The following is a 115343-nucleotide window of genomic DNA, read 5'->3' on the forward strand; positions in this document are numbered from 1 at the left end:
CTCGTCAGTTTGACTGACTACCTATGATGTATCATAGGATTTTTTATCAAATCTCGAATGAACAGGTACGTTTTGTCTTGTTTAGTTTTCAAAGAACTTGTTGGTCACTCTCTCAAAGCGACCACTTAAATATATCATATTTTTCTATCAACAGTCAATATTTTTCTCAAAAAAATAATTTGTTTTTTAAGAAGTTTTGCTGTGAAAGAGATGAAAAATAGGAGCCTCAATTTGCTCCTTTGAAAGATTAACATATATCTATGAAAAAAGCATTATAAAATTCAAAAAAAGTGGTGTTTTTTCAAAAATAATAAAGCCGGCTCGTGACCGGCTTTATTTTCACTCAAATTGCTCTTGATCTGCTTGTGAAACTTCTTCTATATTTTCATCATCATCTTCTGATTTTTCTACTAATGCTACCGTTGCTACATGCTCGTCATCATTTAGACGGATCAGACGTACACCTTGAGTGACTCGACCTGTTGTGGAGATATCTGAAACGGCCATTCGAATGATAACACCGCTCCCTGTAATAATCATCAAATCTTCTTCAACTTCAGCATTGGTCGCCTTCACTGCGACAAGCTGACCATTGTTATCGGTGATCTTACATGTTTTGAGACCTTTACCTCCACGGCTTTGAACACGATATTCTTTTTCAGGCGTCAATTTACCATAGCCTTTTTCGGTAACGATCAATACGTTAGCATTTGGTTCAAGGATTTCCATTCCAACGACAATGTCACCTTCAGAAAGTGTAATCCCTTTTACTCCAGCTGCCATACGCCCCATTTCTCGGACGTCAGTCTCATGGAAACGAATTAGCATGCCTTTTTTCGTTCCAATGATAATTTGTTTTTCTCCATTCGTTAAACGAACTGCCATCAGTTCATCTTCATCACGAAGACTCAGTGCAATGAGACCATTGTTTCGAATGTTTGCAAATTGAGACAATGACGTTCGTTTAGATACACCGTGTCTCGTTGTAAAGAAGAGATAAGAATCTTCATCGAATTCACTGACTGGAATAATAGCGTTAATCCATTCTCCTTTTTCTACTTCAAGAAGGTTGATGATCGGAATCCCTTTTGCAGTCCTTCCGAATTCAGGAATCTCATATCCTTTGGCACGATATACCTTCCCTTTATTAGAGAAAAAGAGAATTGTATCATGGGTGGACGTCGAGATCAACTGTTCAACGAAATCATCCTCGTTGGTCCCCATTCCTTGAACGCCTTTGCCGCCTCTTTTTTGACTGCGGTATGTAGAAGAAGGGAGACGCTTGATATAACCATTATGAGTTAGTGTAATGACAATGTTCTCAACAGGAATCAAGTCTTCGTCTTCAATCGTTTCAATACCTGCTGTTACGATTTCAGTTCGTCGGGTATCATTGTAGCGTTCTTTGATTTCCGTTAATTCTTCTCTAATGATCTCAAGAACTTTCTCATTATCTGCTAAAATGGCTTTCAATTCAGCAATCAAGTCGACAAGTCCTTTGTATTCATCTTCTATCTTTTCTCTTTCCAAGCCTGTGAGACGCTGGAGTCGCATATCGAGGATGGCTTGTGCTTGTTTTTCAGTCAAGCTATAGTTTTCCATTAGACCATTTCTCGCAATTTCAGCAGTTTGAGAATTTCTAATTAAAGAGATGACTTCATCTAGGTGATCAAGTGCAATTCTCAAGCCTTCTAAAATATGAGCTCTTGCTTCTGCTTTACGCAGCTCATACGCCGTTCTTCGGCGAATGATCACTTTCTGATGCTCAAGATAGTATTCAAGACATTGTTTCAGTGATAAGACCTTTGGTTGTCCATCAACAAGCGCCAATAAATTGATACCAAATGAGGTTTGAAGTGCCGTCTGTTTATAAAGGTTGTTTAATAAAACATGGACATTCGCATCTCTTCTCAACTCTATGACAATACGCATACCATTACGATCTGATTCATCACGCAAATCTGTAATGCCATCAATCTTTTTATCACGTACAAGATCAGCAATTTTTTCAATCAAACGGGCTTTGTTAACTTGGTACGGAATTTCATTGATAACAATGCGCTGTTTACCGCTAGATGTTTCCTCAATGGTCGATTTCGCTCGTACCGTAATAGAACCGCGCCCTGTTTCATACGCTTTCCGAATTCCACTTCGACCAATGATTTGTCCAGCTGTTGGGAAATCTGGGCCTGGGATGATATCCATTAGCTCCTGTGTTGTTATCTCTGGGTTTTCGCTGATAGCCAATACCCCATCAATCACTTCACCTATTTGATGCGGTGGAATATTTGTCGCCATTCCTACAGCAATTCCTGTCGCTCCATTGACCAATAGGTTTGGAAATCTTGCAGGCATAACGATTGGCTCTCTCTCACTGCCATCGTAGTTATCTTGATAATCAATGGTATCCTTTGTGATATCACGAAGGATTTCCATTGAAATCTTAGATAGCCGTGCTTCGGTATAACGCATAGCCGCAGCTCCATCTCCATCGACTGAACCAAAGTTCCCGTGTCCATCAACTAACATATAGCGATAGTTAAAATCTTGCGCCATACGAACCATTGCTTCATATACTGCACTATCACCGTGAGGGTGGTACTTACCGATAACTTCTCCGACAATACGTGCAGATTTCTTAAATGGCTTATCGCTTGTCATACCAAGGTCATTCATCGCATACAAAATTCTTCGATGTACTGGCTTCAATCCATCTCTTACATCTGGTAATGCACGCGAGACAATAACACTCATTGCATAATCTAAAAAGGATGTACGCATTTCTTGACTGATATTCACTTCGCGTACATTTGGTGTATGTTGTTCACTCACTATAAAGAACCTCCCTTTACGTATCACATGAAATAAATTCTGTGGGAGTAAAATATGTATTTATCTTCACAAGACTATTCTCCATTATATCAATAATCTTGGCTTTATACACATTTATTTACGAGAAAATCAGCGAAACGTGGAAAACCAGGAAATTAGTTTCACAGTCATAATTCTTGAAAAACAACCTTATTCCAAACAAGAAATAAGGTTGTTCTTCAAGCCTGTCTTAAATATCAAGGTTTTTCACGTATTGCGCATTTTCTTCGATAAAGTTTCGTCTCGGCTCTACTTTATCTCCCATCAGCATTTCAAATGTCTCATCAGCATCGATCGCATCTTCAAGCGTTACTTGAAGAAGTGTTCTCGCCTCAGGGTCCATTGTTGTTTCCCAAAGCTGAGTAGCATTCATCTCTCCAAGCCCTTTATAGCGCTGAAGCCCAGGTTTCGGCGTCTGAGGCAGTGTCTTTAAAAGCTCATCTAGCTGTTTGTCGTTATACACATACTCCACACGTTTTCCTTGTTGCACTTTATATAAAGGCGGCTGTGCAATATACACATAACCATTTTCGATAATTTCACGCATATAGCGATAAAAGAATGTTAAGAGCAGCGTCCGAATATGGGCACCATCAACATCAGCATCTGTCATAATCACAACTTTGTGATAGCGAGCTTTCTCTAAAGTGAAGTCTTCACCAATTCCAGTCCCTAACGCTGTAATCATAGAGCGTACTTCATTGTTAGATAAAATTTTATCTAGTCGTGCTTTTTCAACGTTTAGGATTTTTCCTCTTAAAGGTAAAATCGCTTGGAAGTGACGATCACGTCCTTGCTTAGCAGATCCACCCGCAGAATCTCCCTCTACGATATAGAGCTCAGAGATAGATGGATCTTTAGAAGAACAGTCAGCCAGTTTTCCAGGTAAGCTAGAGACTTCCAGCGCACTTTTACGTCTTGTTAGCTCACGTGCCTTTTTGGCGGCCATTCTTGCACGAGCTGCCATGAGTCCCTTTTCAACAATTTTCTTCGCAGAATCAGGATTCTCCAGTAGGAATTTTTCAAGTGCTTCTGAGAAAAGAGAGTCTGTAATCGTTCTTGCTTCTGAGTTCCCAAGCTTTGTCTTCGTTTGACCTTCGAATTGAGGGTTTGGATGTTTAATCGAGATAATCGCTGTTAAGCCTTCTCGCACATCTTCACCGCTCAAATTCGAGTCTCCATCTTTGAACACGCCATTTTTACGAGCGTAATCATTGATAACGCGAGTAAGACCCGTTTTGAAGCCGGCTTCGTGTGCCCCGCCTTCGTATGTGTTGATATTGTTTGCGAAGGAATAAATATTGCTTGTATAGGAAGTGTTATACTGTAAAGCCACTTCTACAGTAATCCCGTCTTTTTCACCTTCGATATAAACAGGTTCTTCATGAACCACTTCTTTCGAGCGATTTAAATGTTCAACATAGCTCTTGATTCCGCCTTCGTAGCAATATTCATTTTTCCGTTCCTGGCCTTCACGCAAGTCTTCAATGATGATTTTAACACCTTTTGTTAAGAAGGCTAACTCACGCACACGATTGGCAAGTGTGTCGTAATCAAATTCAATGGTTTCAGTAAAAATTTCTGGATCTGGTACAAAATGAGTTGTTGTACCTGTCTTATCCGTTTCACCAATGACCTTTAAATCTGCAACTGGAACCCCGCGTTTAAATTGCTGATAATGAATTTTTCCATCACGATAAACTGTGACATCTAATGTTGTAGATAAAGCATTTACAACAGATGCACCCACACCATGCAGACCGCCAGATACTTTGTAACCGCTGCCGTCAAACTTACCGCCAGCGTGAAGAACAGTCATAATCACTTCTACCGCAGGACGTCCCATTTTTTCATGAATCCCAACAGGAATACCGCGGCCATTATCTTTCACTGTAATGCTATTATCTTTTTCAATTTGCACTGTAATTTCTGTACAATACCCAGCTAGTGCTTCATCAATACTGTTGTCCACGATTTCCCATACAAGATGGTGAAGTCCTTTTGCATTGGTTGCCCCAATGTACATTCCTGGACGTTTTCTAACAGCTTCTAGTCCTTCGAGCACCTGTATCTGATTTTCATCATAAATATTATGTTGCTGTTCCATTGCCACGTACATTCACCTACACTTTTCTTAAACGATATTTATATGAATTGAACTTTTAGACTTCAATTTCAATTACAAATGAAGCACGTTTTTTGAGCGTGCTTGAGGAAAGAGGAGAGTAATAAATCGATTCAGTTGTGACGACAATGGATTTGGGCGTCCCTTGTGACAACGAAATGATTTGTTCCTTTTGTTTTTGAAGAAATTCTTCTACAACAGAAGATGATCTCATTTTGTAATCAACAATTGCAACAATCTCTCGTGTGGACACAACACAATCATCACCTAAATGAATATACAAGACTCACACCTCATTTATCAGTCAATTACATTTCCACTGGCTACTCTGAAAATTTCTGCTTCTTTCAGTGTGGCGTGATCAATTCCTTCAACACTTGTTGTGGTGACGAAGGTCTGTACACGTCCCTGAATCGTATGGAGCAAATGAGACTGTCTGTAATCATCAAGTTCAGATAGTACATCATCGAGTAGAAGAATCGGGTATTCGCCAATTTCCTCATGAATCAGATCAATTTCTGCAAGTTTTAGTGAAAGGGCTGTTGTTCTTTGCTGCCCTTGAGATCCATATGTCTGAACATCTCGACCATTCACAAAAAAAAGAAGGTCATCTCTGTGAGGTCCCCACAGTGTCACTCCTCTGTCTATTTCTCTGTCTCTTAGTTTCTGAAACGACTCTTCATAGCTATTCTTTATGTTCGACAAGTCTGACGCTTCTGATACCTCTATAGCTGTGTGGTATTGGAGGGTGAGTGTCTCTAACTCTCTAGAAATCCCCAAATGCAATGGCTGTGCCCATTTTTCAAGCTGTTTCGTAAAGGTAAGTCGTCTTTTGACAACTTTCGCTGCCGCATCTATCAGCTGCTCTGTTAAAACCTCCAGCATCGCTTGATCCGTCTGCTTTCTTGTTTGCAATTGTTTCAAGTAATGATTTCGCTGAGAGAGGATTTTCTGATAGAGCGATAAATCATGCAAGTAGACTGCAGAGACTTGTCCAATCTCCATGTCGAGAAATCTCCTGCGGATCTGCGGACTGCCCTTCACAAGGCTCAAATCCTCCGGTGCAAACATGATGGTGTTTAATGCTCCAACATAATGACTGAGTTTCTGTTGTTCAATGTGATTGATCTTTCCCTTTTTCCCTTTTTTGGAGATCACGAGCTGCATGGGGAGTGGACCATTTTTCTTGATGACTCTACCTTCTATTTTAGCATAGTCTTGGTCCCATCGGATAAGTTCTTTATCATTTGACGTACGATGAGATTTTGCCATCGACAATACATAGATCGCTTCCATCAAGTTCGTTTTACCTTGAGCGTTCTCACCGATCATGACATTGACTTTATTGTCGAATTGAAGTTCGGTGTGTTCATAGTTTCGGTAGGAAGTTAACGCCAGACTTTGAATGTACATGTATTGTCACCCGTTTCTAATTCACAACTTGAAATGTGCCATAGCCTTCAATCGTGACAACATCCCCTGGGTATAATTTGCGTCCTCGTCTATTATCCGGCTCTTGATTAATGATTACCTCATGTTCACTTAAAAACCATTTTGCCATTCCGCCAGATTGGATGACTTCGGCTAATTTCAAAAACTGCCCTAATGTAATCATTTCTGTTTCAATGGTTATAAGATTAGGCATTTTATCGACCTCTTTCAATATCACTAATATCTAATTGTACTAAAAAACAAGACAAGAAGGAAAGGGGGAAAGCGAACTGGGATAAAAGAAAGCATGGATAACGAGAAGAAAAGCTGCTGTGCAGTCACACAGCAGCAGGTTTGGGTCAAATTAATACGTTCTCACTGGAAGGATCAATTGCAAGATTGAATCATCATTTGGCGTGCGTAAAAGAAATGGTCTCATTGCACCAGTGAAGCTTACATGAATATCTGTTCCCTCTAATACTTTTAAGGCATCTAGCATATACTTCGGACTAAAGGAAATTTTTAGATCTTCTCCCTCAATTTTATCTGCTTGTACCGTTTCAACAACTTTACCAATTTCAGGTGAATTAGAAGAGATTTCAAGACTTTGAGTAGCATCTGCAGAAAGCTTCACGACGTTATTACGTCCTTCTCTCGCTAAAAGTGATGCACGATCAATGGCTTGTAAAAAATCTTTCGTGTTCACAATCACATCTGTTTTGCTTTCTTGCGGGATCAAACGTGCCGTATCAGGATAATTGCCATCAAGCAATCTTGAGAAAAACAAGACGTTTTGTGCTTTAAAGAGAATTTGCGTCTCAGTAATAACGATGTTCACAAGATCTTGTCCATCATCAAGAATTTTACTTAACTCTGTTAAACTTTTTCCAGGAATGACCACATTGTATGATTTTTCTTCGTTCATATCTAACTTCGCTTTTCTTAAAGCAAGACGGTGACTATCAGTTGCGGTGCATATTAATTCACCTTTTTCAACCTTCCAGTTTACACCTGTCAAGATAGGTCGTGTTTCTGAGGTGGACACTGCAAAAACGGTTTGGCGAATTAAGTTTTTTAGTAGATCTGTTGGAATCTGAAACGCATGATGCTCTTCAATTTGCGGCAGATGTGGATATTCCTCTGCATCTAAGCCATTTAAATGAAATTCTGCTGAACCAGAACGAATACTCGTCAAATGGTTTTGTTCTACTTCAATTTCGACTGTAGACATTGGTAACTTTTTAACGATTTCGCTAAAGAAGCGAGCCTGCAACACAATACTTCCTGGGCGATCAATTGTAATCACTTCTAAATCTCCATCTCTTTGAGAAATAAAGGATTCAATTGAGATGTCAGAATCACTTCCTGTAAAAGATACCCCTTCATCAGATGCGACAATCTTAATCCCTGTCAGAATTGGAATAGTGGTCCTAGAGGAGACAGCCTTTAATACATCCTGGACACTTTCAACAAGGCGATCTTTTTGAATCGTGAATTTCATAGTGGTCCTCCTAAATTTTCGTCATGACATTGATATATATTTATTTAATATAAAATCGTAGAAGTAATAGTAGGGCCTGTGAGTATGTGGATAAGTCGGTAAAAAGAAAGGAAAGACAGTCTATCCACATGTGGACAGACTGTGCATGACCCTGCTGAAGTTATTCACATTTTCCCATACTATCATATCAGTTTGTTTATTTTAATTGTTCTTTAATTTCTTTCACATGCTGCTGAAGCTGTTCATCTTCAACAATTAACTTTGAAATTTTCTCATGTGCATGAATGACAGTCGTATGATCACGTCCGCCAAATTCCTCTCCGATTTTTGGTAGAGAGGAATCTGTCATTTCTCTAGAGAGATACATGGCAATTTGTCTTGGATAAGCAACTGATTTTGTACGTTTCTTCGCTTTGAAATCTTCTAATCTAATATTAAATTGCTGCCCTACAATTCTTTGAATATCTTTAATCGTGATCATCCTTGGTTTTGATGAAGGAATGATATCTTTTAGGGCTTCTGCTGCTAAATCAGCATTGATGTCTTTATTAATTAAAGATGAATAAGCTACTACACGAATTAAAGCACCCTCTAGCTCACGAATGTTGCTGTCAATTTGATTAGCAATATAAAGCATCACTTCATTCGGTATATCTAAGCCTTCTGCCTTTGCCTTTTTTCGTAAGATGGCAATCCGCGTTTCTAAATCTGGCGGGGTAATGTCTGTGATTAAGCCCCATTCAAAACGAGAGCGCAATCTGTCTTCAAGTGTCGGAATTTCTTTTGGCGGCCGATCACTAGAAATGACGATTTGCTTACTTTCTTCGTGAAGTGTGTTAAATGTATGGAAAAACTCTTCTTGAGTTTGTTCTTTTCCTGCTAAAAATTGAATATCATCTATCAAAAGCACATCTACATTCCGATAGCGATTACGGAAATCGACAGCTTTGTTGTCTCGGATTGAGTTGATAAATTCGTTTGTGAATTTTTCAGATGAAAGGTAGACCACCTTTGCAGATGGATTATGGTCAATGACGTAATGACCAATTGCATGCATTAAGTGGGTTTTTCCTAAACCAACTCCCCCATAAATAAAGAGCGGATTATATGCTTTTGCTGGTGCTTCAGCCACTGCAAGTGAAGCTGCATGAGCAAAACGGTTTCCTGAACCAATCACAAATGTGTCAAATGTATATTTTGGATTCAGCATATTTTGTGGAATTTCAACGGGTTCTTCTTTAGACATTTTTTTGATAGGAGACTTCGGCATTGCTTCCTCTTCGTCCTGATTTTGAGGAATAATAAACTTGATGCTGAGCTCTTCACCTGTCAGTTCATAGATGGTATCTGCAATTAAGTGAAGATACCTTGACTCCAGCCAGTCTCTAGCAAATTCATTAGGTGCAGTAATTGTAAGCGTATCTCCTTGAAGAGAATGGGCTTTTGTCGATTTCATCCATGTTTCAAAGCTAGGTTTGCTCAATTTTGTCTCAATTTTTTGGAGTGCTTTGTTCCACAGATCCAAAATATTTTCCATAAGGCCTCTCCCCCCTCCTTTTCTGTTTAAAATGACCAAGGTTAAACTGTTATAGAACACGAAAAAAAGAAAATGTCATCACCATTCGTACACATACTTTGTTGAAAACAATTAATATAGTAGAAAAACGTCTTTTCGACAAATCACACAAGCTGTGGATAAAAAATTCAACAGGCTGTGCAATAACTTTCCACAGGTTATCCACAGATTGTGGATAACATAAATGAGTCGGATAAGTAATTAAGAGTTAAAACACAAATATAATATCAAAATAAACAAGATGGTGCAATGGGTGTCGCAAACTTATCCACACACTTTACATCCTGTTGAAAAATAATTATCCACATCAGTTATTTGTGTGAAAAAAATGTCGATAATGGATGTGGATAGTCTAAATATGCCGGAAAAATATCCACACCTTTGTTTTAAAAGATTTTTTGATGAAAAAAGAGAATCATCATAATGAAATCTGAAAAAAAGAAGGTTTCTTCACTTGATAACTTGTGTTATGCTTATAAGGTTGATAATAAGGATTTTATCAGTGATATTGACAATTGATGGGTTACACAAATATAATGAGTTAGACTGTCTTAAACAGCTATTCCTCAGGGAGGTGTCATAAATGAAAAGAACGTTTCAACCAAATAACCGTAAGCGTAGTAAAGTTCATGGCTTCCGCAGCCGTATGAGTTCTAAAAACGGACGTCTAGTTTTAAAGCGACGCCGCAGCAAAGGTAGAAAAAAATTATCAGCTTAGGCCACTGAATAATGTCAGTGGTCTTTTTTACATAAAATCGTAAATGGACTGTCAGTTTTTATCGGAGTGGAAGAAAACATGAAGAAGCGAAACAGGCTAAAAAAAAATGAAGAGTTCCAAAAAGTTTTCAAAGAAGGTCAATCAATGGCAAATCGTCAATTTGTCTTTTACCAACTGGGGCAACCAAATCAAGATGAGCTTCGTCTAGGGCTGTCTGTTAGCAAGAAGATTGGTAATGCAGTGATAAGAAATCGAATCAAACGACTGATCCGTCAAGTGTTTTTAGAGGAAGGTCATAAGTTAAAGCAAGAGAAAGACTATATTGTCATTGCACGAAAACCAGCGAGGGAATTGACCTATGAGGAAACAAAAAAGTCTCTCCAACATTTATTTAGAAAATCTGCCGCTTATAAACAACAACCGAAGAAGTCTTCGTAATAGAAACTGTCGTTGAATCAATTTTTAAAAACGCTTCCTTCATATAGTGAATTCAATTGAAACCAACACTTGATCAAGAAAAAATGTTACCATACTGATTAGGTGAGTTACTTTTATAATCAATTCCAACTTAAATAAAGTTTGTAGTAATGGGAGGAATTTTGTTGAAAAGGCGATTATTACTGATATTTAGCTTAATTGGTGTGTTGGTTCTATTGGCAGGATGTACACAAATCAATGAACCGATTACATCAGATAGTAAGGGGTTTTGGAATTCTTATATTGTTTACCCGCTATCACAATTAATCACGTACATGGCAGATTTGACTGGTGAAAACTACGGTATCGCGATTATTATCGTCACAATTTTAATTCGTTTACTCATTTTACCATTAATGATTAAACAGTTAAGAAGTACAAAAGCGATGCAGGCATTACAGCCAGAATTGAAGAAATTACGTGAAAAATATAGCTCGAAAGATCAAAAAACGCAGCAGCAGCTCCAACAGGAAACAATGGCTCTTTTTCAAAAGAATGGTGTAAATCCATTAGCAGGTTGTTTCCCAATTTTGATTCAAATGCCAATTTTAATAGGTTTCTACCATGCCATTATGAGAACAGCTGAAATTAAAAAGCATACGTTCTTATGGTTTGACTTAGGCAGCCCAGATCCATTATTCCTATTACCAATTATTGCGGGTGTTGCTACTTTCGTTCAGCAAAAGCTTATGATGGCTGGAAATCCTTCAGACAACCCTCAGATGGCAATCATGCTTTGGGTGATGCCGATTATGATTGTTGTATTTGCAATTAGTTTCCCAGCGGCACTTTCTTTGTACTGGGTTGTAGGTAACATTTTCATGATCATTCAAACATTAGTGATCAGAACACCTCAAGTACAAGTTGATACAAAAGAAAAAGCTGGCGGGAGTAAAAAATGAAGGAAATAACTGCTGTCGGTCGTACAATCGAAGAAGCAGTAGATTTCGGACTTAAACAAATTCAGCTACTAAAAGAAGAAGTAGATATAACGGTAGTAGATGAAGGAAATAAAGGGTTTTTAGGGTTATTTGGTAAAAGGCAAGCTGTTGTGAGACTAGTAGAAAAGCTAGATGCTCTAAAATTAGCCACACAGTATTTAGAAAATATTGTTAAGTCTATTGATCCTAAGGCGAAAATCATTTCCTATAAGGAACCGAAAAAGATTTCTTTCCACGTTGATGGAGATAAAACGTCGTTAATGATTGGGAAAAGAGGACAAACATTGTACGCTTTAGAAACATTGACACAGTTAGTGTTTAATCGTTATTCCGATCAGTATCATCATATTACAATTGATATTGGAGATTATAGGAAGAAACGCCAAGAGGCACTTGAACAATATGCCATCAAGACGGCAAATCGTGTTTTAAAAACGAAGAAAAAAGTTCATCTGGAGCCTATGCCTTCAAATGAGCGAAAAGTCATTCATGATACGATTGCTTCGTTTTCCAAAAATCTTGCTACTGCATCGGAAGATACAGGAAGCAAACGTCATGTCGTTGTGTCTTATAAAAAATAGCAAAAAGACTAAGGTTCAGCAAAGCTGGATTTTAGTCTTTTTTTATTGAAAAAAATCTCTTTTAATAGAAGATGTATACTTCATTTCCATAAAGTTAGAGTGTTTTTTGTATTAAAAATGTTATTTTTACCATTTGGTAAAGGTATTAGGGCGTTTAAATTTCTTTCGTTTAGGTGTAAGATGTGAAGACAAGTTGAGAACGTCGTTATTCACATGTGGATAAGTTAAGTGTTAAAATAGACGGGGTGTAAAACTGTGGATAATTAGAGTAGAGATACTTTCGCTTCTTATTCATTTATGGTATCTTTAAATTTTGGATTAAGCGGTTTTGATGTAGAAATGGGCAATGCCCATTTTATGAGATAAAAGACTGTCAATTTAGCAAAGAAAGAGGTGAAGGAGCGGTGGATACAATTGCAGCAATTTCTACACCTATGGGTGAAGGAGCAATTGCGATTATTCGTTTAAGTGGGCCTGATGCGGTACAAATTGCTGACCGGATGTACAAAGGACCTAAGGAGAAAAAACTTATTTCAGTGGATTCTCATACCATTCATTATGGTCATATTGTTGATCGGGGCACTGATCAAGTGATAGAAGAGGTCATGGTTTCCATTTTAAGAGCACCAAAAACATTTACGAGAGAAGACGTTGTTGAAATTAACTGCCATGGCGGAATTGTGACGGTAAATAAAGTATTACAGCTTGCTTTAAGAGAAGGAGCTAGATTAGCGGAGCCAGGTGAGTTTACAAAACGTGCTTTCTTAAATGGAAGAATCGATCTTTCTCAGGCAGAAGCGGTAATGGATTTGATTCGTGCCAAGACAGATCGTGCGATGAATGTGGCTATTAACCAAATGGAGGGGCGTCTCTCTGGGTTAATTAAACGACTTCGAGGCGAAATTTTGGAAACATTGGCACATGTTGAAGTGAATATTGACTATCCTGAGTATGAAGATGTTGAGGAAATGACACATCGAGTCTTAGTTGAAAAAGCGACATCTGTGAAAAAGGAAATTGAATCGTTGTTAACGACCTCACAGCAGGGGAAAATTTTACGTGAGGGCTTGTCCACTGTCATTATCGGAAGACCGAATGTTGGAAAGTCTTCCTTGCTTAATAGTCTTGTACAAGAAACAAAGGCTATTGTCACCGATATCCCTGGAACAACGAGGGATGTCATTGAGGAGTATGTGAATGTAAGAGGTGTACCTCTTCGTTTAGTAGACACTGCGGGTATACGCGAGACTGAGGACATTGTCGAGCGTATAGGGGTTGAACGATCAAGACAGGTCTTAAAAGAAGCAGACCTGATTTTACTTGTGCTTAATTATAGTGAAGAATTATCTGAGGAAGATATAAAGCTTTTTGAAGCTGTCTCAGGGATGGATATCATTGTGATTGTGAATAAGACAGATCTTGAGCCTAAGCTTGATCTAGAAAAGGTTAAGCAGCTTGCAAAGGGTCGACCTGTGGTCACAACATCACTATTACAAGAAAAAGGGATTGATGAGCTTGAAATGGCGATTCAGTCACTTTTCTTTACTGGTTCGATTGAAAGTGGAGATTTGACTTATGTTAGTAATACAAGACATATAGCTCTTCTTCAACAAGCAAAACAATCAATCGAGGATGCCCTTAAAGGGATTGAAATGGATGTACCGATCGATATTGTTCAAATCGATTTAACGCGCTGCTGGGAGCAGCTAGGCGAAATTATTGGAGATGCTGTTCATGAAAGCTTAATTGATCAGTTATTCTCGCAATTCTGTTTAGGAAAGTAAAAGGGAGGAACAAAAGAAATGGGTTATGAAGCTGGCCAATATGATGTAATTGTCGTCGGTGCTGGTCATGCTGGTGTTGAGGCTGCTCTTGCTTCGGCAAGACAAGGGGCTAAAACACTTGTTTTGACAATCAACCTCGATATGGTTGCCTTTATGCCATGTAATCCGTCCATAGGTGGTCCTGCTAAAGGGATTGTCGTCAGAGAAATTGATGCACTAGGCGGAGAAATGGCTCGAAATATAGATAAAACGCATATTCAAATGCGTATGCTGAATACCGGAAAAGGGCCTGCAGTACGAGCTTTAAGAGCACAGGCAGACAAATTTCAATATCAACATGAAATGAAAAAAACAATGGAAAATGAACCCAACCTGACAATGCTGCAAGGTATGGTTGATCAATTAATTGTAGAAGATGATAAGTGTAAAGGCGTCGTGACGCAAACAGGTGCATATTATCGTGCGAAATCAGTTGTCTTAACGACAGGTACTTTCTTGAAAGGGCGTATTATTTTAGGAGATCTTTCTTATTCAAGTGGCCCTAACAATCAACAGCCATCTATTAAATTATCGGATCATCTAGCGGAACTAGGATTCGATTTAGTTCGTTTTAAAACGGGGACACCACCTAGAGTCAATAGCCATTCTATTGATTATAGTAAAACAGAAATTCAACCAGGAGATGATGTACCACGGGCGTTTTCTTATGAAACGGTAGAATATATTACAGATCAATTGCCATGTTGGTTAACGTACACGAGTTTAGAGACACATCAAATTATTGATGAGAATCTTCACCGTTCTCCAATGTATTCAGGTATGATAAAAGGAACGGGTCCAAGATATTGCCCATCCATTGAAGATAAGGTGGTTCGTTTTAATGATAAGCCGAGACATCAAATTTTCTTAGAACCAGAAGGTCGTAATACGCAAGAAGTTTATGTACAAGGCTTGTCTACAAGTCTTCCAGAGGACGTACAGCAACGTATGCTTTCAACTATCCCAGGACTTGAAAAGGTTCAAATGATGCGAGCGGGCTATGCAATCGAGTATGATGCAATTGTGCCGACACAGCTTTGGCCAACGCTTGAGACGAAGAAAATTTCTGGTTTATATACAGCGGGTCAGATTAATGGAACATCTGGTTATGAGGAAGCAGCAGGTCAAGGAATTATGGCAGGAATAAATGCAGGAAGAAAAGCACTTGGTAAAGAAGAAGTCATTTTGAGTCGATCTGATGCGTATATCGGTGTTCTGATCGATGACCTTGTGACAAAAGGGACAAACGAACCTTACCGTTTGCTTACATCTCGTGCAGAGTATCGTCTGCTTTTACGCCATGACAATGCTGATCTTAGATTAACTGAACTTGGATATCAAATTGGATTAATTTCTGAAGAGAGATACCAAGCATTTAAACAGAAAAAACAAGCCATTGAAGCAGAGAAAAAGCGTTTATATTCTGTGATCATTAAGCCTACAGCAGAAACACAAGAATATATTCGTTCACTTGGAGGAAGTGAGCTGAAAGACGGCATTCGGGCAAGTGATCTGTTGAAACGTCCGGAAATGAATTATGAATCTGTTGCAAGATTAGCTCCTGCAGAGACACCACTTGCTTCTGATGTTTGTGAGCAAGTAGAGATTCAAATTAAATACGAAGGTTATATCGAAAAGTCGCTCCAACAAGTTGAAAAACTGAAAAAAATGGAGAATAAAAAGATACCGGATCGAATTGATTATGATGCCATCAAAGGGATTGCAACTGAAGCGAAACAAAAGTTAAAAGAAGTCCGACCGCTTTCTGTTGCACAGGCTTCTCGTATTTCGGGCGTTAACCCTGCTGACATTTCTATTCTTCTAGTGTATTTGGAGCAGGGACGTATTGCGAAGATAGCAGAGTAGAAAGGATGTCGGCATGAACATTGAACAATTTACAGCAGCACTAGAGGAGAAAGGGATATCTCTTACTCCGGTGCAGCTTGAACAATTTGAAAATTACTTCCATATGCTTGTAGAATGGAATGAAAAGATGAATTTAACGTCCATTACAGAAAAGGAAGAAGTGTATTTAAAACATTTTTATGATTCGATTTCGGCAGCATTTTTTATTGACTTTCAAAATGTGACAACGGTTTGTGATATTGGAGCTGGTGCTGGTTTCCCGAGCATTCCACTTAAAATTTGTTTCCCTCATCTACACGTGACCATTGTAGATTCTCTTCAGAAACGAATTACGTTTTTAAATGAGCTAGCAAAAAGGTTAAACATACAAGATAGTACCTTTTATCATGATCGTGCGGAGACCTTTGGTCAACGTAAGGATAAGCGTGAGAGTTATGAGCTTGTCACTGCTAGAGCCGTTGCGCGTTTATCTGTCTTGAGTGAACTGTGCCTGCCTCTTGTGAAAAAACAAGGATTGTTTGTCGCATTGAAAGCATCTGCAGCAGATGAAGAGATGCAAGCGGGTAAAAAGGCAGTAAATGTCCTCGGGGGAGAGATTGTTGAAAAGCATTCCTTTGTTCTTCCTTTAGAAGAAAGCGAACGGAACATCATTGTCATTGAAAAGAAAAAGCAAACACCAAAAAAATATCCTAGAAAACCAGGAACACCTAATAAATCACCAATAGAGGGTTGATCATGTAAAAGGTCGGTTTTTCTTCAATATTTATGATTTTACAGAAGGAAAGAACATGAGAAAATAGAATTATAAAAAGGTAGTTTTTAAAGGTGGTGTAGGTTCATGAAGCATTCACTCTCACGCTTCTTCGGGCTTGGTGACAAAGAACATCCTGAGCGTGAAACCGAATTAGAGGCAGAGATTTCAGAGCATGATACATTAAAGGAAGAGATACAGGAGCTCCCGGTCGACACGATTATGCCTAACCGTTTTCAGCCACGCACCATTTTTTCAGAAGAAAAGATTCAAGAGCTGGCCACGACTATTCATACCCACGGCATTATTCAACCTATTGTTGTCAGACCAACAGAAGAAGAAGGAAAATATGAACTGATCGCCGGCGAAAGACGTTGGAGAGCAGTACAAACTCTTCAATGGGAGAAAATCCCTGCTATTATTAAAGATTTTACTGATACGGAAACGGCATCTGTTGCTTTGATTGAAAATTTGCAAAGAGAAGAGCTGTCTGCTATCGAAGAAGCTCATGCTTATGCACGTCTTTTAGAGCTCCATGATTTAACGCAAGAAGCTCTTGCTCAGCGTTTAGGCAAGGGACAATCGACTGTTGCAAACAAATTAAGACTTTTAAAATTGCCTGAAGAGGTACAACAAGCCATTCTGGAGAAGAAGATATCTGAAAGGCATGCCCGATCGCTTGTGCCTTTGAAACATCCAGAATTACAAGTCGCGCTATTGCAGGAAATCATCGAAAAGCAGTTGAATGTGAAACAAACGGAAGAGCGTGTAGTGAAGATGCTTGAACAAAAAACAGATCGCAAACCGAAGCCAAAACGGAAGGCGTTTAGTCGAGATACAAGAATTGCGATGAATACCATTCGCCAGTCTCTCCATATGGTAGAAGACAGCGGGCTTAAAATAAATACCGAAGAAGAAGAATTTGAGGATTATATCCAATTAACCATTCGGATTCCTAAATAGAAGAAGCTGATGAGCACCACTCGTCAGCTTTTTTTGTATGTATTCACGATATAAATTACAATATTTACTTATTATATATTAATTGGTAAAATATGAATTTAATTAGTAGAAAGGAGGTGACATTAAAAAATGAAAAAGACGACTTTTGCTATTATATGCTATTTACTACTCTCTTTTTCTCTTTTTTCAAATGAACCGGTATTATTTGCTGTGAGTGGTTCAACGAGTGAAAAGGTTCACTCAGGTGATGAAACGATTACGAAGGAAGAACTGGCAGTCCTCAAGAAACAAGGGATGATTGCTAATGATGTGACAATTCATCAATTAACTCAAGATGATGTGTCTAAAGATGATTCAATAGACATGATCGCATCTGATGATGATTTGAAGGGTTATGGCTTGCGACAAAACCAACAGAATCAAATGGTATCTGATGAAAAGCCGCATACGGTCATTCACCTTTTGGGAAAGCCGTATCCTGGTACTGATATTATGCCTAAAAAAGGAGATATATTGGTGACAAGCACTGGTGCTCTTAATGGTTTAATTGGTCATGCAGGTATTGTCATTAATGAGAAGAACTATGTCTCAATTCCTGGCTTTAAACAGCATCCTATTATTGATTCAATCCAAAGCTGGTTTCGTCATAGTGCAAATACGAAGGTGATTCGGATTAACCAAAAGGATAAGGCAGATCTGGCAGGAGATTGGGCGCATGATTATGTGAAAACAAACCCAAAAGCTCGGTATTCCATTACGATGTCTATTCAATCATTGAATCCCACGTATTGTTCAAAGATTGTTTGGCAAGCCTACGCCAAAACAGGTGATGCTGTTGGACATGCGACATTTACAATTAAAGCGCCTTATGGATTTCTTAAAAAGAGAAGCTACAAGACGGTGACACCTAAAATCATTGTCAATGAAGGTCGAAAAATTGGTGGATTAAATTTCTAATATTCATCCCTCACTCCAGTGTAGTGAGGGGTTTTTTTATGTACGTTTTATGATGATATTCTCTACTATTAGAAAAAAGATATATTAATATACTTTTTGTATATTCACCTTGCATGAAGAAACAAAAAAAGCAAACGTTTCATACTTTTTTTGATAGAATAGAAAGTAAGAATGAATGAGAAATTTGTTAAGTTGAAAGTAGGTGACATCGTGGGAAAAATCATAGCAATTACCAATCAGAAGGGTGGCGTTGGGAAGACGACAACTTCTGTTAATTTAGGTGCTTGTTTAGCATACATAGGAAAAAGAGTGTTATTAGTTGACATTGATCCGCAGGGCAATGCCACGAGTGGTATTGGAATTGAGAAGGCTGACGTTGAGAAATGTGTATACGATATTTTAGTTGACGATGCAGATGTGCTTGATGTGATTAAGACGACAGAGGTTGAAAATCTTGATGTCATTCCTGCGACAATACAGCTTGCAGGGGCTGAAATTGAGCTGGTGCCAACCATTTCACGCGAGGTGCGATTGAAGAGGGCACTTGAATCTGTGAAGCAAAATTATGATTATATGATTATTGACTGCCCGCCATCACTCGGATTACTGACGATTAATGCGCTAACTGCATCCGATTCTGTTTTAATACCGGTTCAGTGTGAATACTATGCGCTTGAAGGATTGAGTCAATTATTAAACACGGTTCGTCTCGTGCAGAAGCATTTAAATACCGATCTTGCCATTGAAGGTGTTCTTTTGACGATGCTTGATGCAAGAACAAATCTTGGGATACAAGTCATTGAAGAAGTGAAGAAATACTTTAGAGATAAAGTCTATCAGACAGTGATTCCGAGAAATGTAAGACTCAGCGAAGCACCTAGTCATGGAAAGCCTATTATCTTGTATGATCCGCGTTCAAGAGGTGCAGATGTCTATTTAGACTTAGCAAAGGAAGTGGATGCGAATGGCTAAAGGTCTTGGAAAGGGGATTAATGCACTTTTTAACAATATAGAGTCGAATGAAGAAACGGTTGAAGAAATAAAATTAAAGGATTTGCGTCCTAACCCGTATCAGCCAAGGAAAACATTTGATGATGATGCGTTAGCTGATCTCAAGGCATCAATTAAGCAACACGGCGTTTTACAGCCAATCATCGTTAGAAAGTCGATTAAGGGATATGACATTGTTGCCGGTGAGCGCCGTTTTAGAGCAGCAGAACAAGCTGGTCTTACAACGATACCTGCTATTGTAAGAGAATTTTCAGAAACGCTGATGAGAGAAATCGCTCTTCTAGAAAACTTGCAACGTGAGGATTTATCTCCACTAGAGGAAGCAGAGGCCTATGCTTCTTTGCTAAATCATTTAGGCGTTACACAAGAAGAATTAGCAAAGCGATTAGGAAAGAGCAGACCGCATATTGCCAATCATCTCCGTCTTCTGACCTTACCAGATGAGGTACAACAACTCATTGCTGATGGAACTTTATCGATGGGGCATGGCCGGACATTGCTTAGCTTGAAAAATAAGAAGAAGTTAGCACCTTTGGTGAAGAAAATCGTGGATGAAGGATTAAATGTACGTCAGGTTGAGAAACTTGTACAGCAGTTAAACGAAAATGTTCCACGTGAAACAAAGAAAAAAGAAGCACCAAAGGATCGAGTATTGAAAGAAAAAGAGTCTTTCTTACAAAATTACTTTGGTACTTCGGTTACAATTAAGAAACAGAAGAAAAAAGGAAAAATCGAGATTGAATTTCTTTCAAACGAAGATTTAGAACGAATTCTTGAATTGCTTTCAACAAGAGAAGCATCAGAGTGACCATCTTTATACGAGATGGTCTTTTTTTATAATTTACCGGTGATACTTTGAATGGTTGGAAAGAGTAATCGATTTTTTTCTCTCGTCCAATCCATTTGATCAATGTCATATAAACTTTCAGAAAGTGTGTTTGCCATGGACATGACAAGATGGAGGCGTGTGTTTTGCAGAACGAAGTATTCCATGAAACCGCTCACATTGACGATGCCATTAATATGAATATCTCCTACTTCTGGTAGCTCCTTTTGTACGCCAGCTCCAGGCTTTAACGGCCCATCCCCAATTTGGAAAGAACCTACACTTTTGACTCTGCCTAAACAAGCATCAACAGCTACAATAAATGGATGTTTAAGTGCCTTTTCGATTTCAGAAAGCCTCTCTTTTAAATTCACTGCATGTACTGGATCAGAGAGTGTTCCGTATACGTGAAGCTTTTTTAAATTTAGGCTAGAAAGTTTTGATCCAACAAGTGGACCTAGAGAGTCGCCTGTTGAGCGATCTGTTCCAATACAAACGATAGCAACGGGTCTGTTTCCTGCTTTCTGTAGATGCGAGAATAAAATACTTTTAAGCTGCTCAATGGCGTTTGTATCCGTATGGGACACGTATTCTTTCACCCTATTTTTTAAAAAAAGACCGTTCTTGCTATTCATAGGTCTCACTTCCTTGTCATAGTAGTTAGTATCAGTATACGGAAACAAGCTTAATTCTATACCTATGAGGTGATGATTGTGTGGAAGGCTGGTTCAAGGTGGACGCTTTTAATTTTAGGAAGCTTAATAGGAGCGGGATATGCTTCCGGTCAAGAAATTTGGCAGTTTTTTGGCATTGAAAGCGGACTAGCCATTCTACTGTTTACACTCATGTTTATGTTATCTACCTATGTAGTGCTGAAAATTAGTTATGAGGTGCGTGCCGATCACTTTGTGCCTGTGTTGGAGCGGCTTGTGGGTCCATGGCTGGCTAAGGTGTATGACATTTTAATCGTTCTTTATTTGTTTACGACGACTACTGTTATGATTGCTGGCGGTGGGGTTACACTTGAGATGTATCATGTTCCATTTTGGATTGGAATTGGTGCGTTTTGTCTCTTTTCATTTATCATTTTTTTCTGGGATGTGAAAGGGCTCTTATCTGTGAATGCTTTCATTATACCAATTTTGGTTGCGGGGCTCATCTATGCATTTGTTTTTTATTATATGAATCATGAGCATATGTGGAGGATTGATTTTGGACAACAATATAATTGGCCTGCCAGTATCGTCTTTGCTTCTTTGAATATCTTATCCGTTGTAGCAGTCCTGTCTTCTGTCGGGAAGGAAATGAAAGGGCTTGGAGAAGCAAAGGTTGCGAGTATATTAAGCGGTCTAGTTTTTGGTGTCATTTCTTATGTCTATAATGAAATACTTGTTGATATCTCTGGGAGCCTTGAAGCAGATGGAATTCCATTGTTTACAGTATTAGAGGGGGCTCCTACGTCATTGTTCGTGTTTATGACAGTGGTTCTTTGTCTAGCCATTTATACAACGACAGCAGCAGGGTTGTTTGGGTTATCCAGTCGGATGCTTTCTTTAGTACCATTGCCTCGCTGGTTGATCGTGTTTGTTTTGCTTCTTTTCATGGCGCCTTTGACATCACTTGGATTTGCTGATTTGATTGCCTTTTTATATCCGATCTATAGTTTGTTAAATCTGTATTTACTCGTATGTTTAATGTTGTATCCGATATTAAGCAAAAAGATTTTCTTTCGGTGAAAATACTATATTGATAAAATATAATAAGCACAAACTCTTATCAAGAGATGTGCTTATTTCAATCGAATTGAATCAATGGTGTCTTTGATATCATCATATACAGGTATCTGCTGAAGCCGATGTAAGCGCTCCTCTAGTTCGGCGACGGCTTGTCCTTTCAAATATTGGGACAGGTGCTGTTTGACGATTGTAGTTTGGTTGATCATATCTTCAGTTTTGGACATCTGGCACTCCAATTGCATGCGCACGTTTGCTAATTCGTCATGAAGTCGCAATTTCAGCAGGCGTTTAAGATCTTTTCGCTGACCTTCTCTTCGCATAGCTTGAATGGCTGCTATCTCTTCTGGAGACTGAAATTGCGTCTTAGGCGCAGATTGATTTTCAAACACAGACATTGATCGGCGAGCACTCACATTTTGCATGAAACGCTGTGCGTCACTAGGCGGTTTATTTTGATTGATCAAGTGTCGGCGACTCCTTTCTTAATGTATTCCCATCTGCACGGCAAGGTGCTTATCTGATTTGACATAATCATCCCCCATTGTGTACATATGTCTTGAGAGGGTTGAAAGCTCTTGTTCATAGTCTCTAAGGGTGTACAGGGCATTCAGTTGTTTTTCATGAGAATAGAAGGATGGGTGGTTTTGCTCCATTCGGATTTCCTCTAAAAGTGCTTCCACATCACTATGATTTAATAAATCATAGTGACCAAAGCCGACGAGTCCTTTGAGCTCTTGTTTTACGTGATGGACAGCGTCTTTTACACTTTCATCTATTCCGTCAATTTTCTGAAATATGGATTGTACTTCGTGTTCGATAATACTTTGTAGGTCATAGGATGAATTTTTCAGTAAATGGGATTTTATGATAATTTCAAGACCTTTTTGTGCATATGCACGACCTGTGTGAATTTCTTGTAGTAGCATGGCTGTAAAATTCGTATTGTGCTCAAGCTGTTCTTCTAGAATACGGGCAGCACCATTTGGATGAAATGAATAATCATTTACTTTGAAATTTCCTGAAACAAGTGCTAGAAATGTATTTGTATCAAACGACTCATTCCATTCAATATTCATTGCAGCAAAAGCTGATTTTAAAAAGGTGTCTATTTCTTTTTGTTTGTATTTTACTATTTCTTGAACCGAGCCTTGTTGACGAGTCGGTACAGCATACTTTACTTGTCCAATACCATGATCAAGACGATTGAGTAAACCAACATAATGGTTGGGTTGAATATATTCAGTTAGGATATGCATGTATTTTCCTTGCATGGTCTTTTGCTGGATCGATGGCGAAAGGCTACACCATATATTTGGGCTGTCAAAGGTGATGGCTCTTTTGACTGACGGATGTTCTGTTGCAACATAAGCACAAACAGCACCGGCAAGGGCTTGTCCAGTGAGATAGATACCTGCATTTGGATGCTTCTGACTGACTTGCTCTATGTATTCCTTCCCTTTAAAAAAGACATGATCTTGATTGCCATCAAGGGACTTCCTTTCGATGGGATAGACATAATCTGTTTTTAACAATGAATGCGCCGCAATTTGTATATCTTGAGGTGATTTGACAGTTATTTGATCGGGCATCGGGCAGTGGAAGGCAACAACTAACTCATCGGCATGCTCTTGTTGCATTGTTAAGCCATACAATTTGTGATCTATCTTTAGAAAATCGTGGACAGTGAGTGTCTGTTGACTCATTTCTATTGTATGGTGCTGCTGGTAATTGGTTATATTCCCAGCGTGATCGGATATGATTTTATAGTCTTTATCGGTTAATCTATCCTTTCGTTTGACCATCGTACCTGCTCCCTCACATAACATTTATGCAGATATCATAAATCAAAAAATATGGAAAAACCACAGCGATCTACCAATAAAAACCTTTTGACCTACAGTGTTTGTGACAATATTGAAAAATAGAAGATTTTAAGTAACTTTTGGTCACAAATAAATGATCTAAAAGAAGGGTTTTTTCTATAAAAAAGAATAGGATGAACGATTGAAAGAGGCTCTTTGTTTTGTGCATTGCCCTTCATAGTCGTTTTTTTGTACAATAGATTCAATGAAGTGATCAAGAGAGGTGAAGGCTGTTGGCAGACAAAGCGTTTGGGTTACATGACGTAGTTGAAATGAAAAAACCCCATCCATGTGGTGTTAATCGGTGGAAGGTCATTCGTATGGGCATGGATATTCGGATTAAATGCGAGGGCTGTGGCCACAGCGTCATGATCCCAAGAAGAGATTTCGAACGAAAAATGAAGAAAATTTTAGTCAAGCATGAGGAGCCAACTGTTTAAGCAGGCCTCATGCTTTTTTGATTGATTTTGTATTTTAGGCAGGAGATATATGTGCAATTTATCCTTTTACAACTGTGTTTTGCGTATTTTGTTGATGTTTCTTCTATTAATAATGCATTTTGGTTAGCTTGTCTTTTCATGTAAACCTACTTATAATTGCTTCTAGGTTCATATTACGCAGTTTAACGAGCATGTTTGATATAGAGGAGATGAAAGAATGGCTTTAACAGCTGGTATTGTTGGCTTACCCAACGTCGGAAAGTCAACGTTATTTAATGCAATTACACAGGCTGGTGCGGAGTCTGCTAACTATCCGTTCTGTACCATTGATCCAAACGTTGGGATTGTAGAAGTTCCGGATGAGCGTTTACAAAAGCTAACAGAATTAGTGCAACCGAAAAAGACCGTTCCGACTGCTTTTGAGTTTACTGATATTGCAGGCATAGTAAAAGGCGCTTCTAAAGGTGAAGGTCTAGGGAATAAATTCCTTTCTCATATTCGTCAAGTAGATGCCATCTGTCATGTGGTAAGGGCTTTTGCTGATGATAATATTACACACGTATCAGGTAAGGTTGATCCAGTGTCGGATATTGAAACCATTAATCTAGAGTTGATTTTGGCTGATTTAGAAACGGTTGAAAAGCGTTTGACGCGTGTAAGTAAGCTTGCGAAACAAAAAGATAAGGAAGCAGTAGCTGAATTCGATATTTTAACGAAGCTAAAGGATGCATTTGAAGCTGGGAAGCCGGCCAGATCTGTAGAATTTACAGATGAGCAACAAAAGCTTGTGAAACAGCTTCATTTACTCACTTCTAAACCTGTTCTTTATGTCGCAAATGTCAGTGAGGACGAAGTAACGGATCAAGACGGTAACGAATATGTTCAACAAATTCGTGAATTTGCTTCCGGTGAAAATGCTGAAGTGATCATTATTTGTGCAAAAATCGAGTCTGAAATTGCAGAGCTTGAAGGGGAAGAAAAGCAGATGTTCCTTGAAGAGCTTGGCATCAAGGAATCAGGGTTAGATCAGTTGATCAAAGCGTCTTATTCACTCCTTGGCTTGGCTACGTATTTTACAGCGGGCGAGCAAGAGGTTCGTGCTTGGACGTTTAAAAAAGGGATGAAAGCACCGGAATGTGCGGGAATCATTCATACAGATTTTGAGAGAGGTTTCATTCGTGCTGAAACGGTTGCGTATGATGACTTGTTGGCTGTAGGAAGCATGTCGGCTGCTAAAGAGGCAGGAAAAGTACGCTTAGAAGGGAAAGATTATGAAGTAAAAGACGGAGACGTCATACATTTTCGTTTTAATGTATAGGTTCTTGTCATAGGACAAGAGATTTGTTATAATATACAATTGTGAGTAATATAAATTATTGCTCCTTGCCCGTTTAGGGCCGCTTAGACCAAAAGGAGGTGCAATCAGATGAGAAAGTACGAAGTTATGTACATCATCCGCCCAACAGTTGACGAAGAAACGAAGAAAGCAGTTATCGAGCGTTTCAACAATGTGTTAACTTCTAATGGAGCGGAGATCACTGGAACAAAGGATTGGGGTAAACGTCGTCTTGCATATGAAATCAACGATTTCCGTGAAGGCTACTACCAAATCGTAAACGTTCAATCTGACGCTGTAGCAGTTCAAGAATTTGACCGCTTAGCTAAGATCAGTGATGATATCATTCGCCATATTGTTGTTAAAGAAGAAGAATAAATCATTGAAATATATTTAAAGGTGGTCTTTCAATATGCTAAACCGTGTTGTTTTGGTCGGAAGACTAACAAAAGACCCTGAGCTTCGCTACACGCCTAATGGTGCGGCTGTAACCACGTTTACTCTAGCTGTAAATCGTACCTTTACGAATCAATCTGGAGAGCGTGAAGCCGATTTCATTAACTGTGTTACTTGGAGAAGACAAGCTGAGAACGTGGCTAATTTTCTGAAAAAAGGAAGTCTTGCCGGTGTAGACGGTCGCTTGCAAACAAGAAACTATGAAAATCAGCAAGGACAACGTGTCTTCGTGACAGAGGTTCAAGCTGAAAGTGTTCAATTTCTTGAGCCTAAAAGCGGCGGTGCTGGTTCAGGTGGATACAGCGGCGGTGGCAATAGCGGAGGCCAGTATTATGGCGGTAGCCAAAACGATCAGAGTCCATTTGGAAATGAACCAAATCAAAATCCATATGGCAATCAAAACAACCAAAATCGTAATCAGGGAAATAGCTTTAATGATGACCCATTTGCGAATGATGGTAAACCGATTGACATCTCCGATGATGATTTGCCATTCTAATTGATCTGACAAATGACTAAAGGAAAGGTGTGAAAACAAATGGCAGGTGGACGCAGAGGCGGTCGTGCGAAACGTCGTAAAGTATGTTACTTTACTTCTAACGGCATCACGCACATCGATTACAAAGATGTTGATCTTCTTAGAAAGTTTGTTTCTGAGCGTGGTAAAATTTTACCTCGTCGTGTAACAGGAACAAGCGCTAAGTATCAACGTAAATTGACTTTAGCGATCAAAAGATCACGTCAAATGGCATTACTTCCATACGTTACTGGAGAGTAAGTCCTTGACTTAAAAAGCGAAGAGCCCCCGTGCTCTTCGTTTTTTTATTTCTGACCCTTTCATTCTTTTTGACATGCTTTTTCTATTCTCAAAAAGAATCAACATAAAATCGTTGACAATTATTTAAAAGCATCATATCCTTAATTCGAGATAAATATATTTTTTTGGTTTAATATCTCGAATTCGAGATAATTAAATAGGAGTAATTAAGACAAGATAAAATAGAAGGTTTGTGACTTCATCCTCAGGAGGGCGTTTGAGTTGAAAAAAACAGAAGGAATTCATCATATTACAGCAATTGTTGGTCATCCTCAGGAGAACGTTGATTTTTATGCAGGTGTACTTGGTCTTCGCCTAGTCAAAAAGACAGTTAATTTCGATGATCCGGGTACGTATCATTTGTATTTTGGGAATGAAGGAGGATCTCCAGGCACTATTATTACGTTTTTCCCTTGGCCTGGTGCACAGAGAGGGCAAATTGGAGCAGGTCAAGTTGGGGTCACAACTTATGTCGTACCGACAGGGTCTTTCCCTTTTTGGAAGGAACGTTTAAAGCAGTTTGATATTGCTTATGAAATCAGTGAACGTTTCGGTGAGGCGTTCCTATCATTTGAGGATCCGCATGGATTGCTGATTGAGCTTGTTGAACGTGAGGAAGGAAAGCCAAATGAGTGGATTTTTGGCGGTGTGACTCCTGATGTAGCGATCAAAGGGTTTGGCGGAGCTATTTTATTAACAACACAGCCAGAGCAAACGATGCAGCTACTAGAGGAAACAATGGGGCTTGAACGAGTTGGAGCTGAAGAGGACTATGTGAGATTCCGTTCGTTTGGTGAAATTGGCAATGTGATTGATGTGAAAGTGACACCAGTTGCACGAGGACGTATGGGTATTGGGATTGTCCATCATATCGCATGGAGAGCAACAGATGATCAGGATCAATTAGATTGGCAAAGACATATTGCGCAAAGCGGGTATCAAGTGACGCCTGTGCAAGACCGAAATTACTTCAATGCCATTTATTTTAGAGAGCCTGGCGGCATATTATTTGAGATTGCGACCGATCCTCCAGGGTTTGCACACGACGAATCAGTGGAAACAATGGGTGAAGCTTTGAAACTGCCACCGCAATATGAGGCGCAGCGCAGCCAGATTGAACAAATTGTGCTGCCAATTGAGGTGAGAGAAATCAAAGGGAAAGGAGATTCGTGATGAAGCATCTTTTTCGAAAAGGAAAGAATGAACAAAGACCTGTCCTGTTATTACTGCATGGAACTGGCGGGACGGAACAAGACTTATTGCCGCTTGCAGAGGTGGTAGATCCTGACGCATCTGTTCTTAGTGTAAGAGGAAATGTGTTAGAGAACGGCATGCCTCGTTTTTTCAGGCGTTTGGCAGAGGGTATATTTGATGAACAAGATTTAATTGAGCGTACAAAGGAACTATATACATTCATCGGGGAAGCAGCAGATGAACATGGGTTTGATCGTCACAATGTGGTAGCCATCGGCTATTCCAATGGGGCGAACATTGCTGGGAGCCTGTTATTCCATTATGGGGATGCCTTAAAAGGAGCCATCCTGCATCACCCGATGGTCCCTAGACGCGGGGTTTCATTGCCTTCATTAGCGGGGAAACAAGTCTTTATAGCAGCTGGTGAAAATGACCCAATGTGCCGTCCAGAGGAATCACAGGAACTGGAGCAATTACTGCAAGAGGCGGGAGCTTCGGTTACGCTTCATTGGGAAAATCGTGGACATCAGTTAACGAAAGAAGAAGTCGATGCTGCGGCATTATGGTATCGTCGTCAATTTTAATGAAGGTGGGAATACAGGTGGGATTTTTACAGAAGCTTTTTGGGCAAAACAAACAAAAGGAGATGGAACAAATGGAAAACGTAAAATTAGCGATTATTTATTATAGTTCAACAGGCACAAACTATCAGATGGCGAAATGGGCTGAGGCAGGAGCGAAAGAAGCTGGCGCTGAAGTCAAAGTATTAAAGGTTGCTGAATTGGCACCAGAATCAGTTGTGGCATCAAATCCAGCATGGAAAGCACATTTAGACGAAACAAAAGATGTACCAGAGGTTCAATTAAGTGATTTAGAGTGGGCTGATGCGATCATCTTTAGTATGCCAACACGTTTTGGTAATCTGCCAGCACAGATGAAGCAATTTTTAGATACGACTGGTGGCTTGTGGTTCCAAGGAAAATTAGCGAACAAAGCCGTAAGTGCAATGACATCTGCACAAAATCCAAATGGCGGACAGGAGCAGACCATTCTCAGCCTTTACACGACTATGTTCCACTGGGGAGCAATTATTGCCGCTCCTGGATACACAGATGATTCCCTATACGGAGCAGGGGGTAACCCTTACGGTGTGAGTGTCACTGTGGACCAAAATGGAAAGATTCAAGAGGACGCAGAAGCGGCTGTTCAACATCAGGCGAAACGCACAGTCAATGTGGCAGAATGGATTAAAAAAGGCAAGAATGCTTAATGTACAATACATGTTTTAATTATCTGTTGCGGGATGACCGTGCCGATTCTTATACATTGCCTCTACGTATATCCATCCAATATTTTATATTGTGATACAGACATTGAGCTTCATCATCCAATCGATTCATCAACTATGGTGCGTGTCCAAATTCTATCTTGGGTCGATATAAAGTGACCCAAGCCTGTGTCACAGAAGAAATAATGTATAAAGCAGATGAAAGAGGATTCAAACAAAATCTATTCGAATGGTAAAGAGGAAATAGGTCCATTCAAGAAGAAGATTCAGCCAGAGCAAAACTTCTATATAGCAATTCAAAAGTCAAGTTCGTGATTTCCTTTAGAACATGATGTGGCACCAGACGACATGGGTATTATGTAATTTTCAACAAGTGTTCTCAAGGGTATTCTTGTCAGCAATGAATATATTGACTAAAAAAGACGTTCTGAAAGGGACGTTTTTTTCATGTTTTCGTAAAAAAGACTGCTGATCTATTCAGCAGTCTCGTCATGTTTATGAAGAAAGAGCGTCCGTTAGTGCAGGTACCACTTGTTTCTTTCTGGATACAACACCTTTTAGTAGAGCTGTGTTGTTTTCAAGTGTAACGTTAAATGCTTTTTCTACTTTTGCTGCTTCGGCACCGAGTGCAAGAGCAAGGGAGTCATTTTCTAAAATGTCTGTGATCACTAGAACGAATAGATCAAGACCTTTCGCTGCGATGACTTCATTGATTTTCGCTTCAATGTCAGCCTGTCTTGCTGTCACTTCCGCGATATCAACTGTGTTCACTTGAGCGATTTCCACTTTGCTGTTACCTAGAGAAAATTCTTTTGCATCAAGTGTGATTAATTCTTGAACTGTTTTTTGGCTCAGATCAGCGCCTGCTTTCAGCATGTCTAGGCCATATACTTCTGGGTCCACCCCTGCAATTTTCGCTAATTCATGAGCTGCATCAATGTCCTGTTGCGTGCATGTTGGGGATTTGAATAGCAATGAATCAGAAATAATAGCAGATAGAAGTAAACCAGCGATGTCCTTTTCAATGGTGATTTTGTGCTCTTTGTATATTTTGTTTAGGATTGTTGCCGTACAACCGACTGGTTCAGCACGATAATAAAGTGGTTCACTTGTTTCAAAGTTTGCAATTCGGTGATGGTCAATGACTTCAGTCACTTGTACTTGATCAATATCACTTACACTTTGTTGGAATTCGTTATGATCAACAAGAATGACTTGTTTTGTTTCGTTTGCGGCAGTTTCAATCAAACGAGGAGTTTCTTGTTTAAAGAAATCTAGAGCATATTGTGTTTCTCCATTGATTTCTCCTAGTCTGACAGCTTCTGCTTCAACGCCAATTTTATTTTTTAAGTTAGCGTAAGCAATTGCAGAGCAAATCGTGTCTGTGTCAGGATTTTTGTGTCCGAATACGAGTGTTTTTCCCATGTGAATTCTCCTTCTTACATTTATTGATGATGTTTCTATTCTAACAGCTTTTGACCTTGAATTCAGGGGTTATCGCTAAGAAATCTAAAAAATTGTAACATGCTGTATGGAAAGCTTGTATGTTCAAATCAATCAGTTGTGTTCCACGTGAAACGTTTAAGGTAGCCTGCATTTTACTTGATATTTGACGCTATGGTAAAATAAAGGTTGTGCTCTAGACATGATTGACCATACATAGAACGTATACATAGAATCACAAGTTGAGCAAAATATAGAAAAATGATGGGACAGAGGTGAAGGTGTGAAACAAACAAAAGCGTTGGTAGAAGGCGCCATCATGATCAGTATTTTTTCTGTCATTTCGCTGTTTTATTTGTATGCGCCGCTATTAGCCATTATCTTTTATCTGGCTGCTCCAATACCTATCATTCTCTATACAATCAGGTATGGCTTGAAAAAAGGGGTTGCTGCTGGTGCTATTGGCATAGTGATCAGCTTTTTAATTGGATCGGTTGCTGGGCTTATCAATGCACCAATGTTAGTTGCTGCTGGCGTAGGTATGGGTGTTTTGTACAGAAAGAAGCAGCCTGGAAATGCGATCATTACGGGTGCTTTAATCTATTTAGCAAGCTTTCTCATCTACTTTGTGATTAGTGTTCAGCTCTTTCAGGTGGATGTGCTAGGTATCGTAAAGGAAGCTATTGAGCAAACGGCCCCTATGGTTGAGAGTGTATTAAAGCAATCAGGTGCTTCTGAACAAGAGATAGCGAAACAACTCAAACAACTTAGAGAGTTGCAAAATACAGCAATTGGGGCTTTACCTGTCATGACATTGATTCTCGCTACACTTATGGCTTTAATGAATCACTGGATGGTACAGCCTCTGATGAAACGGTTTGTCAAAGATATCCCGACTCTCAAGAAATTTAAGGATATGCGGCTGCCAAAAAGCATGGTATGGTATTATTTACTCACACTGCTTTTGATGCTGATTCAAACAGAAAAAGGCAGTTTTTTATGGCTTGTTCAAACGAGTGCGTTTCAAATTTTATTTATTTTAGTGTTTATTCAGGGGTTTTCTTTTATCTTCTATTATTGCCACGAAAAAAACATTTCAAAAGTGGTACCCATTTTTGCCATTGTGATAACGATATTATTACCCCCAGTGGGTATGATAGTTCGTATTCTGGGGATTGCCGACATAGGCTTTGATTTGAGAGATAAAGTAAAAAACTAATAATTCACTCTGAATGTTGAGGAGTTGATATCAGTGCCAAGCTTCTATAGAAAACCCGTCATCAAGTATCCGATCTTCGCTTTAGTTGTACTTGCGGTGGTCACAATCCTCCTCAACCTTTATTTTAATTGGATCATAGGAGGGGTCAGTCTTTTATTACTTGCAGGTGTGCTTTACTTCTTAAAGTGGGCGGACAAACAAGTACAAAAAGAGATTGACTCATATATTTCAACATTATCCTATCGAGTTAAAAAGGTTGGAGAAGAAGCATTAATGGAAATGCCCATTGGCATAATGCTTTTTAATGATCAATATTATATTGAATGGACAAATCCATTTCTCGCTTCGTGCTTTCATGAAAGTACACTTGTCGGCAGATCCTTGTACGATACATTTGAATCGATTGTGCCTCTGATTAAACAGGAGGTAGAGACAGAAAATGTGACGCTGAACGACCGGAAATTCAAGGTGATTATTAAGCGAGCAGAGCGTCTTTTATACTTCTTCGATGTAACAGAGCAGGTACAGATTGAAAGGCAATATGAAAATGAACGAACGGTGCTATCTTATATCTTTTTAGACAATTACGACGATGTGACGCAAGGTCTTGATGATCAGGTGCGTAGTACCATTAATAGTGAAGTCACTTCCTTATTAAACAATTGGGCACAACAATACGGCATTTTCCTGAAGCGCATTTCTTCTGAACGTTTTATAGCTGTATTAAATGAGAGCATCTTAGCAGAGCTTGAAGCGTCGAAATTCTCTATATTAGATGAAGTCCGAGAAAAAACAGGGGCACATAGCGCCACGTTAACTCTTAGTATCGGAATTGGTGCGTCTGTTCCTTCCTTAAAAGAACTTGGTGCACTTGCGCAATCGAGTCTTGATCTTGCTCTCGGGCGAGGCGGGGACCAGGTAGCGATTAAACAGCCGAACGGTAAAGTGAAATTCTACGGCGGAAAAACAAATCCAATGGAGAAACGGACACGAGTACGGGCACGGGTCATTTCACATGCATTAAAAGAAATCGTGTCTGAAAGCGGTAATGTGATGATCATGGGGCATAAGTTCCCAGATATGGACTCGATTGGTGCATCTATCGGTATTTTAAAGGTCGCACAGGCCAATGGAAAAGAAGGCTATATCGTCATTGATGCTAACCAGATTGGAGATAGTGTTCAACGCTTAATTAGTGAAATTAAGAATTATGAAGAACTTTGGTCTCGCTTTATTACCCCAGAGGAAGCGATGGAGCTTGCAAAAGATGACACATTGCTTGTGGTGGTCGATACGCATAAGCCGTCACTCGTAATGGAGGAACGACTGCTCAATAAAATTGAACATGTTGTTGTCATTGATCATCATAGACGGGGCGAGGAATTTATCCGTGATCCTTTACTTGTGTATATGGAGCCATATGCTTCATCCACTGCAGAGCTTGTCACAGAGCTATTAGAGTATCAGCCGAAGAAATTACGCATCAACATGATTGAAGCAACTGCACTTCTTGCTGGAATTATTGTTGATACGAAGAGCTTCTCGTTAAGAACAGGTTCTAGGACGTTCGATGCTGCCTCTTACCTGCGTGCAAAAGGAGCAGATCCTGTTCTTGTTCAAAAATTCTTAAAAGAAACAGTCGATCGGTATATTAAACGAGCAAAGCTCATTCAACATACCGAGCTGTATCAAAATCATGTAGCGATCGCTTCATTGCCACCTGACAGCTCTGAGTACTATGATCAAATTACAATTGCTCAGACAGCCGATTCATTGTTATCAATGAATGAGGTCGAAGCATCATTTGCTGTGGCTAGACGAGATGAACGTACAGTTTGCATTAGTGCAAGATCGCTAGGTGATGTAAACGTACAAATTATCATGGAAGCGTTAGAAGGCGGCGGTCATTTGACTAACGCTGCGACCCAAATTTATGATATAACCGTTGAAGAAGCGGTAGAGAAATTGAAAGATGCCATAGATGAATATTTCGAAGGAGGGATTCAAAGATGAAAGTGATCTTTCTAAAAGATGTAAAAGGCAAAGGGAAAAAAGGCGAAGTAAAGAATGTAGCTGACGGATACGCTCACAACTTTCTGATCAAAAAAGGCTACGCCATTGAAGCGAATCCAACGAACCTAAGTGCATTAGAAGGGCAGAAAAACAAAGAGAAAAAAGCTGCCATCCAAGAGCTTGAACAAGCGAAACAATTAAAAGAAACGCTTGAAAAATTAACAGTTGAACTCACTGCAAAATCAGGTGAAGGCGGTCGTCTGTTCGGTTCCATTACAAGCAAACAAATCGCTGATAAATTGCAAAAAGATCATCAAATCAAACTTGACAAACGCAAGATTGAGCTCAACGATGCCATCCGTGCATTAGGATTCACGAATGTGCCTGTTAAGCTTCATCCGGAAGTACAAGCAACATTAAAGGTACACGTCAAAGAACAAGCATAAACAAAAAGGAACCTGTCTCTATCTAATCGGAGACGGGCTCTTTTTTTAAGATAGGTCTGAAATGGAGATATTGCGTTCGGCACGCATGCCAGTTAGGAACGTGAATCATAGATGATGATAGATGGTGTCCAATGATGTGTATGTCAAAGAGAATCCCAATTAAGAGAGGACCAACAGCATTACGCCCACCAGCACAAATACGTCTCATACCTTTTCACTTCTCAAAAAAATACACTGTTCAATGAAATATTGGCATGGTAATTTTGACTATAGTCGATGTTTTTCACTTTTTTATTGATGAAAATGTTAAAATGATGAGTAGCGTATTTTTTTATGAAAGGACGGTGCTTGGCATGACGGAACTTCTCAATGACCGGCTGCCGCCGCAAAATATAGAAGCCGAGCAGGCCGTATTAGGTGCTGTTTTTTTAGAACCATCTGCGCTAACGCTCGCTTCTGAAGTATTAATTCCAGAGGATTTCTATAGAATGTCGCATCAAAAGATTTACAATGCGATGCTTGTACTTAGTGACAGAGGAGAACCTGTTGATCTTGTCACGGTGACTTCAGAACTTGCCAATACAGATTTACTAGAAGAGGTAGGCGGGATTTCGTATTTAACCGATATTGCGAATTCCGTACCAACCGCTGCTAACATTGAATACTATGCAAAAATTGTCGAAGAAAAATCAATTTTGAGACGTCTGATTCGCACGGCAACAAACATCGCACAAGATGGATATACACGTGAGGATGAAGTAGAAGATCTATTGAGTGATGCTGAAAAAACCATAATGGAAGTGGCACAGCGTAAAAACTCAGGTACTTTTCAAAATATTAAGGACGTTCTTGTTCAAACATATGATAATATTGAACAGCTTCATAACCGCAAAGGTGATATCACAGGGATTCCTACGGGTTTCTCTGAGCTCGACCGGATGACAGCTGGGTTCCAGCGAAATGACTTGATTATTGTAGCGGCTCGTCCATCAGTAGGGAAAACAGCATTTGCACTGAACATTGCACAAAATGTTGCCACCAAAACAGACGAAAGCGTTGCGATTTTTAGTTTAGAGATGGGTGCCGAGCAACTCGTCATGCGTATGCTTTGTGCAGAAGGGAATATAAATGCACAGAACCTTAGAACCGGTAACTTGACAGAAGAGGACTGGGGCAAGCTGACAATGGCGATGGGCTCATTATCAAACAGCGGGATTTTTATTGATGATACACCTGGGATTAGGGTGAGTGAGATCCGGTCGAAATGCCGTCGCTTGAAGCAAGAGAATGGTCTTGGCATGATTTTGATTGACTATCTCCAGCTCATTCAAGGGAGCGGACGATCAAGCGATAACCGTCAGCAAGAGGTATCTGAAATCTCTAGGGCATTGAAATCACTTGCAAGGGAACTAGAAGTTCCGGTGATTGCCTTATCACAGCTTTCCCGTGGTGTTGAACAGCGTCAGGACAAACGCCCAATGATGTCCGATATTCGTGAGTCAGGAAGTATTGAGCAAGATGCTGATATCGTGGCATTTCTATATCGTGATGATTACTATGACAAAGAATCAGAGAATAAAAACATTATTGAAATCATTATTGCCAAACAGCGTAACGGTCCAGTTGGTACGGTATCACTGGCGTTCGTCAAAGAATATAACAAATTCGTGAACCTCGAAAGAAGATTTGACGATACGGGTGTTCCGCCCGGTGCTTAAAGCCCAGCTCATGATGCTGGGCTTTTTTGATGAATATACATCGAAAGAATGATTGAAAAACGATCGAAATGAGGAGGAGGGAGAGAAAAAGAGATTGTATACTAAGAGGAGAAAAGGAGTGATGAAATATGAATTTTCAACAGTTCCAAGCTGCTCAATTACGAATTGCACGCCCAACGGTCAACATGCGTGAAGTCGTGTCATTTTATGAAGAAGGCTTAGGTCTGAAAAGAATTGGCTCATTTAATCAGCATGAAGGATATGATGGCGTCATGCTTGGGCTTCCCCACCAGCATGTTCATTTAGAAATCACAAAATATAAAGACGAAGAGACCATTCCTCATCCGCATCCAGAACAGCTTCTTGTTTTCTATATTCCTGACGAGCAAGAATTTGAGAGGGTGAAACAAAGGCTTATCTCTTTCGGGGGACGACAGGTTCCTTCAACTAATCCATACTGGGATCGAGGAGGAGTGACAATTGAAGATCCGGATGGGTATCGCGTGGTGTTGATGAATACAGAAGGGATTACACCAGACTTATAAAAAACTCCCCAGAAGGAAGTTTTTTTGTGATGAACTGGGGATTATTATACGCAACTTTAAGCACATGCTGCTAGGAATATTAAGAGATAAGTTCTCGTGATGCGTATTGTGTTTTTATTACAGTGGATGCTTCTAACCGAGCAAGTGGTGCTCCTATCTAGAAATGGATCCCGCAACCGAATGATATGCGGGTTTTGAGGATGACGAATGTATGTGTATGCTCAAACTTCTTTCATCTCGATTGGCAGATGCAAGAAAGGCAATCAAAATGTCTTCTTTTTTTCTGTTTACTTGAAATGAACTTAATTTGGAGTGAAAGTGTAGGTTAAAGTGCTTTTCCTCATAGTTAAAACGAACAAAATTTTAATTTCAGATATTAATGTTCGGATTTAGCGTTGACTTTTTCATATTGCATTGATAGAATAAATGTGTTTGAAAGAGATAACGTTTTGAAAGGTTAACGGAGGTGCACGATATGTCTTCAGTAGTCGTAGTAGGTACGCAGTGGGGTGACGAAGGGAAAGGGAAAATTACCGATTTCCTTTCAGAGAATGCAGAGGTGATTGCCCGTTATCAAGGGGGAAACAATGCAGGTCACACAATTAAATTTGATGGAGTGACTTACAAGCTACATCTCATTCCGTCCGGTATTTTTTACAAAGAAAAAATATGCGTTATCGGTAATGGAATGGTGGTTGATCCTAAAGCGTTGGTCACTGAGCTTGCGTATCTTCACGAACGGAATGTGAGTACAGAAAACCTCAGAATCAGCAATAGAGCCCATGTCATTTTGCCTTATCATTTAAAATTGGACGAGGTAGAAGAAGAGCGGAAAGGGGCTAACAAGATCGGCACGACGAAAAAGGGAATTGGACCAGCTTATATGGACAAAGCAGCTCGCGTTGGAATTCGCATTGCTGATCTATTAGATCGTGAAGTGTTTGAAGAGAAGCTTTCCCGAAACTTAGAAGAGAAAAATCGTCTTCTAGAGAAAATGTATGACACAGAAGGTTTTAAAATTGAAGATATTTTAGACGAGTATTATGAGTATGGTCAGCAAGTGAAAAAGTATGTCGTTGATACATCAGTTGTACTGAACGATGCACTAGATGAAGGTCGTCGTGTTCTTTTTGAAGGAGCACAAGGCGTCATGCTTGATATCGATCAAGGGACATATCCATTTGTCACGTCATCTAACCCAGTTGCTGGAGGAGTGACGATTGGATCTGGAGTAGGTCCTACGAAAATCCAACATGTTGTCGGCGTTTCAAAAGCTTACACAACACGTGTTGGAGATGGTCCTTTCCCTACAGAACTCCATGATGAAATTGGAGATCAAATCCGTGAAGTCGGACATGAATACGGTACGACAACTGGCCGCCCGCGCCGTGTTGGCTGGTTTGACAGTGTGGTTGTCCGTCACGCTCGCCGAGTAAGCGGTATTACAGATCTTTCACTTAACTCAATCGATGTGCTGACAGGCATTGAAACATTAAAAATCTGTGTGGCTTATAAATTGAACGGTGAAATCACAGAAGAATTCCCAGCAAGTCTAAATGAATTAGCAAAATGTGAGCCTGTCTTTGAAGAAATGCCAGGCTGGTCAGAGGATATTACAGGAGTGAAGAACCTAAGTGAACTGCCTGCAAATGCTCGTCATTATTTAGAGCGCATTTCTCAATTAACAGGTATTCCACTTTCGATTTTCTCAGTCGGACCAGACCGTTCACAAACGAACGTCGTCCGCAGCGTGTACCGTCCATAATCAAATGATATAGACTGATAAGATACCAGTAAAATCTCATATTTTACTGGTATTTTTTTGTTTAAATATTCTTTCATTTCAGTGGAACTGACTTCTTGGCACTACAATGCCCTTGTCTTTGCGGCGAATGAATGGGTTGAGTTCGGTGTGCGCTATGCCTTTTCACCGTTTCTGTCCATCTGCTATATTGCGATCATTGCACCATGGCGTAAGGCTGGTATTATCAAATGAATCGCTAAAAAAAGAGGGATTACACAGGGAATGTTCCGAAAAGGCATGAGTCCGATTCAACACCGAACTCATGCCCTAAAAGCTGTCTAACAAGAACCCGTGTCTAAATTTAGGGGGTCACTTCACTTTGAAAGCTTTTTTATTTGAGATTTTTATATTGACCTTTTAGATTTTGCCGAATGTACTGAATGATTTTGCGCAGTTCGTTGGCATGCGGTCTGCCAAACGGACTCGTCTGTCTCTGTTGATAGAGTACCTGACCTTTTTCATTTAATAAGAAATAGGCTGGTTCACCGTGTATACCGTGATCTTCATATGGCGCATCCTCTCCGTGATAGTATACTTCATATGCTTTTAATGAAGTGAGCTCTTGGTCAGACATGATTGGGAAGGAGAGCCCCTCTTTTTCAGCTAATTCCTTCAGGTGTTCAAGTTGATCCGTTGAAATCGCCATTAAGTGAATATCCTTGTCCTGAAAGTAAGATTGCTGCTTTTCTAACTCTTTTAATTCTTCTACACAGACTGGGCACCATGAACCTCTAAAGAAGATAATAAGATGCCAGCTCTGATGTTCCTCTAAATGCTGATAAAAATCAATGTGTTCGCCCTTCACCGTTGGGAGTGAAAAATTGGGCATTTTATCTCCTAATCGAAATGAACTCATTCTGCTTCCTCCTTTGTCAATATCACTTGTTGTCACATATATATCCAGTTTTGTCACGTGTTAAACGCTTCTATGTGCTTTGAAAAAGGAGGCTGGAAAGAACGCACAGAAGCTATTCATTTTACAGGAGAAATCAAATCAGACACTTTTAAAAAAAATGTCGAAAAACGTATTGCCATATGTAATGACTCTATGATATTATAAATCTCGTTGTTGCAAAGGTCTCTGAAACTTGTTAGCATGCGATTCTAGCTTTTTTTTGAAAGCTATTGGTTTGGCGCAATACAGCTTTTTCAGATTCACTTTTCATAAGCCGAGAGCCATTAGCTCAGTTGGTAGAGCATCTGACTTTTAATCAGAGGGTCGAAGGTTCGAGTCCTTCATGGCTCACCATGTTGTGGCCCGTTGGTCAAGCGGTTAAGACACCGCCCTTTCACGGCGGTAACACGGGTTCGAATCCCGTACGGGTCATTGATTTACTTTAGCGTTAAGCTAATTTTTTCCTCACTTGCTTGAAAGAGCACCACGATTGCTTTTTCGGGCAAGTTACTGAGGTCCGGTAGTTCAGTTGGTTAGAATGCCTGCCTGTCACGCAGGAGGTCGCGGGTTCGAGTCCCGTCCGGACCGCCATTATACATATGAAAATGGTCTCATCATTTTGATGATGGCTCGGTAGCTCAGTTGGTAGAGCAACGGACTGAAAATCCGTGTGTCGGCGGTTCGATTCCGTCCCGAGCCACTTTCAAGCGCATCTGCAATCGCAGGTGCGTTTTTATTATTGAAAAGAAGGCATAAAAAAGGGAGAAGCCGGACCTAGGTAGGGCCCGGCTCCATAAGAAGAAGACGTTACAGTTATATAGACGATTGACGATTGGAAAAGTTTCAATAAAAAAGGAAAAAGACATCAATTTTTTTGAGCATAAGTCTACCATATCCAACGTTATCCAGCGTTTACTAGAAAAGAATGCCGTTATTATTTTTATCTTTTCCTCGTAAAACGTTATAATAGACAGTGAGCCTTTTTTCCTTGGACGAAAAAGGCCTAATGAGACATGCAAAAATGAATGACATAGATGATAAAAATGCAGGAGGAAATCATAATGGAAAAAAAGATTCTTGTCGTAGATGATGAAAAACCGATTGCTGATATATTGGAATTTAACTTAAGAAAAGAGGGTTATGAAGTTCATTGTGCATATGACGGCAATGAAGCACTCGAAATGGTGGAAGAAATCAAGCCTGATATCATTTTGCTCGACATCATGCTTCCAAACAAAGATGGAGTTGAAGTATGCCGTGAAGTGAGAAAGAAGTATGACATGCCGATTATTATGCTCACAGCGAAAGATTCTGAAATTGATAAGGTGATCGGTCTTGAGCTTGGTGCTGATGATTATGTTACGAAGCCGTTCAGCACACGTGAGCTGCTTGCTCGTGTTAAGGCGAATCTAAGAAGACAGATCATTGCTCCTCAGACCGAGGAAGAATCTGAATCAAACGATATTGAGGTTGGATCACTAGTCATCTATCCGGATGCTTATGTCGTGTCTAAGCGAGATGAAACGATTGAATTGACGCACCGTGAATTCGAATTGCTTCATTACTTAGCGAAACATATTGGACAAGTCATGACACGTGAGCACTTATTGCAAACGGTGTGGGGCTATGATTACTTCGGAGATGTTCGTACAGTGGACGTAACGGTTCGCCGCCTTCGTGAGAAAATTGAAGACAACCCTAGTCATCCAAGCTGGATCGTGACAAGACGAGGCGTCGGCTACTATTTAAGAAACCCAGAGCAGGACTAAGATTCATATGAGTAAAGTAGGTTTTTTTCGCTCGATTCATTTTAAATTGACATTAATCTACGTGCTGCTGATCATTGTTGCTATGCAGATCATTGGCGTGTACTTTGTGAAGCAGCTAGAGCAGTCCTTAATTAATTCCTATGATAATTCCTTGAATCAGCGAATATACTCGTTATCGTATTACCTAGAACAAGATTCATCGAAAAGCAAGGCTGAATTAAAAGAGGATGCTCAAAAGATCTTAAACGACTTTAACAATAAAGATGAGTCTAATGAAATTTCCGAAGTCAGTTTTATTGATGAAAGTAGAGAAGTCATTGCCTCTGTGAATAATGGAAATCAAGAGATTGCCGGCAAGAAAATCACTGATCAAATCATCAGTCGTATTTTCGCTGTCGGCAAAGATTACGAGAAGAAATTCTATGACCCAACCTCTAATAAACGTGTCCGCATTTCAGCGACAGCAGTGAAGAATGAAAATCAAGAGACCGTTGGTGTGATTTATGTTGTTTCATCTATGGAAAGTGTTTTTAACCAAATGCGAACCATTAATACAATTTTGGCAACAGGAACGCTACTTGCCCTTGGGATAACCGCTCTACTTGGTATATTCATATTCAGAACCATCACACATCCAATTTCGGATATGAGGAAACAAGCGATAGAGCTGGCAAAAGGGAATTTTTCCAGAAAGGTTCGGAAGTATGGTCATGATGAAATTGGTCAGCTTGCGACGACGTTTAATCATCTGACGAGAGAATTGGAGGAAGCCCAGCTCATGACAGAAGGTGAGCGGAAAAAGCTTTCTTCCGTTATTGCCTATATGACAGATGGTGTCATTGCGACAAATCAAAATGGGGCCATTATTCTTTTAAACAGCCCAGCATTAGAGCTTCTGAATGTTTCACGTGAAACAGCGCTTGAGATGCCAATTACGTCATTGCTCGGTCTGGAAGAAACCCATACATTTGAAGATTTGGTCGAAAATCAAGATTCTATGCTACTTGAAATTGAACGAGAAGATCAACTAGCTATTTTACGTGTGAATTTCTCTGTTATCCAGAAAGAGCATGGGAAGATTGACGGCTTGATTGCGGTGATTTATGACGTAACAGAGCAGGAGAAAATTGATGCTGAACGACGTGAATTCGTAGCGAACGTATCCCATGAGCTTCGTACACCTTTAACTACGATGCGGAGCTACCTTGAAGCACTTGCAGAGGGAGCTATTAGTGATAAAGAGCTTGCCCCAAGGTTCTTAAGTGTAACTCAAAATGAAACAGAGCGCATGATCAGGCTTGTAAATGACCTGCTGCAGTTATCGAAGTTTGATAGCAAGGATTATCAATTCAATCGTGAGTGGACGAATTTTATCAGGTTTATCTCTTTGGTGATTGACCGCTTTGAAATGACGAAGGAGCAGCATGTGGAGTTCATCCGCAATCTCCCTGATCGTGAAATTTATGTTGAAATTGATCAAGACAAAATTACACAGGTGCTCGATAATATTATTTCTAATGCCTTAAAATATTCACCAGAGGGTGGGCATATCACCTTTACAGTGGATCTGGATGAGGAAAAAGGGCTTGTGTTATTCAGCGTCAAAGATGAAGGAATCGGTATTCCGAAGAAGGATATGGATAAAATCTTTGAACGTTTTTATCGAGTGGATAAAGCGAGAACGAGAAAGCTTGGCGGAACCGGTCTAGGTCTTGCGATTGCGAAGGAAATGGTACAGGCTCATGGCGGAGATATTTGGGCTGACAGCATTGAAGGAAAAGGGACAACTGTCACCTTTACCCTTCCTTACAATGAAGAACAAGAGGATGATTGGGATGAAGCGTGAGACCTTTAAAACCATAATATTGACAATCTTAATTGCGATCAGTCTTGTGTTTACGTGGAATATTTGGATGTTCCAGCCAGTCATGCAAGATCAGGCGGACACTGGCACACAGGTCGTGGAAACGAAGAAGATTTCAAGTGATGAGCCTCGAAGTCTCATTGATGTCATCAAGCCGCGTGAGATGTTCATTCATTCAAATGGCGAGCATTATAAAGTGGACCAAAAGGAGCTCTTTCAAAACTTTTGGAATGATGTCAGCCTTTGGGATGTCAAGGAAATTGAGGATGTGTCTGACCAATATTCCGAGCAGAGATTTAAGAATTTCTTTTACGGACAGGGAGGTCAAGGAAAGACATTGGATCTTGTTTTTAATGATCCAATTCCAATTGATATTTTCCAAGCGCTGTTTAAATGGCCGAATAAATCAATTGAATACAATTCGTTTGACCGAATGATTGTTCCGTTCTCCCAGCAGGACAAGGCATATAAGAAGGTATATTTGGTCTCATATAGCAAGGAATCTGTGCTTGAGCTGACCATTGAGTCGCCAAACTATCGTAACCTGATGTCAAGAATCGCAGCAGCTCAAAACAAGATGCCGCGCTATGACTTATATACGTTCTCATCAAATTCTAAAAGAGATTTCTTACTACCGAGAAAGCAAATGCAACTTGAATCCAAAATGTTCTTTATCGAAACGATTAAGACGAGCAAATTCAAGGATGCCTTGTTTACAGACCCAAGTCTTGTCGGTGAAGAGTCCAATTTAAATCGAACGGTTTATACAGATGGTACAAGTCGTCTTGAGGCGAATCAAAAAGATCACCGCATACAATATCAGCATCGCAATATCAACTCCAGCGCAGTGTTTCAAACGGGAGATTTGATTAAGCGAAGTGTAAAATATTTCAATGATACAGGAAGCTTTACCGATGATTATCAATATTTCGGGATTAACAGCAATCAGCAGCTATCCTTTAATATGTTTATGGACGGTCTTCCAATCATCAACAGCACGAAGCACCCATTTGGTATGACATCCCTTGAAGTCCAGTGGGCAAATGATGACATTTTGAATTACAAGCGTCCAAACTATATTCTCGGCAACAAGGCGAGCCAAAGTGAACAGGTCAAGCTGATGAATGGTACAGAGCTCAAGGACTTGATTATCAAGCAGACGAAATATGATGATCTTGAGAAAATTGAACAGATTTTCCCAGCCTATCAAGCCGCTTCAACCGCATCAGATCAGGATCGAGCACTTTTTGTATGGCTACAGCCAGTGTGGTGCATGAAATATAATGGCAAGACAGTGATCCTAACGAAAGATTTACTGGCAGAGGGGAGCTAGAATAATGGAGTGGAATAAGACCAAAACGATCTTCATCCTAGCCTTTCTCGTTCTCGATATTTTTCTAGGTTTTCAATACTTTGAAAAACGCTCAACCGATCATTTTGCTATTATAGAAAAAACCGATACACTTGAAGAAATGAAAGCAGATGGTATTAAATATGGCAATCTATCAGATGAAGCAAAGATTGGATACCGCATTACAGCAGAAAAGAAGCAATTTACGAAAAAGGATGTTGACGGGTTATCTGATCAAAAGGTCAAGAGCACATTCCCTAAAACAGACAAGGATGATCCTGTGACTGTGCTCGAAATGACATTTCAAGATCCGGTGGCTCTGCCGAAAAAAGATATCAAAACTGCGGCAACGAACCTAGTGAACCAGCGTTTGCTTGATGGGAAGAACTATAAGTTGTGGAGTATTGATGAAGACGCAGGGGAGATAGTCTTTTTCCAAACATATAAAGGGAAATACATCTTCCAAGAAGGCTTGGACGAAACCGAAACGATTGGAAAAATTACGTTGAAGCTAAATGACGAGAACAAAGTCGTATCGTATCAACAGTCGATGGTCACATCAATTAATGAAGTGAGAAAAGAAACCCTTATCCCAGCGCTTGAAACGGTTAAGGACTTATATACACAAAACATGTTGAGTCAGAACACGACAGTGAAAAAGGTAGAACTCGGCTACTATACACAATATCCAGGTGCAAGTACTCAAGTCATGGTTCCTGTATGGAGAGTGGAGCTTGAAGGCACAGTAGCTGGTTCAAAGAAAAAGACCGAGGAAGAATATTTGATCAATGCCATCGACGGATCAACACTTGATCATATAGAGAAAGATGACAAATCTTCAATGGAGTGAGAGAACATGAGCTTGCAGTTCAGTGTACTAGCGAGCGGAAGTACGGGGAACGCTTTTTATTTAGAAACGGACGAGCACGCCTTTTTGGTGGATGCTGGTTTAAGCGGCAAACAGATGGTCGAGCTTCTTGGTCAAATCGACCGAAAGCCTGAAGACTTGGACGGAATTTTTGTGACACACGAGCACTCAGATCATATTAAGGGGCTCGGTGTCATGGCAAGAAAGTACAAGCTGCCCGTCTATGCGAATGCGAAAACGTGGAAGGCAATGGAATCCCAAATCGGTAAGATCGAAACAGACCAGAAGTTCCATTTTGATATGGAGACTGTTCAATCATTTGGAGCCCTTGATGTCGAGTCATTTGGTGTGTCTCATGATGCAGCAGAGCCAATGTTTTATGTGTTTCATTATGGAGGGCGCAAGCTTGCCCTCATGACGGATACAGGTTATGTGAGTGATCGGATGAAAGGGATTATCAAATCGGCGAATACCTTTGTATTTGAGAGTAATCACGACGTCGGGATGTTGCAAATGGGGAGATATCCTTGGAGCATTAAACGCAGAATACTAAGTGATGTCGGGCATGTATCAAATGAAGATGCCGCCCTTGCCATGACAGAGGTCATTGGTGATGCCACTTCCCGTATTTATTTGGCTCATTTAAGTCAAGACAACAATATGAAGGATTTAGCCCGCATGGCGGTTCAGCAGACGCTTGAAATGAAGGGCTTTGTAGTGGGAGATGGCTTTGAATTATATGATACTGACCCGAAAAAGGCGACCCCGCTTTGCGCCGTATGATTTTTACAATCGTATGATTAAGATAGGAGCATCTTACCAACACTATATACATCATCTATTCACTGAAAGGAAGGAAACATAGTGGATTATCGCGATATAGAGTGGAAGCCGAGACGAAGCAGAAAAGGATATTTCTTATCTGGTTTGATCGGTGTATTAGTAGGAGCTTTTTTAATGGGATTCTTTTTCCCATATGTATATGGACAGAGCAGCGGTTCCTTTGGATGGCAGCGGGCTGGAGAACAGCAAATATCAGAAGGCCCTATAAAAACTGTCAATGTTAACGTCAATGATGCTGTGACGAAAGTTGTTTCTAGTATGTCTGATACTGTCGTTGGCGTCATTAACATCCAGAAGTCGAGCTTTTGGGACGAAGGCGGAGAAGCAGGCAGCGGTTCGGGTGTAATTTATAAAAAAAAGGGCGATACCTTTTACATCGTGACGAACCATCACGTTATCAAAGGAGCGAATCAGCTTGAAGTGAGTCTGCAAGATGGGACTAGAATCGGGGCCAACCTCGTGGGAAGCGATCAGCTCATGGACTTAGCTGTGCTGACAGTAAAAAGTGATAAGATCAAGAAAACTGCTACATTTGGTAATTCAGATCATGTAAAACCCGGTGAACCTGTGATTGCCATTGGGAATCCATTAGGGCTTGAATTTGCAGGGTCTGTCACACAAGGTGTTATTTCTGGTACGGAACGTGCCATTCCAGTTGATTCAAATGGAGACGGTCAGACCGATTGGAATGCGGAAGTCTTACAAACGGATGCCGCCATCAACCCTGGGAACAGTGGTGGTGCGCTGATCAATATGGACGGGAAAGTGATCGGCATCAATTCGATGAAGATTGCTGAATCAGAGGTAGAAGGAATCGGGCTATCTATTCCAGCTAACCTTGTGATCCCTGTTATAGAAGATTTAGAGCGCTATGGTGAAGTCAAACGTCCATACCTTGGCGTTGGTATGAAATCATTACTAGATATCGCAAGCTATCATTGGCAGGAAACGTTGAAACTGCCAACAAAAGTGACAACAGGTGTCGTAGTGATGAGCGTTGAACCTTTGTCTCCAGCAGGAAAAGCGGGATTAAAAGAGCTGGATGTGGTGACATCTTTTGATGGAAAGAACGTACAAAATATTGTGGATTTGCGCAAATATTTGTATCAAAAGAAAGTCGGCGATAAGGTAAAGGTACAATTTTATCGAAGCGGAAAGAAAAAGTCGGTAGAGATCAAACTCTCCCAAACCGACCAATTTGGCGGATAGCCAGTTCCATGATGGGACTGGTTTTTTTGCATGCTCATCATATGAGGATGGAAAGGGGGCATACGATTGGTTACATTACAACCGATGTCACAATCAGATGAAGCCTCATTGATGGAGGCGTCCATTAAGAGATATGCAGAAAAGGAAGAAGCGCTTGAGAATGCAGAAGATCAATTTAACAGTCTGCTTCCCAACGGCATTCATACAGAAAATCATGAGCTGTTGAATTTATGAAACGGGGAAGAAGCCATTGGCTGGGTTTGGCTCTATCACGATCCGCATCACCCTCAACAAGAAGGCTTTATGTATAACTTTACCTTAGTTGAGACTTACCGGGGAAAAGGCTTTGCGAAACAAGCCATTGCTGCATTAGAGAAGCGAGCAAAGACATTAGAGGTGCAAAAACTCTCGCTACACGTCTGTGCCCATAATCGAATGGCCTGTTCGCTTTACGAGAAATCGGGCTTTGCAGAAATATGAGTAAACTTCTATCAACAAAGAAGAAGTACCGTGCAAACAGCGTACGGTACTTTTTTATGAGGATATAACGTCATCCTGAGCCATCACTCGATATAGATCTACCTTACATTTAACGAAGGCACGGATAATAGCAGGGATTCGGGCTTCTGAATGAATCAACAATGAGGTCTCATCATCACTGATCACAAGATCTGTTCCCACACTTTGCAAGTACTGCGTGAGAACAGGTTTCACCTCATCATCAATCCATGCATGTTTGAAGGTGACACGAATGTTTGAGGACGTGAGGGTTTTCTCTAGGGGGTGAGTACTTGGAGGCACTAATTTTCCTTCAGAAATGAACACAGCTTTTGTACAGATACTCCTTGTAAACCTTGGACTGTCAGCCGTTAAAAGCACCGTTTTCCCTTCATATTTGAGTGCTTGAATCACCTGTTGGATGTGTATGATGGAATCTGAATCAATATCAGCAAAAGGCTCATCGAGTAAAATAAATTCAGGCTGATGGGCGATTGCCTGTGCCATTCCTAGACGTTTCTTCATGCCAGATGTAAAGGCACCTATTTTCTCATGCTGATAGGGGCGTAAACCGACGAATTCCAGCAATTCTTCATAAAAGCTTGTCTTCTGACGTGATCCCGTAATTTTAGATAAATAGGCAACATGCTCAATTGCGGTGAGTCCTTCATATAAATCCGTATATTCGGGCAAAACGCCTATTTGATGCCTCACTTTTTTTAAGGAAAGAGCATTCATGATCGTAAAAGTGCCAGAAGTCGGACGAGAGAAACCCGTAATGATATTGAAAAACGTAGTTTTCCCCGCTTCTTTTGGTCCGATTAGTCCGAAGACATCTCCTTTTTGTACTTCTAGATCAATATGATCTATCGCTACTTTCGTCCGATATATTTTTGTCAGCCCTTTTGTTTGAAGCACCTACACATCCCTCCTCTGAAACAGGAGCGCTGTTCCAATCAGTAAGAAAGTGGTCAATGCCGCATTTATCAGGACAAAGGTAAGCGGCTCCCTCCAGCGTGCATAATAATAGGGGGTCATGAATTGAAACCAGTGGATAAACCATTCTGATGAAAAAACAGATATCACACTGATGATCGGAAAAAGAAATGAAAACAACATCCCAACAAACATTGATCTCTGCGGCGTCGGAAAGAGTATAGATAAAAACAAAGCAAACGAGATGCCCACGCTGATAAAAGTCAATGTTTTGAAGGCATCAGAGAATAGAAAACGGTGTGAAATGACCATGTTCAAAACATATGTCGTCATAATACAACTGAACCAAAATAGCATCAATCCAAGGTATTTGCCAATGACAATATTCAGACGTGTCGTTTTGCTCACAAGAAAACGAATCGTTTTCAAATAAATTTCGCGACTCAAAATATCATGAGACAATAAAAAAATAAGGAAAAAACCAAATAATGAGATCACCAGTTCATTCCCAATCGAATAAGGGTCCTTTACCTGCTGCCATACATCTTGATAAGTTGCGACAAAAGGAAGACTTGATACAAAAGTAGATAAAAAGAAAATAATCACAATTGTTAAAATGGATTTTGTACTCTTAAAGAGCTGCTTAAACTCATTAAAACAGATGGTCCACACGCACTGTACCTCCCTTCATCTTTATTATAACGCTAGAAAAGAAAGACACCATATCCTGCTCTTTAACATTTGTTTAAATTTTAAAAAAAGGACTCTTCCAACAGAAATTAATTTATTTTTAAAAATGTTCAGAATTATATCTTGATTTATAAAAAAACATCATGTATGATAGCGTTAACTCAAAATAAGAACAGGCAATGACGAGAGAAAGTACAATCATCAATTTTTTCACAGAGAGCTTCGGTAGCTGAAAAGAAGCAAAAAATAATGATTCGAAAAATGGTCTCTGAGCCTCGTGCTGAACGTATCTTTGATATTAGTAGGTCACGACGAGAATTGGTACTCGTTATCAAAACCACAGTATATGAGCCAGATTGGAGCTTTGTACTTGTAGAGGCTGTTTAGCGTGAGCAAACAGTAAATAAAGGTGGTACCACGAGACAAATACCTCGTCCTTATGTTTCAAAGATAAGGATGGGGTATTTTTTATTTTCCACTTTTTTCATACAAATGTTCAAATGTTCCACGTGAAACACACAACCATTTTTCAAATGAAAGGGAGATTGACATGAGTGAACATGCATTGGTTTTACAATCAGATTTCGGCATTGATGATGGTGCTGTCAGTGCAATGTATGGAGTGGCAAATACGGTCAGCAACAACATTCGCATTTTTGATTTAACGCACAACATTCCGCAATATGACATTTGGGAGGCATCTTATCGCCTGCTCCAAACCGTCACATACTGGCCGGAGGAAACGGTCTTCGTCTCTGTTGTTGACCCTGGCGTTGGATCAGAGCGAAAGAGTCTTGTCGTCAAAACAACAAGCTCACACTATATCATTACCCCAGATAACGGGACACTCACGCACGTCGCACAGGATATTGGGATTGTCGAAGCCCGTTATTTAGATGAAACCATCAACCGGCTACCGAAGTCGGGAAAATCACATACATTCCATGGAAGAGATATTTATGCATATACAGGAGCGAGAATCGCTTCAGGTGTGATTTCCTTTGAAGAGGTAGGACCAAAGGCGAATATTGATGATATTATTCACCTTCCAGTTGTAAAGGCTTATGCAGAAGGTGAGGTCATCACAGGGACGATTGATATTTTGGATGTCAGATTCGGAAACCTTTGGACAAACATCCATTACACGTTATTTGAACAACTTTCAATTAATTATGGTGATGCAATAGAAGTTACCATTGCCAACGGACCAAAAAATGTGTATAAAAATATCATGACCTATGGACGATCTTTTGCCGATTTAAAGGTAGGCGAACCACTCGTATATGTCAATTCACTCGACCATCTAGGTGTGGCGATCAATCAAGGGTCATTTGCAAAGGCTTATAACATCGGTACAGGCACAGGCTGGCGCCTTTCGATTCGAAAAGCTCCGCGCATTATATACGAATAAGAAGGAGGAAACATCATGGCAGGTAAACAACTTTCAACGAAAACTGTCGTTGCCATCGGAATTGGCGCAGCCGTCTTTGTCATTTTAGGTCGCTTCGTTTCGATTCCAACAGGCATTCCCAATACACAAATTGAAACATCGTACGCATTCCTTGCTTTAATGGCTGTGTTATTTGGTCCTGTTGCAGGCGCACTCATTGGTTTTATAGGTCATCTTATTAAAGATGCCACCACATTCGGCCCTTGGTGGAGCTGGATTATCGTTTCGGGTTTTGTAGGTTTAATGATCGGCTTCATTTCAAACCGTTTAAAAGTAGAAGAGGGTGACTTCGGCTGGAAAAAAATCGCGCTTTTCAATGTAGTGCAAATAAGCGTGCAGGCACTTGGCTGGTTTGTCATTGCCCCTGTGCTTGATATTGTGATCTATGCTGAACCCGCTAAAAAAGTATTCGCACAAGGAATTGTGGCAGGTATATCCAACATCATGACAGTCGGTATACTTGGTACGATCATCATTGCAGCTTATGCAAAAACGAGAAGCAAAAGCGGCAGCCTATCGAAAGAAACATCATGAAGCAAGGTGGAACACATAAATGAAGAAACCGATGATTCAATTCGAACATTTCGGATTCAAATATCGTAGTCAGTCAGAACCGACATTGAAAGACATCAATCTGACCATCTATGAAGGTGAAAAAGTCTTAATAGCAGGCCCGTCTGGATCGGGTAAAAGCACACTAGCTCATTGTATCAATGGGCTAGTTCCTGCGTCTTATAAAGGCTCAATGGAAGGAAGTCTTCACATCGGCGGAAAGGATGCAGAAAAGGAGAGCATTTTCTCCCTCTCACAGCTCGTCGGAACGGTCCTGCAAGACCCTGATGGACAATTTATCGGTCTGACGGTTGCAGAAGATATAGCGTTTACGCTAGAAAATGACCAGGTAGCACGTGAAGAGATGACGGCTCGTGTAGAAGAAGCGGCGAGATTAACAGAAGTAGACGGCAAGCTGGCATCATCCGTACATGAGCTGTCAGGTGGTCAAAAACAGCGTGTCGCCATTGCAGGCGTGCTTGTAAACGATGTCGACATTTTACTCTTTGATGAACCGCTTGCGAGCCTCGATCCCGCAACAGGCAAGGAAGTCATTGACCTCATTGACCGATTGCAAAAAGAAACGAAAAAGACGGTTGTCATGATCGAGCACCGATTAGAGGATGTACTGTACCGCCATGTAGATCGCATTATCGTCATCCACGACGGAACCATTGCAGCAGATATGACACCAGATGAATTACTCGCTTCGAATGTTTTGGAAGAGACAAATTTGCGAGAGCCATTATATGTGAAGGCGATGAAGTATGCAGGGATTCAGGTGAGGTCAAGCGGGCAGCTAGCCGACTTAAAACGTCTGACCTTAGATGACGATGCCAAGCATAAAATCAAACAGTGGATGGAAATAGAGCATCAGGCAAAGGAAGAGAAAATAGCGCACGATTTGTTAGAAGTGCGGGATCTTAGCTTTGACTACCCTACAAGACCAAACACGCTCAAAAACATCTCCTTTACTGTGAAAAAAGGGGAAATGGTCAGCATTGCGGGAGCCAATGGAGCTGGCAAAACGACACTATCCAAGCTACTCTGTGCGTTTGAAAAACCATCTAAAGGAGCGATCCTTTTAAATGGCGATGACATCACAGGAGATACGATCAAACAACGCTCCGAACGAATCGGTGTCGTCATGCAAAACCCGAATCAAATGATTTCAAAGCAAATGATCTTTGATGAGGTAGCGCTAGGTCTTGTGCTAAGAGGTGTACGGGAGGAAGAAATAAAAGAGCGTGTCGAGCGTGTCCTCAAAGTATGCGGCTTGTATCCATTTCGGAACTGGCCCATTTCGGCCCTCAGCTTTGGACAGAAAAAACGCGTCACCATTGCGTCTATTCTTGCATTAGAGCCTGAGATCATCATTTTAGACGAGCCAACCGCCGGACAGGATTTTAGACATTACACAGAAATGATGACGTTCTTAGAGCAACTAAATAAACAAGGCGTCACGATTTTAATGATTACACACGATATGCATTTGATGCTGGAATACACGACAAGAACCATTGTCATTTCAGATGGAGAAAAAATCGCAGATGATACACCAGCCAAAGTGCTGACAGATCAGCTGCTTGTCCAAAAGGCGAGCTTAAAAGAAACATCACTTTATGAATTGGCGATAAAAGCAGAATGGCCGAATCCAAATGAACTCGTGGATCGCTTCATTGAGGTTGACAGAAAGGAACGAATGACATGGCTGTAGACATGTTGTCCTATATCGACCGCCCGTCGCCGATTCATCGGCTGACAGGTGCAACCAAACTCATTTGCTTTATCCTCTGGTCATCCGCAGCGATGCTCACGTATGATACAGGCGTATTAGTCTTTATGCTAGTTGCTAGTATCGTATTCTTTCAGCTATCGAACGTGAAATTTCGTGATATCTCCTTCGTGGTGATCGTTCTGGCGATATTTTTAGTGATCAACAACATCGCCATTTACATCTTTGCGCCTCAGCAAGGTGTTGCCATCTACGGAGCAAAGCACGAGCTGTTTCATATTGCAGGCTGGTACAATGTCACACTTGAGCAGCTTTTCTATCAATTGAACATTACACTCAAATATGTGACGGTCATGCCAGCGGCGCTCTTATTTATTGTGACAACGAATCCAAGTGAATTTGCCTCATCATTAAGTCGAATTGGTGTGAGCTACCGGATCTCGTACGCCGTAGCGATTGCTTTACGCTATATTCCAGACATCCAGCGGGATTTTCGGACGATTGCGATCTCTCAGCAAGCGAGAGGAATTGATTTATCGAAGAACGAAAAACTAGGCAAACGAATCAAAAATGCATTATCAATCGTCATGCCGCTTATTTTCTCCAGCCTAGAGCGGATTGAGACGATTAGCAATGCAATGGAGCTGCGCGGATTTGGAAAGCATAAAAAGCGCACATGGTTTACGGCGAAAGACTTTCAAAAAGCAGACTATGTGGCGTTATTGTTTGTTGGTGTGGTGCTGATCGTGTCTCTTGTGATTACGTTTGTCAGAGGAACGAGATTTTATAATCCATTTATATAGAAGGAACCCTTCACTTCACAGGAAGTGGAGGTTTTTTTGTTTGGTTTGTGGATAAAAGGTGTGCAAAATGGCAAAAGACTATTAACATGTGAATAAATCGGTTATATTGAACAATGAGCAAAACACTTGTGAATAACCAGAGAATATATTGGAGGAATAGAAACTTATGAACAAATCACTTTATGCTTGCGCAGAACATATAGAAACCGTACTAGACATGTACATAGATGATCACGAAACGCCACCAGAATTCAGAAAAATCGAACATACACACAGGTTATCCACAGCCTGTGAATTGTGCGATGAACCTGCAATATATATAGTGGGGAACGAATGATCGGACACAAAATACACAAATTTTATCCACAATTGTTGATAACTTATATGAATAACTTGTTCTTAAGGTGGGGATGACCTGTGAATATATCAATCATCACAATCGGAAAATTAAAAGAAAAATATTTAAAACAAGGCATAGCTGAATACACAAAACGATTACAAGCCTATGCCAAAGTCGACATCATTGAGCTCGCAGACGAAAAAGCACCCGAACACCTCAGCGATCAAGACATGAAAATCATCAAAGACAAAGAAGGCGAACGCATCCTAAGCAAAATCAACCCAGACGCCCACGTCATCGCCCTCGCCATCGAAGGAAAGATGAAAAGTTCCGAAGAATTAGCCGATACAATAGATAAGCTGGCAACATACGGAAAAAGCAAGGTGTGTTTTGTCATAGGCGGATCCCTTGGGTTAAGCGATGCTGTGATGCAGCGTGCGAATGAGAAGCTATCGTTTTCGAAAATGACGTTTCCGCATCAGTTGATGAGGCTGGTACTCCTGGAGCAGATTTATCGGGTGTTTCGGATTGTGCGGGGGGAGCCTTATCATAAGTGATGGTAAACAAAAAAACAGAGTGTATTATTGAGATTTCTAAATTAAAAATAGGTTAAATAAGTAGCAATACAAAGTGGAAGAGAAGTAATTTGGTTTTCCTCTTTTTATTACTTATTAAGTTTTCAATTAAGATACTATAGAAGTTTGATTATTTTGTATAATAGAATTTCTGAAACTAAGCACTTCAAATTGTACAATTATTGTGGTAAATAATAGATAAAATATAATAATCATACAGTATAGAATATGATGATGTAATTGATGTTGAAAAAGCTTTTGAACTTTATTGGAATGGTCAAATAACAGATAAAAGAGCTTTTGAATGATTGCTGATGTTAGGGGGAGATGTGGTATGTCGAAATGGCTCACACAGACGTTTAAAGCGTTTATGGAATAACCAAAAAAAAGATAAAACAAATTGAAGCCCAGTAAAATAAAAATATATAAGGATTTTATAAGAGCGAAGAAACTTTCGTTCTTTTTTGTGAATTCTTAAAGCTAAAAATCGACATATTGGTGATCTGTTTTATTTCTCACTTAAAAAAATTACCGTTTTGATAGACTACTTCCATTTTATTACTCTTCGTGTGCTTCCCTACATTTAAAAGGAGTTTTTCATACATAGAACAAATGTTATAATAGAGTTTATATGTTATATCAGGCGTGACAGGAACATTTTTATAACAGCAGTTGTATGGCTAATATGAAAAATTTAAAGCCATTAAGAGGACATCTTATCTTCTCAAAAGGGAGATAAACATCATAAAAATAAATTAGGTCATAGAGAGGCTATGATATTACAAATATAACGAGAAATGACAAACTTAATAATCGTTATAGTTGGTTGTTTAGCTAATTCGCTGATTTTAAGCTACAAATTTATAAAAATAGTATTATTAAGAGAAACGCAAGAAAAAATTAGTTGTAGATGCACAATAAAAATAAGCTAAAATCATCGGTGGCATTTTTGGGGATAAAATTTTATGTAACTGTCTATTACGGTAGAATATATTTAGATTCAACAAAAAGTAGAGGTGTTCAGTTTAATATGACATATTCAGTTCAAAATAAACAAGGGCTAGAATTAAATAGATTTTATGAAGAGGATTTACCGATACATGATTGGTATCGTTTTATACTTTCCTATCCTCCACATTTAGTAAGAAATTACGTGAACGAGTTTAACTTAAATGAAAATCATACGGTGCTCGATCCTTTTTGTGGAACAGGTACAACAGTAGTTGAGTGTAAAAAGATGGGTGTGAAGTCTGTGGGTTTAGAAGCCAATCCTTTAGCTCAACTAGCAGGAAAAGTCAAAATAGATTGGAATATTGACGGAAATGAATTGGTCGAAGTAGCGAAAGAAATTGCTCAAAAAGCTTTGGAAAAGATTAATGAGGAGACAAGCTTAAGAACATTATCAGAAGAAAAACAAAAGTTAATAATTAAAAATTCTATAAGTGAGTTACCTTTACATAAAACTTTAATTCTATGCGAGGTTTTAGAAGATTACGATAAGTGTAGATACTACGACCATCTTAAATTAGCATTGGCAAAGCAAATAGTCTTTTCTTATAGCAATTTGAAGTTTGGTCCTGAAGTTGGTGTTAGTAGGAAGAAAAAACAGGATGCAGATGTTGTGGGATTATGGATTAAACAAGTAGAAAATATGTCTACAGATCTTCAGCAGTATCAAACCTTTAGTGCCGTAGAGTCAGAAGTAATTTTGGGTGACGCAAGAGATATAAAAGATAACATTCCAAAAGCTAGTATTGACGCGGTTATTACATCACCCCCTTATCCGAATGAAAAAGACTACACGAGAACAACTCGATTGGAATCAGTAATTTTAGGATATGTAAACACAAAAGCGGAATTGAGAGCTAATAAAGAGAAACTATTGCGTTCAAACACTAGAAATGTTTACGTTAAAGATGATGATGAAAAATGGGTTAAAGATAACAAGACAATTCAAAGCTTGGTTAGAAAGATTGAGGATAAAAGAATTGAATTAAATAAAACTTCCGGTTTTGAAAAATATTACCATCGAGTGGTTGAATTATATTTCGGAGGTATTGCAAGACATTTGGAAAGCTTAAAATCTTTATTAAAACCAAATGCAAAATTGGCGTATGTAGTGGGAGATCAAGCTTCTTATTTTAGGGTATTAATAAAAACAGGTGAGATTATAGCAGAGGTAGCCACAGATTTAGGATATAAAGTAGAAAGAATAGACTTATTTCGTACTAGGATTTCCACTGTTACCGGAGAACAATTAAAAGAGGAAGTTGTAATACTTAGTTGGGAAGGATAAGGGGGAAGTGATTTGGAGATAAAGCAAAATAGATACTCCCAAATTGTTGAGCATATTTTTTTAAGTAGGTATATTGATGGGGCAGAATATATAGAGTTTAAAAGAGATGAATTTATTGAGACAGCTAAATCTTTAAATATAGCTTTACCAAAAAATTTAGGTGATGTAATTTATTCTTTTAAATTCAGAACACCTTTACCAAAGGCTATTGTGGATAGAGCGCCAAATGGGAAAGAGTGGGTAATTAAGAATGTGGGAAGAGCAAAGTATGCTTTTGTAGCGGTAAAGGAATCTAGAATAATACCAGACGACATGATGATGAAGATAAAAATACCGGATGCTACTCCGAGTATTGTTCAAAAGCATGCCTTGTCAGATGAACAAGCGTTATTAACTAAGGTCAGATATAATAGATTAATTGATGTTTTCTCTGGTGTGACTTGTTATTCCTTGCAGAATCATCTTAGAACTACGGTTCAAGGTATAGGTCAAGTAGAGACAGATGAACTATATGTAGGTGTAGATAAAAACGGAAAACATTATGTTTTTCCTGTACAAGCTAAAGGTGGCACAGATGAAATCGGTGTTGTACAAATAGAGCAAGATATTGCGTTATGTAGAGAAAAGTATTCAGATTTAATCTGTAAAGCTATTGCTACGCAATTTATAAGTGATGATGTAATTGCTATATTTGAATTTACTCTAGTTGATGGAGATATTAGAAAGGTTAAAGAAAAACACTATCAATTAGTAAGCCATGAAAATATTTCTTTAGATGAAATTCGAAAGTATAATGAATTGGTTGAATAGTTTATTAAGGACAGTCCAGCTAATCTTTTTAGATAAAGATAGCTGGTTTTTTTAGTCTTGAAAAAAATTATATTAACAATCTAGTCTGTTTTCATAAAACCTTATACATAAGAGTTAACAAAAATAACGAGCAGTTTTATATTTAATTAACAAATTTAGAAATTTCGTTTGTAAATGTAGAAAGTTTTTGGTTATATTCGAGTATCTACAGAAACACAAGCTGAAAAAGGATATGGAAAAGATGTTCAGGAAGCTGCTATCAAAGAGTTTTGTAAAAAGAACAAATTAGAAGTCGTTAAGATTTTTAAGGATCTTGGTATAAGTGGTACTTTATTTCAGAGAGAGGGAATTACTGAACTATTTTCTGCTTCATCAAAAGGTGTTATTAAAAGAGTAATAGAAATGAATACCAGTCGCTTATGGAGGCTGATAATTTAAAGGCAATAGATGAAAGATAGTGCGATGTTAACTAGCCATTGAACAACCAACCTATTCCAACTATGACAAGGACCCTAACGATTTCCTACTCAATGGAACGATGGAGTTCCTTGACCAATATGACAGATTGAATATTAATATGAAATTGGCAATGGTAGACTTCAAAAAGCTAAAGGTGAAATTAAAAGTTGTGGCAATCGACCAATTGGATACCAGTGGAAACACGAAGGCGTGAAAAAGCCAATTGTGGTGGTTGATAATGACAAAGTAGAAGTCGTAAGAGAATTTTTAAAAAGTTACCTCGAATTAAAGTCCATTAGGAAAGTTCAACATTACTTGTTTGAGTTAGGTTACAAGACGCATCATGGTAAATATGTTTCCGTCTGGGTAATACGAAACATTTTAACTAATCGATTTTATTTAGGGGAAGTAAAACATTCTGACCTAATTGTAAAAGGTCAACATGAACCGTTAGTTAATTAGATTTCTTTTGGAAAGGTGTAATCACTATAAAACGAAATCAAAGGAATGGGGCATAACTTTTGAAATTCGATATAGAGCATTTCATGAATATACCTAGAAAATCTTCTAAAGATTATTTAGAACTTATGCATCATGCACTTGAAAAAGACGATAAAGAATGGTTTGAAGAATTGACAATAGAAAAACAACGAATAGAAGACATAGAAGTGGAAGTAAGAAAAGCATGAGGTTGGAAGGGTGAAAAATAAGTGGAAACAAACAATATCCTTAGTTGTGAAGGAGTTAAGAAAAGAAATCATAAGTGCATATAAAAAATATGTAAACAGAGAACTGAAAGAAGATGAATTGGAAACCATTGCTTACTTTGTAAATGGTTATTAAATAATTGCGGTAACTAAACAAAAAAGTCTCATTTGAGTGATTTCCCTCAAACGAGACTTTTTTGTTTTTATGGTAAACCTACAACATCTTCTGCATCACGAACTTTGACAGTCATAAGTTTGGCACTAATAATAATGACACAATCTCAAGTCGGTTTGATTTGTAGCTCATCGTTTTCATCCATCCAAATCACGCTGTTTAGTTCAATTGATGGTTCTAAAATGATCATCTTCTTTTCATGATGATCTGTAATCGCCGTTAAATCTGTTTGTAAATGGATGGTCCAGTCAAAAAAAGCGATTTTTTTTCATAAGTTCTCCTTTCATTTTTGTTTATATTTCCATTATAACTTGAGTGAATTCTGACACGTTTTTTGATCATTCTATTTTTTGGTATAATTAGATGTAAATAAAGAATAGATAAAAGACTGATAAATTTTGAACTGAATCGGAGGTACATATGAAACAGCTTTACATGAAGCAGAAAGTATTTAGTCTGAGCGGCAGGTTTACGGTAAAGGATCAGCAGGAGAACGATGTGTATGTGGTCGAGGGCAGCTTTATGAAGATGCCGAAGACGTTTACCATTTTGAATAAAGAGCGAGATGAATTCGCGGTTATTACGAAGAAAATGTTTAGCTTTCTGCCGAAGTTTTTAGTAGAAGTTGGTAGTCAAGAGGTATTGACGATCAAAAAGGAGTTTACGTTCTTTAAAGCAAAATATTCAATTGATGCTGCTGGGATCGAAGTGCAAGGTAACTGGTGGGATATGAATTTCCAAGTGCTGCAGAATGGCGAAGTGATCGGTCAGGTGAAGAAGGAATGGTTTACATGGGGAGATAGCTATAAGGTCGATATTTCAAAAGAAGAGATGGAGCCTATGATGATTGCGCTCGTTGTTGCAATTGATTGTGTGAAGGCTGATGAAGCAGCGTCTAGGTCTTCGTCGTCGGCAACGACGAATTAGTAATGAAACAGAGATTCTTACTTTCGTATGAATTTTTAGAAAAACATTTTCAAGTAGAGATATCCTGAAGTGCTACTGAAAATAAGGTCCTTACACAAGCAATCAGAATTTCCACTGCTCATTTTTAAAAACAAATATTAAAAAATATTTATAACAGACGTTTTAGTTAGATGGGGGATAACTATGGGAATTAGTAAAACTAATGTAGAAAATGTTTTAAGGGCATGGCATTTAATTGAAGCTTTGTCTCCTAGTTCAGTCAATGGAATAGGAGAAACTTTAGAAAAAAAACATTTTCAGCATGATGAGAAGGTACATAAAACAGAACAAGTTCTTTTTTCGGAAAAACCATGGGAAGTAAACAAATTGAAAAATGAAGAAAAGCAATTTATTCAATTTCGATATTATATTGGATGCTTTGAGCAATATAAGCTTGTTAAGTATTTACGTGAGTTATTTCACACGAATGAAGAAATGATGAATCGCGATCATAAAATGTTATTTAGTATGTCTTTCCTAGTAGATCATACAGGTAAGTATATGAAGAATTCTTTATTTGTACCTATACTAATGTATGTGATGAAATTGTTAAAAGAACGTTCTAAAGTGACTTATGATGAATTGATGACGAAATTTAAAGATCATTTGCGTTTATTTGAGGAACAAGTTGATGATATTTTCGTCAATGGTGTTACCGAAAAATCTCTAGAAAAAGTAAACAAGTTATATAATCGGTACTTTTTACGAATTGATGATCAGGGACTCCATTATATTGAGAAGGAAATCATAAAAATAGGACAAGAAGGCAGTTACAATAACTTTAATAGCTTTTTCTTAGATGATTTAGGAGACATTATTTCTAAAGGTGAGAATAAAACGTTACGTCAATTTATTGAAGGGACAGATCATCGTATAGATATCGATGAGAATAGAGCATACATTGAAGATGTACTGCAACCTAAATACTTACCTAATGGTAGATGGCCATCACCTGTTGAACACAGGTTATCATTAATGCAACAAGTAGCTGTAAATCAAATAATTAATAATAGCCAGACGATAAATTCAGTCAATGGCCCACCAGGAACAGGTAAAACGACGTTGCTAAAAGATGTGTTTGCTCACCTTATTGTAGCAAGAGCTGAAAAAATGGCACGGTTTAAAAATCCTGAAGACGCTCTAAAAAAAGTGAAGAAAATAGATTTAGACAATTACCCATATCAAATCTATGAATTGCATGAATCGATTAAACAATATTCAATGGTTGTGACTTCAAGCAATAATGGAGCAGTTGAAAATATCTCGAAAGACCTCCCCAAAAAGAAAGAGGTTATACGTAAAGAAAATAAAGGTCAGTTTATTGAATATGATCAAGCATATGCATCAGAAGCAGAAGAATTGTCAATGTATCCGTTCGCTGCAAAAGCTCTTCTTGCAGGAAATGATGAAACTTGGGGGTTATTCTCAGCAGCTTTAGGGAAATCAACGAATATTGCTCAATATTATAAAAATCTTTATTTGGGGGATAATTCTTTTATAAAACAATTGGAACAAGATAAAGAGAAAGTCAATTTGTCAGATTGGAAGGCTGCAATAGAAGATTTCAAAAGTACTTTACATTCAGTAGAGCAGAAGAAAGCAGAGTTGCAATTAATGTCTGAGGATTTCAAAAAATACAAAAATATAGACAGCGAGCTATCCTCTCTACAGATAGAAGAGGACAAATTAGAACAGGAATTAATTCAACAATTACAACTAAAGGAATCAATTGAAAAAGAAATTCAAACCGTATCAGATATGAATTTTTTCCAACGACTTTTTCATAAAGAAAGAAATCGAAAAGTAAAATTAAAATGGCGCAAAATAAATACAACAATTCATAAGTTGGAAAAAAAGCGTAATGTGTTACAGAAGAAAAGACATCAAATAAAAATGAGGTGGATAAAATTTCAAGAGTCCATTGATGATAAATGCGCTCATCAGGGTTTAAAAATTCCAAGCGATGAATACTGGGGAGAAGACCAATATGAAGATAGGCAGAAAAACACCATATGGATAACAAATGAATTAAATTTTGAAAGAGGGCAGTTATTCTTAAAAGCAATGAAAATTCATAAATTGTTTCTAATATATAATAATAGGGCCATTAAATCTAGCCTTCGATTGTTAAATTATCGCTATAAACTTGATTTAAATCAAGCGGATCATCAAATGCATTTGAAGAATGTGTGGGAAATCATACATTTAATTACCCCTGTAATTAGTACAACGTTTGCCAGTATACGAAAGATGTATGAAGGAATTGGGCAAGACTTTATTAATTATTTATTTATTGACGAAGCAGGGCAAGCAACACCTCAACAAGCAGCAGGCGCTTTATGGAGATCGCAGAAAGCAATAGTTGTCGGGGACCCAATACAAATTGAACCAGTTGTCACTATTGATCGCACAATTTTAGGAGATATTAAAAGGTATTATGGGATTGATGATGAATTTATCGAGCTGGGAACGTCTGTGCAATCACTAGCAGATAGGGCAAATTCGATTGGCACGTATAAAAAGAATCAAGAGTGGATAGGTATTCCTTTATGGGTTCATCGTAGGTGCTTAGACCCTATGTTCACGATTTCAAACGCAATTGCTTATGATAATAAAATGGTGTTAGCAGAAAAGGAACAAGGGAAAAGTGCATGGATCGATATTAAAGGAAAAGCTACCAATAGGCAATTTGTTGAGAAACAGGCAGAATGGATTTCCAAAGAAATTTATGAAAAATGGAGTGTGAGTTCTGAGCTACCTAACATCTATGTGATCTCTCCTTTTACAGCAGTTAAAAATGGACTTAAAAGAAGCATTAGAAGTTATTTAAAGAAAAGGGGGTTACCAAAAAAGGCAGTTGACGCTTGGACAAAAAACTCAGTAGGAACTGTACATACTTTTCAAGGAAAGGAAGCTGAAATCGTTTATTTTGTAGTTGGAACAGATGAAAATAGTGATGGAGCAGCAAATTGGTCTTGTTCTAAACCAAATCTAATTAATGTCGCAGTTACACGAGCAAAAAAAGAGTTCTATATCGTAGGTGACTATCAAAGAATCTCTAAAAAACAATACTATCAAACAATTGCAGAGAATGTAGAAAAAATAGAAAGACCAAAGTTATAAAGATTATTTTTAGGACCTCTCAACATGTTGAGAGGTTTTTGTTTTAGACGTTAAGGATAATAATGAGAAAACAGACCAATTAAAAAATGAATATGCTTATCGATGAAGGAAAAACAGGTTGGAATTTTATTTTGTGATGAAAATTTAATATATGGAGAAGTTGAAATATCTGCTGATCCATTACATTCACATCTTTTCATTTACAATCTTGTTCACTGCAGGAATGTCTGCAGGAGCGAAATGAAGTTCGGTCAGTTTATCTCTCGTAACCCAGCGTGTGTCAGCATGCTCTAATGCAATAGGATTTCCTTCTACTAATTTAGCTTTGTAAGTTTCAAGTCGTACAATGACGTTTTCATATTCATATGTTGTGTCCTCTACTTTTGAACCGACATCAATATTGCAAGTGAATTCTTCTAAAAATTCACGCTTTAATGCTTGTTCAGGGGATTCTCCAGACTCAATTTTACCTCCAGGAAATTCCCAATAATTAGCTAAACTCATATTAGGACTTCTTAGTGCACAGAAGATTTCATTTTTTTCGTTTTCAATGATAGCACCAACGACATGAACTGTTTTTTTCATAATAGATCACCCTTATTATATTTCATAGTTTGATTTTAGCTTATTTTAGTAATGGAGTTAAGATTAAATTTGGGAAATCTTTTTTAAGTTTAGAACTTTCTCAATGAGATTTTATGTAGATTAATTTAAGTTAGATAAAAGTTATTCCTATCTATTATTAATTAGGGCTTATTAAACTTATGGATTAGCGAGATCTTTTGGATTATGGTATTGTCTTGAGTTGCGATCGTCTCTGATTGATCATGTCTATTAAATCCTTGGTCTCAGTCATGTTTTCCGCTCCTTTTTAACTCTATCAATCTCTTTCTTAGTTTTTCATCTGTTGCATAGATGTAAAGGCCATGAATGCCACGTTTCATCAGAACGTTTATCGAGTTAAGTATAATCTTTTCTTTTGCCTTCTTGATCTCCTCAAGGGACATGTCATCTCGTGAGGTGAATGCACCTGTATCTTTATATTTTGAAGGGTCGATTAGAAGTTCATCCTTTTCTTCATCATAGCTGATAGAAGGACCAAGGATGACTCCTACATAATTTAAATCAAAACCTTGAACCGTATAGATCGAGCCCACTTCTCTAATCGAATCTGCATGTTCAGCCCATGTCCATTTGTCATTCGTAGAATTCCATGGCATATTGATACCACCTTCATCTACGATATATGTAGCTCCATCTTTTTTATGTAAAAAATCAAAGGTTGATACAATGCGGGATAGACCAACTTCATGATCCTTTTGCTGAATGGCAGTCTTAAAGTTGATTGGATCCGCAAAGATTTTAAGTTCGAATGATCCCTGTTTCTCTTCAGGCAAAGGTAATAATTGTTTTGAGACAAATTGGTCGATCCATTTTAACGTATCTGGATCGGCATGCATACGCATCTGTTCTGTGAGTTTAACAGTCTTCGCATGATATCTGTTTGTGATCTCCTCAAGTAATTTTTCGTTCCAATAGCTTTTAATTTTAAGTACCTGTTTGGGATCAAAAATGACAATAGTTATTTTACTGCGTTTAATAATTTCATCCAATTGATTTTGATAATGGAAGTTATTATACTTATCATCTTTCGTTAATAAGAGGTGTGCTTCATCTACTAACACGATATCAGCCATTTCACCCGATCTTGTCATCTGATTAATAAACGTAGTTGGTCTCATGATTTGTTTCTTTTTTAGATTCGGCAGACTCTTAGCAATGTTGTGATATGTTTTTAGCATTTCTGCATGATTCACAAGTAAATAATTGTTTGTTTTGTTTAAAACAGACTCTATATCATTCGATAAATCTTGAATCGTATTAAATAGGGAACTCAGTAAAACACTTTTCCCAGTTCCTGCATCACCTTCTATAGAAATAACATGATGGCTTGATTGTTTGATATGATCTTTACAAAATGCCAAAATTTCATTTTTAATTTCTACTTGTTGGGGTGATAGTTCTTTATAAGGTGAAAGCTTATATATGTCTCGGTTTCTTAACTTTTCTAATGAGTGAGTGACGATCTGTTCTTGTTGTAGTTGCTTCCAAACTTCTTCAAAGACCTTTTCATTGTAAAAGTCTTTCTGATAATAATGATGCATCTCTCTTGATCTAGTCTGACTGATATTTTTTAATTGATAACGATTTTCTGCAATAAAGTAATTAATGAGATTTGTCTCAATATTGTATGAAGCCGATTGATGAAAGCGTTCATGCCCAATCAAAATGGTTTTAGTTAATTTGTTTCGTTTTGGGTCTTTCAAATGATGTTTCAATCGTCTACTAGCTTGAACTGTCTGACCAATATAAGCGGATGGCCTCTTTTTTTCGTCATAAAGAATATAGACAATGGGTTGATTATGAAATTCAGTTGCTTTTAGAGAAAGAATCTGTTCTGTTTTAAATTCTCGTTTTTCAAATAAAAGTTCACTCATATAACTAGCCCCTGTAGTCTTTTTTCCTGTTATCGTATCATAAATTTAGCAAAATATCTCAATGAATTAAAAATGAATAAACAGGAGCTGAATTATTTGGAGTGGCTGTATACTTGTCATTCAATTCCTCCTAAAAGAGAAGATAGAATTGTGCAATTTAACCCGCATTTGAAGGGTTTAGAGACGCAGAAGTATGGAATTTTGAATTCCTCGACAAGGAAGATGAGGTGACTTATTTTTCAATTGCTGCTTTAAATATTTAAAGCAACGACCAAAGATAATCCTTTATTAACCGAAGAAGAACTTGATGAAAGAGATCATTACATTTCAGGTTGATGTGTATAGTCTTGTTTATCTCAAACTCACCACGATTTTCATCATGCGCATATATTCATTGAAACGCACGTATATGATAACATAAGGTCAAGATGTGCATGGTGATGCAGAAGAACAGCTTAAAAACTTTAAGCACAGGCTGTCGAAGTGTTAGGCTTTCCTCTCTTACAACAACCTAGGTAAGCTCTTTAATATCTATTTTAGTATTTACATCAGCTTTTATATTCATCACAAAATATTGCGCAATAGTCGCATAAAATCGTACATGCTTATGTAAATATATATAAAATTGATTAAATGAATAGTTCCAATTTAAAAGATACTCTCTCAAAATTAATAGAGAGAAGAGTCCATTAAAATATTGAGCTCAGACCATAAATGAATTCTACAAGCTGAAAAGCCCTTGGAAATAAGGGCTTTTGCTAAGTGATTTTGTTTGTCAGAAAAAGTTTTGATGTAGTTTCATCCGGTAAAGTAAGAAGAATAAAATCGAAAAGAAGATGCAGAAGGGAGCATAAAATGTGGCTACAACCATTGAAGTGAATAAACAGAGTGTCAAACAATTATTAGAAACAGGAAAAGTGAACAAGTTCATTATCCCTGAGTATCAACGTCCATATGCGTGGTCTGATGAGCAAATTCAAACACTCTTTGATGATTTAGTAGAGTACACGAAAAATAATAACGAAAGCACTTATTTTCTAGGAACAATCGTTTCTTACGAAAATGAGAACTATGAACAGGAAATTATAGATGGTCAACAGCGTATCACTTCTTTGTTTTTATTGCTTCGGGCACTTTACTCAAAACTTAATTCAATGACTGAAACAAAAGAAGTGAAAAATTTTAAAGGACAAATTGAATCAGCATTGTGGGAGCAGGATGAGTTAACTGCAGAGGTTGATTACGAAAAAACTCATTGAAAAATGAGTAGATCATTGTAGAAGTAGTGATGGAAAATGATCGACCAGTTGATCGAATCAAGGGTGATAAGGGATGAAGGAAACGAAATCTTCACCAAAATTCTTATCAGAGGCACGATTGAAGAAGGTGCAAAAGATAACTATTCGCTAAACTACAATCTATTTGTAGGGCTAATAGAGAAATTTGCTACGAATGAGCCGGAATTGTTTTTTTGGTTTATCCGAAATGTTTTGAACAAAGCGATTTTACTGCCAATTACTGCAGATTCACAAGATACAGCGTTAACCATCTTCTCAACTCTGAACGATAGAGGACTCGCACTATCTGATGCAGATATTTTTAAAGCAAAAATATATAATTACTTGGATGCTGAAGGAAAAGCAAATTTTATTGAAGATTGGCAACAACTTGATGATGATGCTATCAATGCCAATGAAAGCATTCAAAAATTGTTCTATTACTATATGTTTTATTTAAGGGCGTTAGAAAACGATAGAAATACAACGACACCAGGTATAAGAAAATACTATTCAAGAAATAATTTTGAGCAATTATATAAGAGCGATTTGATGAGAAATCTACGAGCGGTGCTGAACCTATGGCTTGTCATTAATAATCGAATAGAAATTGAAGGTGAAGACTGGTCAAAAAATATTGAAGTGAAACAAATACTTGATGGATTATCTTCTTATCCAAATGAATTTTGGAAATATCCAGTAGTCATATACTATCTTAAATATAAGGATTCACAAGATTTTCAAGAGCTATTCTTGAAATTTCTTAAGAAATTACTTGCCGTTTTGTCAGCAAGGTATATAGTGACACCGACTATTAATGCTGTAAAGCGGGGCATCTTGAATTTAAACGCTGAAATTATTAGATCGTCTACGCCAACATTTCATTTTTCTAAAGTAGATGAACAGGAATTTAAAACGAAGATTAAGACGGCTCACCGTAATACTGTCCGCATGGTCTTGAAAATTCTTGCTTATCAAAATCAAGAGGGATTACTTCCAGATAATTGGGAAATAGAGCATATACTGCCTAAAAATTGGCAATCGAGTTATTTTCCAAGTAATTCTGATGGAGAAGTAAAAGAGTTAGTTGAACATATTGGGAATAAGATTCCTTTTGAAAAAAAGCTGAACATTATTGCGAGTAATGGGTACTTTAAAAAGAAACAAGCAATTTACAAGAAATCAAAAATACAGTTATTATTAGATCTTTCTAACCAGCATAATGATTGGGGACTGAATGAAATTAGAGAAAGAGACATTCGAATTTCTGACCAGTTGTGGAGTATACTAAATGACTGGGGATTAAACGAATTAGAACTGCCAGTACAAGAAGAACAACCTCCAACGCCAACTGCTGAAGAATCAAAAATGATTGAGGAGTTAAAAAGAAAAGGCTTAATTTAAAAGATAGGTTAAGAGAAAGTGAATAAATGGATATATCTATAGCTCAGATTGGAGATTTTGCTACATCCTATGCGAGTGAGGCATGCCTCCCCTTTTTTCATCGAAGCCTTGGAAGATTGACTGAAATACCCAAAGACTTGCTTCAAACACTGATGGACAAAAGTCATATGTAGCGGATTGTCAGAATCAGTTTGAAGGCTATTATACAGGAAAGGAATGGCGCGAGAAGGAGCTTCTTTATCTTCCAGTGCATATAAGTATTACAACAGCCAATGCTGCGTTTGGAAAAAGGCAAGTTTAACAAAGAGAACTCCCTTTTTTGTATCTCTGGTTCCTCGTCTCAAAAAGCTAAAATTTGTGTATAAGGTACTTGATATAAAACAGTTCAAAAATTTTTGCCTTCTTTATAGTAAGTGTAGTTTTTGATGATTTGTATGTGCCAAAAATATATATTTGACTACTATCCCTGTCATCATTTGTTGTACGTGGGTATTCAAAATGAAAGTAGCAACCAATAAAAAAAGACAGCCCCTCAATCAATGAGGGGCTTCAGCGTGTAGACAAACCCTCGCATTTGTTGTATGGTCAGCGTGCTGGTGCTCACGCTCCGCACAAGTAGCTCATCCTTCCTAGAAAGGGTTTTCATTCACGCTGAAAAGACTAAAATAAAGAGCTTTTAGTCTTTTGTCCTATCCATCACCCGTAATAATTATTTGCTTGAATAAAAAATTGGGACTGCATGTAATTATAGGTGATTTTCGAGAAGTCAAAGGGCTGGCCGTTTGTGAGATAGAAGACGGTTTCGACGCGGAGGGCGGGATCGTCTTGTTTGAGGCCGAGGTGTTTTGCCTCGGCTTCATTTAGTTTGCCTACTTGCATGTACATGTCAGAGAAGCCAACTTTGAGACCGAGGCCTTCGCTAATGAATTTAAAAACGGAATCGGCGGCGATTTCTGTGTTGAGATAGGGAATGATTGTTTTCCGGTAATAGGATTCTTCTAAACACAAAGTTTGCCCATTGATGTAACGAATGCGTTTGAGGTAGAAAACATCCTCTTCTTGTTCAATGTTCAAATTAAGCGCAACTTCTTCTGTTGGTTTGACGGTGTCTAATGTTAAAACCTCTGATGTCAGTTGAAATTCCTCTAAATCTTTTTTAAATCCTTGGTTGGATAATAGGCTGATGTAGCCCTTGCGTCGATGCCTTCTGACGAAAATCCCGCTACCCCTCACTTGATAGACAATTCCTTTTCTTTCTAGTAAGTCTAATGATTTGATAATGGTACTTTTGCTGACAGCAAATTGACTCATGAGTGTTTCGAGTACGGGGAGTTTGTCTCCTTGCTTCAGTTCATGGGTAACAATGTATTTTTCAATGTCGCTTGCGATCTGTTGATACTTTAACATAACCAATCCTCTTTGTTTTCACGATGTATTGTATTTGTATTATAGCACATGCCGATTTTTCGTTAATATGATTTTTATATTATATATGTATTGATAAATTGTACCGGTATAATTATAATATACATATACTAATAGTCATAAAGGGGGGTTTATATGTCAAAAGTAAGGGATTATCATAAGCTTGCAGAAGACATCTTAGAGGCAGTTGGTGGAGAGGGAAATGTGGTGAGTGCTACAAGGTGCGCCACCCGGTTGCGTTTGGTGTTGAAACGTTCAAATCCTAAGGCGAAAGAAGTAGTCAATAGCATGCCTGGCGTGATTACCGTTGTTGAAAATGGCGGACAGTTTCAGGTCGTGATTGGTCAACATGTGGGTGAGGTGTATGAGCATTTTGCCAGTCTTGTGCAGCTTCAAACGTCTGATGACGATCAGGAAAATGAAAACAAGGGAACGGTGCTGAATCGAGTCATCGCTACCATGTCTGCTGTGTTTGCGCCATTTGTGTATATTTTGGCGGCAGCCGGAATTTTGCAGGGTGCACTCATTTTAATTAATTTGTTATTTCCTAGCTTTTCAAAAACGGGAACTTATGAAGTGTTTAGTTTCATTTCTTGGGCTCCGTTTACATTTTTACCGATCTTTATTGCGATCACTGCGTCTAAGCATTTCAAAACGAACATGTATATTGCAGTTGCGTGTACGGCAGCACTTGTCAGCCCAACTTGGGCAGAGATTGCCGGGCGTGTGGCATCAGGTGAGGGTGTCACCTTTTTAGGAATTGCATTATCTCAAACGGTGTATACGTCATCTGTATTACCACCCCTTTTCTTAGTTTGGATTCTTTCGTATTTAGAGAGGTTTTTAAACAAACGTATTCATGAGGTTGTTAAGCCATTATTCGTTCCTTTCATCTGTATGGTGGTGATGGTTCCGTTAACGATTTTATTAATTGGCCCTCTTTCTACTGCTGGAGCAAATGGAATTGCAAACGGATACAATTTTTTAGCTGAAAACGTACCGGCTTTAGCAGGCGCCATTATCGGTGGATTTTGGCAGGTGCTTGTCATTTTTGGTGTTCACTGGGGAATTACGCCAATGGTGCTTGCAAACTTTGAACAGTATGGACGGGACTCCTTCCAAGCATACCAAACCATTGCTGTGATCGCTCAGGTCGGTGCAGTCTTAGGTGTGGTTTTAAAAGCGAGAAATCGAGAAACGCGTAAGGTAGGTGTCTCTGCTGGAATTACAGGTCTCTTCGGTATTACGGAGCCAGCTATTTATGGGGTTACGTTACGTTTCAAGAAGCCATTTATTTTCGGATGTATTTCTGGAGCGGTGGGTGCTGTTGTGGCCAGCTTCTTTACGCCATATTACTTTGTGTATGCAGGCTTACCAGGTCCACTTACGATTGTGAATGGGATTAGCGCTGAGTATCCAACGTCAATTATTGGCATCTTAATCGGAGTAGCCATTGCACTCATCTTACCGGTTGTACTCATTCAACTGTTCGGTTATGGGGAAGATACAGTGGAACAGACAGAAGGTCAAACACCCGTTGAAGATAAAGAGAAAGAAGATACGATTGCTTCAATGAACAATGAAGAAATGGTGGCTGCACCATTTGCAGGGAGAATCCTTCCGCTTTCTGAAGTGCCAGATGATGTGTTTAGCTCAGGCGCAATGGGAAAAGGACTTGCGATTGAGCCTGCAGACAATAAGCTGTATGCACCGTTTGACGGCAGTGTCGTCATGCTCGCACCGACAAAGCATGCCATTGGTTTACGTTCAGAGTATGGTGTGGAGTTACTTGTTCATGTAGGAATTGATACAGTTTCCCTTGATGGATCAGCGTTTACTCTCAATATAAAAGAGGGCGACAAGGTGAAGAAGGGAGATCTATTGATGACATTTGACCAAGAAGCGATTGAAAGCAAAGGGTTAAAAACGATCACTCCTGTCATCATTACCAATACGCAAGCGTACGAAGATGTGATTGTAGAGGAACTTGAGGCATGTCAGCCAAACGACATCATCATGACAGTTGTGAAATAGGAGGAAAATAATATGACATTACCAAAAGATTTTCTATGGGGCGGTGCATTAGCTGCTCATCAATGTGAAGGTGGATGGAACGAAGCAGGAAAAGGACCAAGTGTTGTGGATGTGATGACAGCAGGAGCACACGGAGTGCCGAGACAAATTACTGAGACAATAGAAGAAGGAACATTTTACCCGAACCATGAAGCGATTGATTTCTACCATCGTTACAAGGAAGACATTGCGCTGTTTGCTGAAATGGGCTTGAAATGTTTACGCACGTCGATTGGCTGGAGTCGCATTTTCCCTAAGGGAGACGAAGCGGAACCGAATGAAGCAGGCTTACAGTTCTATGATGATGTGTTTGACGAGCTACTCAAGCATGGCATCGAGCCTGTGATTACGCTGTCCCACTTTGAAATGCCGCTACATTTAGCAAGGGAATACGGCGGTTTCCGAAGCAGAAAAGTCGCTGAGTATTTCGCTAAATTTGCTGAGGTGTGCTTCAATCGGTACAAGGACAAAGTGACGTACTGGATGACGTTTAATGAGATTAATAACAAAATGGATGTAAACAACCCGTTGTTCCTTTGGACAAATTCAGGGGTATCGGTCAAAGAAGGCGAGAATGCTAAGGAAATCATGTATCAAGCGGGACATCATGAATTGCTTGCGAGTGCATGGGCAGTAGCAAAGGGAAAAGAAATCAATCCATCCTTTAAAATTGGAGCGATGGTCAGCCACGTACCGATCTATCCGTATTCATCAAATCCAGAAGATGTCATGTTAGCAGAGGAATATATGAGACAACGTTATTTCTTTCCAGATGTGCAGGTTCGCGGCTGCTATCCAAGCTATGCATTAAAAGAATTTGAACGCGAAGGCTACCACATTCCTTTTGAAGAAGGCGACGAAGAAAGCTTAAGGAAGGGAAAAGTCGATTATCTAGGCTTTAGCTATTACATGTCGACAACGGTCAAAAGTGATGCTGTATCTGACAACAGTGGGGATATAGTTAACGGAGCCCTGCCGCATGGTGTAGAAAATCCTTATATCAAAACAAGTGACTGGGGCTGGTCCATTGACCCAACTGGTCTAAGATATACACTGAATCGTTTTTACGATCGCTATCAAATCCCGCTATTTATCGTGGAAAATGGTTTTGGTGCCATTGATGTAGTGGAAGAAGACGGCTCAATCCATGACCCAGAACGGATTCAATACTTAGCTTCACATATTGAAGCACTGAAAAAGGCGGTCGAATACGATGGCGTCGACCTCATCGGCTACACGCCTTGGGGCATTATTGATATCGTCTCTTTTACAACTGGCGAAATGAAAAAACGTTACGGTATGATCTATGTGGACCGCGACAACGAAGGCAACGGCTCAATGAAACGTCTCAAAAAAGATTCGTTTACATGGTATCAGAAAGTCATAGCCACAAATGGTGAAGAATTATAATAGAAAAAAATGCAAACCCGAATGAGCGTAGTATTTGGCTTATTCGGGTATTTGGGTTGCTTTCGATAAAAAAGGTGCGTATATCCTTTGTTAAGTATGTGTTGCCGCAGGTTACATCCCAATCGTCGGCTGGGCGGGGCGCATTTTCAAAGGCGGGAAAGCGATCTACAAAACACCCAAGCCGCAGTCAAAGCGGTTGACAATGACAAAACGTCACAAAAGTCCTTTGACGTCCTAAAAACATCACAAAAAGGCTTGTACGGACTTACCGCCACAAACGGGCACAAAATCTCAAAAGAACAGCAGGAAGCGAGTATGAATGCGGCGCTGGGAATGCTTTTGCCGTTTGGGGCGAAAGGAATTAATGGTAGATTGGGAATTAGTGAACATAAAGTTGCTGAGAAAGTAATAGCAGAAACAACGAAAGGGTTCGATTTAAGGAAACACCCTATTCAGCAAAAGCAGTGAAGCGCTAAGAAGATGAAAGCACTAAGAGAGATTGAAAATAGGAAAATTACAAAAATTACAAAAATCGAGTATGAAAATGATAAATGGATTAAAAAGTTTGCCAAGCATAGAAACACTGGTGTAAATGAGTTTTGGTATCAGGAACGTCAAAGAATATTGAATAAAGAGAATCCAACAACATTATAAGTTTACTAGTAAAAGCAAGGGCTAAATTTCATGTATATGAAGATAATCGAGAGGTTCGTATCTAATTTATAGATAATCTGATTGAATCTTATCTGGATACAGAAAGATATCAAGAAGAAATAATTAGAAAATAAAGAGTGTCAAATATTTGCTTTTTTAATTATACATAGTATCCTCCGCATCATTCCTCTCAAATTTAAGCCAATTCACTATCATTCCTTTTCACATTCATATAAAATAAAAGCTAGTGAAAAAATGTAGAATTGCTTGATAAATGAAGGATATGTAAGCTGTGAGCTGCATGAGATGTTTGAACGTGAAGGTTGCGAAGCTGTTCCACCTCACACATGAAATCTTGTAAGCGCAACCATTATTTGTCACTTCATTGCAATGGTGTTGAGGGGTGTGTCAGCATGAGTAATCCGTATTTGAGAACGGCTTCTAGTCTGTATATGAATTATTTTTTGTTAGGTATGGTCAATATTATTTTGGCTTCGAATATGCCATTTTTAACGAAACAGTTGGATACAAATAGTGCAGGAATTAGTTTTATGATTTCGGCACTTGGCATCGGAAGGGTTTTGACGTATGGATTTTCTGGGGTTCTGTCTGATCGTTTTGGTCGAAAGCCGGTGATTTTGGGTTCAGGTGTGCTGATGGCAGTTTTCCTCATCGGTATTCCGTTGTCTCCGAATTATCACGTAGCCTTTGTTTTTGCGATTTTCGCAGGGGTTGCAAATTCGGCCATGGATGCAGGGACATACCCAGCCTTGATGGAAGCTTTCCCGCAAAATTCAGGATCAGCGAATGTCATTGTAAAGGCTTTTATTTCTATTGGGGCCACGCTTTTGCCACTGGCTATTTTCTTATTGGCAGAGCATGATTTGTTTTATGGGTATGCGTTTTTTGTTCCTGCACTTCTCTATTTTGTGAATGTCTTGTTGCTTTGGACATTGCCATTTCCAAACCATCGCAAGATTGAACAAGTACAGGTAACTGAGCGCGATGGACTGCCACGCTTTTCGTCAGAGCCTACGTTTTGGAAAGAAGGTATTGCGCTTATTGTGATCAGTTTTACGTCAAATGGACTCTATGCTTTGCCGCAAATTTGGCTTCCTGCTTACGGTGAGGAGATTTTGGGGATGGCTTCAGGCAGTGCTGTGAAACTGCTGAGTTACTATAGTATGGGCGGTTTGTTGTCTGTTTTACTGCTTGCATTTCTTTTGCGTCGTTTTGTTCGTCCGGTGACTGTGCTACTTGCGTATCCGATCATTACGATCATATCTATTTATGTGCTATTGGTGATAAAGTCACCAGTCATTGGGACCATGAATGCATTTGTTTTAGGATTTTCAACGGCGGGTGTCTTTCAACTGACATTAACAGTGATGGCTGAATTCTTCTGGAAAAACAAAGGAACGATGACGGGCATTATCTCAACAGCAGGCGGGGTGTCGGCCATCGTCATCCCGGTCGTAACGGGTTTGATTGAAAGTCGCTCGACGATTTTGCATATATTTATGTTTGATGCCGTTGTAGCTGTTGGTGCGATCATAGGAGCATTTTATATTCTGTATCGTTATCGCCGGATCATGATACTTGAATAGAAAAAGACGACTTCCTGAGTAAAGTGTACCCTATAAGTAGACACGTAAAAAAAGTCTACTTATAGGGTACTTTTTTGTATCAGAATAAATAGACAAAAAAGATGACCCCATACAATACAGAGATCATCTTTTACAAGCTACATAGTTTTTTATAAATGTCCTTTACAAAGTATACATTTTAGAGCGGCGGTCGCCTTTTAGAAGCGGTCGTTTTCAAAAAGAACCTTTTTCACTTGATCGACCGGCATATCTTCACCAGTAAAGAGTTTGTAAGCAAGAGCACCTTGCCATAGCATCATCCCAAGACCGTTAATGGTTTTGGCGCCCGCTTCCTGTGCTTGAGCAAGGAGCTTTGTTTTTTGCGGGTTGTATACGACATCTGTGACGATTAAATCTTCACGCAGTACATCAAGCGTATCATCGATAATGCTGAGCTGATCTAATGGTTTCATCCCAAGGCTTGTTCCATTTGCTAAGATCGCACTTTCAGCTACTTCTCGGCGGAATGCATCTTTGTCTTCAAGCGGGAAGAGGTTCGCTTTGACACCGAATGATTTCATTTCTTTGTTGATGTACTTCACATTTTCTTCAGCCTGAACAAAATATTGATCTTGTCGTGCGAAAATACTAATTTCACGAATGCCTGATTGTGCAAGTTGAATCGCAATCGGTGTCGCGGCACCGCCAGAGCCAACGAGTGTTACCTTTTGTCCAGCTAATTCAACGCCATGTTCAATCAAGTTTCTCACGTAACCAAGACCATCTGTGTTGTAGCCAATCAGCTTGCCATCTTTGTTCACAACGGTGTTGCTTGCACGTGTATATTTCGCAGAATGATCTAGTTCATCTAAGTAATCCAGCACTTTCATTTTGTTCGGCATAGAGATGTTAAATCCAGCTACACCCATCGCTTTCATTCCGTTTATTGCTGCTTCTAGTTCATCATTTCCTACTTCAAATGCTAGGTAAGCATAGTTGATGCCTGTTAATGTGTAGGCAAGGTTATGCATCCGCGGTGACAGGCTGTGCCCAATGGGTGTAGCGAGAAGACCGACTAATTTTGTTTTTCCATCAATATTTCGTTCATGTATGTTTGTCAACGTTTGACATCTCCTTTAATTATCTAAACAATTTTTTCATGCGTCCAAGTACAAAGACTGCTAGCAATACGCTGAAAGAGGCAATCACCATATCGAAAAATAACGTCATTTTCATGTCGTATGCGCTAACCAAACCACTTGTAATCAGTGGCACAAGGATAAAAGCTGAGCTTGCTGCGATGTTGACATAAGATGATGCTGTTGCTTTATTTGTAGGGAATAATTTCATCATAATACTCATGGCCAATTGGAAAATTCCTGCTGTAAATAACCCTAAGAAAAAGGTGCTGATGATGACAATGCTATAGGTTTCAATTTGGAACAATGAAAGCATCGCAAGAAATGCCCCGATTGGATAAATAATTGACACCATAATAGGTGAGATGAATTTGTCTAGTACAATTGAAAGCAATAGAACAGACACAAGTGCACCAATACTAAAATAAGAAAGCAGTTGTGTAGCATGTCCTGTGTCAAGCCCAATTAATTTTAATCCTAATTGCGGAAGCCATGTTTGCCAAACCACAAATAAAGCTGTTGACGTGAAGCCCATTAGCACGACGGCTAAGCCTTCACCGAACATTTTAGGTTCTTCCTTCATTTGTTCCTGTACTGGGAGACTATCTTGTGATTTGACTTGCTTATGGTTAGGGAATGGCATAAAGATCAAGTAAATCCCTACGAGTAAATAAAGAAGACCTAGTCCATAGAAAGCCCAACCCCAGAAGATGTCGTGTGCGATAAGATATGCCAGAATAAACGGCAGAACAGTCGCTCCGATTGAAACGGATGCCTTTACTAAGACAGAAGCTGAACTCGATTTTTTTGGAAATGCTTCTGTGAGTGCAGGGTAAGTTCCTGAATCAAGCAAAGAGTTCGCAACCCCTGCTGATATCGCAAAGATAAAGGCTAACGTATAATTGCTCGTCGTCGGAATCCCGATTAAGAATAATAAGTAAAGAAAGTTTCCGGTGATAATGACAGGCTTGCGTCCCCAGCGATCCGCCAGTCGACCTGAGAAAAAGAGAGCAATCAATTTCCCGATTCCAATCGCCGATACAAGCAGGCTGATTTTTTGAATATCAACATGATAGCGTTCTGATAAACTTTCCATATTTGATGCCACAATAATATTGATCATACCTAGCATGAAGTAGTTTAAATACATACCAAGCGACGATTTAATATAAGAATTCTTCATGTTCCCACTCCTATATTTGAAACCCCTTCAGGGTCAAATTCATTTGTATACCCTTTGTCATTTCCTTAATGATAGGTAAGCCCGTCACAACACCCCTTATGTGATGAATGAAAAATTGATGAATATCCATTGCGATGTTCTAATAAGTATATCGTTATACTAAAAATAAAAATAATAACAATGAATATGAAAAGATGGAGATGATTAACTTGATCAGGGTCAGCCATCTACATAAAGTTTATATGAAAAATAGGTATAACGATATACCGAAAGAAGCAATGAGATTAATATACTCCTGCGTTGAAAATGTGTCAAGTTTATGACTTTGTGATTTAACTTGTTCAATGAAAAAAGGAGAATTGATCAGCAATTCTCCTTATCGTCAGGAAGTAGATGTCTCTCTAATATGAAGTTGTGGCTTTAGGATTAATCGTTGTAACTCTTCATCTTGTTCGTTCATTTTGTTGTATAAAAGCTGAGCGGCTTTTACCCCGATGGATTTTGGAAATGACGAGACGGTCGTAAGTGGCGGGTGATACATCTCTGCTTCAGGGATATTGTCAAAGCCAACGACATCTATATCTTCACCTGGTTTCATTCCACGTGATGTAAGTTCCTGAATGACACCGAAAGCAACTAAGTCACTGAAGCAAAAAATAGCAGTTGGCGGCTCGGGCTGATCCAGCACTTCTCCAAGTGATATCTTCCCGCCTTCACGAGTAGGCTCGATGTCAATAATGAGAGAGTCGTCGATGTCAAGTTGAGCCTCATCATGGGCTCTTTGAAAGCCTTTCATTCGCTCAATCCAAGTGGATGAGGACTTGATTCCGCCTAAAAAGGCAATGCGTGTATGCCCTTTTTGGAGTAGGTGGTGTACCGCCATCCAAGCGCCTTGTTCATAATCTACTCCGACATAGTCACAATGAACTTCAGCCAGTTCACGGTTGGCAAGTACCTTTGGAATTCGGATATGATTTAACTGCTTCACAGTTCGAGTAGAGCTCTTCGAGGCAGGATTTAAGATGATTCCCCCGACCCGATGCTCCACCATTGTGGAAATGAGCCGTTCCTGCTTATCGACACTGTCAAAGGTTGTACCGAGTAAAACGGTATATCCAAGTGATTCAAGAGTCGTTTGAACCCCTATTAAAAATTCAGAGATGAAAGTGTTTGAAATGTCAGTAACAATGACACCCACTATATTAGAGCTTTTTGATCGCATGTTTGCAGCGACACGGTCATATACGTAGCCTAGTTCCTCCATGGATTGAAGAACTTTTTTTCGAGTGGCTTCAGAGATTCTTGGGTTATTCCGAACAACAAGAGAGGCTGTTGAAGTCGAGACACCAGCATGTCTGGCGACTTCCTGTAATGTGACGCGCTCTTTGTTCAATTTTTTCATTTGAATTCACCAACTTCAATGGATTGCTTGCATTTTTGGTTCATTATCTAGACATAATGATGGATCTATTGTCAAACGGTACGAGTATTCTTTGATATATTATACCTTAATTAGGAGACATTGATGAAGTGAAGTCATATGCTTTGTAAGGGCTCCGGATGAATGATCTTATAAAAAGATTACCATTGACAGCTTTCTTTTAGAGGCGTAAAATATAAAATTATTCAGAAATAGAAACATTTAAAGTAAATATGAAAGCTATGATTGCTGTGGGTCACACTATGGCAGGAGCAGCTTCTGGAGAGACCGCATGCATGTGCGGCGCCGAAGGGTTCACAATCTCAGGCAAAAGGACAGAAGAGTACGGAATATTGTATTTGTGATGCATGGATGATGTCATGTATTGCTTTTCTCTATTTTGCTATTCTTATGACCATGAGATTGGAGCGCATCCAATCTTTTTTTTTATGGGGTTTTTTACAGTTTATTATTTCAATATAAGATCGTGTGTAGGAGGGCGTTGAAGTTGGCACAACAAGAGTTAAAACGAAATTTATCAAATCGACATGTACAATTAATTGCAATCGGTGGAACAATCGGGACAGGATTATTTTTAGGTTCAGGTAAGGCGATTCAATTGGCCGGCCCATCCATTATTTTTGCCTATTTGATTGTAGGGATGGCCATCTTTTTTGTCATGAGGGCACTTGGGGAATTACTTTTATCCAAGGCAGGCTATCAATCTTTAACCGATATAGCGGAGGATTATCTTGGTCCATGGGCTTCCTTTGTGACAGGGTGGACATACTGGTTCTGTTGGATTATGACAGCGATGGCGGATGTGATTGCTGTCGGTGTTTATGTGCAGTATTGGTTTAACATTCCCCAATGGATTCCTGCATTCATTTGTTTGCTGATTTTACTGGGATTTAATTTATTGACGGTGAAGCTTTTTGGAGAAATGGAATTTTGGTTTGCATTAATTAAAGTAATGACAATTCTATTGTTAATCAGCGTTGGGATTGTGTTATTAATCATTGGTTTTCAAACAAATGCTGGACCTGTGACTGTCATAAACCTTTGGTCACATGGCGGGCTGTTTCCAAATGGCATAACTGGTTTCTTATTGTCATTCCAGATGGTGGTCTTTGCCTATGTGGGAGTGGAGCTTGTCGGGGTTTCCGCAGCAGAAACAGCGAATCCACACAAAAATATTCCGTCAGCCATTAATAAGATTCCATTGAGAATTTTATTTTTCTATGTTGGCGCAATCTTTGTTTTATTATGTATCAATTCATGGATAGAGCTGAATGCATCAGAAAGCCCATTTGTCAAAACCTTTGGACTTATTGGCATTCCAGTAGCAGCAGGGCTCATTAATTTTGTCGTACTCACCTCTGCGGCTTCAGCTTGTAATAGCGGTATGTTTTCTACGAGCCGAATTTTGTATCATTTAAGTCATCAAAAGCAAGGGCCATCTTTATTTGGTCGATTGAATCATCACGCAGTTCCAAGCAATGCATTATTTGTCTCAACCCTCGTTGTCTCTGTCGGGGCTCTTTTAAGCAAGTTGATTCCAGAACAAGCCTTTGGGGTTGTAACGACGATCAGCGCAATTTGTTTCATTTGGGTTTGGAGTATTATTTTAATTTGTCATCTTAAATATAAAAAAACACGTCCACAGCTTCACGCCGCATCTACCTTTAAAGCACCATTCACACCATTTGTGAATATATGTGTTCTTGTGCTATTTGCAGCGATTCTCTTAATCATGCTATTTGCTGACGCCACACGACCAGCTCTGCTATTGACGCCCATATGGTTTGCATTCTTATTTTTAATGTATGCATGGAAGAAACGTTGTGCTTCATGACATAGTTGATAAAAAAGCACAGCCTTTTCCTAAATAAAGGCTATCCTTTTCGAAAATGAACGCTTTCTAATTTTAAGTAAGTATTGCGCATTTAGTATGATGAGGACGAGCCTAGTAACCATGATCGAAAAGAGCTGAGAAGGGTTCGCTCCAATTGAATACACAATGAGAATTAACACGGCATTGGTCAAAAGATTATTCATCGCTTGATATGTGGAAAAAAATTCTTCAAGCATCACATGCCTTTTGCCTTCATCAGAAAATGGCGAGTCATTTTCTGGCATCATCTTTGTCTGATACACTTGGTAGTTTTCGATTAGGATAGACTAATTTCAGCACAAACAAATGAGGTGATGATAAATAGAAGGGTGAGCCATCATTCTTGTTGAGTAATGATCGAGATACCGATGTGACTGTATTTGCTAACGTCAAATCACTAAATGTTTAATATTGCTTCGCTTCAAGTTCATCTTTCTCATCACCAGAAAGTGAGAGAGATACTTTTTTTCAAACGTGAAATAGCCAAGAGGTAGTATTTGATGAGAATAAAAGTCATACCGGCGATAACAAGGGTTGATTCAAATGCAATATCCAGAAGAAGTGCCATCTCTAATTTGGCTGCTAACAAACCTAATAGCATTTTGAATATGAATATAGCTTTACTGTGATTTCGTCCTTCTCGAATAGAAAAATATGTTCAATGGGTTCCTGAAAAATACGTGAAAGTTTAACAGCAAGCAAGAGAGACGGCATTAATTCGTTTCGTTCCATTAAGCTAATCGTCTGACGAGAAACCTTTGCACGCTTTGCAAGCTCAGTTCATCTCGTGCACGCAACTCTTTTAGTCGAGTTTTCATCATGTCACCTCAAATTTTGATCTGAATCTGTTTTGCTTGTAAAGTATCATATTTTTTTTGACAATTAATTGTCAAAAAGAGCATCTTTATTCAAAAGGTGAACAATGATACGCTAAAGGAAAAGAGATACAGGAATCAGGTGATGCTCGTGTTCATTGATCAATTAAAGAATGGTTTACAACAAATACAGCCGCTGTTTATTGGAGAAGAGACGGCATTTAAAGCGGCAGTCCTTGTTCCATTGTTGCAATTGGACGGAGAATGGCATATTTTATTTGAAGTACGCTCGTTGACCATGAGGAAACAGCCCGGTGATATTAGCTTTCCAGGCGGTAAACTCGACAACAGTGAAACAGCACTGGAAGCTGTATTGCGCGAAACCCATGAAGAACTAGGCATTTCGCCTGAATCAGTCGAGATCCTTGGTCAGCTCAGCCCTTACATTGCTTCTCCATCCTTCGTGGTCTATCCATATGTCGGCGTCATCGATGAACAGAAAGTCAAACATTCTTTCAATCAAGAGGAAGTGGATGAGACTTTTACAGTGCCAGTAAAATGGCTATGCCAATATGAGCCGTATTTACATTTTGTGTCTGTACAGCCAACTCCATCTGAAGATTTTCCCTTTGAAAAGATCATGAATGGTGAAAAATACTGTTGGGGGAGTCGTGCCATTGAGGAGTGGTTTTATGATTATGAAAACTACACCATTTGGGGCTTAACTGCACGCATATTAAAGCATTTTGTCGGCTTAGTGAAAACAAATTCCTAGAATAGAGACACTGAAGGTGTCTAGACCTTTTGGTCAGGACATTTTCGTGCTTATCGGACCGCCCTGATGTAGAAACAGGTGCCACCTCAGCCAGATCGTCCTGCACAATTAGTTTTAATGTAGGATAGATTTGACCATAACTAATTTTCCAAAAATGGTGTAAGCTCTTATCAATTAATTGCTTAATTTCATACCCTGACTTACTTTCTGTCGTTAAAATACCTAAAATCGCGTAAGTCGTATCGTTGTATTTTTTCATTGTGAACACACCTATCTAAAAGATATACATTTAGATATATAAAATCATTAAAAAGCAAGAAAATGATACACGATAGCTTTATATTTTAAATAGGAGATAAACTATAAATGTTTATATTGCGTATCAATTTCATAAAAAGTTGAAGGGTGCATAGATGAAATTGAGGAATATTTATATGTTGTTCTCATGGTTGGTCTGGGAAGCTGGGGAGGAATCAGAGCATCGGCTCAAATATTAATGTTGCTTCCATTGACAAAAATCAATCCAATGCGATAAATTCTTTCTAAATGATGAACTAACTTATCTAGCGGTACATATGCACCGCCTCATGTCTTATTATCAAGAATTAAAGTTAAAATTGGAACCACTTGCCGGTGTGACTAGGCGAGTGGTTCTTTGTATCGAATACAGTTTTCAATTACGTGCCGATTGGTCGTTCTGTTACATCATAATCAGTATGGCTTGTCAGGTTGATAAACTCTGTTTGTCCGAAAACGACGAGCATTACAGTAAAAATCAGTAACCTCATTTTTTTCATCAGAATTCCTCCAGTAATGAGTGTTATGTTCAATTTGATAGGCTTCCTTTAAAAAAAGATAAGCCTCTTGAATTGAACCCAATTCTTCAAAATGTTTTGCGGCAAGTGCACTCAACTCACGAACACCTTCAACATCTTTTAATTCTTTTAGTATGCTGATTTCATTGAAACAGGTTTGGGCTTTTTTCGTTAGGTCTTCGGTGAAATATAGATGATAGAGCAAATTCATTTTTGCTGTATAGATGGGGTTTTTCTCCGTTTCATGTTTTTGTTTGACCAATTCGTAATAATAAAGAGCCTGCGTTCGTTCATTGATATAAAGAAGCTCTTTTATTAACATAAACATGGAATGAAGGAAGTAACATGATGATAGGTAGTCATCATCACTAAGTGCTTTTTCTAAGGAGTGAATACATTTTTGTGAATCACCTGTTTCGGCATAAAGAATGCTGATGTTATGGTAAAGCTGTGATTTCAGAAAATGATCGTTTAGACTTTTTGCGATGTTTAATGCTTGTTTGTAATAATTCTCTGCCTTTTTATAATCACCAATATCCATGAAGTTGGTAGCAGCGATGACAAAGGCAACTGCCAGTCTTCTTTCATAGCCTTCGTGACTTTTAAAAATATCAATGGCATTCTGAATATAGTGAAGTGAAATCAGGCTTTGACGAAGCAGCATATATAAGTTTGCAATCTTTGTATGGAATTCTGCTACTTCCATTTCATCTGGAATGTTTTGTAGCTTTTTCTCTGCAATTTTAAATAATCCAATGGCTGATGTGTAGTCTCTCTTATATGATGCATAGAGGGCTTTGTAAAGGTAAAAATAGTACTCAATTAAATCGTTTGTCTTAGATGGATGATCTAGCTCCGTCTTTTCATTTAATTTTTCACCTCTTGTGTCAAATAACATGAGTTTATACTTACCCTCTAGCAATGAATAATAAGTCAAGACCTCCTGATTTTCTTCCATTTGATGAAGCATATTTTTCAATTCTTTGTACATTGAACTTGCGTTGTGTACATCATGCTTACGAATGGCAATTCGCCAATCATTTAAACGATTCCCCACCTGTTCAGCTGAAATGATAGTCATGAAATTTCACCTCTTTATACTCCTTTCGCCTGTTTCAAGAAAACAATATCACAAATTCTGGTAAAATATAATCGTTTCTAAGAGGCAATTGACAATCGTCAATAAAAAAGGTCCTAATATCATGTGGTGAACCGATTTTATCGTTGAATGATCGTTTGTACAAATTCAAAAAATTATTCTTTTGAATGTTAAAAAGGTGAAAGTGACAATTGATTTCTCCATTTTTATTTAATATTACGGTAATTCCTTCGCGATAATTCTATTTTTGGTTTTTAATGAGTAGAAATAAAGGTCGATCTATTTGAAAAAATCAGTTATGATATTTCAAAATAGAATTGGAAAAAGTATTTAGAGAAGCAGAATTAAAAGTTACTTAAAATACGCTATATAACGATTATAAAATGAAAAAAAGCTTCGTGTCATTAACTGGAAAATCATAGTGATTATCTACCTTTTATTCACACTTTACTTTTATAGAGGATGATTAAGCTACTGACAAAAAGCAGAAGGCAAAATCGTTTTAGAAATAAACTCCTTGTTATTGTTATTCATTTACTTGTCAGGTATGCAAAGGTAGGCAGTGTTCAAATGGACATCAAGGAACGTTTGAAAATAATGCCTTTTGAATCCTTGAGAGGTTTGACTATAACCATTGTATCTACCATCATTTTTTGTCGTTTTTTAGCTGTTTGGCTGACGAAATATAGTGAGATCGAGGAGGTATTTGATGAAAATTGTGATAGCACCAGATTCGTTTAAAGAAAGTTTATCTGCTTATGAGACGGCATGTGCCATTGAGCGAGGGTTTCGAGCCGTCCTGCCAGACGCAAATTATATTAAGCTTCCGATGGCAGATGGAGGAGAGGGTACGGTTCAATCGCTAGTTAACGCGACAGGAGGAACCATTGTTAATCAAGTCGTTACTGGCCCGCTTGGCGAACAAGTGGATGCATTTTTTGGAATGCTTGGGGATGGTCAGACAGCCGTCATAGAGATGGCAGCAGCTTCTGGCTTACACCTCGTCCCGCCCGAGAAACGAAATCCGCTGTTTACGACGTCTAGAGGAACGGGAGAGCTAATGCTTGCGGCGTTGGACAAAGGGGCGAGTCATTTGATCATTGGTCTAGGGGGAAGTGCAACAAATGATGGCGGCGTTGGCATGATGCAAGGGTTAGGTGCACGTTTCCTCGATCAATCAGGACAAGAACTATTATCAGGTGGGGGAGCGCTTCATCAATTAGCAGTAATTGATCTGTCTGGGCTCGACCCAAGGCTGAAAACGACTCGACTGGAAGTGGCATGTGATGTTGATAATCCTTTAACGGGTGAGAGAGGGGCTTCTGCTGTATTCGGTCCTCAAAAAGGAGCTAATGATGAAATGGTTCAGCTACTCGACAAGAACTTATCTCATCTTGCTCATATGGTAGAAAAGCAATTAAATGTATCCTTTGGTGATACAGCAGGTGCAGGAGCCGCAGGAGGGCTTGGTGCAAGTTTACGAGATTTTTTACATGCTGACTTGCAAAGAGGTATAGACATTGTACTAAAAGCAGTCAATTTTGATGAAATCGTCAAGGATGCGGATCTTGTCATAACAGGTGAAGGACGGATCGATCGTCAAACCATTTATGGGAAAACGCCTATCGGTGTAGCCAAGGCAGCAAAACAGTTTAATATCTCTGTAATTGGCATCGCAGGTTCACTTTCAAAAGACAGTGAAGTTGTACACGATCACGGGATTGATGCGTTGTTTAGTATCGTTCCAGGAATCACATCTCTTTCAGATGCGATACAAGAGGCTGATAGACATGTAGAGAGAACGTCAAGGAATATTGCGGCTGTGATGACATTTTAAAGATCTCTCAATCAATGTATCGTTCAAATTGTCATAGATTCTTTTCTAGAGGACAACCATTGAGTCGGTGGTAAATAATTTAAATTGTTGAAGGTAACATTTCAGGTCTGTTTTTTGTCAAAATAACACGTCAAATATTAGGTTTTTGATGAAACGTGATGTTTCTACTTTTTCATTCTGGCTGTTTGTACTTTGTATTCGACCTCACGATCATTCTATGTCTAATGATATAAGAAATCATAGTTTACCTCTTGCCATAATTTCCCCCATGTACTTTATTATAATTAAATTAAGGAAGGGAGGTAATAATAAAAAGGTTAGCTTGGTAAATCTAACTGCCAGTATTAGAAACATAAAAATAAGTGATGTAAACGTTGAAATGAAGGCAATTTTCCTCAACGATAGACCACCAGTTTATTTATCTGATGATGAACTGGTTTTAATAAATGAGTACGATAAACAGAGAGCCAACAATAGAAACGTAAAGAATAAGGGAGCGTTCAATCAATAACCCCTTCATAGCAAGAAAGGTAAAGGCTTTTTGTGGTTTTACACCTAAGTCCCTAAGAATTACATGTTTTAGTATGATAGCAAGTCACTTTGTACCACAGTTGTTTGTAGAAGGGTTTGGTCTATCTTGAACGCAGATTTCAAGATACGGAAAGTTAGAGGATTATCTTATTGAAGAACAAATACAGTTTCAAAGAGAAAATATATAACAAACGGTATAAAGTGGTGGTTTGTGATGAGAAAAGTGGAAGTAAAGCCATATAACGAGCAATGGAACTCAATGTTTGAAGAAGAAGCTAACAAGTTACATCAAATTTTCGGTTCAGAAATTATTGAAATCCATCATATCGGCAGTACGTCTGTAAACAGCCTAAAAGCAAAGCCTATCATTGACATAATGCCAGTGGTTAGAGACATTAATCGGATTGATGAGTTTAACTCATCAATGGTTGCCATTGGCTATAAACCAAAGGGCGAGAACGGAATTGATGGACGAAGATATTTTCAAAAAGGAGGAGAGAATCGAACTCATCATGTTCACATGTATGAGGTTGGAAATCCTCAAGTCGAGCGTCATATTGCATTTCGGGATTACTTGCGAGTGCATTCATATGATGCAAAAAAGTATGGAGACTTAAAAGAGGCATTAGCCCGACGTTTCCATAACGACATTGAATCCTATATTAAAGGGAAAGAACGGCTAGTATTGGAGATTAACCAAAAAGCACTAGAGTGGTATCGAAGTTCAAGAAGATAATTAGATTATTTCACTAATGAGAAACGATAGCTTCATAACTGACACGTGCATCTTTTAGGTATCACCGAACTTATCTCAATCAATCCCAGTTCTGATCCTACAGCAAGCAAGGAGGATATCGAAGTAACAAAACGGTTTCATCAATCCGGAGATATCCTCGGCATCGAATTACTCGATCATATTATTGTAGTCGCACATACTGACCGATACGTAAGTCTTAAAGAAACAGGGAAAGGGGGAAGCCCCCCTTCTTTAAAAAAAGAATAAATAAAACGATAAGAGCAACGAAATTGAATTTCGTTTCCTGAAATTCGAGTAAGGAAGCCTTTTGAATAGGGGCTATTTCCTGTATGATTGATATGCCCCTTCGTTTTGTGTGAACGATGGTTGCTACGCAAAGGCCCCGACTGATCTCGGGGCTGTTTTTATGTGAAACAAAAAAATGATTGCTTCTGCTCATCAAAAAAAGTTATTGAGTACTACAATTTGATATTTTAACACAATTTAAACCATAAGGACCTTAAAGTTATATAAAAAGTCATACACAACCATATCTACATGCTGAAAGATTTCATGATGACAGGCAAATTAATGGACATTCATCCATCATATCAACTTCAATCGTCATCACATTCACCTCCACAGTGAAAGGATTCTATTACAGGAAATTCCAATAAAACGAAATCATGGAAAATAAAAGATTGCGGACACCGCACCAAAACACAAAATACATGGTTACATAATGACTCTTCGGGAAAGCAAGTATAAAACCGATTGCACATCAAGTGTTTGTGCGTCTAAACGTCTACACACGAAGCATCTACATCAACGTATAACAGCTCAATCTGTCTCCATGATCCTTATTGTCCGTTGCGTAAAATCACATATGAATGTTTATACTTTCTGAGGATATTGTATTCATCCATAGTCAATCTTCGTTACTTCATGTTTCATCTAGGTCAAATGATCAACATCCCACGCACTGTTGAGTCTATTGTCTCTGCATGAGATAAAACAAACTGCTTGTAAGCTTTCAGGCAGTCTCGTACTCTCAAATTGTTCATCTGCATACCTTGAAAGAATGTTTGAGACGTGCTTTGCAAATAAACTCCATTGTTCGCTTTTTAAAGGGTTTTAATTTTCAAGATCTGCTGACCTAATTGCTCTGGCATCCGCCTCAACTAATTGTAATATCTCCTTTCACGATTTCTTCATATATAAGCCCATATCTTTGAAATTTCCCTAATTTAACCATACATACTAACGTAAATCGATAAGGGTATCTGCGTGTCCAGAGTATCACATTTGAAAGTCGCTTAGATGCGTAGTCACCATGTATTTATGCGTCTGAACGGATAAAAGGTGAATGTTCAAGATCAAAACAAAATGGTTTTTTTGTGTGTTGCTGAAGGCGATTCTGACGAAATGATCTTATGAATTCATGTTGCCGAGCTGGATTCATAAATTTCAAATGCAGATAATTTAACTCGATCAACAATCACAGTAGTATCCTTTAAATCTAGCGTAATTGTAATTTTATACAGTTTTGCATTTTTAGTAATATCAGTTTGCATCTTTAAAAAGAGAGGAACTCAATATAAGAATTAGTTGAATTCAATAAATTTCCTTTGCTAAAAGTAATCTCATCCTTAACCTCACCTTAAAAAAACAAATAATTCTCTAATTTTTTGCTAATCCCCTTCACATCTTTTGGGCATTGCTGTACCATATGGAAGTATTCTTCTATTTTTGACGGATGATGGTGTATATCAGGACATTGATGATAGAAAACTATGACAAAACTATGACAAAGAGGGAGAGGTAACGTGACGAAAGTTTTAGAACTGCATCATGTATCTAGGCATATTCGCGGGAAAAAGATCGTTCAAGACTTGAGTTTTTCTGTTCAAGCTGGAGAAGTCTTTGGCTTCTTAGGGCCAAATGGCGCAGGAAAAACGACGACAATTCGTATGATGGTCGGTCTTTCTCCTATTACATCTGGTGACATTCTGATTAATGGACATAGTATCCAGACGTCTTATCGGCATGCCATCCAAGATGTAGGTGCGATTATTGAAAATCCAGAAATGTATAATCATTTAACGGCAAGACAAAATCTTGTCCATTTTGCAAGAATGAATGGGAAGGTAGATGAAGAGCGAATTGACGAGTTGTTGCAGCTTGTAAGCCTGCAACATGTAAAGCATAAGCGTGTCCGTACGTTTTCATTAGGAATGAAGCAGCGTTTAGGCATTGCGCAAGCACTCATCCATAAACCGAAACTACTTATTTTAGATGAGCCGACCAATGGACTTGATCCAGAGGGTATCCGAATGATACGAGATTACTTGAGAAAGCTTGCGAAGGAAGAAGGACTTGCTGTGATTGTTTCAAGTCACCTCATGTCAGAAATGGAATTGATGTGTGATCGTTTTGCCATTATTCAATCAGGAAAACTGATAGCTATTGAAGATCAGCGTGTGGAGACTGAGCAGGGTGATCTGGTCAATTATCGAATGAAGGTAGCGGAAAACGAGCTTGAAGTGGCGCAGAGATTGATTGATGAATTTGAGGAGGGCGTCACTGTAAGGGAAGAGGCAACATATCTATTCTTTTCTCTACCTGAAGCGAAGATGCCGCAATTGATTCGTCATTTGAGCGATGCATCTATTCATCTATATGAAGTCAAAATAGAAAAACAGACACTAGAAGACAAGTTTTTAAGTTTAACAGGTAAAAAGGAGGCAAACGTATGATTCGCCTCATTCAAAACGAGTGGATGAAGATCAGTTATCGTGTTGGTACTTGGATTATGGTGGGACTTCTTGTCCTAGGAATGATTGGCACGCTTATTTTTGCAATCAAAACAAATGATGATCAAACCTCAAGTGATTGGAAAGCCGAGCTGCAAATGATGAATGCTGGGAATAAAAAAGAGTTAAAAGATACTGAGGATGGTTTCTATAAGAGAAGCCTTGAAAGAAAAATAGCGATTAATGATTATCGGATTAAACATGACTTACCGCCAGCAGAGCAATTCGGAAATAATGCTTGGACTTATGTGAAAACAAATGCTGGATTACTTCAGCTTGTGGGTGTGTTTGTTATTATCATTGCATCGACCATTGTGTCAGCAGAATACAAACATGGTACAATTAAATTATTACTCATTCGTCCACCATCAAGATCAAAGATTCTTTTATCTAAATATATTACGGTTCAGATTTACTCATTTTTACTCGTCGCTGTGTTATTTATTCTATCATTTATCTTGGGCGCGATTTTCTTTGGATTCAACAATGAGTACGTGAATTTGGTTTATCAAAATGGCAAAGTGATTGAACGTTCAGAGTTTATGAATATGGTGTTTTATTATTTGGCGCATTGTGCGCAGTTTGTTGTACTCGGGACACTTTCTTTTGCGATTTCAACGGTGTTTAGAAGTGAAGCAATCTCCATTGCCATTAGTGTGTTAGCCTATATTATAGGTGGAACGATTACGAGTATCTTGATGTTCACCTTCGATTGGGCGAAGTACTTGTTATTTGCCAATGATCCATCTCAATATTTTATGGATGATGTTCCTTTTATGGAAGGTATGTCTCTTGGTTTTTCATTAACCGTTTTGGCTGTATATTGGGCCATTTTCTTGGCCTTTGCCTTATTTGTCTTCCAAAAACGAGAAGTCAAAACAGGCAGTTAACCTATTCTTTAGGAGGTTTATAAATGATGAAACGTAAAGGTGAAAAAGTGATGGGGATTATTAGTATTGTCCTCAATATCATTGGCGTCGGTTTTGGGGCATTAATCCTCTCTTTGGATTCTTCTTCTTATGAACAATTCAATGAGATTTTAAAAGAGGAAGGCGAAGCATTGCCGATTGAAACACTTCAAGCTGCAGCGAATGCCTTTGGTATCCAGTTCATGGTTGTATCGGCAATTGCGGCGGTATTAACTCTCGTTGGTGTGATTTTTCTAAAGACAAATCGTCGTGCGGTGATCTCGGGTATTTTATTCTTGGTTTCTGCTGTCACTCTTTTAATTGGAACGGTTGGTCTTGCGTTCGTTCCAATAATCTTATTAATTGTCATTGGGCTAATGGCACTGATTAGAAAGCCAAAAACGGAAGCTCATATCAGTGAATACCCATCTTAAGAAAATGAAAAGACATGCGTCCATGGACACATGTCTTTCTTTTGCTTAAATGACCCAGATTAAAATGGCAACAAGCACTAATACGATACTACAGCCCTGCATCAAATAGAAAGAGTATCGAATATGTTTCCCCATGTCGACACCCGCAAGCCCTATAGCGAGCCATACAGCAGGTGCAAGAGAGCTGACAAATGTTCCGATGACATTGCCAATCATTATGAAGCACCAGATACATCCACTTGTAATAGATTTCACAATAGGCATAAGTGCATAATCATATGCATCTGTGCTTGTTAACGTATCAAGAGGTACTCCGAGAAACCAACAATGATAGTAGAAATGGTCGAAGAAATGCCAGCAGAATCAAAAAACATCCCCTAAAGATTGATTGGAAATGAATCACTTACTTTATCCAGAAGAAAGTAACTGTAACTAAAAATATTAAATATAGGGCGGAAATCATTCTATACATTCCTTTTTTAAATTGTAAAGGCGGGTTTATAAAGGTTACTAAAACGGTCGGACCAAACAAGACAATTAAGAAGTACCTATAATCAAAAAAGAAAGTACAGATTGATAAGAGTATTGAAAAATAAAATACAATTATAAAAGAACTATTAATTGTGTTATTCGGTTCTGCCTTATTTTCCTCTAAATGATCATCTAGTAATTTATCTATCTTTTTTTTACTAATAAACATAAGGACCTCCTATTGCAATTTGTTTAGTAAAAAGGGCGTTAATAATGCCTCAGTTAAAGCAGCAAGTAATGTCAATAGACATATCATCATAGTAAAAAACAAAATATCCGAAAAGAAATGTTTCTTGGGGGAATACATCTCTCTTATTTTTAAATAGACGAAGTCTAACAACTTGAAACCGAGTGAACCTGATAATATCATGGCAGGAATTTCAAAGATACCATGAGGAATTAAAGCAGTTAATATATATATGATTTTAGTAAATTTTCGCTTGATGGGAAAAAGTAAATCAATCGGTTTAAAGTACGTCTATACGTAAGTTTAAAGTTCGCCATAAAAACTTTTTTGTTGAGCATGATATTCCTCCTAGACGAAAAGAAGGAGGAGTATCATTATACTCCTCAATTTCTTCACTTTGGATTTTACCATTCTGTTTTCACTAGAGTACTTGATTAAAAGAAAGTTTTTAGGAGAAAATACGAAATGATGTATTAGTGTAATAAAGTTGTGTTTATTATCCATAAATGCTCATTGATTTAAAAAGTGTTTTTTTGTTAATTTTCACAAATAATGTATCATATTTTACAATCTTTTTTCAAGTTAGAATTTTGTTTATAAGCTGAATTTAAGGTTGGTTCTTGCATAAAAAGAAATAAAGAATGTCTTTAAAGACACTCTCTTTTTCTTTTTAATATAAAATATTCATAGGAATCAAGAATTATTTTTCCTGATATTCTTTTAGAAGTTAATGCATTTACATAGATGGTGTTTCTTTCTAATAAAACTATCTGTTCACATTCTGTGAAATTCATTATAAATACATAGTCCTGCGTGTCATCAGTTCGTTTTTGTACACTGACTCCTTCTGGAATTGCAGCAGATATGACGGGTTTTATTCCAACTTCTGCAATGAGATCTTCGTAAAACTCATCATAAAAAGCCTGCTCATTCTCCGAAGCCATGTAATAGGCTTTTCCTTCTCCAAATGGATGGACGGTGAGTGCTGGCTGCCCTTCGTAGCAACCATTCTCGTAATGTCCTAAAACAGATGCCGTTTCTGGATGAATGGATTCGCAATATTGTCCGACGTTGTAGGTGCGTCCATGACCAGTGGTCATCATGACATGCTCATTTGGCATGAGGGTGTTGATTTCCTCTGCCCAGATGCCCAGTACATTGCGCAAAGGACCTGGGAAGCCGCCGAGGAAACAGAGGTCGTTCTCATCTACTATGCCGCTCCAGTAAGTTGCAACAAAGACGCCGCCCGATTTGACAAAGGCCTCAATTTTCTCTGCCACTCCTGGTTTGATCATATAAAGCATAGGTCCGATCAGCACGCGGTAGGAAGAGTCATCTGTTTCCATTCCTACAATGTCAACAGGGATCCCCTTTTTCCAGAAGCTACGATAGTGTGTTTGACAAGCTTCTACGTAACGTTTGTTTGTGTTATTTAAGCCTTGAGCATCATCAATCGCCCAGTGGTTTTCCCAATCGTATATGATGGCGACCTCTGGTTGAACGGATGTACCCGCAATCGTCTGCAATTGCTCTAGTTGTTTTCCTAGACTCGCAACTTCTTGAAAAACGCGTGTATGCTCATGTCCTGAATGATCAACGACAGCTCCATGGAATTTCTCAGATGCACCTCGACCTTGTCTCCACTGAAAATAGAGGACGGAATCAGAGCCGTGTGCGATGGCTTGTATGGCAGAAAGGTGTGCCATACCTTGGTGCTTCACCTTATTCACATCATGCCAGTTTACAAGGCTTGGTGTACTTTCCATCATGAGAAACGGCTGACCGTTCTTTAATGAACGATAAAGGTCATGAACGAATGCTACGTTAGATGCTAATTCGGCTGTCGTTTCTTTGCCGCTATGCCATGCAGGATAGCTATCCCATGAAATCACATCTACTTCTTTCGCAAATTGATGATAATCTAGTCCGACGAACGGACGCATATGCGGGTAGTCACCCATAAAGTTTGTTGTCACTGGGATATTTGGCGTTATTTCTCGCAGCGGCTCAATCTCATTTTGATAAAAATTGATTGTTTGTGCAGTGACAAAACGCTTCCAATCTAAGTTCATTCCGTGAATCATGTGTTCACCATGAGGTGCAGGTGATTCAATTTGTGACCAATCACTAAATGTATGGCTCCAAAATCCTGTCCACCATGCCTGATTTAATGCCTCAAGGTCATGGTTGTATTTGTCCTTAAGGTACGTTCGAAATGCTTCCTGACAAAGGTCACAATGACATTCGCCGCCATATTCATTAGAGATGTGCCACATGATGAGTGCTGGATGATCGTGATAGCGTTCGGCGAGCATGCGGTTGAGTGTATTTGTTTTTTCTCTATAAACAGGTGAGGTGAAGCAATGATTATGCCGAAGCCCGTGTAGGTTGCGCTGGCGGTTCGCTTCAACGCGCAATACTTCGGGATATGTTTGCGAGAGCCAAGCAGGTCTTGCCCCGCTTGGCGTTGCAAGAATGGCGTGAGCCCCCTGCTCTGCTAAACGGTCCATGATGTCATCCAGCCATGCAAAATCATACTGACCTTCTTTCGGTTCTAGTTTACTCCATGCGAAAATATTGATGGAGAATGTTTGACAGTGTGCAAGCTTCATTAAACGAAAGTCTTCGTCAATGATCTCTGGCATATGAAGCCATTGATCTGGATTATAATCGCCACCATGTAAAAAGCCTTTCACATTTGGGTGGACGAGTGGGTAACGCTTTCCCATTTTGTCACTTCCTATCTTTTTCAGGTTACGGTGTCATTTGTTTGAATACATCAAGAGAAGGTAAGGCTTTTCCGTTGAAATCAAACATAGCCTGATTTTCCCAAGCATTACCGACCGTACCGGTTGTTTGGATGTAAGATAAACCGTATTGACTGGACCATGGTGCACCCTTTACAGGAATCCACAGCGGTTCCCAGTAAAAGAATCCCTTCCCGCGATTGTTTTTCACTTGAGAGATTTTTTCTGATACATCTCGTATATAAGATGCCTGACCTTGAGGCGAGGCAGGATAGCCGACTGTATTCACTGAAATTTGATTAAACGAGTTCTCTAGATTGTCACCATTTGCTGTAGTAAATCCATAGGCTGTTTCTACAACAATGACGTCTTTGTTGTAGCGGGCACTAATATCATTCATATTGGAGGAAAGTTCACTGAATCCGCCGTCCCAATAAGGATAATAAGATAAGCCGATTGTATCGAAGGAGACGCCTCGTTTTGTGATTTCATCAAACCACCAGCGGGAGGCGCCATTGTCCCCTCCATGTGCAAGGTGAAGCATGATCTTGATATTTGAATCGACAGAGCGGACTGCATTTGTACCAGCCTTTAGCAAAGCAGCGAGCCGGTCAAATTCACCGCCGCCTTCACCCCAGCTTTTGCCGTTTGGCCACAGCATACCTGAGTTTAATTCATTCCCGACCTGTACCATATTTGGCAGGGCATTTTGTGCTCTCATCGCTTTGAGCACATCACCTGTGTAAGTGCCGACAGCTTTTTCTAAATCGCTTTGTGACAGGGAAGCCCAAGCTTTTGGTTTGAACTGCTTACCAGGGTCGGTCCAGAAGTCACTATAATGAAAATCAAGCAGCACTTTCATGTTAAGTGCCTTTGCTCGTTTCGATAAAGCAATGGCTGTGTTTAAATCGTTTGTTCCGCCATTATAGGCACGCCCCTGGTTGTCGTATGGATTGTTCCAAAGCCTGATACGCACGTAGTTAACCCCTTTATCCTTTATGAGTTTGAGTGGATCAATCTGCTTCCCGTTCTGATCATAGTAACGGCCGCCACTTTTCTCGACTTCAGCGAGCATAGAGATATCTGCCCCTTTGATGAAGTCGCTTTGTAGTCCATTAATGGGTCTAACAGAAATCGTATCTGCTGCTTTTGCTTTAGGTAGAACACCTAACCCCATAAAAAAGAAAACAACAACACTGACGAGTACCCATTTCTTCATCAAATCTCTCCTTATCCTTTTGTACCGCCTTGCGTGAGGCCGGATACAAATTGTTTTTGTAAAACAAGAAACAATAAAGCGACTGGAATGGCAATGAGTAAAGCCCCGGCTGCAAAGGTCGTGTAGCTGGCACCCATTTTGTCTGAGACGAGATTATACAGACCAATTGGGAGCGTATACATTTCGGGTGAGCGAACAATGACACTTGAGATGATGAAATCACCCAGTGGTCCAGTAAATGAGTTGATGGCGACAACGGCTAAAATTGGTTTGGCAAGCGGCATAATAATTTGGATAAAAATCCGAAAGTGTCCTGCACCATCCATTCTTGCTGATTCATCTAAATCTTTCGGAATCGCATCAAGATAGCCTTTCATTAAATACGTATTCATTGGGATTTGTCCACCTGCATAAATTAAAATGAGCGCAAGGTGACTGTTAATGAGTCCAAGCATTTGGGCAAGAACAAAAATCGCAATTAGCGCTGAAAATTGAGGAATCATTTGCAGCAGCAAAAAGAGCATCAGCCCATTTTTCCGTCCTTTGAAACGAAATCTGGAAAAGGCATAGCCTGTAAAGCTGACAAGAATCAGTGTTAAAATCATTGTGGCAATGCTGATCTTCATTGAGTTCAAGTACCATTTTGCATAAAGTGCCCCTTGACCAAAGAACAGTTCGGTGTAGTGACTGAATGTTGGATTTTTAGGAAACATGCTTGTGCTCATGAGGCTGTTCCCAGGATTAAACGATGCGCCGATTGTCCAAAGAAGTGGATACATCACACAGACGGTGACGATCAAAAGGATAAAATAAGTGATACTCAGGCGAACGAGCTTCTTTTGTTTTGACCCCATATCACATCATGTCCTCCTCTTTGAATGAATTGGTTCTTTTGAACTGCCAGAGTGCAATGGCAATGACGAATATAGATAGTAAAATCGTGACAGCGGCAGCAAGCGCATATTGAGAGGACTGCATAGTCAGTTTGTAAATCCAAGAAACCAATATGTCGGTTCCCCCGGCTGTCGAACCTGCAATAGGCGGTCCTCCGCCATTAAATAAGTAAATGATATTAAAGTTGTTAAAGTTAAAGGTATACTGCGTAATCAAAATAGGTGCAATTGAATAGAGCACAAGCGGTAAAGTGATCGAGCGGAACTTCTGAATAAAGGTTGCTCCGTCAATAGTCGCAGCTTCATATAAATCTTCTGGTATTGCTTGCAAAACACCGGTTGTCATAATAAAAACAAACGGGAAGCCAAGCCAAGTCTGCATTGCAATTAATGCAATTTTGCTCCAAAAGGGATCTGTCAGCCAAGGCTTAGGATCAATGCCAATCGACGCAAAGAGTGTATGATTGATCGCTCCAAATGTATCATTGAACAGCCCTGCAAAAACCAAAATGGTTACAAAGCCTGGAACAGCCCAAGGCAGAATCAAAATCGTTCTAAAAAATCGCTTTCCTTTTAAATCCTTCTGGTTCAGCAACACGGCAAGAAAGATGCCGACTGCACATTGAAGCGTCGAAGCCGCCAATGTCCACACGACTGTCCATCCGAGTACATCAATAAAGGTGTTTCTCCAAATGTCGATCGAAAAGATATTTTGAAAGTTCTTCAAACCGACCCAATCAATGAGATTGGCAGGAGGTGAGTGGTATAAATCGTAGTTCGTAAATGCAAGCGCAAAGCTAAACATAATAGGAAAGACAACAGAAAACAGAAGTAAAAAGAAAGCAGGAGAGCTCATTAAATAAGGGAAGCCTTGGTCGATGAGCAGATGGTATTGTGCACGTATAGAATGAAGCGGAATTCCTTGATCACGCTTTTTCCCATTCATAAACGCATCACGAATCATGAGTGCGTAAAAGCCGATACCAAATCCAACTGTTAAAAGAGCAATAATTCCTTTTGCTAAAAGGAAAACAGAGTTGTCACGAGGCAGCATTGTACCGAGTGTGAATAGTCCCCAGAAGCCAATATTGAATAAATCATAAAACACAACGAGAAAAGAGATACCGAATAGGAAAAAGAGTGCCCCTTTGCCATACTGTTTGTTGTATATTTGCCCCATTCCGGGTATAAAGGAGAACAATAGCGCCTTTTTCCGATGTGTTGTTGATTCAACTGTATGTGTGCGGTCTAGTTCAAGGTTACCCGTCACGTCTAACACCTACTTCATGTTTAAATTATGATGAAACACGGGCAGCTCTTTGTACGCAAGACTGCCCTTGAAATGTGTTATTTGGAATGATTTGCTTTGATTTGAGAATCAATTTGTTTCACCGCATCATCAAATGCTTTTTTCACATCAGTTTGGCCGGTGGCAATTAGTCCTAATGCACTGTCAATAGGCTTCCACACTTCTGCCATTTCTGGATTGTTCGGTGTCAGCGAGGCATATTTTGTTTGTTTTGATACGGCATCAGCATTCGCGTTTTCTGTAATGATTGGATCTTTCATCAATTTTTTCACTGGTGGAATTTCCTCGGTGACTTCAAAGCGTTTTTTCGAATTCTTTTCGTTTGTGACAAATTCAATAAACTTCTCAGCGAGTTTTTTATTTTTAGAGTAAGAGGAGACGTTGTAGCTCTTGACTCCTAAGAATGAGCTCATATGCTTTCCGTTAGGGAGTGTAGGTAGTTCAGATACACCGTAGTCAATGCCAGCCTCTTGATATGGACCGAATGACCATGGACCAGAAATGACTGCAGCGGCTTTTTTCTCTGTGAATAAGGAGTTCAGGACATTGATTCCTTGTTCACCAATAATGCCTTTCGGGAAAAGCCCTTCGCTAAAAAATTTCTGAATGTATAGCCCGCCTTTAATAGCGCCTTCATGATTAAGACCGATATCGTTCACATCATAGGAGCCATCACGCTTCTGTTTGAAAATATAGCCGCCTGAGCCCCCTAACACACTTTGTGCGTAGTAAATTTCATCCCATTTGGCAACAAAGCCGTAATTCCCATCCTTTGTTAGCTTCTTAGAAAGGTCATACCAGCCATCGAGTGTGGTCGGTGCTTCTTTCACAAGGTCTTTATTGTAGAAAAGCACTGTTGTTTCGACAGATTTCGGTAAACCGTATAGTTTGCCATTCACCGTTTGTGATTGAATGGCTTCATCTGTAAAGGTATCGAGCACCTTTTGATCAGGTTTTATTTCCTGCAATAATCCCTCTGTTACGGCTGATCCAATTTGATCATGAGGCATGGTGATCACATCTGGACCTGTCCCTGCCGCCCCATCAAGACGAAGTGCTTCAATTTGATCGGCATACGCTTTTTCGACCACTTTGATTGTCACGTTGTTTTGTTTTTCGAATTCCTTTACAGCGTCTTTTATCCCGTCAGACTTTTTGACATCCTCCCAAACTAGCAATGTCTTTGTACCTGTAGATGCTGGCTGTGTACTACTTGTATTGTCATCTCCTGGTCCGCATGCTGAAAGCAGAAGAACAGCAGTACCAACGACTGCTGATAATTTCGCCCATTGTCCCTTTTTCATAGGTAATCCCCTCTCGTTCTTTTTTCACAGATAATAAGAAAACGCTTTCTTAATGTGAGAATAACAACTTAAGTAAAAAAAGTAAATATATTTTATTAAATTTATTAAGTAAAATTTTTTACTCATATGTAGAGAAAAGAAGCCCTCCTGATGTGGCTGGGCTTCTTACTGTTTATATCGTGCTTTTTCGAAATACAGGTTCTGAGGCAATAAGCACTGTTTTCGTTAATGTTCTCCCGTCAACAAGCCTTTCTAAAAGTAAGTCGACCGCTGTTTCACAAAGCAAAGATGTATGGATGTGATAGGTTGTGAGCGGTGGTGAGACATATTGAGATACATGAATATCATTGATGCTAAAAACACTGACTCGATTCGGCAAAGAAAAGCCGCGCTCATTCAAAGCCTGTAGGCAACCAATGGCAAGGGGATCACTGGCCACACAAAAAGCGGTCGGCAGGTCATCACCGAGCTCGTTTATCGCCTTCATCATGAGCGAGTATCCTTCATCTACAGAGAAGTGATGACCAATGTATATCAATCGTTCATCTAATAAACCTTGTGCCGTCATATATTGACGGAAGGTTATTTCGCGAATATCTGGAATATGCAAATTTGTATTGAGATCAAGGTCTGTCCCGCCAATGAATCCGATCGAGTTGTGCTGTTTTTCGATAAAGGAATCAATAATTTTTTCAACAATTCGTTTTAGATTTGGCTTCACCGAATCAAAGCGGTCTTCGTCTGGCGACGTATCAATAAAGACGATGTGCTTTGTGATCGCATATAAGTGATCAAGATCTGATTTGCTAAATCGGCCAATGGCAATGATTCCTTCAGTAGAAGGATCAATCGCGTGAAGACCGTCAGATGGATTGTAAGCGGTAACATTTAAACTCCGAGTTTTGGTAAGCTCTTCAATGCCAAGACGGATTGATTTGAAATAAATATCTTCAAGCTCTTCCTTTTCAGTCATCCAATAGAGAAAGGCGATTTTTTTTAATGAATGTTTGAATGTCTTTTTTTGATAAGACAAAGCTTCGGCGGCTGCGTATACTTTCTCACGTGTTTGATCCGTGACAGATAAATTCGGGTCTTGGTTAAGCACACGAGAAACAGTAGCAATTGATAATCCAGCTTTTTCGGCAATGTCCTTTATTTTTGCTGCCAATTCAGCACCTCCTATAGAACATATCTCCTTTCAGTATAGAGTTTTTAAAAAAATGAGTAAATATTTTTATTAAAATGTTTCATTTTTCACTATTCTTTACGAGTTGACAAGTAATTAGTAAGATATATGTTATGGAGGTTATGGATTAAGATTTCTGATAGGAGAGGGACAGATGTATTACGATGCATTGAAGACATTCGTGACTGTTGTGGAGGAGAAAAACTTTACAAAAGCTGCCCAAAGGTTGCGAATTTCTCAACCTAGTGTCAGTCTTCATATTAAGAACTTGGAGCAGGAATTTCAGACGGTTCTGCTCAATCGTTCGCCGAAGCAATTAACAGTCACACCTACTGGGGATATGTTGTATCACAGGTCAAAGCAAATCATTCGTTTATATGAACAGGCGAAGCAGGATATTTATGAGCATCATCATCTGGTGAGAGGAAAATTGACAATTGGGGCAAGTTTCACTATCGGTGAGTATGTGCTTCCGCATATATTGGCAGAATTTCATCAACTGTATCCTCATGTAGATATTGAGGTAGTTATTGATAATACAGAGGCGATTGCAAGACATGTCCGCTTGTTCCATGTAGATATTGGTCTAATTGAAGGTCAAACGAATGACAAAGAGTTGTCCGTTGAAACCTTTTTAGAGGATGAACTATACATTGTTGCACCATTGAATCACCCATTTGCAAAGAAAAAGGATGTCACGATTGATCAATTGCAAAATGAAACGTGGATCACGAGAGAAGAGGGTTCAGGTACGGGTGAATACTTGCAGCATGTGCTGAAATCAAATGGACTCAAGGCGAGAACCTTTGTTACCTTTAGCAGTAACCAAGCCATTAAAGAGGCCGTCATCCATGGGATGGGTTTATCGATTTTATCAAAATATGTGTTGCAAAGAGGAAGTATTGGCGGCGAACTAGCTGTTATTTCAGTCAGAGGAATGGACTTTAAACGAAAATTTTCTTATATCGAATCACCGATGACAGGCGGGAATAAGAACAAGGAATTATTAGTTGAATTGCTCAAAAAAGAGAGAAAAGACGCTTCTCCAAGCTAGGAGAAACGTCTTTTTTTACAATCCTTTGATTTTTAACTCATCGACTGGAAGGAAGATTTCACCCGTATCTGTGTATTTGATCTTCACTTGGTCACCTTCTTTTAAGTAAATCACAAGAGGTTCTTTTTCAGATGACATCGTGTAGTTTTTCCCATCGCCTAATAGGAACGTCACCGTTGTATAATCACCGGTCTTTTCTTTATACACACGTTTGACTTTGCCAGTGGCGTCTTTCTTTTCTTGTTTAGAGGAGCCGTTTACTGTGCCACCGCTTTTTTGAAGGGCTGTTTTATAGGCTCTCAGTGCTTCGTTCGGTGTCGAAGCGTAGGCGGCGATTTCAGGGTTTGCTGCTGAGACAATAAAGTAGTTTTGCAGGAACCCGTTTGAATCGAGAACAGGTGTGAGCCAGCTAGCTTCCCCATAGAAATTATAAAGAATTGGCATGCGACCTTTCCATTTCTTCTCAATAAAGCGTTTCTCAATTATTTGCTGAGCGCCTTGGGAATCCATGTAGGACTCTTCGAGATTCCCAGTATAATAGGTGGCTTTTCCTGTCCGAGCATTTGTCAGTGCATACCCGAGCATGGAATCAACGCCCTCTTTTGGGCTGGTGAAATCAGTAAAGTAATACATGTCTCCATTTGAATCAAACACTGGACTTACATTGGCTTCTGTTCCCTCGTCCGAAGGTAATTTGACATCTGATTTTCCAAAGAGACTATTCCAGAATCCGTGGACATAATTTCCGAAATAACTGTTTTGCAGGCTGACAGCCTCTGGTGAAACAGCACCATCAATAAAAGCGGGTACTTGATCTAAAGAATACCGTTTGGTGGCACCGGTTTTTGCATCTACGACAACCACGCCTGAAGCTTTAAAGCCGTTTCTTGCAGAAATGAAATCGCCATAAGTTTGAATGTAATATGGCTTCCCATCGTCATTAATTTCAAGCTGAGTCTTTCCATAGAAAATCAAATCTGGATATTGGAGACGAATATGCCGCTCTATTTCTTTGTTGAAATAGGATGAAGGTGTATAGACCATTTCTGTTTTCACAAACTTTGGATTGGCAGATGAATCTGTTGCACTTAATGTAAAGTAACCTGGCGTACTACCTGATCTGATCCATTTAAAGAAATCTGAGAATTCAACTGGTGCGATGTAAACATACTCCCCATTTACCTTCTGAATTTGCAAGCTTCCAAGTTCATAATAGCTCGTGTTCGGTACCTGTCCGAATGATTTCTTCATCTTATTACGAGCAAATTGCGGGGGGACACTTGCAGGTGTTTCTGTCTCATCAAATGCTTTAATTTCCACTTTTTGGTCCATTTTGGAGACCTCAAACTTCTCATTCGCATTGAATAGAAAAGCTGTTGCCATATAAGCACCGAGTAGCAAAAGGATCAGAAACAAAATCCCTTTGATTTTCCGTTCTAATCCTACTGAAAAAAAGGCTCCTACCGCCGTCACAACAAGTCCTATCAGCCATAGTGATGAGAGGTTCCGGTCTAAATTAGTGATGTAATAGAAACCAAAAATCCCGATGATAAAAATCAATGCGAGGCCAGCAATCCAGCCGAGCGGTACTTGATTTTCTGCACCTTTCTTTCTCACAATCAATCGAAGAGGCGTGATCAGGAGGGTCAAGACAAGACCGATCACAACCGAAAATAACAAAATATATCCCACAACACTTCTCCTTTCAAATCAAACAATCTGTTAATATATACGAATGAAAAGTGGAAAAGATTCATGTATCTCCAGCTTCCCTTTAAATGCCGATAGAGTTGATAACTGATCTGACATCTTCTTTTAGTTCGTGGATCGAGCGCCGTTGTTCTATTTTTTCTGCTGCACCCGACATATGACTTTGAATTTGCTTCTTTTTATAAGTGATTTTTTGGTGAAGGGTATCAAGCTGATCTAAAATGACTTCAGCCTCTTTACGGTCTTCTGCAAATTCGAGTTGAAGCTGGTAACGGATGGCCCAGGCAAGAGCTTCTTTTTGTTCTTCTTGAATCTTTGCATTTAAGGCAACCAGTTGCGAAGGCGTCATGTCATTTTCGTTAATTGGTCAAAATTAACATTAGTGTAATATTTATTATAATAATTATATTATAGAGTGGGGTAAATATCTATTATAAGTCAGGACTTATCTATAAATGATCATATATTATAATGTTTAAAGGTGGAATTTTACTAATGAGAAATACATTAAAAATTGTGTTTGTTTTGATTTTTCTCATGATCATTTCAGTGGCATTACTTATTCTCCATCATGAGAAGCAAAAAAATCAAACGATTCAGGAGAAAAGAATATCGTGCAAGAACAAAGCGATCAACAAAAAGCGGAAGAATTTGCAGAAAAGATGAAGCCTAAAATTGAAGAACACTTACATAAAAGAGACATTCATCACTTTATTAAAACTATCACATTTGAAAAAGATGTGACCATCAACCCTATGGGTGATATTGTCGTTAATGGATATGTAAATGATGAACCAGAGAAGTTTGATTTCTCTGCGTCGTTACAGTATAGATCTAACAAAATAGGTTCGATGAGTTATTCACCTGAGTTTAGCAGATCGTTATGAGAACTGGGATGATTTTGATCCAAAATTGAAGGAAAACTTCTTGAAAAGTCTCTCGAAAAAAGAACGAGAACAGTATTTAAAGGACATTGGAGAAAAAGAGTAGAAACGTTATCTATTTTTTCATCACAATAAATAGTAATAGATGGAGATTTTCGTCGAAATAAAAATCAATTAAGATTAATTAGTATATAATGGTAAAAAGAAACAAATGGTATCTCCTATGCTATGATGCATTTGATTACACTTTCAAATGAGGGAGAGGTTTAAGCAATGACAAAAGCCAAGAAACTGATATTGGATGTGGATACAGGAATAGATGATGCCATCGGAATTTTACTGGCAGTAAAAAGTCAGCAGTTTGATATATTAGGTGTGACGACTGTTTGCGGAAATGTGTCTGTAGATGCCGCTACACTGAATACATGTAAAGTGCTTGAATTGGTAGAGGCAGTCGATATTCCTGTTGTAAAAGGTTCGGCAACACCTCTTTTGAGAGCGCCACATTATGAGCACCAGGTGCATGGAGAGGATGGAATTGGCGGTGCTTTAAAGGATGTCTATCCTAAGAAAACGGCAGATGCTGGCTTCGCTCCTGACTTCATCATAGATCAGGTGCTACAGCATCCGAAACAGGTCACTCTTGTGTTAACAGGACCTTTAACGAATCTAGCACTTGCAGTAAAAAAATGTCCGGAACTTATTCATCATGTCAAAGAAGTGATTTTTATGGGTGGAGTTGTGCAAGGACAGGGAAACGTGACACCTGTTGCTGAGTTCAATACATATGCAGACCCAGAAGCTGCTAAAGTGGTGCTGGAAGCTGGTTTTCCATCATTGACACAGGTTGGACTAGACGTGACGAGACAGGTTCTGCTAACGGATGAGCGGATTAATGCCATCACAAATGAGACATTAGCCAATTACATAAGAGAGAGTACTGAGCTTTACCGTCGGCGGTATTTTGAACGGAACGGCGTATGGGCCTGTGCAATGCATGATCCGCTTGCTGTTAGTCTTGCCATTGATAAACAATTGGTGAAAACGGAGGCTTTCCATGTAGAAGTCGAGACGAAGAGTGAGTTCTGCGACGGTCAGATGATATGTGACTTTCAGCATCAATGGGAGAAAGAGCGCAATGTTCAAGTTTGTATGGATGTAGATCCTGATGCTTTCTTTGAGCTATTTATACATGTTATGAATTCATAGAAAAGAAGTCTGTGCAAACAGGCTTCTTTTTTATAAGATGGGAGTATGAGGAAATGTATACGTTCACAATTATGATAAAGGAGTGAATGAATTGGCTTCTGTCAGTTTAAGTAGTATTGAGAAAATTCGGGCAGCAAGCAGAGGATTGTCGCCGAAGTTAAAAGCAATTGCGGAACATATTACGAGTGAGCCACGCGACATCATCCACCTGTCCATTGTAGAGCTAGCGAAAAAAACTGCGAGCTCAGAAGCGACGATCTTTCGTCTCTGTAAAAGACTTGGTTTTGAGGGTTATCAGGATTTGAAGATCGCTATTGCCCAGGAAATAGATCAAATAAAGCCTGATTATGTGGATGAAGAGATGAGTCTTGATGATGATACAGCCATTTTTATGCAAAAAGTATTTCAAGCAAATATATCTGCTTTGAAGGATAGTTTTCAGTTATTGAATCCTGAGGATGTAGAAAAAGCCATTCAATTGATTCATCGTGCAGATCGAATAGAGTTTTATGGGAGCGGTGGGTCTGGCCTCATTGCGACAGATGCTTTTCATAAATTTATGAGGACTGGCATCAATTGTATCGTTCATACGGATTCTCATTTTCAAGTGATGTCCGCAGGTCTACTTGATCAAAACAGTACAGTCATCGGTATCTCTCATTCTGGTAGAAACAAGGACTTACTCGATGCAATGAAAATAGCCAAACAAAAAGGAGCCAAAACCATTGGCATTACAAGTTATCAGCGTTCACCATTGAGCCAGCTCGTAGATGTGACCCTTTATACATCGACTCAAGAAACTGCTTTTCGAACGGAAGCGATGTCTGCAAGACTTGCCCAGCTCACTGTCATCGATGTCCTTTATTTTGCACTTGCGCATTTAAGACAGGAAGAAACATTAACAAACTTAAAGCAAATGAGAGAAACAATTTCTCAAAAAAGAGTGTAATATTTTTAAAAAAAATTTTTTCTTATAGTGAAAAAAGCTGATGTGGTAACGATTTTGAGGTTTTGGATGAAAATAATTTTCTTTTCAATCATTGAATGTCAAAAAAAATATTCCTATAATGGGATTTAACAGGGGTCAACACTTCAAATCTATTTCAAATCAATGATTGGGCGTGATACAGATGAATGGAAACCAGGCGGTAATTGGTTTGGATATTGGAACAACAAGTACAAAGGCGGTTCTGTTTGGGTTGCGAGGGAAAGTGATATCAAAGCACTCGGTTCATTATGACCTCATTCAGCCACAGCCAGCATGGGCTGAGCAGGATCCTGAACAGATATTGGAGGCGGTGATTGCCAGCGTAAGGGGCGCCTTGACGAAAGCGAAATTTGATGCAAAACATGTTATAGGCGTTGGAATGAGTACAGCGATGCATTCTTTAATTGTGATGGATCAGTATGGAAAAGCTTTAACGAATAGTATCATTTGGGCTGATAATAGAAGTGCTGAACAAGCGAAGCGTATCAACACAGATATGAATGGCTTCCACATTTATAAAAGAACAGGTACACCGATCCATCCAATGTCACCGCTTTCAAAAATATTATGGATAAAGGAAACGTTACCTGCACTGTTTCAACAGGCAGCGAAGTTTATTTCTATTAAGGAATATATTCTCTATCATTTCTTTGGTCAGTATGTCGTGGATTATTCAATCGCATCGGCGACAGGTCTGTTTCGTTTGAAAACGCTTCAATGGGATGAGGAAGCACTCCGCATTGCTGGGATTCATGCAAATCAGTTATCTGAACTTGTCCCAACAACCCATCAACTTAGAGGACTTCAACCAGAGATTGCATTGCGGATGGGGATTTCAGAGGACACGCCATTTGTGGTCGGTGCGAATGATGGTGTTCTAGCAAATCTCGGTGTAGGCGCAATTGGTAAGGGGGAAGTGGCGGTCACAATCGGTACAAGCGGAGCTGTCCGCACAGTTGTGGATCAGCCGGTGACAGATGAACAATCAAGAACGTTTTGTTATGCACTGACAGACAAGCATTGGGTCGTTGGAGGACCAACCAATAATGGCGGTATCATGCTGAGGTGGCTAAAAGATGAATTCGCATCTTCTGAGGTAGAGGTCGCAAAGCGTCTTGGTGTGGATCCTTATGATCTGATGATTGATATTGCTGAAAAGGTTCCTGCCGGTTCAGAGGGGCTACTGTTTTTGCCATTTTTAACAGGTGAGCGTGCTCCGTATTGGAATCCAAATGCGAGAGGCACATTTTTTGGTATCAGTCTTCAGCATAAGCGAGAGCATTTTATACGAGCAGTGTTAGAAGGCGTGATGATGAGTGTCTTCTCGATCGGCGTCGCATTAAGAGATTTGACAGGACCAGCAAAGGATGTGCGAGCTTCGGGTGGATTTGCGAGGTCTCCGCTGTGGCGGCAAATTTTAGCGGATATGATGGGAAGGGAAGTACTTGTGCCAGAAAGTTATGAAGCTTCGGCGTTTGGGGCTGCCGTCTTAGCCCTTCATAGTTTAGGTCATATGGAAGAGATTGAAGAAGTTCAAGATTGGATTCGGGTATCTGCTCGCCATGAACCAGATATGAAGAGCAGTGAGACGTACATAGAGCTATTTTATTTGTATGAACGTTTGTATGACAAACTGAAGGGTGAATTTGAAGTCATTAGTGCGTTTCAATTAAAGCAAGACCGTTAAACATCAGGGAGAAGGTGGGAGAGCATGCTTTTATTCATCGTGGTTGCGGCGATTGTCCTTTTACTCATTCTTATTACAGTTGTTAAATTGAATCCATTTGTTAGTTTAATTATTACCTCCATGTTAGTTGGCTTTGCTACAGGAATGGACTTGCAGGAGATCATTCAATCGATTAAAACGGGATTAGGCAATACCTTATCTTTGCTGGCCATTGTCCTTGCACTTGGCACAATGCTTGGGAAAATGATGGCTGAATCAGGGGGAGCTGAGCGGATTGCTCAGACATTACTTAGCCGATTTGGGACAAAGAATGTTCATTGGGCAATGATGTTCGTAGCCTTTATCGTAGGAATACCTGTCTTTTTCCAAGTAGGCTTCGTTCTTCTCATTCCTTTACTATTTACCATTGCGATTGAAACGGGCATTTCATTGGTTACGATTGGGATATCGTTAATTGCTGGGTTGTCTGTTGTCCATGGCCTTGTGCCACCTCATCCTGCCGCAATGGCAGCGGTGGGCATCTACGACGCAAACGTAGGCAAAACGATTTTCTTTTCAATGATCGTCGGTTTGCCGACAGCCATTATTGCTGGACCTCTTTACGGCAAGTGGATTGGTAAGCGGATACATAAACCGGTTCCGGAGATGTTGAAAAAACAATTCACCGAACGGAATGAAAATAGAAAGCTTCCTGGCTTTGCAAATACAATGTTTACGATTTTGGTACCGGTAATGTTAATGTTGCTGGCCACATTGGCAGATATCATTCTGCCAGAGAAAAGTACATGGTTTCAGGTCTTCAAGTATATAGGAGATCCTATTACAGCCTTGCTACTTGCTACCGTCTATTCTTTCTTTAGTCTAGGCTTCTTGCAAGGTATCAGCCGTGATCGTGTCTTAGCATTTAGTAATGAATGCTTAGGACCGATTGCGTCGATTCTTCTTGTGATTGGAGCGGGGGGTGCTTTTAATAACGTCCTTATTGATTCGGGTGTTGGTGAGTACATTGCGGACTTAGCAAAACATTCACCTGTTTCACCTATTTTTCTTAGTTGGCTGATTGCTGCGGTGATTCGTGTCGCGACCGGATCTGCTACCGTTTCTATGATGACTGCCGCTGGGATTGTCGCGCCAATTGCTGATTCAATGCCAGATGTCAGTAGGGAACTTCTTGTTTTAGCAACAGGAGCTGGTTCCTTGATCTTGTCTCATGTGAATGATTCAGGTTTTTGGTTGATTAAAGAGTACTTTGGCATGACAATTAAAGAGACTTTCCTAACATGGACGGCTATGGAGACGATTATTTCCGTTAGTGCAATTGCATTTATTATGATTATTAATACGTTTATGTAGCTTGTCCAAAAGCCCAGTTCCTGTGGAACTGTGGCTTTTTTTGAGCCTGCGACGATGCTTCTCTTTCCATTTGGGTTAAAATGATGATATGGACATGTGGGGGGCGGAAACGATCGAACCATTAAAAAACGTATATCATGAGTCATTTATTCAAAATTTAGCGAAGGAACTATCAAAAGAATCGTCAGTATTTGATGCTGATCGGTTTCAACAGCTTGTGCTAAAAAAGGATTGGTCACAACTTGAATTAAAAGCACGAATGAGAAGAGTCACAGAATCGATGCATGCCTGTTTGCCAGAGGATTATGAGCAGGCGATTGAGGTGTTGTGTAAGGTCGCTCCTCATTTTACAGGACTCAGTGCGCTCGTGTTTCCGGACTTTGTAGAGACGTATGGACTCAAGCATTGGGATGTCTCTATCAAGGCGCTTGAATTCTTTACGCTTTTTTCTACCTCTGAGTTTGCAGTACGACCTTTCCTTATCAAAAATCAAGAAAAAATGCTGGCGCATATGCTTGTGTGGTCACAGGATAAAAATGAGCATATCCGAAGACTTGCCAGTGAGGGGTGCAGACCACGTTTACCATGGGGTTTGACCGTTCCTGCACTCAAAAAAGATCCTTCGGTCACGTTGCCCATTTTGGAGAACTTGAAGTCTGATCCTGCCCGATATGTGCAAAAAAGCGTAGCCAATCACTTAAATGACATATCTGCTTTACAGCCTGATCTGATGAAGCAAACGGTTAAGAAATGGTATGGAGCCAATGACCGTACGAATTGGATTGTCAAACATGCGTGCCGTACTTTATTGAAAAAGGGTGATCCAGATATCATGGCCCTGTTTGGTTATGGAGATGATCCGTCCATTCAGGTGACAGATTTGAAGCTGGAACACGATTCCATTCGTTTAGGAGAGACCATGACCTTTCATTTCACTCTTCATGCCGAAAAACCATTGAAGTTGCGCGTGGAGTATGCCATTGATTATGTAAAATCTCGTGGTACGCGCAATCAAAAGGTGTTTAAAATCACTGAATTTGAAACCGATTCGGCCCTACATAGAGAATTTGTTAGGTCGCAGTCCTTTCAGAATATGACGACGAGAAAGCATTATGCAGGCATACATACGCTAACGATCATCATCAATGGTATCCGAAAAGCGTCAATTGATTTTGAAGTAGTTGAAGCTAATTAAAAAACCCGCTAATCATGCGGGTTTTTTCTATTTAAGCCTTCTTCTTCATTAAGAAAGAAGCAATGATTGCGGCGACTAAGAAGCCAATGCTAATGATCGAACTAGGCAGGTTTTCTTGTCTGAATAGGAACAAAATAAAACTCACACTTAGCACAAGACCTGCAAATAAAGTCAAATATGGGAACAGCCAAACCTTGAAGTATGGCTCTTTTGGATATCTTGGACGCAGTCTCAAATGAGCGAGACAAATACTAATCCAAATAAGAGAGACCGCAAAGCCAGGAATGGCAAGCATATAGCTGAAAATTTGCTCTGGATACAAATAAGCAAAGAATGTTCCAACTAAAAGGAATAGGACTGTCACCCACAAACTCAATATCGGCACGCCTTTTTTATTGACTTGTGCCAGCTTTTTCGGACCGCCGTCTGATTTTGATAAGGAATGAATCATTCTCGTTGTTCCGTAAATGCCTGAATTGGCAGCAGAAAGGACAGCTGTAATTAATACGAAATTAATGAAGTGAGATGCGCCTTGCATACCAGCAGCTGAAAACACTTGAACAAAAGGACTGTTATTTGGATCAATTTGATTCCATGGTATCAGTCCGCAAATAATTAAAATCGGCAGTGTGTAAAATAAGATAATACGCCACATCATACTTTTCACAACACCAGGTAAAACCTTCTCAGCATCCTTTGTTTCTGTAATCGTCATCCCTATCAATTCAGATCCTCCGTAAGAGAATATGACGACTAGTAGTGATGCAAACACGGCTCCCCATCCGTTTGGAATGAAGTTTTGATAGTTGGTGAGAGCTGGCGTGTTTTGTTCGTTAGGAATGATCCCAAATAATAATGCTGCACCGAGAATAATAAAGGCAATAATAACAAAAACCTTCATTCCAGCGAACCAAAACTCAATTTCCCCAAAATATTTTACATGATTTAAATTAATTCCGATGACTAACAGCGAGCAAAGTAAACAGAGTGACCATAGCGGCACATGTGGCATCCAGTATTGTAGTAAGCTTCCTGCTGCAATGATTTCGATGACACACACAGTTAGCCACATAAAACAGTAGACCCAACCGACAACATATGAAAAACGTTGACCAAGCGCAATTTGGATAAGGTCGCGAAGATTGTTCCCCGGATAAACGATGGCCATTTCAGCTAATGCAGCCATAACAATGAGAAGTAATAATCCGGCAAATACATATGAAAAGATCACTCCAGGACCCGCTAAACCGATTGTATCGGCACTTCCTTTAAAAATTCCTGTACCAATGACCCCGCCCATTGCAATCATGCGAATGTGACGTGGCGATAATAGCTTTTTTAACTCTTGTTGTTCCTGATTCGCGCTCATGACGTTCTCCTTTTTCTTCTTTAACAAAATGCTTAAGTTCCATTTTCTTTTTTCATGACGTAAGTGTCAATATAAAAAAAGAGATTTTTCAGACAAAATGTCAGTTGAATTTATCAATTTAAACATGTATTACCTTTTCTTCGATTTGAATTCTAAAATAAAAAAACATTTATCATCTCTCACCATATCATTTATGAAAAATGCGTATCTGACATCAAAAACCGCCTTCCGATCAGAAGACGGTTTTTTGTTATGAGGATGGCTGTTGATCAACAGGGAATGCAATGCCTGCATCTTTTCTTGCTGATTCGAGAACTTTCATGACTGAAAGACTCTCGTCTAACCATGCATAACACTGTTCTTGATTCTTTGTTTCGATGATGTGCTGGAATGCTTCTGCTTCATAAAATAGACGATTTGCATTCGTTTGTGCATTAAGTGAAATCACTTGGTCATTGACATGCAGCAGTACTTCTTCACAGCCATTTGCGCCATTTTTTACATGCATGAAACCTTTTTCTCCTTGAATCAATGCGAAGTTCATGCTGTTAGTATCCTTACTGCCGACACTTGTAGCAATGAAATCATTGTAAGTGAAGGTCAGAATACCAGATGTGTCAATGCCATTTGGGTGGCGATTGGCTTGGTAGCGAACTTGTTCCGGTGTGCCAAAGAGATTCATGATGAAATGAACATTATATATATTAATGTCCATCAGAGCGCCGCCAGAGAATTCTGGGTTAAAGACATTCGGCGTTTCACCTGCTAGAAGACGATTATATTTACTTGAGTATTGACTATAGTTGCATTGCACTAGTTTAATCCTGCCTAATTCATGAAGGTGCTTTTTAATTAAATGATAGTTCGGCATATGAACGGTTGTAATGGCTTCAAATAACAACAACTGTTTTTCTTTTGCGAGTGCGATTAAGGCTTCCAGCTCTTTGACAGTAGAGGTGAAAGGCTTTTCACAAATCACATGTTTTCCGCTTTTCAATGCAGCCATGGCGTGCTCGCTATGTAGACAATTAGGTGATGCGATATAGACCACATCAATGTCAGGGTCTTGCAGCATAGCGGACAAATCTGTATAGGTGGTTTGAACCCCAAATTGATCAGCGAGCTGTTTTGCAGTCGCTTCTTTTCTTGAATAGACAGCGTGACATGAGACGCCTTCAAGCTGTTCAATGGCCTGTAGGAACTCTTCCACAATCACACCCGTACCGATTGTTGCGATTCTCATTCTATTCAAACCCCTTTCGTTCTTTTGATGTCAGGTGAATCTGCCTCTAGTATACCTGATGTTGAAATAGAAAGTGTTAAAGAGTGTCTTCTTTGCCTGCGAGATGAAGTGTGCTAGTCATCAAATCACTGGCACATTCTTTGATAGCTCTTACAATTTGCTAATGTTGGCTAATGTTTGTTTCATTAACAACTGAATGGCAGCTTTCCTCTTCTTCAACTCTTGAATGGTTCTTTGAATATCTTCTACTTTTTGTTCAAGTAGCTGTTCAGCTTCTGTTTTTCAAACAGTAAAATGAGAATTTCTTTTAATGAGAAATCTAACTTTCTTGCTTCAGTGATAAAGGATAGCATGAGAACGTATTTTTGATCATATAAACGATAGCCATTATGCGCTCGTTTTGTCTCGGGAAGGACTCCTTCATTTTCGTAAAAACGATTGGTTTCAAAATGTACACCAGACATTTTCGACAACTTCCCTCTAGTAAAAGATGAAGACACTTGATTTAAAGCGAGAACAAAGAATGCATTATAATGGAGTAGAGATCAATGAATTTTGTTACAGGTGAGAACAAGTAGACGGCGAGAGAAAAAAACGATAGGCTAAAATAGGTAAATAGTATGTGTAAAATGTGAACATTTTTATGATTGCTAAAATAGTGACAGCACGTTTTTGCTGATAAAGGGGAGTAGCCAATGTATAAATTAATCGCAATTGATATGGATGGCACGTTATTAAATGATCATCACATGGTTCCAGATGCTGTATTTGAAGCCATTCAACAGGCGAAGGCAGAGGGAGTCAAGATTGTTTTATGTACAGGTAGACCAATCGGCGGAGTCAACCGCTATTTAAAAGAGCTTCAGCTCAATCAAGAGGGAGACTATGTGATCGCATATA

The 115343-nt window shown here is 39.2% G+C and carries 103 protein-coding genes, 4 tRNA genes, 6 pseudogenes, 1 riboswitch and 1 other annotated feature (1 of these 115 running past the window's edge); of the genes and pseudogenes, 76 read left to right on the forward strand and 37 right to left on the reverse strand.

Annotated features, from left to right (window positions below):
- Positions 1–339: 339 nt before the first annotated feature.
- The 7 genes from gyrA to dnaA form a co-directional block, all read right to left on the reverse strand.
- Positions 340–2832: a DNA gyrase subunit A gene (gene gyrA / locus ACIQCE_RS04900; RefSeq protein WP_400493849.1), complete on the reverse strand. Its 2493-nt coding sequence runs from the start codon at positions 2830–2832 to the stop codon at positions 340–342.
- A 229-nt stretch (positions 2833–3061) separates the two neighbouring features.
- On the reverse strand, positions 3062–4978 hold the full coding sequence (gene gyrB / locus ACIQCE_RS04905; RefSeq protein ID WP_353854101.1) for a DNA topoisomerase (ATP-hydrolyzing) subunit B: 1917 nt from the start codon (positions 4976–4978) through the stop codon (positions 3062–3064).
- A 55-nt stretch (positions 4979–5033) separates the two neighbouring features.
- The gene (remB, locus tag ACIQCE_RS04910) at positions 5034–5279 is read right to left on the reverse strand and encodes an extracellular matrix regulator RemB (RefSeq protein ID WP_353854102.1); all 246 of its coding nucleotides are present in this window, start codon (positions 5277–5279) and stop codon (positions 5034–5036) included.
- A 17-nt stretch (positions 5280–5296) separates the two neighbouring features.
- Positions 5297–6409 (reverse strand): DNA replication/repair protein RecF, encoded by a 1113-nt coding sequence (recF, locus tag ACIQCE_RS04915; RefSeq protein WP_353854103.1) that lies wholly within the window; start codon positions 6407–6409, stop codon positions 5297–5299.
- A 16-nt stretch (positions 6410–6425) separates the two neighbouring features.
- Positions 6426–6641 carry a S4 domain-containing protein YaaA gene (yaaA, locus tag ACIQCE_RS04920; RefSeq protein WP_353854104.1) on the reverse strand — a complete coding sequence of 72 codons (216 nt, stop codon included), beginning with the start codon at positions 6639–6641 and terminating at the stop codon, positions 6426–6428.
- Positions 6642–6791: 150 nt separating this feature from the next.
- Positions 6792–7928, reverse strand: coding sequence for a DNA polymerase III subunit beta (dnaN, locus tag ACIQCE_RS04925; protein ID WP_400493850.1), 1137 nt, complete (start codon positions 7926–7928; stop codon positions 6792–6794).
- A 196-nt stretch (positions 7929–8124) separates the two neighbouring features.
- The gene (gene dnaA / locus ACIQCE_RS04930; RefSeq protein WP_400493851.1) at positions 8125–9465 is read right to left on the reverse strand and encodes a chromosomal replication initiator protein DnaA; all 1341 of its coding nucleotides are present in this window, start codon (positions 9463–9465) and stop codon (positions 8125–8127) included.
- Between the two features lie 622 nt (positions 9466–10087).
- On the opposite strand from dnaA, the gene rpmH reads away from it, so the two are divergent.
- The 11 genes from rpmH (at position 10088) to ACIQCE_RS04985 (ending at position 20400) form a co-directional block, all read left to right on the forward strand.
- Complete coding sequence (gene rpmH, locus ACIQCE_RS04935) at positions 10088–10222, forward strand: 50S ribosomal protein L34 (RefSeq protein ID WP_008360908.1); 135 nt, start codon at positions 10088–10090, stop codon at positions 10220–10222.
- A 78-nt stretch (positions 10223–10300) separates the two neighbouring features.
- Positions 10301–10660 carry a ribonuclease P protein component gene (gene rnpA / locus ACIQCE_RS04940; RefSeq protein WP_400493852.1) on the forward strand — a complete coding sequence of 120 codons (360 nt, stop codon included), beginning with the start codon at positions 10301–10303 and terminating at the stop codon, positions 10658–10660.
- A 158-nt stretch (positions 10661–10818) separates the two neighbouring features.
- Positions 10819–11601 (forward strand): YidC family membrane integrase SpoIIIJ, encoded by a 783-nt coding sequence (gene spoIIIJ, locus ACIQCE_RS04945; RefSeq protein ID WP_353856643.1) that lies wholly within the window; start codon positions 10819–10821, stop codon positions 11599–11601.
- Positions 11598–12221: an RNA-binding cell elongation regulator Jag/EloR gene (gene jag / locus ACIQCE_RS04950; RefSeq protein ID WP_400493853.1), complete on the forward strand. Its 624-nt coding sequence runs from the start codon at positions 11598–11600 to the stop codon at positions 12219–12221. The genes spoIIIJ and jag overlap by 4 nt, the downstream gene beginning before the upstream one ends.
- Positions 12222–12625: 404 nt before the next feature.
- Positions 12626–14005 carry a tRNA uridine-5-carboxymethylaminomethyl(34) synthesis GTPase MnmE gene (mnmE, locus tag ACIQCE_RS04955; protein ID WP_400493854.1) on the forward strand — a complete coding sequence of 460 codons (1380 nt, stop codon included), beginning with the start codon at positions 12626–12628 and terminating at the stop codon, positions 14003–14005.
- A gap of 18 nt (positions 14006–14023) precedes the next feature.
- On the forward strand, positions 14024–15910 hold the full coding sequence (gene mnmG / locus ACIQCE_RS04960; protein WP_400493855.1) for a tRNA uridine-5-carboxymethylaminomethyl(34) synthesis enzyme MnmG: 1887 nt from the start codon (positions 14024–14026) through the stop codon (positions 15908–15910).
- A 13-nt stretch (positions 15911–15923) separates the two neighbouring features.
- Positions 15924–16643: a 16S rRNA (guanine(527)-N(7))-methyltransferase RsmG gene (gene rsmG / locus ACIQCE_RS04965; RefSeq protein WP_400493856.1), complete on the forward strand. Its 720-nt coding sequence runs from the start codon at positions 15924–15926 to the stop codon at positions 16641–16643.
- A gap of 105 nt (positions 16644–16748) precedes the next feature.
- Positions 16749–17624 carry a nucleoid occlusion protein gene (noc, locus tag ACIQCE_RS04970; protein ID WP_400493857.1) on the forward strand — a complete coding sequence of 292 codons (876 nt, stop codon included), beginning with the start codon at positions 16749–16751 and terminating at the stop codon, positions 17622–17624.
- A gap of 129 nt (positions 17625–17753) precedes the next feature.
- A complete protein-coding gene (locus ACIQCE_RS04975) occupies positions 17754–18581 on the forward strand; it encodes a YiiX/YebB-like N1pC/P60 family cysteine hydrolase (protein ID WP_400493858.1) in 828 nt (275 codons plus the stop codon).
- A gap of 210 nt (positions 18582–18791) precedes the next feature.
- A complete protein-coding gene (gene soj / locus ACIQCE_RS04980) occupies positions 18792–19553 on the forward strand; it encodes a sporulation initiation inhibitor protein Soj (protein ID WP_008360890.1) in 762 nt (253 codons plus the stop codon).
- Positions 19546–20400, forward strand: a complete 855-nt coding sequence (locus tag ACIQCE_RS04985) for a ParB/RepB/Spo0J family partition protein (protein ID WP_353854114.1) — start codon at positions 19546–19548, stop codon at positions 20398–20400. The genes soj and ACIQCE_RS04985 overlap by 8 nt, the downstream gene beginning before the upstream one ends.
- 26 nt (positions 20401–20426) lie before the next feature.
- Here ACIQCE_RS04985 and yyaC read toward each other — a convergent pair whose 3' ends face one another.
- Positions 20427–21053, reverse strand: a complete 627-nt coding sequence (yyaC, locus tag ACIQCE_RS04990; protein WP_353854115.1) for a spore protease YyaC — start codon at positions 21051–21053, stop codon at positions 20427–20429.
- A gap of 72 nt (positions 21054–21125) precedes the next feature.
- On the opposite strand from yyaC, the gene ACIQCE_RS04995 reads away from it, so the two are divergent.
- Positions 21126–22154: a YkvI family membrane protein gene (locus tag ACIQCE_RS04995; protein WP_400493859.1), complete on the forward strand. Its 1029-nt coding sequence runs from the start codon at positions 21126–21128 to the stop codon at positions 22152–22154.
- A gap of 53 nt (positions 22155–22207) precedes the next feature.
- On the opposite strand, the gene ACIQCE_RS05000 is transcribed toward ACIQCE_RS04995, so the two are convergent.
- Positions 22208–22618: a hypothetical protein gene (locus tag ACIQCE_RS05000; protein WP_400493860.1), complete on the reverse strand. Its 411-nt coding sequence runs from the start codon at positions 22616–22618 to the stop codon at positions 22208–22210.
- Positions 22619–22636: 18 nt separating this feature from the next.
- On the reverse strand, positions 22637–23956 hold the full coding sequence (locus ACIQCE_RS05005) for a hydrolase (RefSeq protein WP_400493861.1): 1320 nt from the start codon (positions 23954–23956) through the stop codon (positions 22637–22639).
- 293 nt (positions 23957–24249) lie between these two features.
- Between ACIQCE_RS05005 and ACIQCE_RS05010 the strand changes: the two genes are divergently transcribed.
- The 8 genes from ACIQCE_RS05010 (at position 24250) to wrbA (ending at position 29529) form a co-directional block, all read left to right on the forward strand.
- Positions 24250–24456, forward strand: a complete 207-nt coding sequence (locus ACIQCE_RS05010) for a DUF951 domain-containing protein (RefSeq protein WP_353854119.1) — start codon at positions 24250–24252, stop codon at positions 24454–24456.
- Between the two features lie 217 nt (positions 24457–24673).
- Positions 24674–25774 carry a redox-regulated ATPase YchF gene (gene ychF, locus ACIQCE_RS05015; protein WP_400493862.1) on the forward strand — a complete coding sequence of 367 codons (1101 nt, stop codon included), beginning with the start codon at positions 24674–24676 and terminating at the stop codon, positions 25772–25774.
- Positions 25775–25882: 108 nt separating this feature from the next.
- Positions 25883–26170 (forward strand): 30S ribosomal protein S6, encoded by a 288-nt coding sequence (gene rpsF, locus ACIQCE_RS05020; protein WP_353854121.1) that lies wholly within the window; start codon positions 25883–25885, stop codon positions 26168–26170.
- A 34-nt stretch (positions 26171–26204) separates the two neighbouring features.
- Positions 26205–26747: a single-stranded DNA-binding protein SsbA gene (ssbA, locus tag ACIQCE_RS05025; RefSeq protein WP_400493863.1), complete on the forward strand. Its 543-nt coding sequence runs from the start codon at positions 26205–26207 to the stop codon at positions 26745–26747.
- A 39-nt stretch (positions 26748–26786) separates the two neighbouring features.
- Positions 26787–27026, forward strand: a complete 240-nt coding sequence (gene rpsR / locus ACIQCE_RS05030; protein ID WP_353854123.1) for a 30S ribosomal protein S18 — start codon at positions 26787–26789, stop codon at positions 27024–27026.
- A 261-nt stretch (positions 27027–27287) separates the two neighbouring features.
- Positions 27288–28238: a ring-cleaving dioxygenase gene (locus tag ACIQCE_RS05035; RefSeq protein ID WP_400493864.1), complete on the forward strand. Its 951-nt coding sequence runs from the start codon at positions 27288–27290 to the stop codon at positions 28236–28238.
- Positions 28235–28843, forward strand: a complete 609-nt coding sequence (locus tag ACIQCE_RS05040) for an alpha/beta hydrolase (RefSeq protein WP_400493865.1) — start codon at positions 28235–28237, stop codon at positions 28841–28843. The genes ACIQCE_RS05035 and ACIQCE_RS05040 overlap by 4 nt, the downstream gene beginning before the upstream one ends.
- 71 nt (positions 28844–28914) lie before the next feature.
- The gene (wrbA, locus tag ACIQCE_RS05045) at positions 28915–29529 is read left to right on the forward strand and encodes an NAD(P)H:quinone oxidoreductase (RefSeq protein ID WP_400494458.1); all 615 of its coding nucleotides are present in this window, start codon (positions 28915–28917) and stop codon (positions 29527–29529) included.
- 513 nt (positions 29530–30042) lie between these two features.
- On the opposite strand, the gene ACIQCE_RS05050 is transcribed toward wrbA, so the two are convergent.
- Complete coding sequence (locus ACIQCE_RS05050) at positions 30043–30972, reverse strand: manganese-dependent inorganic pyrophosphatase (RefSeq protein ID WP_400493866.1); 930 nt, start codon at positions 30970–30972, stop codon at positions 30043–30045.
- 337 nt (positions 30973–31309) lie between these two features.
- Here ACIQCE_RS05050 and ACIQCE_RS05055 point away from each other — a divergent pair, with 337 nt between their 5' ends.
- The 7 genes from ACIQCE_RS05055 (at position 31310) to ACIQCE_RS05085 (ending at position 38927) form a co-directional block, all read left to right on the forward strand.
- On the forward strand, positions 31310–32209 hold the full coding sequence (locus ACIQCE_RS05055) for a YybS family protein (RefSeq protein ID WP_400493867.1): 900 nt from the start codon (positions 31310–31312) through the stop codon (positions 32207–32209).
- Positions 32210–32242: 33 nt separating this feature from the next.
- Positions 32243–34222 carry a DHH family phosphoesterase gene (locus tag ACIQCE_RS05060; protein WP_353854129.1) on the forward strand — a complete coding sequence of 660 codons (1980 nt, stop codon included), beginning with the start codon at positions 32243–32245 and terminating at the stop codon, positions 34220–34222.
- Positions 34219–34668 (forward strand): 50S ribosomal protein L9, encoded by a 450-nt coding sequence (gene rplI / locus ACIQCE_RS05065; protein ID WP_353854130.1) that lies wholly within the window; start codon positions 34219–34221, stop codon positions 34666–34668. The genes ACIQCE_RS05060 and rplI overlap by 4 nt, the downstream gene beginning before the upstream one ends.
- A gap of 353 nt (positions 34669–35021) precedes the next feature.
- On the forward strand, positions 35022–36386 hold the full coding sequence (gene dnaB, locus ACIQCE_RS05070; protein ID WP_353854131.1) for a replicative DNA helicase: 1365 nt from the start codon (positions 35022–35024) through the stop codon (positions 36384–36386).
- 128 nt (positions 36387–36514) lie between these two features.
- Positions 36515–36931 carry a VOC family protein gene (locus ACIQCE_RS05075; RefSeq protein ID WP_353854132.1) on the forward strand — a complete coding sequence of 139 codons (417 nt, stop codon included), beginning with the start codon at positions 36515–36517 and terminating at the stop codon, positions 36929–36931.
- A 475-nt stretch (positions 36932–37406) separates the two neighbouring features.
- Positions 37407–38696: an adenylosuccinate synthase gene (locus ACIQCE_RS05080; RefSeq protein WP_400493868.1), complete on the forward strand. Its 1290-nt coding sequence runs from the start codon at positions 37407–37409 to the stop codon at positions 38694–38696.
- Positions 38697–38753: 57 nt separating this feature from the next.
- Positions 38754–38927: a hypothetical protein gene (locus ACIQCE_RS05085; protein WP_400493869.1), complete on the forward strand. Its 174-nt coding sequence runs from the start codon at positions 38754–38756 to the stop codon at positions 38925–38927.
- A gap of 139 nt (positions 38928–39066) precedes the next feature.
- Here ACIQCE_RS05085 and ACIQCE_RS05090 read toward each other — a convergent pair whose 3' ends face one another.
- A complete protein-coding gene (locus tag ACIQCE_RS05090) occupies positions 39067–39591 on the reverse strand; it encodes a peroxiredoxin family protein (RefSeq protein WP_400493870.1) in 525 nt (174 codons plus the stop codon).
- A 317-nt stretch (positions 39592–39908) separates the two neighbouring features.
- On the opposite strand from ACIQCE_RS05090, the gene ACIQCE_RS05095 reads away from it, so the two are divergent.
- The 12 genes from ACIQCE_RS05095 (at position 39909) to ACIQCE_RS05150 (ending at position 48014) form a co-directional block, all read left to right on the forward strand.
- A tRNA-Lys gene (locus tag ACIQCE_RS05095) sits at positions 39909–39984 on the forward strand.
- Positions 39985–39990: 6 nt separating this feature from the next.
- Positions 39991–40062: transfer RNA gene (locus ACIQCE_RS05100), tRNA-Glu, on the forward strand.
- Positions 40063–40144: 82 nt separating this feature from the next.
- Positions 40145–40221: transfer RNA gene (locus ACIQCE_RS05105), tRNA-Asp, on the forward strand.
- A gap of 36 nt (positions 40222–40257) precedes the next feature.
- A tRNA-Phe gene (locus ACIQCE_RS05110) sits at positions 40258–40330 on the forward strand.
- 361 nt (positions 40331–40691) lie between these two features.
- Entirely contained in the window at positions 40692–41399 is a 708-nt protein-coding gene (gene yycF / locus ACIQCE_RS05115; RefSeq protein ID WP_353854136.1) for a response regulator YycF, read from the forward strand.
- Between the two features lie 7 nt (positions 41400–41406).
- The gene (gene walK / locus ACIQCE_RS05120; RefSeq protein WP_353854137.1) at positions 41407–43245 is read left to right on the forward strand and encodes a cell wall metabolism sensor histidine kinase WalK; all 1839 of its coding nucleotides are present in this window, start codon (positions 41407–41409) and stop codon (positions 43243–43245) included.
- Entirely contained in the window at positions 43235–44596 is a 1362-nt protein-coding gene (gene yycH / locus ACIQCE_RS05125; RefSeq protein ID WP_400493871.1) for a two-component system activity regulator YycH, read from the forward strand. The genes walK and yycH overlap by 11 nt, the downstream gene beginning before the upstream one ends.
- 4 nt (positions 44597–44600) lie before the next feature.
- The gene (locus ACIQCE_RS05130) at positions 44601–45464 is read left to right on the forward strand and encodes a two-component system regulatory protein YycI (protein WP_400493872.1); all 864 of its coding nucleotides are present in this window, start codon (positions 44601–44603) and stop codon (positions 45462–45464) included.
- 6 nt (positions 45465–45470) lie between these two features.
- Complete coding sequence (locus ACIQCE_RS05135; RefSeq protein ID WP_400493873.1) at positions 45471–46265, forward strand: MBL fold metallo-hydrolase; 795 nt, start codon at positions 45471–45473, stop codon at positions 46263–46265.
- An 81-nt stretch (positions 46266–46346) separates the two neighbouring features.
- A complete protein-coding gene (locus ACIQCE_RS05140; protein ID WP_400493874.1) occupies positions 46347–47534 on the forward strand; it encodes a S1C family serine protease in 1188 nt (395 codons plus the stop codon).
- A 66-nt stretch (positions 47535–47600) separates the two neighbouring features.
- Positions 47601–47768 carry a hypothetical protein gene (locus ACIQCE_RS05145; protein WP_400493875.1) on the forward strand — a complete coding sequence of 56 codons (168 nt, stop codon included), beginning with the start codon at positions 47601–47603 and terminating at the stop codon, positions 47766–47768.
- A 15-nt stretch (positions 47769–47783) separates the two neighbouring features.
- Positions 47784–48014, forward strand: coding sequence for a GNAT family N-acetyltransferase (locus tag ACIQCE_RS05150; protein ID WP_400494459.1), 231 nt, complete (start codon positions 47784–47786; stop codon positions 48012–48014).
- Positions 48015–48068: 54 nt separating this feature from the next.
- On the opposite strand, the gene ACIQCE_RS05155 is transcribed toward ACIQCE_RS05150, so the two are convergent.
- Both ACIQCE_RS05155 and ACIQCE_RS05160 read right to left on the reverse strand, forming a co-directional pair.
- Positions 48069–48950, reverse strand: coding sequence for an ABC transporter ATP-binding protein (locus tag ACIQCE_RS05155; RefSeq protein WP_400493876.1), 882 nt, complete (start codon positions 48948–48950; stop codon positions 48069–48071).
- Entirely contained in the window at positions 48951–49640 is a 690-nt protein-coding gene (locus ACIQCE_RS05160) for a hypothetical protein (protein ID WP_400493877.1), read from the reverse strand.
- 188 nt (positions 49641–49828) lie between these two features.
- Positions 49829–50100: a binding site (T-box leader), on the forward strand.
- A gap of 108 nt (positions 50101–50208) precedes the next feature.
- Here ACIQCE_RS05160 and ACIQCE_RS05165 point away from each other — a divergent pair.
- The 14 genes and pseudogenes from ACIQCE_RS05165 (at position 50209) to ACIQCE_RS05230 (ending at position 63649) form a co-directional block, all read left to right on the forward strand.
- Positions 50209–51069, forward strand: a complete 861-nt coding sequence (locus tag ACIQCE_RS05165; protein WP_353854144.1) for an SAM hydrolase/SAM-dependent halogenase family protein — start codon at positions 50209–50211, stop codon at positions 51067–51069.
- Between the two features lie 15 nt (positions 51070–51084).
- Positions 51085–51642, forward strand: coding sequence for an ECF-type riboflavin transporter substrate-binding protein (locus ACIQCE_RS05170; RefSeq protein WP_400493878.1), 558 nt, complete (start codon positions 51085–51087; stop codon positions 51640–51642).
- A gap of 19 nt (positions 51643–51661) precedes the next feature.
- The gene (locus ACIQCE_RS05175) at positions 51662–53377 is read left to right on the forward strand and encodes an ABC transporter ATP-binding protein (RefSeq protein WP_400493879.1); all 1716 of its coding nucleotides are present in this window, start codon (positions 51662–51664) and stop codon (positions 53375–53377) included.
- The gene (locus tag ACIQCE_RS05180) at positions 53368–54198 is read left to right on the forward strand and encodes an energy-coupling factor transporter transmembrane component T family protein (protein ID WP_400493880.1); all 831 of its coding nucleotides are present in this window, start codon (positions 53368–53370) and stop codon (positions 54196–54198) included. The genes ACIQCE_RS05175 and ACIQCE_RS05180 overlap by 10 nt, the downstream gene beginning before the upstream one ends.
- A 166-nt stretch (positions 54199–54364) precedes the next feature.
- Positions 54365–54535, forward strand: coding sequence for a CxxH/CxxC protein (locus tag ACIQCE_RS05185; RefSeq protein ID WP_400493881.1), 171 nt, complete (start codon positions 54365–54367; stop codon positions 54533–54535).
- 80 nt (positions 54536–54615) lie between these two features.
- Positions 54616–55095 carry a 23S rRNA (pseudouridine(1915)-N(3))-methyltransferase RlmH gene (gene rlmH / locus ACIQCE_RS05190; RefSeq protein ID WP_400493882.1) on the forward strand — a complete coding sequence of 160 codons (480 nt, stop codon included), beginning with the start codon at positions 54616–54618 and terminating at the stop codon, positions 55093–55095.
- 1048 nt (positions 55096–56143) lie between these two features.
- Positions 56144–57409 carry a DNA methyltransferase gene (locus ACIQCE_RS05195; protein WP_400493883.1) on the forward strand — a complete coding sequence of 422 codons (1266 nt, stop codon included), beginning with the start codon at positions 56144–56146 and terminating at the stop codon, positions 57407–57409.
- A gap of 12 nt (positions 57410–57421) precedes the next feature.
- Positions 57422–58219: a hypothetical protein gene (locus tag ACIQCE_RS05200; RefSeq protein ID WP_400493884.1), complete on the forward strand. Its 798-nt coding sequence runs from the start codon at positions 57422–57424 to the stop codon at positions 58217–58219.
- 195 nt (positions 58220–58414) lie between these two features.
- Complete coding sequence (locus ACIQCE_RS05205) at positions 58415–58657, forward strand: recombinase family protein (RefSeq protein WP_400494460.1); 243 nt, start codon at positions 58415–58417, stop codon at positions 58655–58657.
- Between the two features lie 249 nt (positions 58658–58906).
- Entirely contained in the window at positions 58907–59140 is a 234-nt protein-coding gene (locus tag ACIQCE_RS05210; protein ID WP_400494461.1) for a recombinase family protein, read from the forward strand.
- A 59-nt stretch (positions 59141–59199) separates the two neighbouring features.
- The gene (locus ACIQCE_RS05215) at positions 59200–59367 is read left to right on the forward strand and encodes a hypothetical protein (protein WP_400493885.1); all 168 of its coding nucleotides are present in this window, start codon (positions 59200–59202) and stop codon (positions 59365–59367) included.
- Between the two features lie 61 nt (positions 59368–59428).
- Positions 59429–59521, forward strand: a pseudogene (locus tag ACIQCE_RS05220) (MBL fold metallo-hydrolase); the annotation flags it as partial.
- A gap of 459 nt (positions 59522–59980) precedes the next feature.
- Positions 59981–60487, forward strand: a complete 507-nt coding sequence (locus ACIQCE_RS05225) for an LURP-one-related/scramblase family protein (RefSeq protein ID WP_400493886.1) — start codon at positions 59981–59983, stop codon at positions 60485–60487.
- A 183-nt stretch (positions 60488–60670) separates the two neighbouring features.
- A complete protein-coding gene (locus tag ACIQCE_RS05230; protein WP_400493887.1) occupies positions 60671–63649 on the forward strand; it encodes a DEAD/DEAH box helicase in 2979 nt (992 codons plus the stop codon).
- 186 nt (positions 63650–63835) lie between these two features.
- Here ACIQCE_RS05230 and ACIQCE_RS05235 read toward each other — a convergent pair whose 3' ends face one another.
- Positions 63836–64234, reverse strand: a complete 399-nt coding sequence (locus ACIQCE_RS05235) for a (deoxy)nucleoside triphosphate pyrophosphohydrolase (protein WP_353854153.1) — start codon at positions 64232–64234, stop codon at positions 63836–63838.
- Positions 64235–64497: 263 nt separating this feature from the next.
- Complete coding sequence (locus ACIQCE_RS05240) at positions 64498–66147, reverse strand: DUF2075 domain-containing protein (protein ID WP_400493888.1); 1650 nt, start codon at positions 66145–66147, stop codon at positions 64498–64500.
- Between the two features lie 857 nt (positions 66148–67004).
- Here ACIQCE_RS05240 and ACIQCE_RS05245 point away from each other — a divergent pair.
- Positions 67005–67406 (forward strand): DUF262 domain-containing protein, encoded by a 402-nt coding sequence (locus ACIQCE_RS05245; protein ID WP_400493889.1) that lies wholly within the window; start codon positions 67005–67007, stop codon positions 67404–67406.
- A 36-nt stretch (positions 67407–67442) separates the two neighbouring features.
- Positions 67443–68828, forward strand: a complete 1386-nt coding sequence (locus ACIQCE_RS05250) for an HNH endonuclease family protein (RefSeq protein WP_400493890.1) — start codon at positions 67443–67445, stop codon at positions 68826–68828.
- Positions 68829–69524: 696 nt separating this feature from the next.
- Here ACIQCE_RS05250 and ACIQCE_RS05255 read toward each other — a convergent pair.
- Positions 69525–70235: a GntR family transcriptional regulator gene (locus ACIQCE_RS05255; protein ID WP_400493891.1), complete on the reverse strand. Its 711-nt coding sequence runs from the start codon at positions 70233–70235 to the stop codon at positions 69525–69527.
- A gap of 153 nt (positions 70236–70388) precedes the next feature.
- Between ACIQCE_RS05255 and ACIQCE_RS05260 the strand changes: the two genes are divergently transcribed.
- From ACIQCE_RS05260 to ACIQCE_RS05280, 5 genes and pseudogenes are all read left to right on the forward strand, one after another.
- Complete coding sequence (locus ACIQCE_RS05260) at positions 70389–72287, forward strand: beta-glucoside-specific PTS transporter subunit IIABC (RefSeq protein WP_400493892.1); 1899 nt, start codon at positions 70389–70391, stop codon at positions 72285–72287.
- 12 nt (positions 72288–72299) lie between these two features.
- Entirely contained in the window at positions 72300–73736 is a 1437-nt protein-coding gene (gene bglA / locus ACIQCE_RS05265) for a 6-phospho-beta-glucosidase BglA (protein WP_400493893.1), read from the forward strand.
- Positions 73737–73839: 103 nt separating this feature from the next.
- Positions 73840–74120: pseudogene (locus ACIQCE_RS05270) on the forward strand (T7SS effector LXG polymorphic toxin); the annotation flags it as partial.
- A gap of 96 nt (positions 74121–74216) precedes the next feature.
- Positions 74217–74390, forward strand: coding sequence for a hypothetical protein (locus ACIQCE_RS05275; RefSeq protein ID WP_400493894.1), 174 nt, complete (start codon positions 74217–74219; stop codon positions 74388–74390).
- 413 nt (positions 74391–74803) lie between these two features.
- Positions 74804–75997: an MFS transporter gene (locus ACIQCE_RS05280; protein ID WP_400493895.1), complete on the forward strand. Its 1194-nt coding sequence runs from the start codon at positions 74804–74806 to the stop codon at positions 75995–75997.
- 197 nt (positions 75998–76194) lie between these two features.
- Here ACIQCE_RS05280 and ACIQCE_RS05285 read toward each other — a convergent pair whose 3' ends face one another.
- The 3 genes from ACIQCE_RS05285 to ACIQCE_RS05295 all read right to left on the reverse strand — a co-directional run bounded on the left by ACIQCE_RS05285 (position 76195) and on the right by ACIQCE_RS05295 (position 79700).
- Positions 76195–77097: a quinate/shikimate dehydrogenase gene (locus ACIQCE_RS05285; protein ID WP_400493896.1), complete on the reverse strand. Its 903-nt coding sequence runs from the start codon at positions 77095–77097 to the stop codon at positions 76195–76197.
- Between the two features lie 19 nt (positions 77098–77116).
- The gene (locus tag ACIQCE_RS05290) at positions 77117–78298 is read right to left on the reverse strand and encodes an MFS transporter (protein WP_400493897.1); all 1182 of its coding nucleotides are present in this window, start codon (positions 78296–78298) and stop codon (positions 77117–77119) included.
- A gap of 382 nt (positions 78299–78680) precedes the next feature.
- Positions 78681–79700: a LacI family DNA-binding transcriptional regulator gene (locus tag ACIQCE_RS05295; protein ID WP_400493898.1), complete on the reverse strand. Its 1020-nt coding sequence runs from the start codon at positions 79698–79700 to the stop codon at positions 78681–78683.
- 287 nt (positions 79701–79987) lie between these two features.
- Positions 79988–80067: riboswitch (glycine riboswitch) on the forward strand.
- 159 nt (positions 80068–80226) lie between these two features.
- Here ACIQCE_RS05295 and ACIQCE_RS05300 point away from each other — a divergent pair.
- Positions 80227–81573 (forward strand): amino acid permease, encoded by a 1347-nt coding sequence (locus tag ACIQCE_RS05300; protein ID WP_400493899.1) that lies wholly within the window; start codon positions 80227–80229, stop codon positions 81571–81573.
- A gap of 29 nt (positions 81574–81602) precedes the next feature.
- On the opposite strand, the gene ACIQCE_RS16370 is transcribed toward ACIQCE_RS05300, so the two are convergent.
- Both ACIQCE_RS16370 and ACIQCE_RS05305 read right to left on the reverse strand, forming a co-directional pair.
- Positions 81603–81860 carry a hypothetical protein gene (locus ACIQCE_RS16370; RefSeq protein WP_483861784.1) on the reverse strand — a complete coding sequence of 86 codons (258 nt, stop codon included), beginning with the start codon at positions 81858–81860 and terminating at the stop codon, positions 81603–81605.
- Between the two features lie 343 nt (positions 81861–82203).
- Positions 82204–82430: pseudogene (locus ACIQCE_RS05305) on the reverse strand (helix-turn-helix transcriptional regulator).
- Positions 82431–82578: 148 nt separating this feature from the next.
- Here ACIQCE_RS05305 and ACIQCE_RS05310 point away from each other — a divergent pair.
- Positions 82579–83202 carry an NUDIX hydrolase gene (locus ACIQCE_RS05310; protein ID WP_400494462.1) on the forward strand — a complete coding sequence of 208 codons (624 nt, stop codon included), beginning with the start codon at positions 82579–82581 and terminating at the stop codon, positions 83200–83202.
- Positions 83203–83227: 25 nt separating this feature from the next.
- Here ACIQCE_RS05310 and ACIQCE_RS05315 read toward each other — a convergent pair.
- Positions 83228–83461 (reverse strand): annotated as a pseudogene (locus ACIQCE_RS05315) (PadR family transcriptional regulator); the annotation flags it as partial.
- Positions 83462–83913: 452 nt separating this feature from the next.
- A complete protein-coding gene (locus tag ACIQCE_RS05320) occupies positions 83914–85098 on the reverse strand; it encodes a response regulator aspartate phosphatase (RefSeq protein WP_400493900.1) in 1185 nt (394 codons plus the stop codon).
- A gap of 727 nt (positions 85099–85825) precedes the next feature.
- On the opposite strand from ACIQCE_RS05320, the gene ACIQCE_RS05325 reads away from it, so the two are divergent.
- From ACIQCE_RS05325 to ACIQCE_RS05350, 6 genes and pseudogenes are all read left to right on the forward strand, one after another.
- Positions 85826–86953, forward strand: a complete 1128-nt coding sequence (locus tag ACIQCE_RS05325) for a glycerate kinase (RefSeq protein WP_400493901.1) — start codon at positions 85826–85828, stop codon at positions 86951–86953.
- Between the two features lie 745 nt (positions 86954–87698).
- Positions 87699–88220, forward strand: coding sequence for a GrpB family protein (locus ACIQCE_RS05330; protein ID WP_400493902.1), 522 nt, complete (start codon positions 87699–87701; stop codon positions 88218–88220).
- 81 nt (positions 88221–88301) lie between these two features.
- Positions 88302–88487: pseudogene (locus ACIQCE_RS05335) on the forward strand (JAB domain-containing protein); the annotation flags it as partial.
- 1559 nt (positions 88488–90046) lie between these two features.
- Complete coding sequence (locus tag ACIQCE_RS05340) at positions 90047–90976, forward strand: ABC transporter ATP-binding protein (protein ID WP_400493903.1); 930 nt, start codon at positions 90047–90049, stop codon at positions 90974–90976.
- Positions 90973–91923, forward strand: coding sequence for an ABC transporter permease subunit (locus ACIQCE_RS05345; protein ID WP_353854168.1), 951 nt, complete (start codon positions 90973–90975; stop codon positions 91921–91923). Before ACIQCE_RS05340 ends, ACIQCE_RS05345 begins: the two co-directional genes overlap by 4 nt.
- 23 nt (positions 91924–91946) lie before the next feature.
- The gene (locus ACIQCE_RS05350) at positions 91947–92375 is read left to right on the forward strand and encodes a DUF4064 domain-containing protein (protein ID WP_400493904.1); all 429 of its coding nucleotides are present in this window, start codon (positions 91947–91949) and stop codon (positions 92373–92375) included.
- Between the two features lie 45 nt (positions 92376–92420).
- On the opposite strand, the gene ACIQCE_RS05355 is transcribed toward ACIQCE_RS05350, so the two are convergent.
- From ACIQCE_RS05355 to ACIQCE_RS05390, 8 genes are all read right to left on the reverse strand, one after another.
- The gene (locus tag ACIQCE_RS05355; protein WP_400493905.1) at positions 92421–92591 is read right to left on the reverse strand and encodes a hypothetical protein; all 171 of its coding nucleotides are present in this window, start codon (positions 92589–92591) and stop codon (positions 92421–92423) included.
- A gap of 493 nt (positions 92592–93084) precedes the next feature.
- Positions 93085–93369, reverse strand: coding sequence for a stage II sporulation protein M (locus tag ACIQCE_RS05360; RefSeq protein WP_400494463.1), 285 nt, complete (start codon positions 93367–93369; stop codon positions 93085–93087).
- A gap of 371 nt (positions 93370–93740) precedes the next feature.
- Positions 93741–95822, reverse strand: coding sequence for a beta-galactosidase (locus ACIQCE_RS05365; RefSeq protein ID WP_400493906.1), 2082 nt, complete (start codon positions 95820–95822; stop codon positions 93741–93743).
- A gap of 25 nt (positions 95823–95847) precedes the next feature.
- Positions 95848–97059 carry a glycoside hydrolase family 53 protein gene (locus ACIQCE_RS05370; protein ID WP_400493907.1) on the reverse strand — a complete coding sequence of 404 codons (1212 nt, stop codon included), beginning with the start codon at positions 97057–97059 and terminating at the stop codon, positions 95848–95850.
- A gap of 11 nt (positions 97060–97070) precedes the next feature.
- Positions 97071–97913, reverse strand: a complete 843-nt coding sequence (locus tag ACIQCE_RS05375) for a sugar ABC transporter permease (RefSeq protein ID WP_400493908.1) — start codon at positions 97911–97913, stop codon at positions 97071–97073.
- 1 nt (position 97914) lies between these two features.
- The gene (locus ACIQCE_RS05380; RefSeq protein WP_400494464.1) at positions 97915–99132 is read right to left on the reverse strand and encodes a carbohydrate ABC transporter permease; all 1218 of its coding nucleotides are present in this window, start codon (positions 99130–99132) and stop codon (positions 97915–97917) included.
- Between the two features lie 167 nt (positions 99133–99299).
- The gene (locus tag ACIQCE_RS05385) at positions 99300–100565 is read right to left on the reverse strand and encodes an extracellular solute-binding protein (RefSeq protein WP_400493909.1); all 1266 of its coding nucleotides are present in this window, start codon (positions 100563–100565) and stop codon (positions 99300–99302) included.
- Between the two features lie 172 nt (positions 100566–100737).
- On the reverse strand, positions 100738–101733 hold the full coding sequence (locus tag ACIQCE_RS05390; RefSeq protein ID WP_400493910.1) for a LacI family DNA-binding transcriptional regulator: 996 nt from the start codon (positions 101731–101733) through the stop codon (positions 100738–100740).
- Between the two features lie 172 nt (positions 101734–101905).
- Here ACIQCE_RS05390 and ACIQCE_RS05395 point away from each other — a divergent pair, with 172 nt between their 5' ends.
- A complete protein-coding gene (locus ACIQCE_RS05395) occupies positions 101906–102805 on the forward strand; it encodes a LysR family transcriptional regulator (RefSeq protein ID WP_400493911.1) in 900 nt (299 codons plus the stop codon).
- Positions 102806–102820: 15 nt separating this feature from the next.
- Here ACIQCE_RS05395 and ACIQCE_RS05400 read toward each other — a convergent pair whose 3' ends face one another.
- Together ACIQCE_RS05400 and ACIQCE_RS05405 are read right to left on the reverse strand one after the other, a co-directional pair.
- Positions 102821–104497: a hypothetical protein gene (locus ACIQCE_RS05400; RefSeq protein ID WP_400493912.1), complete on the reverse strand. Its 1677-nt coding sequence runs from the start codon at positions 104495–104497 to the stop codon at positions 102821–102823.
- 82 nt (positions 104498–104579) lie between these two features.
- Entirely contained in the window at positions 104580–104864 is a 285-nt protein-coding gene (locus tag ACIQCE_RS05405; protein WP_400493913.1) for a hypothetical protein, read from the reverse strand.
- Positions 104865–105010: 146 nt separating this feature from the next.
- On the opposite strand from ACIQCE_RS05405, the pseudogene ACIQCE_RS05410 reads away from it, so the two are divergent.
- The 6 genes and pseudogenes from ACIQCE_RS05410 to ACIQCE_RS05435 all read left to right on the forward strand — a co-directional run bounded on the left by ACIQCE_RS05410 (position 105011) and on the right by ACIQCE_RS05435 (position 111831).
- Positions 105011–105505: pseudogene (locus ACIQCE_RS05410) on the forward strand (DUF1433 domain-containing protein).
- Positions 105506–105672: 167 nt separating this feature from the next.
- The gene (locus ACIQCE_RS05415) at positions 105673–106608 is read left to right on the forward strand and encodes a nucleoside hydrolase (RefSeq protein ID WP_400493914.1); all 936 of its coding nucleotides are present in this window, start codon (positions 105673–105675) and stop codon (positions 106606–106608) included.
- A 91-nt stretch (positions 106609–106699) separates the two neighbouring features.
- On the forward strand, positions 106700–107557 hold the full coding sequence (locus tag ACIQCE_RS05420) for a MurR/RpiR family transcriptional regulator (RefSeq protein WP_400493915.1): 858 nt from the start codon (positions 106700–106702) through the stop codon (positions 107555–107557).
- 181 nt (positions 107558–107738) lie between these two features.
- Entirely contained in the window at positions 107739–109283 is a 1545-nt protein-coding gene (gene gntK, locus ACIQCE_RS05425; RefSeq protein ID WP_400493916.1) for a gluconokinase, read from the forward strand.
- A 24-nt stretch (positions 109284–109307) separates the two neighbouring features.
- Positions 109308–110636 (forward strand): GntP family permease, encoded by a 1329-nt coding sequence (locus tag ACIQCE_RS05430; RefSeq protein ID WP_400493917.1) that lies wholly within the window; start codon positions 109308–109310, stop codon positions 110634–110636.
- A 94-nt stretch (positions 110637–110730) separates the two neighbouring features.
- On the forward strand, positions 110731–111831 hold the full coding sequence (locus tag ACIQCE_RS05435) for a DNA alkylation repair protein (RefSeq protein ID WP_400493918.1): 1101 nt from the start codon (positions 110731–110733) through the stop codon (positions 111829–111831).
- 31 nt (positions 111832–111862) lie between these two features.
- Here ACIQCE_RS05435 and ACIQCE_RS05440 read toward each other — a convergent pair whose 3' ends face one another.
- From ACIQCE_RS05440 to ACIQCE_RS05450, 3 genes are all read right to left on the reverse strand, one after another.
- Positions 111863–113200 (reverse strand): amino acid permease, encoded by a 1338-nt coding sequence (locus ACIQCE_RS05440; RefSeq protein ID WP_400493919.1) that lies wholly within the window; start codon positions 113198–113200, stop codon positions 111863–111865.
- Between the two features lie 250 nt (positions 113201–113450).
- Entirely contained in the window at positions 113451–114443 is a 993-nt protein-coding gene (locus ACIQCE_RS05445) for a Gfo/Idh/MocA family protein (protein ID WP_400493920.1), read from the reverse strand.
- Between the two features lie 245 nt (positions 114444–114688).
- Positions 114689–114907 carry a MerR family transcriptional regulator gene (locus ACIQCE_RS05450; protein WP_400493921.1) on the reverse strand — a complete coding sequence of 73 codons (219 nt, stop codon included), beginning with the start codon at positions 114905–114907 and terminating at the stop codon, positions 114689–114691.
- Between the two features lie 231 nt (positions 114908–115138).
- Here ACIQCE_RS05450 and yidA point away from each other — a divergent pair, with 231 nt between their 5' ends.
- Positions 115139–115343: the start of a sugar-phosphatase gene (yidA, locus tag ACIQCE_RS05455; RefSeq protein ID WP_400493922.1), read on the forward strand. The gene runs 608 nt beyond the window's last position; only the first 205 of its 813 coding nucleotides appear in the window; it begins with the start codon at positions 115139–115141; the stop codon falls past the right edge of the window.

Origin of the sequence: Bacillus sp. NPDC093026 (genome assembly GCF_044754665.1) — a bacterium.
GTDB lineage: Bacteria > Bacillota > Bacilli > Bacillales > Bacillaceae > Bacillus > Bacillus maqinnsis.

Coding starts and splice junctions, on each gene's coding strand:
- gyrB (WP_353854101.1), bottom strand. CDS start 4,978: ATGGAACAGCAACATAATATTTATGATGAAAATCAGATACAGGTGCTC.
- recF (WP_353854103.1), bottom strand. CDS start 6,409: ATGTACATTCAAAGTCTGGCGTTAACTTCCTACCGAAACTATGAACAC.
- yaaA (WP_353854104.1), bottom strand. CDS start 6,641: ATGCCTAATCTTATAACCATTGAAACAGAAATGATTACATTAGGGCAG.
- dnaN (WP_400493850.1), bottom strand. CDS start 7,928: ATGAAATTCACGATTCAAAAAGATCGCCTTGTTGAAAGTGTCCAGGAT.
- dnaA (WP_400493851.1), bottom strand. CDS start 9,465: ATGGAAAATATTTTGGATCTGTGGAACAAAGCACTCCAAAAAATTGAG.
- rpmH (WP_008360908.1), top strand. CDS start 10,088: ATGAAAAGAACGTTTCAACCAAATAACCGTAAGCGTAGTAAAGTTCAT.
- rnpA (WP_400493852.1), top strand. CDS start 10,301: ATGAAGAAGCGAAACAGGCTAAAAAAAAATGAAGAGTTCCAAAAAGTT.
- jag (WP_400493853.1), top strand. CDS start 11,598: ATGAAGGAAATAACTGCTGTCGGTCGTACAATCGAAGAAGCAGTAGAT.
- mnmG (WP_400493855.1), top strand. CDS start 14,024: ATGGGTTATGAAGCTGGCCAATATGATGTAATTGTCGTCGGTGCTGGT.
- rsmG (WP_400493856.1), top strand. CDS start 15,924: ATGAACATTGAACAATTTACAGCAGCACTAGAGGAGAAAGGGATATCT.
- noc (WP_400493857.1), top strand. CDS start 16,749: ATGAAGCATTCACTCTCACGCTTCTTCGGGCTTGGTGACAAAGAACAT.
- ACIQCE_RS04975 (WP_400493858.1), top strand. CDS start 17,754: ATGAAAAAGACGACTTTTGCTATTATATGCTATTTACTACTCTCTTTT.
- ACIQCE_RS04985 (WP_353854114.1), top strand. CDS start 19,546: ATGGCTAAAGGTCTTGGAAAGGGGATTAATGCACTTTTTAACAATATA.
- yyaC (WP_353854115.1), bottom strand. CDS start 21,053: ATGAATAGCAAGAACGGTCTTTTTTTAAAAAATAGGGTGAAAGAATAC.
- ACIQCE_RS04995 (WP_400493859.1), top strand. CDS start 21,126: ATGATTGTGTGGAAGGCTGGTTCAAGGTGGACGCTTTTAATTTTAGGA.
- ACIQCE_RS05005 (WP_400493861.1), bottom strand. CDS start 23,956: ATGGTCAAACGAAAGGATAGATTAACCGATAAAGACTATAAAATCATA.
- ychF (WP_400493862.1), top strand. CDS start 24,674: ATGGCTTTAACAGCTGGTATTGTTGGCTTACCCAACGTCGGAAAGTCA.
- rpsF (WP_353854121.1), top strand. CDS start 25,883: ATGAGAAAGTACGAAGTTATGTACATCATCCGCCCAACAGTTGACGAA.
- ssbA (WP_400493863.1), top strand. CDS start 26,205: ATGCTAAACCGTGTTGTTTTGGTCGGAAGACTAACAAAAGACCCTGAG.
- rpsR (WP_353854123.1), top strand. CDS start 26,787: ATGGCAGGTGGACGCAGAGGCGGTCGTGCGAAACGTCGTAAAGTATGT.
- wrbA (WP_400494458.1), top strand. CDS start 28,915: ATGGAAAACGTAAAATTAGCGATTATTTATTATAGTTCAACAGGCACA.
- ACIQCE_RS05050 (WP_400493866.1), bottom strand. CDS start 30,972: ATGGGAAAAACACTCGTATTCGGACACAAAAATCCTGACACAGACACG.
- ACIQCE_RS05055 (WP_400493867.1), top strand. CDS start 31,310: ATGATCAGTATTTTTTCTGTCATTTCGCTGTTTTATTTGTATGCGCCG.
- rplI (WP_353854130.1), top strand. CDS start 34,219: ATGAAAGTGATCTTTCTAAAAGATGTAAAAGGCAAAGGGAAAAAAGGC.
- dnaB (WP_353854131.1), top strand. CDS start 35,022: ATGACGGAACTTCTCAATGACCGGCTGCCGCCGCAAAATATAGAAGCC.
- ACIQCE_RS05075 (WP_353854132.1), top strand. CDS start 36,515: ATGAATTTTCAACAGTTCCAAGCTGCTCAATTACGAATTGCACGCCCA.
- ACIQCE_RS05080 (WP_400493868.1), top strand. CDS start 37,407: ATGTCTTCAGTAGTCGTAGTAGGTACGCAGTGGGGTGACGAAGGGAAA.
- ACIQCE_RS05090 (WP_400493870.1), bottom strand. CDS start 39,591: ATGAGTTCATTTCGATTAGGAGATAAAATGCCCAATTTTTCACTCCCA.
- yycF (WP_353854136.1), top strand. CDS start 40,692: ATGGAAAAAAAGATTCTTGTCGTAGATGATGAAAAACCGATTGCTGAT.
- walK (WP_353854137.1), top strand. CDS start 41,407: ATGAGTAAAGTAGGTTTTTTTCGCTCGATTCATTTTAAATTGACATTA.
- yycH (WP_400493871.1), top strand. CDS start 43,235: ATGAAGCGTGAGACCTTTAAAACCATAATATTGACAATCTTAATTGCG.
- ACIQCE_RS05130 (WP_400493872.1), top strand. CDS start 44,601: ATGGAGTGGAATAAGACCAAAACGATCTTCATCCTAGCCTTTCTCGTT.
- ACIQCE_RS05135 (WP_400493873.1), top strand. CDS start 45,471: ATGAGCTTGCAGTTCAGTGTACTAGCGAGCGGAAGTACGGGGAACGCT.
- ACIQCE_RS05165 (WP_353854144.1), top strand. CDS start 50,209: ATGAGTGAACATGCATTGGTTTTACAATCAGATTTCGGCATTGATGAT.
- ACIQCE_RS05170 (WP_400493878.1), top strand. CDS start 51,085: ATGGCAGGTAAACAACTTTCAACGAAAACTGTCGTTGCCATCGGAATT.
- ACIQCE_RS05175 (WP_400493879.1), top strand. CDS start 51,662: ATGAAGAAACCGATGATTCAATTCGAACATTTCGGATTCAAATATCGT.
- ACIQCE_RS05180 (WP_400493880.1), top strand. CDS start 53,368: ATGGCTGTAGACATGTTGTCCTATATCGACCGCCCGTCGCCGATTCAT.
- ACIQCE_RS05185 (WP_400493881.1), top strand. CDS start 54,365: ATGAACAAATCACTTTATGCTTGCGCAGAACATATAGAAACCGTACTA.
- ACIQCE_RS05195 (WP_400493883.1), top strand. CDS start 56,144: ATGACATATTCAGTTCAAAATAAACAAGGGCTAGAATTAAATAGATTT.
- ACIQCE_RS05225 (WP_400493886.1), top strand. CDS start 59,981: ATGAAACAGCTTTACATGAAGCAGAAAGTATTTAGTCTGAGCGGCAGG.
- ACIQCE_RS05230 (WP_400493887.1), top strand. CDS start 60,671: ATGGGAATTAGTAAAACTAATGTAGAAAATGTTTTAAGGGCATGGCAT.
- ACIQCE_RS05235 (WP_353854153.1), bottom strand. CDS start 64,234: ATGAAAAAAACAGTTCATGTCGTTGGTGCTATCATTGAAAACGAAAAA.
- ACIQCE_RS05240 (WP_400493888.1), bottom strand. CDS start 66,147: ATGAGTGAACTTTTATTTGAAAAACGAGAATTTAAAACAGAACAGATT.
- ACIQCE_RS05250 (WP_400493890.1), top strand. CDS start 67,443: ATGATCGACCAGTTGATCGAATCAAGGGTGATAAGGGATGAAGGAAAC.
- ACIQCE_RS05255 (WP_400493891.1), bottom strand. CDS start 70,235: ATGTTAAAGTATCAACAGATCGCAAGCGACATTGAAAAATACATTGTT.
- ACIQCE_RS05260 (WP_400493892.1), top strand. CDS start 70,389: ATGTCAAAAGTAAGGGATTATCATAAGCTTGCAGAAGACATCTTAGAG.
- bglA (WP_400493893.1), top strand. CDS start 72,300: ATGACATTACCAAAAGATTTTCTATGGGGCGGTGCATTAGCTGCTCAT.
- ACIQCE_RS05275 (WP_400493894.1), top strand. CDS start 74,217: ATGAAAGCACTAAGAGAGATTGAAAATAGGAAAATTACAAAAATTACA.
- ACIQCE_RS05280 (WP_400493895.1), top strand. CDS start 74,804: ATGAGTAATCCGTATTTGAGAACGGCTTCTAGTCTGTATATGAATTAT.
- ACIQCE_RS05290 (WP_400493897.1), bottom strand. CDS start 78,298: ATGAAGAATTCTTATATTAAATCGTCGCTTGGTATGTATTTAAACTAC.
- ACIQCE_RS05295 (WP_400493898.1), bottom strand. CDS start 79,700: ATGAAAAAATTGAACAAAGAGCGCGTCACATTACAGGAAGTCGCCAGA.
- ACIQCE_RS16370 (WP_483861784.1), bottom strand. CDS start 81,860: ATGATGCCAGAAAATGACTCGCCATTTTCTGATGAAGGCAAAAGGCAT.
- ACIQCE_RS05320 (WP_400493900.1), bottom strand. CDS start 85,098: ATGACTATCATTTCAGCTGAACAGGTGGGGAATCGTTTAAATGATTGG.
- ACIQCE_RS05325 (WP_400493901.1), top strand. CDS start 85,826: ATGAAAATTGTGATAGCACCAGATTCGTTTAAAGAAAGTTTATCTGCT.
- ACIQCE_RS05330 (WP_400493902.1), top strand. CDS start 87,699: ATGAGAAAAGTGGAAGTAAAGCCATATAACGAGCAATGGAACTCAATG.
- ACIQCE_RS05345 (WP_353854168.1), top strand. CDS start 90,973: ATGATTCGCCTCATTCAAAACGAGTGGATGAAGATCAGTTATCGTGTT.
- ACIQCE_RS05350 (WP_400493904.1), top strand. CDS start 91,947: ATGATGAAACGTAAAGGTGAAAAAGTGATGGGGATTATTAGTATTGTC.
- ACIQCE_RS05355 (WP_400493905.1), bottom strand. CDS start 92,591: ATGATTGGCAATGTCATCGGAACATTTGTCAGCTCTCTTGCACCTGCT.
- ACIQCE_RS05365 (WP_400493906.1), bottom strand. CDS start 95,822: ATGGGAAAGCGTTACCCACTCGTCCACCCAAATGTGAAAGGCTTTTTA.
- ACIQCE_RS05370 (WP_400493907.1), bottom strand. CDS start 97,059: ATGAAGAAATGGGTACTCGTCAGTGTTGTTGTTTTCTTTTTTATGGGG.
- ACIQCE_RS05375 (WP_400493908.1), bottom strand. CDS start 97,913: ATGGGGTCAAAACAAAAGAAGCTCGTTCGCCTGAGTATCACTTATTTT.
- ACIQCE_RS05380 (WP_400494464.1), bottom strand. CDS start 99,132: ATGGGGCAAATATACAACAAACAGTATGGCAAAGGGGCACTCTTTTTC.
- ACIQCE_RS05385 (WP_400493909.1), bottom strand. CDS start 100,565: ATGAAAAAGGGACAATGGGCGAAATTATCAGCAGTCGTTGGTACTGCT.
- ACIQCE_RS05395 (WP_400493911.1), top strand. CDS start 101,906: ATGTATTACGATGCATTGAAGACATTCGTGACTGTTGTGGAGGAGAAA.
- ACIQCE_RS05405 (WP_400493913.1), bottom strand. CDS start 104,864: ATGACGCCTTCGCAACTGGTTGCCTTAAATGCAAAGATTCAAGAAGAA.
- ACIQCE_RS05415 (WP_400493914.1), top strand. CDS start 105,673: ATGACAAAAGCCAAGAAACTGATATTGGATGTGGATACAGGAATAGAT.
- gntK (WP_400493916.1), top strand. CDS start 107,739: ATGAATGGAAACCAGGCGGTAATTGGTTTGGATATTGGAACAACAAGT.
- ACIQCE_RS05430 (WP_400493917.1), top strand. CDS start 109,308: ATGCTTTTATTCATCGTGGTTGCGGCGATTGTCCTTTTACTCATTCTT.
- ACIQCE_RS05435 (WP_400493918.1), top strand. CDS start 110,731: ATGTGGGGGGCGGAAACGATCGAACCATTAAAAAACGTATATCATGAG.
- ACIQCE_RS05440 (WP_400493919.1), bottom strand. CDS start 113,200: ATGAGCGCGAATCAGGAACAACAAGAGTTAAAAAAGCTATTATCGCCA.
- ACIQCE_RS05445 (WP_400493920.1), bottom strand. CDS start 114,443: ATGAGAATCGCAACAATCGGTACGGGTGTGATTGTGGAAGAGTTCCTA.
- ACIQCE_RS05450 (WP_400493921.1), bottom strand. CDS start 114,907: ATGTCTGGTGTACATTTTGAAACCAATCGTTTTTACGAAAATGAAGGA.